This is a genomic window from Erwinia mallotivora, assembly GCF_000590885.1.
Classification (GTDB): Bacteria; Pseudomonadota; Gammaproteobacteria; order Enterobacterales; family Enterobacteriaceae; genus Erwinia; species Erwinia mallotivora.
Window position 1 is genome coordinate 1 of sequence record NZ_JFHN01000042.1, and the last position, 108756, is coordinate 108756.

The window sequence follows — 108756 nt, forward strand, 5'->3', positions numbered from 1 at the left end:
CGATTCTGAGGAGAATGTGATGAAGCAATATGTTAAACGTACACAACGCGACTACTCTCTGTCCTTTAAACTGGCCGTCGTTGAGCAGGTTGAAAAAGGTGAGATGACTTATCGTCAGGCTCAGGAGCGCTACGGTATCCAGGGGTGCTCCACCGTTCTGAAGTGGCTGCGTAAATATGGCCAGCTGGACTGGCACTCTTCAAAGCAGCGCAGCGCACGTGGAGGACTCATGAAAAAATCCCTTCCCCTTACGCCTGAACAACGAATCAAAGAGCTTGAGCAGCAGCTGGCTGAATCCGAAGTGAAGGCGCAGTTCTTTGAGGCCGTCGTGAAGGTCATGAACACTGAGTTCGGTGCCACGCTGACAAAAAAGCAGTTAGCTTCGTTATCGCGCAGGCAAAAACACCCGGACTGACCATCGTCAGGGTCTGCCGGTTTTTAAAAATAAGCCGTCAGGCCTGGTATCAGGGGTGTCAGCGCGTGCAACGTAAGTCAGAGCAGGCCTGCCGCATTACTGAGGAAGTGAAAAACCTCAGGATGCAGCAACCGCGCCTGGGCACGCGCAAGCTGCACCATATCCTTAACTGTCGGGATGCACCTGAACTGCATATCGGGCGGGACAGCCTGTTTACCGTACTCCGGGAGGCCGGGCTGCGGGTACGTCCGGCCAGGGCTTATCATAAAACAACCCACAGCCATCATCGCTTTTATAAGCATCCAAACCTGCTGAAAGACGGGCCGGGGCGGACCGTCATCTCCGGCCCGGAGCAGGTTTGGGTGGCGGACATTACCTGGCTTCCGGTCAGAACCGGCACGGCTTACGTGAGCCTGGTAACCGACGCATTCTCACGGAAAATAGTGGGTTACCATGTGCATGAAAGTCTTCATACAGAGCACGTGGTGAAGGCGCTACAGATGGCACTGAAAAACCGGCATGGCAGGACACCGCTGATCCATCACTCCGATCGCGGCATACAGTACTGCTCAGCGATGTACCAGTCGGTGCATGAAAGACACGGGCTAATCTGCTCAATGACGGATGGGTATGACTGTTATCAGAACGCCATTGCGGAGAGGGTCAACGGAATACTGAAAAACGAGCTGCTGATAACGCGCCCGGCAGACATCGTTCAGGCAGAAATAATGGTGGCGGAGTCGGTAAGAATCTACAATAGCCAGCGACCGCATCTGTCGCTGAAATATAAAACGCCAGATGCAGTACATCAGGCGTTTTGAGGGCGTAAAGTGTCAACCTATGCCAGGACTAGTCACTGCTGTGGCGGCTTCTGGTGAGCTGAATCCCGTCACAATATTCCCGCCGTTCATCATAAATCTGTAGCGAAGGTGTAAGAGTAAAACCTGTGTAGCCTGCCCGAAGGGCAAATCAGGATTCAGGTGTGGCAGGGATGAGGGATAAAATTGCCGGTAAACTGAGTGCTGGTGCGGTATACAGTTGTGCCGGAAATTGCTGCAAAATGTTGCATTGAATATTTAATTGCAGGACCAGTGAGCTTCAATGCCAGCTGCTTTGAAAAATGGATTAATTAATAAGGGAATATGATGATTAGTGCAGAAAAGCTTGCCGATGAAATGGTTGATGCCATCCACCATGACAGTGATTTCTTTCGTGGTTTCCTGAAGGGGTTTGTGACACTCCCGGTAGATTTTTACTATTTGGGTAGGGATTACACAGACAACAGGACGGTCAATTTCTCTGACAAGGAACGCATGGTAAGAATGATTAAAAATGGCATGGCATCAAGGCAAAATCTTCAGAAAATTCTTCGCCTTTTCCTGGACAACTTCTTTCGGCATGTGGATGCAAAAAAAGTAAGAGAGCTCTCTTCAAAGGGGGCAGGCGGTTTTTTTGGGAAAAATGGCTTTCAATCAGATAGCCACCGGTAATATGGGCTATGTTTTCTCATCCAGACTGATACCACGAATTGTTACTGGTGCTACAGTTGGCGGTATTCTCTCGATTGGGGCTGCAATGTCTCGTTCAGTTTATGTTTCCAGAGATCTTCAGAGCCGAAATCATAATGCTTACAATACTCTCAGGCGATTGGGTGATCTCGATCTTCTGTACTTTATGGTTGCAGATAAAACCAGACCTTTCGAGGATGCTGCCGCGCTGTGGTTTACCGATCGCAACAAATTTCACCAGACATGCTGTTATTTTTTCGAGAAAGTATAAATATGAAAACCTTTTTACTGGCCATACTTTCACGCCTTATACAGGGTATTGGAATTGGTATATGTGGACTGTCATTAATTTATATGGGCTGGTTCGTGTTTTTTTCGTACAGCCCTTACAAATATTACCTGGCAGGGTTTATGGTCCTGGGGTTAATACTGGGTTACTACGTTTTCAAATTTGCTGTGCGAAAAATCTACGATGAAAGTCCTGATGACTGGTAGTGACTATTATAAATAAAAACGTCGGCTAAAGGGTTTTATCCTGCGATTTGCAAAGGAATTGAAAATGAACTCTGTAAAATCCTCGCTAGCCCGATTGGCCAGGTTTGTTGGCTGGGGAATCTCTCATCTTGTTGAAGTGACTATCACCGTGCTGTGCTCAGTTGCTGCTTTACTGTCCCTGTTTATGTTTGAAAGCGGTTGGTTAAAAGTCACCGGATTCGTGGGATCTTTTGTTATTGGTTATGTGATCTCATATGTTTTTGGCAGGCTGCGGGGTGAACGGTAAGGCGCAAAAAAGAGTTTGAAGAAGAAAGCCCTGGCGAAAGGGCTTGATTGTCGAAGTGTGGTCACTGAGTGGACATCTTTATTAAAATATGTACTACTATCATAACATTAACCGCACAAAGTCAGGTCGCTGATGCGGCCTTTTTCATTGTCTGAAACAGCATATTCAGGATGCCTGCGCAGGAGTCAGACTATTAGCGTATTCGTATACCGGACAATTTCATCGTGACGCCGTTTTCCCGCCAGAAGGAACAGACCCGCAGAAAGCAGCAATTCTGGCTGGCTGGCCTGGCGCTGTTTGTGCTGCTGATGGTGGCAGTCAGTCTCAGCGCGGGTGACCGCTGGTTGACCCCGACCGACTGGTTCAGTGAAAACGGCAGACTGTTTGTCTGGCAGCTACGTCTGCCGCGAACGTTGGCCGTGCTGCTGGTGGGAGCATCGCTTGCGGTTACCGGAGCAGTGATGCAGGCGCTGTTTGAAAATCCCCTTGCCGAACCCGGCCTGTTAGGGGTATCGAACGGGGCGGGCGTCGGGCTGGTACTGAGTATTTTCGCCGGCGTTGAGATACTCTGGCAACTCAGCCTGTTCGCTATCGGGGGCGCTTTGCTGGTGACGCTGATTTTGCTGCACATTTCGCAAATGCAGCGCTCAAACAGTCGATTATTGCTGGCCGGCATTGCGCTGGGGATTATCTGTAGTGCCATTGTTACCTGGGTGGTCTGTCTCAGCACGGAGCAGGATCTGCGGCAACTGATGTACTGGATGATGGGCAGTTTTTCGGGTATTGACTGGCGTTATCGCTGGCTGATGCTCGGCGCGCTGCCGGTATTGCTCTGGCTGTGCTCGCGCTGGCGGGTATTGGATCTGATTGCTCTGGGGGAAATCCCCGCCCGTCAACTGGGTTTGCGATTGCTGCTATGGCGAAATCTTCTGGTGCTGGCAACCGGTTGGCTGATCGGCGTCAGCGTGGCGCTGGCGGGGGCCATCGGTTTTGTGGGGCTGGTTATCCCGCATATCCTGCGTCTGAATGGCATTAACAATCATCAAATGCTGTTACCATGCTGTGCGCTGGCCGGTGGCGTGGTACTGCTGGCGGCGGATGTGGTTGCGCGCGTGGCGATAGCCTCAGCAGAACTGCCCGTCGGGCTGGTCACGGCGACAGCAGGCGCACCGGTATTTATCTGGCTACTGCTACGCAACCGCACCTGATTATCAGGCGGTTGCTTTCTCTTTACTGAAACAGGAAAACGTGATGACTATTTTCGACACAAAACTGATTACGCTTGATGGGTAAAATACCTCGCTGGCGCAATGGCAGGGCGAAGTATTGCTGGTGGTCAATGTGGCATCAAAGTGTGGTCTCACCCCGCAATATAAGCAGTTGGAACAGCTACACAGCCGCCTGCACAGCCAGGGATTCTCGGTGCTGGGCTTTCCCTGCAATGCGTTTCTGGGGCAGGAGCCGGGCTCCGAAGAAGAGATAAAAACGTTTTGTGCCACCACTTACGGCGTGACTTTTCCGATGTTCAGTAAGATTGAGGTTAACGGGCCTCAACGCCATCCTTTGTACCAGCAGTTGGTGGCCGCGCAGCCAGAGGCTGTCGCGCCGGAAGGAAGCGGTTTCCTGCAACGGATGGTGAGTAAGGGGCGCGAACCGAAAGAGCCAGGTGATATTTTATGGAATTTTGAAAAATTCCTGATAGGCCGTGATGGTAGCGTGTTACAGCGATTCTCTCCGGATATGGAACCAGAGCATCCTTTGCTGACCGACAGCATCAGGCAGGCGCTGGAAAAATAAATGCTGCTGGAGTGTAAGGGCGTTGCCGTAGCGCAACGCCTTTCGCCTTTCAGTGTCAGCGTGGCGCAGGGCGAACTTATCCATCTGCTTGGCCCCAATGGCGCGGGCAAAAGTACTTTGCTGGCCTGTCTGTCTGGTCTGACACCGACCCGCGGAGAGGTGCTGTTTAACGACATTCCGATAACGCGCTACTCTGCCAGCAGGCTGGCGCGGCATCGTGGCTGGCTTGTCCAACAGCACATGCCGCCAGGTAACATGCCCGTCTGGCATTATCTCAATATGCATCTGGTTGGTGACAGGCCCGCGGATGAACAGACGGTAATGGCTGTCTGTGATATTTTTCTGCTGTCTGACAAACTTACCCGTCCGTTACATCAGCTCTCAGGCGGCGAATGGCAGAGGGTACGACTGGTTGCGGTATGCATCCAGACCGCTCAGCCGGAAGGCCAGCTGCTGTTACTTGACGAGCCGCTTACCGGGTTAGATCTGGCCCGGCAGAGCGCTTTTGATCGCTATCTGGCCCGGCGGGTGGCTGACGGGCTGACGGTCATCATGAGCAGCCATGATATCAATCACAGCCTGCACTATGCTCATCGGGTGTGGCTGCTGGGAAACGGGGAGTTGCGCCATCAGGGCGCTGCTGCTGAGGTGCTACAGGCAGAGAATGTCAGCGAGATATACGGTATCCCTTTTCGCCGCCTCAACACGGCAGGCCAGCCCTTTCTGACAACATTACCTGAAGATTCCGCTAATCTTGCCTGCCAGACCCATTTATGAGTAGAGTAGTCGCATCTTCTGAGGGTATCGCATATGCGTTACTGGCTTCTGTTGATCATTGTTGTTCTTGCTGGTTGCAGCAGCCATGCCCCTCCGCCAAATGGTCGTCTCGCTGATTCTATTACCGTCATTGCCCAACTCAACGATCAGCTTGGCCAGTGGCAGGGAACACCATACCGCTATGGTGGCATCGGAAGGGGAGGAATTGACTGTTCTGGCTTTGTTTATATTACGTTTCGCGATCGTTTTGCGTTGCAACTACCCCGGACCACCTCAGCGCAAACCGATATTGGTACACGTATCTCCAGGGATGAGCTGTTACCCGGCGATCTGGTTTTCTTTAAAACCGGTCGGGGTGAGAATGGATTGCACGTAGGCATTTATGATACTGATAACCAGTTCATTCATGCATCCACCAGTCAGGGAGTCATTCGTTCTTCGCTGGATAATGTTTACTGGAAAAAAGTATTCTGGCAGGCACGACGCATTTAATGGCGGCATATTTAGCGCGTTAATTATTTTATGTTCATTTATCACCCATTTGATTTATGAAAAGATAATAAGTTATGGCTGCGTTTTAACTCGGAGACAGGCAACAAATGACGTCAATTTGTATCTGAAAGCAACCTTATGTCATATTTTTGTAAAGGTTGTTTAAAGTAAAAGTCCGGACGGTAGCTAATTCCATCAGCCCGGCTTAATTGTTAAGCATCTTTTATTCAGGAGTTGTGGTAGCTTAGCTTTTTGCTGGAAGTTTTATCCTTTCTGCACAGGCATTCTGAACGCGTGATAAGGCTACCCGAAGGGCTGTTATCAGTTTGTTCAGGCTGCATAAATTGCCACTCGTTTACGGCTAAATAAAATGAAAGTCCATCTGGAAGCGGATTATAAAAGTTACACCACTTTCTCCCCGACCTACAGTTTCGGCGGTCAGCTGATCTCGGTTGGGGTGCTGACCCATTTCATGCACACCAGCGCTAATGTGGCCATCCCGCAGGATTTGCTGTTGCCGCAGTTAAATCAGACACAGCGGATAACTTTGTTGCAAACCCAGCTGAATATTATCGAAAAGCATGCTGATTTCTTTCTCCGGCATGATGTAAAAGTGGCGCTGAAAGCAGATGAAATTCTTGCTGTCGCCATTCTGGAAAATGAATTTGTAACCCGAAGGCTGGCTGCACTGAAATGGATCGAAATTGAAATTAATGAAAATTTTCCAGACCTCAAACAGGGTAAAGATAATCCCTGTTTATTCGCGCTGAGCCAGCTATTTGACTTAAGTCTGGAGAATTACGGCGCGGGTAAATCCCCCTCAAAAGCGATTTATGACAATCTCTTCACTTCAATTAAACTGGATAAAGGTTTTGTTCAACACAATATTAAAAGACTGTCTTTTAAACCCTTTATCACGGCCTTGCTGGAGCATATTCGACCTCACTGCCAGAGCGTGATTGTGCAGGGTATCGAAGACCCGTCCCTGTTTAAAGAAGTCAGCCATTTTGATTTCCACGGCATTCAAAGTTCTCTTTTTGCTCCGGTCAGTGAAGAGGCGCTTTATTCCCTGATTGCGCCTCCTGCAGAATTATCAGGTCTGCGGCCCTTAATAACCCCTTGTTAAGTCGGTGTTAACTCCGGGCACAGAAGGCTACACTGACAGTGAGGCGGCCCGGAATACCGCAATGCTTAACCCAGAGGGCACATTAATAATGCGATTTAATAATACCTGGCACAATGAGCTGACAGGTTTTTATACGGCTGTGCAGCCAACACCCCTGAAAAATCCCCGTCTGCTTTATCACAGCCAGTCTCTGGCGCATGAACTTCAGCTGGATGAAAATGCATTCGGTGAACAGTCAGGACTGATATGGAGCGGTGCCACTCTGCTGGAAGGGATGCAGCCGCTGGCCCAGGTCTACAGCGGTCATCAGTTTGGTGTCTGGGCCGGCCAGCTGGGCGATGGCCGCGGGCTGTTGCTGGGCGAGCAGCAAACAGACGATGGCCGCAAGCTGGACTGGCATCTTAAAGGGGCGGGGCTGACACCGTATTCACGCATGGGCGATGGTCGGGCAGTGCTGCGTTCCACCGTGCGTGAATTCCTCGCCTGTGAAGCGATGCATGCCCTCGGTGTGCCCACCTCCCGTGCGCTGACCATTGTCACCAGCGACGAACCGGTTAATCGCGAAACGACCGAACGGGGTGCCATGCTGTTACGGGTGGCAGAAAGTCATGTCCGGTTTGGTCATTTTGAACATTTCTTTTATGCCCGGCAGCCAGAAAAAGTCCGTCAGCTGGCTGATTATGTTATTCGCCATCACTGGCCACAATGGCAGCAGGAACCACAGCGATATCAGCTGTGGTTCAGCGATGTGGTCCGTCGTACCGCCCGACTGATCGCCCACTGGCAAAGCATTGGTTTTGCACATGGCGTGATGAATACTGACAATATGTCGATCCTCGGATTAACGCTGGACTATGGTCCTTATGGTTTTCTCGACGGCTATCAGCCGGACTTCATCTGTAATCATTCCGATTATCAGGGGCGCTATAGCTTTGCTAATCAGCCGGTTGTCGGGCTATGGAATCTGAATCGTCTGGCGCATTCACTGTCAGGACTGCTGGACAGCACACAGCTGAGTCAGTCGCTGGCAGAATATGAGCCAGAACTGATGCGGGCCTGGGGAGAGCGGATGAGATCAAAACTGGGACTGCTGAGTCGTGAACCGGAAGACAATGACATTCTCACCGGGCTGCTGACCCTGATGAGCAATGAAGGCAGCGATTATACGCTGACGTTCCGCAAACTGAGCGATACAGAACAACAGCAGTCGCGTTCTCCACTGCGGGATGAGTTTATCGACCGCGAAGCCTTTGACCGCTGGTATAACATTTATCGTCAGCGCCTGTTACAGGAACAGCGGAGCGATGCTGAACGACAGCAGCAAATGAAGCGGGCAAACCCCTCCATCGTATTGCGAAATTATCTCGCGCAGCAGGTGATTGAACGCGCTGAACAGGACGATACGCAGTTGCTTACCAGGCTGCACCAGGCGCTGAGTCAGCCCTTTGCTGACCATCCAGAACATGCTGATTTTCTGGGGCGTCCACCGGAATGGGCCAGAACACTGGAAATCAGTTGTTCCAGCTGATTCCGTCGTCATATGCGCAGGATGGTCCGGCGAATCGTCTGATGGCGATACAAACAGTTATTTTATTTACGATTGTTTTAATCCTGTAACTGTTACACTCAAAAGACATCTTACTTGCGGGCAGCCAAACATGTTTCGTACCAAGCCTCGCCTGAGGACGTTACTTACCTCACTCTCAGCAGGTGGCGTTATCCTGACCTCAGGATTGTTGCTGAGCGCATTGCTGATCTTTCAGAAAGCGAATATTGAAGACAGCCTGCTGGAGAGCAACATTGCCTATGCCCGCAAGCTGGCGGATACCACCGATCGTTATCTCATCACCGCTCAGCGGGAACTGGCCTGGAGCGCCAGCCAGATAACCCAACTGAACAACACGCAGCTGCTGCGGCAGGAAACCGAGCGTCTGCGGCTGCAATCAGGTTTCTTTAACACGGTAGTGGTGGTAAACACCGACGCGGTGGTCGCTGCCACGTCGCCGGAGAGCCTGAATCTGGTCGGGGTGAAACTTCAGTCCGATGCAAGTCGTCGTGCCATTGCCACCAAAAAACCATTTATATCATCACCTTTTGTCTCAGCATCTGGCAATTATGTGGTGTCTCTGTCTCAGCCGGTCTTTTCTACTGATGGTCATTACATCGGCTACATTGGCGGCACCATCTTCCTGAAAAAACAGAGCATGCTCAGTGATATTATCAGCCAGCATTTTTACCCGACGGGCTCAACAATCAGTATCGTCAGCAATGAGGGTCTGGTCATTTTCAGTCATGACCGGGCGAGGGTAGGGCAACATATGTTGCTCAGCCCCGCACTCCAGCGACAGCTGGCGGTGACGGAAAGCGGGCATTTTACCTCACAGGAAGCGGGCAGAAATTATCTCACTGGCTATGCCAGTATGCATAAGACCGACTGGAATATTTTCATATCGGGAACATCGCAGACCGTCAGAGGCATTATGTGGCGCACTGCCGGAAATGTGATGTGGTTTATTGTTGCCATTATCACCCTGATTGCCGCCATCATGGCTTTCCTGGCGACGCGGATTTCTTCTCCGCTGGAGAGGCTGGCAGGTATGGTGCGGGAAGGCGGGAGTGATGCCACGCCGGAATCGCTTGCTTCGGTCAATGCCTGGTATCATGAAGCCGATCGCCTGAAAGAGGCGGTGCAGGTGAACAGACGGGCGGTGGCTGGCCGGGTGGCTGCGTTGAATGACGAGGCGATGACCGATCCGCTAACCGGCCTGCACAACCGCCGGGGATTCAGCATGCTGGCGGCCGAACTGGGTGACGATCCGGAGCAGTGCATCATTGCCATTGATATTGACCATTTCAAAAAAATTAATGACTGGTACGGTCACGAAGGTGGTGACGAAGTGCTGGTCAGTCTGGCTTCTCTGCTGCGTCAGGCGTGTCGTGGCGGCGACGTGGTCAGTCGGTTTGGCGGGGAAGAATTCATTGTGATGTTGCCCTGTACCGAACCGGATACCGCTGCCTGCATGGCAGAACGGATCCGCCGGATGGTCAGTTCTGCGGCATTTCCCTTTGTCGGTCACATGACTATTTCGTTGGGTGTGGCAGCACTGCGCGACTGTGGTGACAGAGAAATGCTGTTGCGTCGGGCGGATGAGGCACTGTATGCGGCAAAAGGTGCCGGACGAAATCAGGTTGTGGTCTTTCGGTCCGGTGATTTTATCCCTTACGCAGCGAGCGAGGATGCCGATATCAGCTGAACACTCAACACAATCCACGGAATTTCCACTGTAACCAGCTGTCCAATTCCTGCTCGGGCAGCGGTTTGGAATAAAAGTATCCCTGCGCCTGATCGCAGCCATACTCGGCCAGTACAGTCACAATTTCTTCGTTTTCCACGCCCTCAGCCAGTACGGTGTAGTCGAGTTCTTTAAGCATGGAAATAATGCTGCGGGCGATAACACGCGAGGCGGTATCAGAAGAAAGTCCACTGATAAGCGAGCGATCGAGTTTAATCACATCCAGCGGCATGCGCCTGAGATAGCTAATGTTGCTGTAACCCGTACCGAAATCATCCAGTGAGATGCCAAATCCTCTGAGCTTGAGCATTTCCATGCCGCGCAGGGCTGCCGGGCTTTCAATCAGCCGTTCCGTTTCCAGACACTCAATGCCCAGTAATGAGGTAGGCAACTGCGCCTTGATCATTTTATCTTCAAGCTGATCGGCGAAATTCTCGCGGGCGAAATCAGTGCCGCTGACGTTAATGGTGACCGGTAGCTGAATGCAGTGATTGCGTAATCGCGTCAGCCGTCTGATCACCCGGTCAGTAACCCAGGATGTCATGGCGCTGAGCAGATCAGTCTGTTCAGCCAGCGGAACAAACATTGCGGGTGATAATTCACCCCGCTGCGGATGCCGCCAGCGGATCAGGGCTTCCAGCCCAACCGGTCGGCCGGTGTGCAGGCAAATTTTGGGCTGGTAAGCCAGATAAAGTCCCAAATCATTGCGCAGAGCGCTGGCCAGGTCGTTCATTAACATAAAGTCCTGGGTGGTGGTCTCATCACTGCCCTGACTGAAGCGAAAAGCGGGTATATCAAGACGGATCGCTTCATGCAGTGCACTGACCGTCCGACGCAGTATTTCCTGTGGCGCTACCTCACCGGTAATAAAGTTTTCTTCACCGGTATGCGTGGTCAGCGCCACCGTCAGTCCCTCACCCAGGTCGGCGCTGATACCTTCCAGCCGTCCGGCTACCCAGTTTGCGTCAATGTGACTTTCCTGACGGGTGAGCAGGGCGAAACGCCCGGTCGCCACGGTATAAAGCGCGTCATCCCCCGCTGGCTTCAGGCGCAGAGGCAGCAAAATAGCCATATCTTTTAACAGGCTCTCTACCGGTCCCATCCCCATTGAGCGGGCCAGTTCGTAAGCGCGCGGCATATCAATGCAGTCAATCAGCAACAGGCGGCGTGGCGTGTTGTCACCGGTTGACGCCAGATAATGCAAATCACGGATAAGGCGCTGACGGTTGGGCAGGCCGGTTACCGGATCGGCAAATCCGGCGGAATACCAGGCTTGCAGAAAAGACATCACCAGCGCGGCCAGCAGTTTCAGTGTGGCAATCTGCTCGTCAGTGAAGGTGTGGGGTTGCGTATCAGTGACGCAGAATGTGCCCAGAATGACGTTTTCGCAGTTTTTTAATGGTACGCCCGCGTAAAAACGGATGAAGGGTGCGCCGGTAATAAAAGGATGATCCGCAAAGCGGACGTCAAGCAGGGTATCAGACACCACCACCGCATTATCACTGTCCACCACGTAACGGCAGAGAGAATCGTGGCGGGAGGACTGCTTGAGCGCAAAATTACAGGCGGCACGAATGTACTGATGTTCATCATCAAGAACGGAGATAAAACTGCCGGGAATACCCAGCGCGTGACTGGCGAGCAGGGCAAATCTCCTGAGCACGTCATCCCGGCTTTCGTCGGAAGTGCGCAGTGCATGAAGCGCCAGTACGCGGCGAGCAACATCGCCGGTGAGATGATTAAGCATGTGTGTCCTCCGCACCGGCATGTTTCCGGAGCGAAACTAAAAAAAATTAATATACAGTGAGGGGGCACCGTAAAATGCGATTTCTGCGACAGGTAAAAACGATTAATGTATTGGTATGTCCGATACAGTAGGCTTTTCCTGACCCTTTGTCATGTTTATTTTGCCTCGACCAAATATTTACGTTCTGACGATATATTAATTTAATCGTGCACCGGTTTCTTTTTTTTAATTGCCTGCCAGAATAAGCGCAACTAAATACCGCTCAACGTCATCTCTCTGTAATTAGAGAAATGATTGTTCGGTTTATTATTTTTATAATAACAACTTCAGGATCATCTCATGAATTTACTGCGACATTTCACTATCCGCCGGGTAGTCCTCTGGATAATGATTATTTCCTTCACTGTTATTGCGCTGGCAGGAGGCTACAGCTCGCTGGTTCTGCGTGATATGTACCGGCACAGTGACCGCACCGAAGTGCTGGCACAACAGCTGGCTTTTCTTACTCATGCCGACCTTGTCAGACAGAGTGGCAGCGCGGAGGAAAAGAGTGCCCTGGCGACACAGGTCCCGTCGGACGCTGACTGGAGTAATTACCGTAATGTGCTGGGTGCAGCAGAAGCGGTCTATACCTCAGCCGCACGTGAGCGGTTAATAACCCTGCAAAGAGAGCTGGCGCACGACGATTTTGATGTCGGCGCTGAACGCCATCGTCTTGATACCATATTTATTACTGCCTTGCTGGCGGCGGCGGTGCTGCTGATTTTTTGTGACCGTTATCTGGTGGTGCATCTGGTACGGCCGGTCGGGAAGATCCGCGCCCACTTCAGGGTGATTGCCAGCGGTGACCTGACCCGGGAGCCTGAAGATCTGGGACGTAACTGTGTCGGACAACTGGTGCCGCTGGTCAGAGAGATGCAGCACAGCCTGCTGGATACCGTGCAGGCTATTCGCGACAATGCCGTGGTGTTGAACAAAGAAGCAAATGGCATAGCTGCCGGGAATGCCGATCTTTCCGACCGTACCGCGACGCAGGCGGCGGCGCTTGAGCAGACCGCAGCCAGCATGGAGGAGCTGACCGCAACGGTCAGTCATAACGCCGGTAATGCCCGCGATGCACGGGAACTGGCGGGACAGACGGCCGACAGCACCCATAAAGGGGAACAGCTGGTCAGAACCGTGGCGTCAGCGATGAACGGCATTGCCGAAGGTTCAGAAAAAATCCGCCAGTTTACCGCCACCATTAATGGCATTGCGTTTCAGACTAACATTCTGGCGCTGAACGCGGCAGTGGAAGCGGCGCGTGCCGGGGACCAGGGGCGAGGCTTCGCCGTGGTAGCCAGCGAAGTTCGTTCACTGGCGCAGCGCAGCGCCACCGCAGCGAAAGAAATTGAGCAACTGATTGCGGATACGGTGTTACGGGTTGATCACGGGCGCAGCGCGGCAGACAGCGCGGGGGCCATCATGGATGAAGTACTGCGCGGCGTGGGCGGCGTAAACGAGCTGATTGGGCAGATTGCGCTTGCCTCAGAAGAGCAGAGCAAAGGGATATCGATGATTACGCTGGCAGTAGCTGAGCTGGATCGTGTGACCCAGCAGAATGCCTCGCTGGTACAGGAAGTGTCGGCGTCCGCAGGCAGCCTGAGCGGCCAGACCGAAGCCCTTGGCAGCGTAATCCGCCGCTTTACCCTGCCGGATAATGCGCTGCTGCCACATCCTGCCAACACCCTCTAGTCACTGCTTAACCCCTTCAGATAATTTGCGCAGGGTGACTCCCGGTCATCCGCGCATCCTGCTCCGCTGCACAACCGCTGTTTTATCGCAAACGCGTCCTGATGCCTGTGAAAAGGTACGTCACAGGGCGCATATCGCCTTGCCTGCAATGAAAAAAGCGACAGCAGATAAGCCGGTAGTTATCATTTAGTCAGAATTATCCTCTTATTATTTGAGATATGATGCAGCTGACAGCTAAACAAAAGATTACGGGCTTTTGCACCATCAGCATTTAAATCAGAATACTCACTTAAGTGATAAATTAATAATGCAGGTGAAGTTTGCCAGTTTGATTTAATTACCGGATATTTCTTTTTCACGCAAAAATTTATTCAGTGAAAATTTGACAGACAGAAAACCCGACAAATTATCTTCGTGCAGATTAACCGGGTGTCACTATAACGACATTAATTGATTGCTGATGCCTGTGCTGACGAAATTTTTATCCGGCATTAAAGTTCATTTATGTCAGGACGATAATTTGGCAACGGAGCAGCGGACGAAGAAATTATCATTGATAAGCATTCATTACCTGCGGTGGGTTAATCACGGCAGGTGAGAATGCGACATGTTGCTGATTTTGCAGGGTTCACAGCTGAGAATGGCGGGCTCTTAACGCGGCGTCATCCTTTCTTCGCGGCGTTAAGAATGCTCCGGAAATCACCCATCAGGCTGCTCTGACAGCATGAAGGGGTGGCATCAGACCGGATGCAATGCCAGGCTTCACGGGCTCATAAGCGACGGCCTGTCGCATACCGGCATACGGGCAGGCCGTTCTGATGGCAGCGGACCTGCGCGAAATTCGCATCTGGTCTCTTCTGACTGAATCTGTCGCCCTGATGGTTGTGGTGTGCCAGTCCACAGTAAATTCAGAATGCAGAGGGGACAGACTCTGAAAAAAATAATTCACGACGCCGTCGAAGCGGCACGGCTCCAGGCGCTTGCCCAGTATCAACTGATGGATACGCCATCAGCAGAGGCATTTGATCGCCTGACCACTCTGGCCGCGCGCCTCTTTCGCGTGCCGGTTGCTTTCATCTCACTGATTGATGATGAGCGACAGTTTTTTAAATCCCGTTACGGCCTGGATATTACCGGTACGGCCCGCAGCGTGGCGTTCTGCCACCACACCCTGGAACAGGATGGTCTGCTGTGTGTGCCGGACGCGCTTGCCGATCCCCGTTTCAGTGACAGCCCACTGGTGCTCGGCTATCCCCATATTCGCTTTTATGCCGGGGTTCCGCTCAACACCCCTGATGGCTATCGTATTGGCACCGTGTGCCTGACTGACAACAAACCCCGTCCCCCGTTGACGGAGTCAGATAAACAGCATCTTCTTGATATTGCGGCGCTGGTGATGGATCGCATGGAGGTTCATCGTCATGAACTGCTGCGTCATGCCAGCCAGCAGCGTCTGGCAGCAATTTCTGCCACCTCGCCGGATGCCATCATCTGTACCGACCTGCAACGCGGTATCACTTTCTGGAACCCGGCAGCCTGCGCCATGTTTGGTTATGAGGTGCAGGAGATGCTGGGACAATATGTTGCGGGTCTGGTGCCGGAACGTTGTCAGGCCGATTACCGCAATGAACTGGATCGTCTGATGCACGAGGATGACGCTATTTCGCATCCGCGCACCTTGCAGATTTGGGGCCTGCGCCGCAACGGCGAACAGTTTCCGGCTGAAATCTCCTTTTCCGGCTGGCATGAAGGCGAAAGCAGGCTGGTAGGCATGATTATCCGGGATGTCAGTGCCCGCCATGAAAGCGAAACGCGCCTGTGCGAACTGGCTTCGCTGGATATGCTGACCCGGCTGGCCAGCCGGGGCGCGTTTATGTTGCAGCTTGGTCAACTCACCGAGGCAGGCGTGCCCTATACCCTGCTGATGACCGATCTTGATGGCTTCAAAGAGGTCAATGATACCCTTGGTCATGCAGCGGGTGATGCGCTGTTATGCCACGTTGCCACGCAGATCCGGACGGTATGTGCCAATGCGGTTACCGCCGCACGTCTGGGCGGAGATGAATTTATTATTCTGTTGCCCTGTGGCACCGCTCATGCGGCGGAGACGGCTGAAAAACTGGTCGCTGCCGTGCAGAAACCTTTTAATTATCATGACACGCCGGTCAAAGTGGGCGCGAGTGCGGGCATTGCCGGATTTCCGGAACATGGACAGGATGCCTCTGCGGTGATGTCGGCTGCCGATCTTGCACTGTATCGCGCCAAGGCAGAAGGCAAGGGCAGGAGCATCCTGTTTGAACATGCATTTCGCGAAGCCGCGCTGCGAAGCAGGCGCTTTGAACGTGAGCTGGAGAGGGCGGTCAGCGAGCAGCAATTTGTGCTGCATTACCAGCCCCGCTACAGCGCAACAGATGGCCGACTGACCGGCTGTGAAGCGTTGGTACGCTGGCAACACCCGGCGCGAGGTCTGCTGTTGCCCTCGGAATTCATTGAAATGCTGGTGAAAAGCCCGCTTTCGGTGGTACTGGGTGAATGGATTGTTCGCACGGCGGTCGCGCAAATCCGCCAGTGGCAACAGTTTTATCCCTCGCTGCGCGTCAGTATCAATCTTTTCCCCCGGCAGCTGGCGGCAGCCGGGCTGGAGCGCGTGCTGCGTGACAGTGCCGGCGGTGACGCCAGCTTTGTCGATCTGGAGGTGGATGAACCGCTGCTGACAAAAGTGGCCCGCGAGCATCCTGACAGCCTGGAAGCGGTAAAAATTACCGGTGCAAACTTTATCATCGACCACTACGGGCGCACCCTTGGCTCGATAAATCTGTTATGCAACGGAATAGTTTCCGGCCTGAAAATTGATAAATCACTGACCGGCCAGCTCAATGCCAGTACCCGCACCCGGATGATGTTCCGCGCCGTTGCCTCACTGGGGAAAAGTCTGGGTATCAGTGTCGCGGTGGAGGGTGTGGAAGAGGAGTCACAGCACAACTTTGTTAACACCCTGCAATGTGACATTGTGCAGGGGAACGGTTTGTGTCGACCGCTGACCGTCGCTGATTTTGAAGCCAATTTGCGGGAAGGTTACACCACACGTTATATCGCCAGTAACCCCTGACCTTCCTCTGTTGCGTAAGGAGATAACATGCCGCTTCGCTCACTTCAGGCGCTGTGCCTGGTGAATTTTTTTCTGGCTGATGTTCGTGACGGACTGGGGCCATTCCTCGGGATTTTCCTGACGGAGCACCACTGGAAACCCGACGATATTGGTTTCATCATGACCGCTGGCGGCCTGGCGGGACTGGCCGCCACACTCCCTGCCGGGGTGCTTACCGATGCCACCCGCCGCAAGCGCCTGCTGCTGTTTGTTGGCTGCCTGTTGATCACTGTCTCAACGCTGTTGTTATGGTTCTTCCCGCAACCCCTCACCGCGACGCTGTCTCAGGTGGTAACCGGGATTTCAGCGGCCTGTATTGCGCCGGTTGTCGCCGGCATCACCCTCGGTCTGACCGGTAAGGCCGGTTTCAACCGGCAGATGGGAAAAAATGAGGCATTCAATCATGCCGGTAATTTTACTGCTGCGGTGATTGCCGGTATCGCTACCTGGTACTGGGGGACCGGCGCAGTATTTATTCTGATGACCACCATGGCATTATTCACCGCTTTCAGCGTGCTGCTGATTCGCGATCGGGATATCGACAACCGGGTGGCCAGAGGAGAGGGGAGCGCAGTATCCCCGGCCCCGGTGCTGCCATTTAAAACCTTGTGCCAGCATTCTGCACTGATGGTGGTTGGGCTGACGTTGCTGCTGTTTCATCTGGGCAATGCGGCGTTGCTACCGATGCTCAGCATGCGAGCCGCAGCGCTGGAACCGCACAGCGCGGTCCCCCCAGGGGTTTACGCTGCCGCCACGGTGGTGATTTCGCAATGTGTGATGATCCCGGTTGCGCTGCTGACGTCGGCCCGGGCAGATAAATATGGCTACCGGCCGCTGATTATGCTGGCGCTGTTGGTACTGCCGGTTCGCGCGGCCATTGCCGCCAGTTCAGCAGCACCGCTGACGCTGCTGCCTGTCCAGGTGCTGGACGGGGTGGCTGCCGGGATACTGGGGGTGGCCATTCCTGGTTATATTGTGCAGCTGTTAAACGGCAGCGGGCATACCAACGCAGGCCAGGCGTTTATCATGTTATTACAGGGCGCGGGGGCGGCATTCAGCCCGGCGCTGACGGGGATTATCACCACCCGCTACTCCTGGAGCGCGGCGTTTGCCACCCTGGGTGGTATCGCCATACTGGCGCTCTGCCTGTGGTGGCTGGCTGGCCGACTGCATCTGTTGCCTTCCCACACCGCTGAGGATTAAGCCTCTCCATTACCTTGCCGCAGGCTGGCTTACAAGCAATACGGCCAGCCTGCCATTACCTCTGAATTTCACTGTCTGCAAATAAATCGGATATTTATTAATTAGTTATCTGTAATGGTCCCCCTCAACCAGTGAGCTGTCTCACAGCGCAGAAAAAATAAACGCCCCGTTGTTAATTATTCCTTATCTGTCTTCTGCTGCTGCCGATACTGATCCTGCATACTCATTTACAGGGATCACCAATGAAAATTTCAACACGCCTGACCATCGGTTTTGGTTTGCTTATCATGCTGTTTATCATCTGTACCCTGGTTTCCCTTAAGTCATTTTCTGATGCGCGCAGGGGGATGGAAGATGCGCTGAATGTGAAAATGAAGAAATACCAGCTGGTGCTCAATATGCGTGGCGGGCTGAGAGATATGTCAGTGGTGGTGAGAAATATTGCCCTGTTGTCGGATGTCAAAGGGATGCAACAGGAATGGCAGCGCCTTACCGCCATGAAAGCACAGTATATTCACAACCGTGAGTCGCTGGCGGAAATGATGCAATCCGAACAGGATGAGTCAGGTCGTGCTGCTTTCTCAAAAGTGTTACAAAACGAGCAGAATGTGCTGGCGGTGATGGACCAGGCTGCACAGCTTGGCCTGCAAAACCGCCAGAAAGAGGCGACCGATTTTCTGATGAATACGGTCAGGCCCGTGCAGCGCGTGTTGCTGGACGAGATTGATGCAATGACGACGCTACAGATGGAGAACAGTCGCGCGGCGCTGGAAAATAACAGCCAGTCAATTGGCCGCTCATCGCTGGTGCTGATTATTCTGGCGGCTTTTTCGGTGCTGCTGTCGGTTGCCACCGGCTATCTGATTGTACGACAGCTGATGCGCCAGTTGGGTGGGGAGCCCGCGCAGGCTCAGGCGCTGGCGGCGGCCATTGCCGATGGCGATCTTACGCTCACGCTTGCACTACGAAAAAACGACCGGAGCAGCCTGTTAGCTTCTCTGGCGGCGATGCAGAATCGCCTGCGTGAGCTGGTGGTGCAAATCAAAGATACCTCATCTAACGTGGCGCTGGCCGCCGACGAGATTGCGCAGGGCAATACAGAACTTTCATCCCGTACAGAGCAACAGGCCGCGGCCCTGCAGGAAACGGCGGCCAGTATGGAACAGCTGACGGCAACGGTAAAAAGTAATACCGCAGGTGCGCACGAAACCGCAGGAACGGCCCGTGAAACCGCTACCCTGGCCCGTGCCGGGGAAGCTGACGTACAGCGGATGTCTGAAACCATGCATGACATTTCACACAGTGCTAAAAAAATTCGTGACATTACCGGCGTTATCGAAAGCATCGCTTTTCAGACCAATATTCTGGCTTTGAATGCGGCGGTGGAAGCAGCACGGGCGGGTGAAGGTGGTCGCGGCTTCGCCGTGGTGGCAGGGGAGGTCAGAACGCTGGCCCAGCGCAGCGCCACGGCGGCGAAAGAGATCAAGGCCCTGATTGAACATACGGTGGATCAGGTAGGCAATGGCGTGACGGTAGCCAGTGGCACCTGCCAGAGTATTCTCTCCGTGGTGGGCATGGTCGGTGAACTGGCTGATGCGATGGATGAGATCTCACTGGCCTCTTCTGAGCAGATGCAGGGAATATCTCAGGTCAGCATCGCGGTCAGCCAGATGGATGGCGTCACCCAGAACAATGCGGCGCTGGTTGAGGAGTCCTCTTCAGCATCACAGTCTTTGTCGGAGCAGGCACACGCGTTGCGGGGTGTGGTGGCAACCTTCAGGGTCTAGCGCCTGGCGGTCCGGGAGGGATAAAGGAACAGGCCAGCCGTTGCAACCGCATCCCTCTGAGGATTGCTGTGGCAACGGGCGGCATCATTTGCCGCGTTGGCCTGCTGTTTCAGCGTCCTGCGTCATCAGCCTCGTGCGGCAACCGCATCAGCCAGCAGATCCAACACGGCTTCGCTCTCTTCCCAGCCCAGGCAGGGGTCGGTGATCGACTGACCGTAAGTCAGAGGTTTTCCGGCCTCCACTTTCTGCGTGCCTTCCTGCAGGAAACTCTCAATCATCACCCCGGCGATGGCTCGTGAACCTTCGCGGATTTGCTGTGCAACAGCGCGCGCAACCTCTTTTTGCAACTGATGCTGTTTCAGGCAGTTGCCATGACTGAAGTCGATGACCAGTTTTTCCGGCAGCCTGAACTGGCGCAGGCAGTCTGTTGCATCGGCGATATCCTGCGGATGATAGTTGGGCTGTTTACCGCCGCGCATAATCACATGGCCGGACGGATTACCGCTGGTCTGATAAATGGTCATCTGACCATGTTTATCCGGCGACAAAAAAAGATGGCTGACGCGGGATGCCCGGATGGCATCCACGGCAATCTGAATGTTGCCATCCGTGCCGTTTTTAAAGCCCACCGGGCAGGAGAGCGCGGAAGCCATTTCACGGTGGATTTGGCTTTCAGTGGTGCGCGCCCCGATGGCTCCCCAACTGATCAGATCGGCGATAAACTGACCCACCACCATATCAAGAAACTCAGTCGCGGTAGGCATCCCCAGCGCATTGATCTCCAGCAACAGTTGTCGTGCCGTCGCCAGCCCCTCATTCACGCGGAAGGTGCCGTCAAGGCAGGGATCGGAAATCAGACCTTTCCAGCCCACGACGGTACGGGGCTTCTCAAAGTAGGTGCGCATGACGATTTCCAGCCGCGACTGGTGTTTTTCCCGCATCGCCTGCAATCTGCCCGCATACTCCAGGGCAGCCTGGGGATCATGCAGGGAACAGGGGCCGATGATCACCAGCAAACGTTTATCTTCACCTGAAAGAATTCGGGCAATACGCTGGCGGGAATCGGTAACATTGCGTGCGATTTGCGCGGTGATGGGGTAGCGCTGTGACAGTTCATCGGGCGTAACCAGACTGGCGATGCGCGCGGTCCGCAGTTCATCTGTTTTGTTCATTCTTCGCTCTGAAATGGATTTCTTCGCAGCGGCAGGAGTACCGGGAAGTGATGGCTCACCATAAACTAATCAGCGGTGATTTCAAACGGAAACCATTCGCTGTGTCAGCGGATATAACAAACAGAGGGCAAAATACAGCGCAATAACGCTGCCGCTGATGACGGTTTCAGTACATTTTGCGGGTCAGGCCCATAATGTCGAGAATTTTGGTGGCTATCTCTTCCACCGAATAGTTGGTGCTGTTCAGATAGCGTATCTGGTGAGTGCGGAACAGGGCTTCGACTTCCCCGACCTCCAGACGACACTGCCTCAGCGAAGCGTAGCGGGTATTTTCTGCCCGCTCCTGGCGGATAGCGGAGAGCCGTTCCGGATCGATAGTCAGACCAAAAAGTTTGTGCTGAAAAGGTTTCAGGGCAGGTGGCAGTTTAAGATTATCCATATCGTCAGCGATAAACGGATAGTTGGCGGCCCGGATACCAAACTGCATGGCCAGATAGAGGCTGGTAGGCGTTTTGCCGCAGCGCGACACGCCCAGCAGGATGACCTGAGAGGCTTCCAGTCCTCTTAATGAGATGCCATCGTCATGTGCCAGCGTGTAATCGATAGCCGCGATACGCGCATCATATTTCCCCAGGTTACCGGCGGTCAGACCATGAGTACGATTGGCTACCGGCGCAGGTTCAATCCCCAACTCCTGCTGCAGGGGGGCCACCAGGGACTGTACGATATCCTGACAGAAACCGTCACTTTGCAGAATGATGTCACGGATCTCAGGCATAACAATCGAAAAAAAGACCAGGGGACGAATGCCACTCTGCTGATAAAGGGCATTGATCTGCGCCCTGACCGCCTGCGCACGCTGCACATTCTCGACAAAGGGTAAGGTGACGCTGTTGATGCTGACCGGAAACTGCGACAGCACCGCATGTCCCAGCACTTCAGCAGTGATTGCCGTTCCGTCTGAGATATAAAAAACACTTCTCTCGCTGTTTATGTCCATTTTTGTCTCCGGTCAGGCTGTGGCTGACACTGATATTAACGTCATAATGACCAAACCGGGTCACAGTATAGGGTAATGAACGGAATATTTATTTATCAGCGCTGTTTTTTCTTTTTACTGAAACTAATTATCTCCTGTTGTTAAAAATGAAATATCGTTTCCGGAAAGTATTGATAAAAACAGGTATGAAGCGGAAAAACATTCTAATCAGGCATTATTCCCGCGTCTGCTGGCCTGTGGCACAGATAAAAAATCATAAAATCACATAACATTGAAATATAAGGATTTATATTATTATTTTGCGCGTGCGTCAGGGCAGTGGCAGGCGGAGTTTTCTTAAAAGTGTTTTTTTCACCCGCTTGATCGATTCAACAGTTTTATTCATCAGCCTGGATGTGCCAGGCTCAACGAGCGTCAGTTTATTCGCATATTGCTAATTAAATTTGAAAAGGATTGAATTCATGTCCAGTAAAGGTGACCTGCCGCTTGTGCTTTGGTATGACCAGCTCGGTATGAACGATGTTGATCGGGTGGGAGGCAAAAATGCGTCTCTGGGTGAAATGATCACAAACCTCTCCTCGCTTGGTGTTGACGTTCCCAATGGTTTTGCCACGACTTCAGCGGCATTTAATCAGTTCCTCGACCAGAGCGGCGTCAATCAGCGTATCCATGATTTGCTGGATAACACGGATATTGATGATGTTGACCAACTGGCGAAAGCCGGCAAACAGATTCGCCAGTGGATTGTGGATACCCCTTTCCAGCCGGAGCTGGAGCAGGCCATTCGCGGCGCGTATCAACAGCTCTCCTCAGACGATCCTGACGCTTCTTTTGCCGTGCGCTCCTCAGCCACAGCAGAAGATATGCCCGATGCGTCCTTTGCCGGACAGCAGGAAACCTTTCTTAACGTGCAGGGCTTTGATGCCGTGCTGGTAGCAGTAAAACACGTGTTCGCCTCTCTGTTTAATGACCGGGCTATTTCATATCGGGTGCATCAGGGCTATGACCATCGTGGCGTGGCGTTATCGGCTGGTGTGCAACGGATGGTGCGTTCCGACGTCGGCGCAGCCGGGGTGATGTTTACCATCGACACAGAATCCGGTTTTGATCAGGTGGTGTTTATCACTGCCGCTTACGGTCTGGGCGAAATGGTGGTTCAGGGCGCGGTCAATCCGGATGAGTTTTACGTCCACAAGCCTACCCTTGCCTCAGGACGACCGGCAATCGTACGCCGTAATATGGGTTCAAAAAAGATTCGGATGGTCTATGCCGATTCCCGGCAGCATGGTGAGCAGGTCACGACAGAAGAGGTTCCGGAAGCGGAACGTGACCGCTTCTGTCTGAGTGATAAAGAGGTCGAAGCCCTGGCGGCACAGGCCATGCAGATTGAAAAGCATTACCAGCGCCCGATGGATATCGAGTGGGCAAAAGACGGTCATACCGGCAAGCTTTATATCGTGCAGGCGCGTCCGGAAACGGTTCGTTCTAACGGCCAGGTGATGGAGCGCTACACGCTTCAGGGACAGGGCAAAGTGGTGGTGGAAGGTCGGGCCATCGGCCATCGGATTGGTGCCGGTACGGTGAAGGTCATTCATGATATCAGTGAAATGAACCGCATCGAAAAAGGCGACGTGCTGGTCACCGATATGACCGATCCCGACTGGGAGCCGATCATGAAGAAAGCCGCAGCCATCGTTACCAATCGCGGTGGGCGAACCTGCCATGCGGCTATCATTGCCCGTGAGCTGGGGATCCCGGCGGTGGTGGGCTGCGGTGATGCTACCTCACGGATTCAGGAAGGACATAAGGTGACCGTCTCCTGTGCCGAAGGCGATACCGGCTACGTCTATGACGACCTGCTGGATTTTGAGGTGAAAAGCTCGCAGGTTGATGAGATGCCCGGCCTGCCGCTGAAAATCATGATGAATGTCGGGAATCCGGACCGTGCATTTGATTTCGCCTGCTTACCCAATGAAGGTGTTGGTTTAGCCCGGCTGGAATTTATCATCAACCGGATGATCGGCGTGCATCCCAGGGCACTGCTGGAGTTCGACAAGCAGACGCCAGAATTGCAGCAACAAATCCGCGCCCTGATGAAAGGCTTTGACGACCCAGTCGAATTTTATATTGCGCGTCTCACCGAGGGGATTGCCACCCTGGGCGCGGCCTTTGCGCCAAAGCGGGTGATAGTGCGTCTCTCCGATTTCAAAACCAATGAGTACGCCAATCTGGTGGGCGGCGAGCATTATGAGCCTGAAGAAGAAAACCCGATGCTGGGCTTCCGGGGTGCCGGGCGGTACGTGGCTGACAGTTTCCGCGACTGCTTTGCTCTGGAATGCGCCGCTGTGAAGCGTGTGCGTAACGACATGGGGCTGACGAATGTTGAAATTATGGTGCCCTTTGTTCGCACGGTCGCCCAGGCAAAAGCCGTGGTGGATGAGCTGGCGGCTCAGGGCCTGAAACGCGGTGAGAACGGGCTTAAGCTGATTATGATGTGTGAGATCCCTTCGAATGCGCTGCTGGCAGATCAGTTCCTGCAATACTTTGACGGTTTTTCTATCGGCTCCAATGATATGACGCAACTGACTCTTGGGCTGGACCGTGATTCCGGCGTGGTATCGGAACTGTTTGATGAGCGCAATGATGCGGTGAAAGCACTGTTATCAATGGCGATTAAAGCGGCAAAAAAACAGGGCAAGTATGTGGGAATTTGTGGTCAGGGGCCGTCCGATCACCAGGACTTTGCGGCATGGTTGATGGAGGAGGGCATCGACAGTCTGTCTCTTAATCCGGACACCGTGGTGCAAACCTGGCTGAGTCTGGCAGATATGCCTTAAAGGTCCATGTCAGATAATTAACAAAGTCCTGCCATCTGAATCAAACCCCAAAAGCTGGAAGGTCAGCGGTTGGGGTTTTTTACTTCAGGCTGTAACAGCAACCTGCCATTCTGATTGCCGGATGCATCTCCTGTGCCGTCAGTACAGGATTAAAGCCTCTTGCCTGCCTGCTTGATATAAAACGACGATGCGCGACGACCACAGTCTGAAACCCTGAGCATCAATAAAATGGCTTCAGATCAGATTATCTCGATTTTTCTGAATAATAAGCAAAAAAAAGCCCATCACATGGGATGGGCAAAGACTACACACAGCAATTCTTTACTATATCAGGGGGAAAACGTTGTTTATAAATCAGCACATTGGCTGTAAACATGTGGGTTTATACTATTCAGCGAGGCAGACTGAGTCATTAAGAATCCTCTTATTAGTTTAAGCGCGATAATATTTTGTCGGGCAAATAATCAGGGGTAACGAACGCAGGTGGATAAAAAGTAGCCGGATGTGACATAAAAGAAGCGTTCAGAGGAAAATCAGCTTTTTTCTGGTAAAAAATACTTAACAAAATTAGGAAAAAACTGATCAAGGGTGCCGAAGTTGCGGCCAGTCAGGCCAGCCGCATGGCGAATCTTACTGGCGGTGTTCCGACTCAAAGTCGGCCAGCTCTTCCACAACCTGATGGGGATCCTCTCCCGGTGGCGGCGTTTCATGTATCCAGACAAAAATCAGTCGATACGAGACGGCCAGCACCACCGGTCCGATAAACAGCCCAATCATCCCAAAGGCAACCAGCCCTCCGATGACCCCTGACAGGATCAGGATCAAGGGCAGGTCGGCCCCCATACGAATAAGCATCGGGCGCAACACATTATCCAGAGTGCCTACCACGCAGCTCCATACCACCAGCACGGTGCCCCAGGTGGTGTCACCACTCCAGTAAAGCCAGATAATCGCCGGGATCAGCACCACCAGGGGACCCAACTGTACCAGGCAGGAAAAAATCATTACTACGGTCAGCACAGCGGCATAGGGAATGCCACAGATCGCCAGCCCAATGCCGCCCAGCACCCCCTGTACCAGCGCCGTGACCACCACACCCAGCGCCACCGCACGAATCGCCTGACCAGCCAGCAGTACCGCAGCATCTCCCCGGCGTGACGCCAGGCGGTAGGCAAAATGGCGGATCCCCTGGCCCACCTGTTCGCCACGCCAGAAAAGTAACACGCTGAACAGCAGCATCAGCGCCAGATGCATCATAAAGCGACCAAAGTGCCCGGCCTGAGCAAACAGAAAGCCACTGGTTCTGCCCAGATAGGGCTGCACGCTGGCTAGCAGCGCACTGCCACCGCCCAGGGCCAGTTTGTGATAGAAGGAAGAGAGCTTTTTACCCACCAGCGGAATGCTTCTCAGCCAGTCCAGTTCTGGCAGTTCCAGGTGCCTTGAGGTAAGCCATGCTACTACCGGGCCGCTGTTTTCAATCAGACTGTTAACCAGCAACGAAACCGGAATAATAAACAGCAGCAGCAGGATAAAGGTCATCGCCACTACCGCCAGCGAACGCCGCCCCCACAACCATCCCTGAATTCTGATCATCAACGGCCAGGTGGCAATCACCACCATGCTCGCCCAGGCGAAGCCAAGCACGAAAGGCTGGACCACCCAGAAAGATGCGACGATCAGCAGCGTGATAAACAGCAGGGAAAAGACGATTTGCAGCAGATCCCATTCATTATGAACATTCTTCATGTAGCAACATTAACCTCAGATAAAAAGCGTAAAGCGGGTGGTCAGGTACGGAAAAAAGAATGAATGACCCGGCATCCTGAGCATGGTGTATTAAACGCATTTTCAACAGAAACGGCACGAGATTCTTTTTGCTGGATTTTTTGAAATCGCGACAGGTCATAAAAAATGTGATAAAACTTTTGCCAGAGAGCATTCGTTATACACAACATTTTGGTCACCCGATAATGATCCCACAGATTTCTCAGGCACCCGGCCTTGTTCAGCTGGTGCTGGATTTTTTGCAGGCGCTGAAACAGCAGGGTTTCACCGGCGATACTGCAACCAGCTACGCCGACCGTCTCACCATGTCCACCGACAACAGTATTTATCAGTTGCTTCCCGATGCCGTGCTGTTCCCCCGTTCCACGGCAGATGTCACCCTGATTGCCCGGCTCGCGGCAGAGCCCCGTTTCCTCAGTCTGGTGTTCACTCCGCGTGGGGGTGGCACCGGCACTAACGGACAGTCGTTGAACCGCGGCATTGTGGTGGATATGTCCCGGCATATGAACAGAATTATCGACATTAACGTTGAGCAGGGCAGGGTAAAGGTAGAAGCGGGGGTGATTAAAGATCAGCTCAATGCTTATCTTAAGCCTTACGGTTATTTCTTCTCACCTGAGCTGTCCACCAGCAACCGGGCAACGCTGGGCGGGATGATTAATACCGATGCCTCAGGGCAGGGATCGCTGGTATACGGTAAAACGTCGGACCATGTGATTGGCTTGCGCGCGGTGCTGCCGGGGGGCGATATTCTGGATACCCGCGCTGTACCGATGATGCTGGCGGAACAGCTGGCTGAGGGGCAGAACAACGAAGGAAACATCTATCGCACCGTGCTGGAACGTTGCCGCGACCGCCGCCAGCTGATTGTGGAAAAATTCCCTAAACTGAACCGGTTTCTCACCGGTTACGATTTGCGCCATGTTATCAGCGATGATATGCAGCAGGTCGATTTGACCCGCCTTCTTTGTGGTGCAGAGGGCACGCTGGCATTTATTACCGAAGCAAAACTGGACATCACCCCCATTCCCAAAGTACGACGTCTGGTTAACATCAAATACGATTCATTTGATTCCGCGCTGCGCAGCGCTCCCTTTATGGTGGCGGCGAAGGCACTGTCGGTCGAGACAGTCGATTCAAAAGTGCTGAATCTGGCGCGGGAAGATATCGTCTGGCATTCAGTCAGCGAGCTGATTACCGATGTGCCTGACCACGACATGCTTGGCCTGAATATTGTCGAGTTTGCCGGTGATGACCGGGAGCTGATTGAAGAGCAGATTGGCGCATTGTGTCAGCAGCTGGATACGCTGCTGGCGGCCAGAGAGGCAGGGATCATTGGCTATCAGCTTTGCGATGATCTTGATGGTATTGAGCGAATTTACGCCATGCGAAAAAAAGCCGTGGGTCTGCTGGGCAATGCCAAAGGGCGCGCCAAACCGATCCCTTTTGTTGAGGATACCTGCGTCCCTCCTGAACATCTGGCTGACTACATTGTTGAGTTTCGGGCACTGCTCGACAGCCATAATCTCAGCTACGGTATGTTTGGCCATGTCGATGCGGGCGTGCTGCATGTGCGACCAGCCCTGGACATGTGCGACCCGCAGCAGGAGATGCTGATGAAGCAGATTTCTGACGAGGTGGTGGCCCTGACCGCGCGATACGGCGGCCTGTTATGGGGAGAACATGGCAAAGGTTTTCGTGCTGAATACAGCCCGGCCTTTTTTGGCGAAGAGTTATATAACGATTTACGCCGCATCAAGGCGGCTTTTGATCCGGGCAACCGTCTGAATCCGGGAAAAATTTGTGCGCCTTTTGGTCAGGATCGGCCAATGATGACGGTGGATGCGGTGAAACGAGGGAGCTGGGATCGCCAGATCCCGGTCAGCGTGCGAACAGACTGGCGCGGGGCGATGGAGTGCAATGGTAACGGACTCTGCTTCAATTTTGACGTGCGCAGCCCGATGTGTCCGTCGATGAAGATTACCGGTGACCGCATCCATTCCCCCAAAGGCCGGGCTACCCTGACGCGTGAATGGTTGCGCCTGCTGGCGGAGCAGGGGGTGGATCCGCTGGAACTGGAAAAACGTTTGCCGGAAGCGAAGCTCAGCCTGCGAACGCTGATTGAGCGCACCCGGAACAGCTGGTATGCCCGTCGCGGAGAGTATGACTTTTCGCATGAGGTGAAAGAGGCCATGTCCGGTTGTCTGGCCTGCAAAGCCTGCTCAACACAGTGTCCGATTAAAATCGATGTGCCCGGCTTTCGTTCACGCTTTCTGCAACTTTATCACACCCGCTATCTGCGTCCGGCGCGGGACTATCTGGTTGCCTCCGTCGAGAGTTATGCACCGCTGATGGCCAGAGCGCCCGGATTTTTCAATTTCTTTATGCGCCAGCCACTGGTGCACAGGCTCAGTGAAAATCGGATAGGTATGGTTGACCTGCCGCTGCTTTCTTCACCCACGCTACGCCAACAGCTGGCCGGGCAGCGGGCAATGACCACCACGCTGGAACAGCTCGAAAGGATGAGCGCCGATCAGCGCCAGCGTCACGTGCTGGTGGTGCAGGATCCTTTTACCAGTTATTACGAAGCGCAGCTGGTGAGTGATTTTGTTTTACTGATTGAGAAGCTGGGCTATCAGCCGGTGGTATTACCGTTCTCGCCCAATGGGAAGGCGCAGCACATTAAAGGATTTTTGCAACGCTTTGCCCGCACTGCGCAAAAGACCGCCGATTTTCTTAATCGGGTTGCCGGACTGGAGCTGCCAATGGTCGGCGTAGATCCGGCGCTGGTGCTCTGCTATCGCGATGAATACCGGGAAATTCTGGCGGACAAAAGAGGCAACTTTCATGTTCAACTGGTCCATGAGTGGTTGCAGCAGATACTTCCTGCCACGGCACTGCCTGAAGGTAGCCAGAGCGGTGAGGCCTGGTATCTGTTCGGACACTGCACCGAGGCGACGGCGCTCCCGGCGTCAGGCAGGCAGTGGCAGGGCATTTTTGCCCGGTTTGGGGCAAAACTGGAAACTATCAGCGTCGGCTGTTGTGGTATGGCCGGAACCTATGGGCATGAAGTAAAAAATCTGCGTAACTCGCTGGGTATCTATGAGCTCTCATGGCATCAGGCGTTACAGAAATTGCCACGTCGCCGCTGTCTGGCGACCGGCTATTCCTGTCGCAGTCAGGTTAAACGCATCGAGGGTAACGGAATGCGGCATCCCCTTCAGGCACTGCTGGAGCTGATCTGATGGCAGTCTGGCACCGCAGTCAGTCGCTGCAACAGTTAAACCAGCTTGGTCAGGGGACACTGGTGTCCAGGCTTGGTATTGAATTTGTTGCCCTCAATGAGGATTCACTGGAAGCGACCATGCCCGTTGACCATCGCACCCGTCAGCCCTTTGGGCTGCTTCACGGCGGGGCATCGGTGGTACTGGCGGAAACCCTGGGATCGGTCGCCGGATACCTCTGCACCACAGGGGATGACTACATTGTGGGTGTTGAGGTCAACGCCAGCCATCTGCGGGCAGTGAGGGAAGGGCTGGTACGTGGCGTGTGCCGTGCCGTACATCTGGGGCGCTCACACCAGGTGTGGCAAACTGATATCTTTGACGCGCAGCAGCGCTTATGTTGCACCTCGCGCCTGACCACCACGGTGATGGTGGCAAAATAAGGGCTGCCGTCACATAATCCACGAGGCATGTCTGACGAAATCGCTTTGCAGTACAGTGGCTTTCTCCCATTCACCGTTCATCGCCAGCTGGTGACACAGACGGGTCAGCGAATTACGCGCCAGCTGCCATGCCTGCATACGAAACAGGCGGTCGCGCTCATTGTTGCCCAGCTCCTGAAGCAGGCGATGATGCAGTTTCCCCATCGCGTGGAGATAGCTGTGATCGTCACCATTAAGCTGACAAAGTTCCGCCATATCCAGGCAGGTATCGTTGAACTTACGCAGTTGTTCCGGCGAACAGTCCGGGCGGTTCAGCCTGGCTTCGGCCATGTAGAAGTCGACAGTGATATCACGGATGGAAAATTTGTATTCATCAATCTTGTGTTGCAGCCATGCATTCATCGACAGATTCATCAGGGAACTCACTCACGTTAATGATAATCATTATCATATATTAGCTGTGGCATTATTCAATCTCAGCAAGAAGAAATTTTATCCATTCATGCTGCCTCTCAGATAAATTGGTAATAACGATACGTGACCCCACCTGATAAGTTAAAATAAGTATTATTCGTGATTGGCGATGGACAGCCAATATTTACTGTCGGTTTTTCAGTGTGTTACAATTTCGTTAAATCTCTTCGCGATACAGATCGCCGCCCTCTTTAGCGGTTTTGCGGCTGTAAAAAGGCCTGAAAATCGTCACCTGGCCTTAATCCCTGCAAAACAAGAGGTTGAAGAGACAATCATTATCACTAACATAGGGGTATTAGCCCGCAGGGCTATCGACTCGCGAGGTAAAGTTATGCCATCAGCAACGACTGCTTCTTTTTCTCCTGACGACTATGTCTGGAAAGGTCTGACGCTTACCGACAGTGCTGCCAGACAGATTATCTCTCTGGCAGCGGGTGATCCGGAAGTGAAGGGGCTAAGGCTGGGGGTTAAAACCTCCGGTTGTGCTGGTTTTGGTTATACAATGGATTTAATCAAACAACCAGAAGGGGATGACCTGGTCTTTACACACCAGGGGGCATCACTGTTTGTGCCCTTGCAGGCAATGCCTTTTATTGACGGAACCGAGGTCGATTTCGTTCGTGAAGGCCTGAATCAGATCTTCAAATTTAATAATCCTAAAGCTCAACACGCCTGTGGCTGTGGTGAGAGCTTTGGCGTTGAGTAAAATTTATGTCCCGAAACACTGATACATCAGACGATGTGCAGGTCTGGGAAGGAAACCATCAGAAGTACAAAGAAGGTTTCTTTACCCAGTTGCAGACCGAACAGTTTGACCACGGCATCAGCGAAGACGTGGTGCGTGCTATCTCGGCAAAACGTAACGAGCCCGAGTGGATGCTGGATTTCCGCCTGAAAGCGTATGCAGCCTGGCTGGAGATGGAAGAGCCGCACTGGCTAAAAGCTAACTATAAATCACTGAACTATCAGGACTACAGCTACTATTCAGCGCCCTCCTGTGGTAACTGTGATGACAGTTGCGCGTCTGAACCTGGTGCCGAGCAGACTTCTGGTGCTCAGGCTCCTGACTACCTGACTGAAGAAGTAGAGAACGCTTTCAAACAGTTGGGCGTACCGGTTCGTGAAGGTCAGGAAGTGGCTGTCGATGCTATTTTTGACTCAGTATCAGTCTCCACCACCTACCGTGGCAAACTGGCAGAGCAGGGGATTATTTTCTGTTCCTTCAGCGAGGCGATCCACGACCATCCGGAGCTGGTAAAACAGTATCTGGGTACCGTGGTTCCGGCCAACGATAACTTTTTTGCTGCGCTGAACTCTGCGGTGGCTTCAGACGGTACCTTTGTTTACATCCCGAAAGGGGTGCGTTGTCCGATGGAGCTGTCGACCTATTTCCGTATTAACGCGGCGAAAACCGGTCAGTTTGAACGTACTATCCTGATCGCTGATGAAGGCAGTTACGTCAGCTACATTGAAGGGTGTTCTGCGCCCGTCCGTGACAGCTATCAGCTGCATGCGGCAGTGGTTGAGGTCATTATTCATAAAGATGCCGAAGTGAAATATTCCACGGTGCAGAACTGGTTTTCCGGCGGTGAATCTGAAGGCGGAATTCTTAACTTCGTCACCAAACGCGCGCTGTGCGAAGGTGAGAACAGTAAGATGTCGTGGACGCAGTCTGAAACGGGCTCGGCCATCACCTGGAAATACCCCAGCGTTATTCTGCGTGGAGACAACTCAATCGGTGAGTTCTTCTCCGTGGCACTGACCAGTGGTCACCAGCAGGCTGATACCGGCACCAAGATGATCCACATTGGCAAAAACACCAAATCCACCATCATCTCAAAAGGGATTTCGGCCGGGAAAAGCCAGAATACCTATCGTGGGTTGGTGAAAATTATGCCCACCGCCACCAACGCCCGTAACTTCACTCAGTGCGACTCGATGCTGATTGGCGCGGAATGTGGTGCTCATACATTCCCTTACGTGGAAGCGCGCAACAATACGGCGCAACTGGAACATGAAGCGACCACATCGCGAATCGGTGAGGATCAGCTGTTTTATTGCCTGCAACGCGGTATCAGTGAAGATGATGCTATTTCCATGATTGTAAACGGTTTCTGTAAAGACGTTTTCTCTGAGCTACCGCTGGAATTTGCGGTTGAAGCGCAAAAATTGCTGGCAATCAGCCTTGAACACAGCGTCGGTTAAGCGCCACGCATATGATTATTCAGTGCAATACCGCAAGGTATTGCCCGGGAAACACTATGTTAAGTATTAAAGATTTACAGGTAAGTATTGAAGATAAAGCGATCCTGCGCGGGCTGAATCTTGAGGTTAAGCCGGGCGAGGTACATGCCATTATGGGACCCAATGGCTCCGGAAAAAGTACCCTGTCGGCCACCCTCGCTGGTCGCGAAGAGTATGAAATTACCGGCGGTTCAGTCAGCTTTAAGGGTAAAGATCTGTTGGAACTTGCGCCGGAAGATCGTGCCGGTGAAGGCATCTTTATGGCCTTTCAGTACCCGGTCGAAATTCCTGGCGTAAGCAATCAGTTCTTCCTGCAAACAGCGGTCAATGCGGTGCGTAAATACCGTGACCAGGAAGAGCTGGACCGGTTCGATTTCCAGGACTTTATCGAAGATAAAATCCATCTGCTGAAAATGCCGGAAGACTTACTGACCCGCTCGGTGAATGTTGGTTTTTCTGGCGGTGAGAAAAAACGTAATGACATCCTTCAGATGGCTGCGCTGGAACCTGAGTTGTGCATTCTGGATGAAACCGACTCCGGCCTGGATATTGATGCGCTGAAAATTGTTGCCGGTGGGGTTAACACCCTGCGCGACGGTAAACGGGCATTTATCATTGTGACTCACTACCAACGTATTCTGGATTACATCAAGCCTGACTTCGTCCATGTGTTATATCAGGGCAAAATCGTCAAGTCCGGCGACTTCACGCTGGTGAAACAACTGGAGGAGCAAGGCTATGGCTGGCTTACCGACCAGGAGTAGTGATAACGCCCTGCAACAGTGGCACCATCTGTTTGAGAGCAGTGGGGAGCATCGCTCATTACAGGCGCAAAAGCACTGGCAGCAGGTGCTGCGCCTGGGATTGCCGACCCGCAAGCATGAGAACTGGAAATACACGCCGCTGGAAGGGCTGTTGTCTCAGCATTTCGTCCTGCCGACTGCCGCCAGCCTTACTGCCGCAGATGTTGCGGCAGTGGCGCTGAATATTGATGCGTTAAAAATGGTGTTTGTTGATGGCCGCTTTAATGCCGGTCTGAGTGATAACGTCTTTGCGCCCTTTGATATTCAGGTTTCCCATGCGGCAGAACGCCGTGAACTGAGTGCGCCAGTGCAGCCAGAGGTGTTTTTACATCTGACGGAAAGCCTGGCGGAAGAGGTCACCACCATCCATCTGGCGCGTGGTAAAACCGCTGAACGCACGCTGTACATACTTCACATCAGCAGCGGCAGCCATCAGTCGGAAATGAATACCTCGCATTATCGTCATCATTTGCAACTGGATGATGGCGCGCAGGCAACGGTGGTTGAACACTACGTCAGCCTTAATGAAACCGGGCACTTTACCGGCGCACGCTTTACCGCCAGCGTCGGTAATAACGCCAGGCTGAACCACTACAAGCTGGCTTTTGAACACAGCAGCAGCTATCACTTCTCGCACAATGACATGGTGATCGGACGTGACGCCAGGGTACAAAGCGACAGCTTCCTGCTTGGCAGCGGCCTCGCTCGTCATAACACCAGCGTGCAGTTGAATGGTGAAGGCAGCGAGCTGGGGATCAACAGTCTGATGCTACCGGTAGAGAAAGAGGTTTGTGACAGCCGCACCTATCTGGAGCATAACAAAGGCCACTGCCTGAGCCGTCAGATGCATAAAACCATCGTGCGCGATAAGGCCCGCGCGGTGTTCAACGGCCATATCAAAGTGGCAAAGTATGCGCTGAAAACCGACGGACAGATGACCAACAACAACCTGCTGCTGGGTCGTCTGGCAGAGGTGGACACCAAACCGCAGCTGGAAATCTACGCTGATGATGTCAAATGTAGTCACGGTGCGACCATTGGCCGTATTGACGATGAGCAGATGTTTTATCTGCGCGCCCGTGGTATCAGCGAAGCGTCTGCTCAGCGCATGATCATCTATGCTTTTGCCGCAGAATTAACCGAAGCGATTACCGATGAAGTACTGAAGGAAGCGGTGATGCAGCGTATTGCACAGCGTTTCCCCGGAGGCATTAAATGAGTTTTGACCTGGCGAGCATCAGGGCGCAATTCCCCATCTTATCGCGGGAAGTGAATGGTCAGCCGCTGGCTTATCTGGACAGCGCGGCCAGTGCTCAGAAGCCACAGGCGGTGACAGATGCGGAGAGCCGCTTCTATCAGCATGGCTATGCCGCCGTTCACCGTGGGATCCATACTCTCAGTGCAGAAGCCACCACAGAGATGGAAAATGTGCGTGAGCAGGCTGCCACGTTTCTCAACGCGGCCTCGGCGGAAGAGATCGTGTTTGTCAAAGGGACCACTGAAGCGATTAACCTGGTAGCCAGCAGTTGGGGTGGCAGCCAGTTGCAGCCGGGCGATAATATCCTGATTACCGCGATGGAACATCACGCGAATATCGTACCCTGGCAGATGGTTGCACAGCGTACCGGTGCTGAAGTGCGTTTTATTCCTCTGACGGAAACGGGTGAACTGGATCTTTCAGCGCTGCCGACACTCATCGACAGCCGTACCCGGATGCTGGCGGTCACTCATGTTTCAAATGTGTTGGGCACGGTCAACCCGGTCAAAGAGCTGGTGGCGTATGCCAAAGCGGCTGGTGTGGCCACGCTGATTGATGGCGCGCAGGCGGTGATGCATGAAAAGGTGGATGTCCAGGCGTTGGGCTGTGATTTTTATGCCTTCTCCGGGCATAAAATTTATGGCCCGTCCGGAATTGGCATTCTTTATGGTCGTAAAGCCGTACTTGACCAGATGCCACCCTGGGAAGGCGGTGGCTCAATGATCGCCACGGTCAGCCTGACCGAAGGCACGACTTATGCGGCCGCACCGTGGCGTTTTGAAGCCGGTTCGCCCAATACCGCTGGAATTATCGGTCTGGGAGCGGCTCTGCACTGGGTCAGTGAACTGGGTCTGGAGGCTATCCGGCAGCGTGAACAGGTGTTAATGCGCTACGCGATGGAGCGACTGGCAGAGGTGCCCGATTTACACATCTATGGCCCGCAGGCCAGAGCAGGGGTCATTGCATTTAACCTCGGTCAACATCATGCATATGATGTGGGTAGCTTTCTCGACCGTTACGGTCTTGCCATTCGCACCGGTCACCACTGTGCCATGCCGTTAATGAATCACTATGGCGTCCCGGCAATGTGCCGCGCCTCCTTTGTTCTGTATAATAGCGAAGAAGAGGCTGACCGCCTGGCGGCCGGCCTGACACGCATACATCGTCTGCTGGGCTGAGCCTGGCAGCAGAGGAGGAAAAATGGCACGTCTGCCAGAGAAAGAAAAACTGGTTCGTAACTTTGGCCGTTGCGCTGACTGGGAAGAGAAATATCTCTATATCATTGAGCTGGGTGCGTTATTGCCCGAACTGGCTGAATCATCACACTCTGCGGAAAATACCATCTCAGGTTGTCAGAGCCAGGTATGGATCCTGATGGATGTGGATCAGGAAAATCGCGTTGTGCTTCAGGGAGACAGCGATGCAGCAATTGTTAAAGGACTGATTGCCATCGTCTTTATTCTTTATCAGCAGATGACGCCGACCGAGATTCTGGCATTTGACGTCCGCCCCTGGTTTGATCAACTGGCGCTTAGCCAGCATCTGACACCTTCCCGTTCTCAGGGGCTGGAAGCGATGATCCGTGCCATTCGTTTTAAAGCTCAGGCACTCAGCGCACACTAACTTACCCTATTTCCCCTTCAGACTTCCCGCCTTGCTGGTGGGGAGTTTCTGTCGTGATACGCGACATCCGAACAAACCCTCTCTACGCACCTGAGTTCGCCACCGACATAGATTTCAGTTCTGAAGGCTACAATCATCGTCCGGATGAGATGGTGGGGCGATTTAAAGGTTTTCTACTAACAATTCGAAGAGGGCCGTGAGAAGGCGCAGAGCAGAGCCTGACCGTTATCTCTGTAGTGAGCTGAGCACTGAGCTGCCTCAGGTTAAGCCGATTTATTCATGGCGGGTATAAAAGCGTTTTCAGCGGTGGGGGCTACGAACAGGCCAGTTCAGATGTCCCGTGTGTGTGGTGGTATGCCGAAAGGTCATCGCCACTGCTCAAGGGGATTCAGGACGCTTATACGGTCTTTAAGATGGCGAATTAAAAGCAGCAGAACCGGATTTGACGCCTTCCTAACATTTAGCTGACAGAAAGCAGGAAAAAACAGGAAAAAAAATGGCGCACATTGTGCGCCATTTTCAGTACCAGAGCTCTTACTTACGGTAAGAGTGAGCCTGGTTGTCCAGACGCTGGTTAGCACGAGCTGCGTCATCTTTAGCAGCCTGAACGTCAGAACGCATTGCGTTCACGTCGTTGCTCAGCTGGTCAACTTTAGCGTTCAGAGTCTGAACGTCGGTAGACAGCTGGTCGATTTTAGCGTTGCTTGAGCAACCAGCCAGCAGAGTTGAACCCAGAATTACCGCGCCCAGTACCAGTTTAGTACGATTCATTATTAATACCCTCTAGATTGAGTTAATCTCCATGTAGCGTTACAAGTATTACACAAAGTTTTTTCTAAAGAGAATAAATTTTAGTAAGAAGCCCATGAAATTTGATCGTTCGCTCAAAGAAGCATCGCCTTTCACATTTTCGGCAAAATTTTAAGCGAAAACAGCTGATTTTAATCGGGCCAGTCTGAATTTTTAGACGGGTTGCAGCGCTTATTTTTATCTGCAATCTGGTTTTTTCAGAAATTGAAAAAGCGCCACGACGGGCGCTTGATTTATGACAATCTGTAATAATCTGCCTTACAGCAAATGAACAGAAGCAGTGTTGGTTGTTCCGCTCGGGACAAGAGCGCCTGAAACCATCACCACCACATCACCTTTTTGCGCATAGCCGCTGGCAACGGCAGCTTCTTTACCCAGACGGTAGAAATCGTCGGTAGAGGCAATTTCTTTCACCACGCTGGCAATAATCCCTTTACTGAGGATCAGCTGACGTGCTGTCAGTTCATTGGTGGTCAGTGCAAGGATAGTGGCACCAGGAAAATATTTACGTACAGACTTGGCAGATTTTCCACCTTCGGTTGCCACCACAATCAGAGGGGCTTCCAGATTTTCCGCTGTCTCTACTGCGCCACGGCACACCGCCTCGGTGATACGCATTTTCCGATTGTCGTGCTGAGAATCAATCCGGCTTTTCATAACACGATCGGTGCGTTCACAAATGGTGGCCATGATGGTCACCGACTCCAGTGGATATTTCCCTTTGGCGCTTTCACCTGACAACATAACGGCATCGGTGCCATCAAGGATGGCGTTAGCCACATCGCCAGCTTCAGCGCGGGTAGGGCGAGGGTTTTTGATCATAGAATCCAGCATCTGCGTAGCGGTGATCACCACTTTGCGAGCGCGGTTACATTTTTTGATCATCATTTTCTGGGCGAAGATGACCTCTTCTACCGGGATCTCCACACCCAGGTCACCACGGGCAACCATGATGCCGTCGGAGGCGTCCAGAATTTCATCAAAATTGTTCAGACCTTCCTGGTTTTCAATTTTGGAAATAATCTGAATATGTTCGCCGCCGTGCTGTTTCAGGTGCTCACGAATTTCCAGCACGTCAGAACGTTTACGGATAAAAGATGCGGCAACAAAATCAACGCCCTGCTCGCAACCGAAAATCAGGTCACGTTTGTCTTTTTCAGCCAGTGCCGGCAGCTGAATGGAAACGCCAGGCAGATTCACCCCTTTGTTTTCACCCAGATCACCGTTGTTAAGCACTTTGCATACGACGGTAGTTTCGCTGACCACAATGACTTCCATGCCAATCAGACCGTCGTCAACCAGCACGGTGTTACCAATTTTCAAATCGGAGGCAAAACCGGGGTAGGTGACCGCCACGCGCTCATGATTACCTGTTACCGTCTGATCGGTGGTGAAAGTAAAGGTCTGACCTGCTTTCAGTGTGACATCATTGCCACCTTCCAGTTTCATGGTACGGATTTCAGGACCTTTGGTATCCAGCAGGATAGCGGCCTGGTGTGAGGTTTTAGCCATCACGGCGCGGAGATTCGCAATGCGTTTGCCATGCTCTTCATAATCACCGTGAGAGAAGTTCAGACGCATTACGTTCATGCCTGCATCAAGCAGGCTGGTGAGCATTTCTTCCGATTCGGTTTTTGGTCCGATGGTACAAACAATCTTGGTCTTTTTCATGACGAGTTATCTGTTAAGTTATGATGGATTGGAAAACGCGGTTCCGGAGCCTGGTGTGTCGCGCCGGGAGAGAATTTTTTGCCTGAACGGCGATACAGAATAAGAACGGGTGACAGTAGAAAAGCGTGCAGAGGAAGTTGTAACGCGGTTTCAGTGCGAACGCAATATAGCGCAACGCAATGAGCTATCAATATTGTAAAAGGATCAAGCATTCGCTGAAACCATTCATGTGAAACAACGTTGCGCATTATAGTCGTTCAGACTGCGAAAACCAATGAAAAAGGTTGCAGGGCGAAAGTAGAAAGGTTGTTTCAGATCAGTTTGTTGCGGGAAAAAATTACAGATAAAAATCGGGGAAAGGCAGAGATTATTGTCGAAATCCGCAGCTGATGCCCTGATCGCCACAATAAAAAGGTCGGGAATGAGGCTGACAGAAATTCTGCTGAACTACAGAAAATCTGGTGCGTCCGAGTGGACTCGAACCACCGACCCCCACCATGTCAAGGTGGTGCTCTAACCAACTGAGCTACGGACGCACTGTGGTGCGTTCTAGAGGACTCGAACCTCCGACCCCCACCATGTCAAGGTGGTGCTCTAACCAACTGAGCTAAGAACGCATCTGAACTGTCCTGCTGACAGCGGGGAAGAATATTAACGGCAGCCATCTCGTCTGGCAAGCATAAATCCGCTTTTTTCGTGGCGACTGCTGCGCAACTGTGCGAAATGCAGCAATTTTAAACATACCTTTGAAAATTAGTGCGCTGCGCGTGCCAGGATTTGCGCCGCAGGCAATTTTTGTAGCCGCCTGATACGCCATATCATCATCAATGCCGACGCAGTAAGACCAATAATAAAGCCTGTCCAGAAACCTGCCGGTCCCATGGCCGGAATAATAAAATCTGTCAGCGCCAGCACATAGCCAACCGGCAGGCCCAGCAGCCAGTAGGCAATAAAAGTAATGAAGAAAATGGATCGGGTATCCTTATAGCCTCGCAATATACCGCTACCAATCACCTGTACAGAATCTGATAACTGATAAAGCGCCGCGAGCAGCATCAGATGCGCCGCCAGGGTCACGACTTCGGGATCATTGTTATAAAGCAGGGCTATTTTTTCACGGAATGCCACCGTTAACAGGGCAGTGGTTAGCGCCATGAAGACACCCACGCCCTGCGCGGTCCAGCTGGCCACCCGTGCGCCTTCCACTGACCCCTGTCCCAGGCGAAAACCCACCCTGATGGTGGTGGCAACGCCCATTGAGAGGGGCAAAACAAATACCAGAGAGCTGAAGTTGAGTGCTATCTGATGACCGGCAACCTGAACAATTCCCATAGGTGAAACCAGTAAGGCGACCACGGCGAATAACGTCACCTCGAAAAACAACGCCAGGGCGACGGGCAGACCCAGTCTGAACAAGCGCCACAGTGCCTTGCCGTCTGGCAGGCTGTAACGATTGGCCAGACGAATATCCTGCATGGAGGGTGCGCGACTGACCCAGCACTTGATGGCGATAAACATTATCCAGTACACCGACGCGGTAGCGACGCCACAACCCACGCCGCCCAGCGCAGGCATTCCAAAATGACCATAGATAAAGATGTAGTTAACCGGAATGTTGACCAGCAGGCCAAGTAAGCCCATCACCATCCCCGGTCTGGTTTTTGACAGCCCTTCACACTGGTTACGGGCGACCTGAAAACAGAGATAGCCGGGCGCACCCCATAATAAAGCATGCAGATAGCCAGTGGCTTTATCAGCCAGCTGCGGGTCGACGTTGTGCATAGCCCGGATCATAAATCCGGCGTTATACAGTACCACCATCACCAGCACCGAACTGAACAACGCCAGCCAGTACGCCTGACGGACCTGATAAGCCACGCGGTCACGCCGACCTGAACCATTGTATTGAGCCACCACCGGCGTCAGCGCAATCAGCAGACCGTGAGCAAATAAGATGGTCGGCAACCAGATAGAGGTGCCCACAGCGACAGCAGCCATGTCTGTAGCGCTGACGGCACCCGCCATAATAGTGTCGACAAAGCCCATTGCTGTCTGGGCAACCTGCGCAAGGATAACCGGGATTGCCAGCGCCAAAAGTTGCCGCGCTTCTGTCAGGTACTTCTGCACGAATACACCTTTATTGTTATCAGAATGAAATGCCACCCAGCAGCGTAATCCGCTGAGAATGCGTCTCCCTGCGTCCTGGTGTATTCGCATTTGCCGCCATGAAACAAGGTTAAAATCAGCGGATTAGCCAAACAGCAGCAGGGCAGGCGAGACAGTGTAATGTTGATAATGTGATTAGCCAACCGTTGCGAAGTCCGATCATGCAGGGTGCCGCGAAAGAAAACAGGACAGCATTTGGTTTTATTTCACGGCCAGGGCACACTAAGACCCGAATAATATGACTGAGGCGATAACTATGTTTACCGGTATTGTACAGGGCACCGCAGTGGTGCTGGCAATTGATGAGAAACCTAATTTTCGTACCCACATTGTCCGTCTGCCAGCGGAAATGTTGCCAGGTCTTGAGCTGGGTGCCTCTGTTTCTCACAATGGCTGCTGCCTGACGGTGACGGAAGTCAATGGTGATCAGGTGAGCTTTGATCTGGTCAAAGAGACATTACGCATAACTAATCTCGGTGATTTAAAGCCCGGCGATAAAATTAATGTTGAACGTGCGGCAAAATTCAGTGATGAAATTGGTGGTCATCTGATGTCAGGCCACATTATGACGACGGCCGTAATCAGTAAAATTTTGACCTCAGAAAATAACCGCGAAATCTGGTTTAAACCGCAGGATGCGCAGCAGATGAAATATATTCTGCATAAAGGATTTATTGGAATTGACGGCATCAGCCTGACGGTGGGCGAAGTCACCAGTAATAAATTCTGTGTGCATCTGATCCCTGAAACGCTGGCAAGGACCACGCTGGGCAACAAGCGTTTGCAGGAAAGAGTCAACATTGAAATTGATCCTCACACCCAGGCGATTGTGGAAACCGTCGAACGCGTTCTGGCACAACGTGAAGCCGCAATTGTCGCCGCTGCTGAGTTAACGCCACAACAGTGAGCAGGGCTGTCAACGATGGCAGCCCTGTCTGCCAGAGATCAGTGTGGCACCCGTAGCCCTCCCTCCTGCCCGTGAGAGAAGACAATCTGCCACAGCTGAATATCACGCGATCTGAACGCGCCGGCACAGGCGTTCAGATAGTAGCTGAACATCCTGCGAAAGCGTTCGTCATAATTGTCAGCCAGTTTTGCCCAGTTATCGGTAAACCGCTGATACCAGGCCATCAGCGTCATATCATAATCAGCGCCAAAATTATGCCAGTCCTCCATAACAAAATAGGGTTCGCAGGCTTCGGCGATATGTTGTACAGAGGGCAGACAGCCATTAGGGAAGATGTATTTGTTAATCCATGGATCGACCTTGTCATTGGTCCTGTTAGCCCCAATGGTATGCAACAAAAAAAGGCCGTCTGCTTTGAGATTTCGATTCACTACCCCAAAATAGGTGCCATAGTTGCGTGGGCCAACATGTTCGAACATACCGACGGAAACAATTCGGTTCAACTGCTGATTTAAGTCGCGATAATCCTGCAAAAGAATTGTGACATCCAGCCCTTCGCACCGCTGCTGCGCCAGCTTCTGTTGTTCAGCAGAGATGGTCACCCCATAAACACTGACACCATAATGACGCGCGGCATATTCCGCCAGACCACCCCAACCGCAGCCAATATCCAGTAATAACATACCTGGTTTAAGCTGAAGCTTCTCACAAATCATTTTCAGTTTTGCCTGCTGGGCCTCCTGCAACGTTTCGGCATCTTTCCAGTAACCGCAGGAGTATTGCATGTGGGGATCAAGCATCAGTGTGAAAAGATCGTTGCCGAGATCGTAGTGTTCTTTACCCACTATCCAGGCGCGTTTAGGTGACTGAAGATTGATCAGGCGTGCTGCGGCAACACGCAAAGTATCTCTGAAATGATGAGGAAGCTGTTGATCCAGTCTGGCCAGCAGTACTCGATGAAAAAAAATATCCAGCCGTTCACACTGCCACCAGCCGTCCATATAACTCTCACCCAGGCCGAGTGAACCTTCCTGTAAAACTCGCCTGAAGAAATGGCTGTTTTTAATCTGGATGTCCCACGGACGACTGCCATTAATCGTGATATCGGCAGCGTGCAACATCTCCCTGACGATACGATACCAGTGATTCTCTACCAGGTTCACTTCTTCTATGCAGGATGTACTCATAGCTTCTCCACCACGCTATGTGATTGAAACCTGAGAAACAGAATAGTCAATTTCTACAGGATTGTGAGAAAACGCACAGAATTACCGTGCGCAGCATATCGGCAGTTACAGAGGATTGAATTGAAACCTGGAGGGTATCAGCAGGCGTCAGGGAAGAGTGAAACCTGGACCACCCTGTCAGGATTCGAAAATGATAAAGAGTTGTTATTTTTTAAGCCGGAGACGAGTATATGCTCACCTCCGGCAATATTCAATGACTTATGATTAGCTTGCTACGTAATTTTCGGGGCTCAGTGCCTGCTGCTGGCGGTTGAAAATGCCATCCGGGCTGCCGTTGTTCGCTGTAAAATATAGCCAGTAATGACCAGAAAAACCGTAGCCAGCATAATCACCGAAGTGGCAAGAAGCGGGGTGCTGATAAAGCCAGAGGTGATAAGACTGGCGACACAACATAACCCAAGTTGCAGAGTATTTTGCAGGGCGGCAGCTTTGCCACTGGCCTGCGGAAAAGGAAGTAACGCGCTGGCGACGACCAGAGGGTAAATCGCCCCATTAGCCAGAGCCATAAAACAGAATGGCAACATCAGTGCCATTACCGACGGTGATTCCATCCGGGCAGCGAAGAAAAAGAAAACGATACTGCATACATATATTCCCAGTAACCACGGTAACAGAGTGGCCCCCGAAGCTTGCCTGAGCAGTGCCCGACAGCCATAGCCTCCCAGCATAAAGGCCAGCGTCTGAGGAATATAGCTCAGACCGATGTCGCCGGGTGACATACCCAGATCGGTGAGGATAAACGGGGAGGCGGTTAACCAGGTAAAGAAGCTGGCAGAGCAGGCGGCATAAATCAATACGTTACCACTGTACAGCGGCGTTTTTAGCAGGGTCAGGAAACGGATTTTCTCGTTTTTCGTGGGGGTGCTGCCAGATGGTGCAGGGGAAAGAAACAGCGTAAAAAGTAACAGGCACAAAGCGATCAGCAGCAGAACAACAAAAATTGCCCGCCAGGTGTAGTGATTTAGCAGCCATGCACCAAGCAGTGGTGCCAGTGCTGGCGAGAGGGCAACCAGCGGCATAATGGTGGCAAACATGCGGTTAGCCTGAGCCGCAGAGTAGCGGTCAATGACCAGCGCCTGCCAGGTTACCGCAGCGGCACAAACGCCAACGGCTTGCAAAAATCGCCATGCCAGCAGGGCAGTGGCAGAGCTGACCCACCACATTGCCGCACAACTGATAACAAATAATCCTAATCCCATCAGCAGGACCGGTTTCCGACCAATGCGATCGGAGAGCGGCCCCCAGAACAGCTGCGCGCTGGCGAATCCTGCCAGGAAGAGGCTGAGGCTTGCCCCAACCATTCCGGCACTGGTGTTCAGATCCTGCTGCATCACCCCAAAGGCAGGCAGGTACATATCGGTGGCCAGAAACCCGGACACGCTGAGCAGGGCAAGATAAACGGTAAATCCTTTTGATGACATGGATGCACTCTTCAGTCAGGTAAATAAAACGCTGCGCAGTGTAACGGGGTGGCAAAGCGGTTGTGAAACGGTAATATTTGCGGTTTGTATTCAAAAATATTGCAGGCAGATTATGTGGTCAGAACACTCTCTGGAAGTGGTTGATGCGGTAGCAAGGACCGGCAGCTTTACTGCTGCTGCCGCAGAACTGCATCGTGTCCCGTCAGCCATCAGCTATACCATACGCCAGCTGGAGGAGTGGCTGGCTGTCGCCCTGTTTGTCAGACGTCACCGCGACGTCGTGCTGACCGATGCCGGGCATTTTTTTGTCAGGGAAGGGCGAGCTGTTATCAAAAAAATGCTTGCCACCCGACGTCAGTGCCAGCAGGTGGCCAACGGCTGGCGCGGTCAGATTAATATTGCCGTGGACTGCATTGTCAAAGCCGCCAGAACCCGGCAGCTGGTGATTGATTTCTATCGACATTTTCCCGATATGGAGCTGCATCTGTCAGCAGAAGTATTTAATGGTGTCTGGGATGCGCTGGCAGACGGGCGGGTGGATGTGGCGATTGGGGCAACTCAGGCTATTCCGGTCGGAGGACGTTTTGCTTTTCGCAGCATGGGAATGCTGGGCTGGCATTGCGTGGTAGAGGCCGGGCACCCCCTTGCTCAGCTTCAGGGGCCGGTCAGTGAGGAGAGCATACGTGCATGGCCTTCTCTCGGTCTGGAGGACACCTCCCGTTCACTGACCAGAAGAACGACCTGGACCCTGGATAATCAGCGCCGGATGGTGGTGCCAGACTGGGAAAGCGGCATTGACTGTCTGTTATCCGGATTATGTGTGGGAATGGTGCCTGCGCATCTTTCGCGTCCCCTTATACGCAGGGGAGCACTCAAAGTTTTGCAGTTGGAAGCGGTATTTCCTGACAGCCCCTGTTGTGTGAGTTGGTCAGAACAAACGGCCTCACCTGCGTTGAGCTGGCTACTGGATTATCTGGGAGATACTGACACCTTGAACAGCGAATGGCTTGCGGAAGAGATATAAAACAACCGGTCTGTACCGTTCAGGCGCTGCTCTGTACGCCAGAGCTGTGGCTGGCGAGGCGGCCGCCTCTGACATCAGAGGCGGTAGAAGAATTATTGCCGGTGTTTCCTGAAAGGACCATCAGCCACCGAGCGACGTTCAATCAGTGTGGGGTGCACTTCAATTGTTTGTGATTCTTCACGTTTGCTGGTTATACGATCCAGCAGCATAGCAAAAGCGGTTTCTCCCAGCTGTTCCTTAGGCTGATGAATCGTGGTCAGTGAAGGAGCGAAAAAACGAGCGTTACGCACATTATCATACCCGATCACCGAAATATCCTGTGGGACACGCAGCCCCATTTCATCTGCTGCGCATATCGCTCCCATTGCCATAATGTCACCGCCGCAGAACACTGCACTGGGGCGCTGTTTTTGTGAGAGGATCTGCTGCATAGCGTGGTAGCCGGATTCCGGCTCAAAATCACCCTGAACCAGCCACTCTTCCCGTAACGGAATATCCGCTTCAGCAAGGGCTTTAAGGAATCCAGCATGGCGTCCACCTCCGGTATTCCGTTCCATCTGACCGGGGATCACCCCGATATCGCGGTGACCACGGTCGATCAGATAGCGGCCTGCCAGGTAGCCGCCTTCAAAGGCATTATCCAGTACGGTATCGGTAAAATCGCCGCGCGATTCGCCCCAGTCCATCACTACCATTGGAATATGACGACTCTCTTCCAGTAAGGTAATTAACGGCGCAGGATATTCAGAACACATGACCAGCAGACCATCTACCCGCTTCTGCGCCATCATCGAGAGATAGGCCTGCTGTTTTTGCAGGTCATTGTGGGCATTACCTAAAATCAGGGTATAGCCTTTCTCGAAGCAGCAATTTTCTACCGCCTCAATAATCTCAGCAAAGTAGGGCGCTTCGCTTGAGGTGGCTAACAGGCCAATGGTTTTAGTGTTATTCACCTTCAGGCTGCGGGCGACTGCACTGGGAGAGTAATGTAATTCTTTGATGGCACTCCACACGGCTTCTCGCGTTTCTTCAGCGACAAAGCGGGTTTTATTAATAACGTGGGAAACGGTGGTGGTTGATACGCCCGCACGTCTGGCCACATCTTTTATTGTTGCCATTAACTCGCTACTCCTGGATATCTCGTAACTTACTGATAATTAGTTTGTTAAACGATTGCTTCAAATACAAAAATCTGATGTCTGTTAACAAAGTTATACGGTGCCTTGCGGAGACATCAGAAAGGGAAAAGGTCTGTGCCAGAAAATGAATACGGACGATACGGTGACCTGAAGTAATGCGTGAGAATTCTAACAAGCCTGAGCAGAGAAAACGAGATTTTTACTGGCGACTATGGGAAAATCAATGACGCCATAAACGCTGTGGTTATCGAGGGTAACAGATGGATACCAATCTTAAATTTTCACTACTGACAACCATCGGCGCTTTACTGATGATTGTTGCATTCAGCTTCACCGCAGTGCTGCACTGAAAAAATAAGGCCGCTCTTCGGAACGGCCTGAGAGTGAATCAGCGAATAGTTTTTGGCGTCATCATCCGGCGTGCACCGATATAGTGGCGTTGCCAGTAATCTTCGCTTAGTGCGCTGACCTGAATATCTTTGCCGGTGCGCGGCGACTGAATAAATTTACCATTACCCAGATAAACCCCAACATGATCGGCAGTACCGCGGCCATTTATACGAAAAAAGACCAGATCGCCTTTTTCGAGATCGTCACGTCTGATCGAAGCCGCATCACGCAGATGGTACATCTCATTGGCCGTGCGGGGAATTTTGAATTTCACCAGATCTTTATAAGCGTACCAGACCAGACCGCTGCAATCGAAACCGGTTTTCGGCGATGTTCCCCCCCACTGATAAGGTTTACCCAGCTGGCCCATCAGTTTGTTCATCGCCGTTTCACGTGCTTTCTGGTAGCGGGCGCGGTGTGCTCTGCTGAGCTTCAGCGGGGCAACACTGTAAGCCATCTCATCCGGCTGCACTGCCATATTGCCGTGATGGCGCCCATATCGTCTTTTATACACCGGCAATGTTTCTTTAACCGATACGGTTGTTACATTTACCCTGACAGTATTGCGTTTTTTTAGTTTGAATTTATTGACCGCAGTCAGACGGGATTTTTTGCTACTGACTTCTTTTACTTTGCCGGAACTGCTTTTCACCGGACGTCGCTTACGCCGTTCATCTTCTCGTGCCGTGGTATTGCTGTCAGTTTTGTGGTGATTAGCATTAACAGGGGTATGGGGCGATGCGTGCGCCATATTGAAAAACAGCTGAGCTGTAGCCAGCATGATAAGCGTGATGAGTAAACGCATCGTTACCGTTAGCAGTTTATGCTCCCGCCGGGGCCGGAGCGTGGTTGAATTAGGATATCTTTCAGATTGACAGTCCGATTCTAATCGAACTTCCTGGTCAAAGTTAACACCTTTTTTGTTTCAGGAATGCATAACACGTAAAAGCTGTAAAAATGACAACAAATGGCACTGTTAATGCGCAGCATTTGTGCTCAGATTATGCGTGCAGGTAATAAAAGTGTTTGTAATCGTATTTTAATCAGGATGTTAACTGGTATCTTCATGCTGGACTTTTACCCTGAATAAAATGTCGTTTTAACGTTGGTTCATAATCGCTACAATAATAAGACACGAAGTATCCGCTGAAGGAAGCTATTTATGAGTACTGTTGAGAAAATTGAGCGTCAGATAGCAGAAAACCCCATTCTGCTTTATATGAAAGGCTCGCCAAAACTGCCGAGTTGTGGTTTTTCTGCTCAGGCTGTGCAGGCGCTTTCTGCCTGTGGTGAGCGTTTTGCCTATGTTGATATTCTACAGAATCCGGAAATTCGTGCTGAACTGCCTAAATATGCTAACTGGCCGACTTTCCCTCAACTGTGGGTTGATGGTGAGCTGGTTGGCGGCTGCGATATTATTATCGAAATGTATCAGCGTGGTGAACTGCAACAGCTGATCAAAGAAACGGCGCAAAAATATCCCGCAGCACCGGCTGAATAAACCACTCCCGGGCGATAAAAAGGGCAGGTAAACAACGGTTTCCTGCCCTTAAACACCTCTGCAACCATGACGCTTTCCCGCCATTATTGAATAAGCCATATATAAGCGCACGAAGTAAGTGACAGTGTCACTCCTTACTCGTTGTTTCTGCCTGAGCCAGAGGCCAGCCTCCCAGACGTTTCCAGCGGTTTACCAGCTCGCAAAACAGATCCGCTGTTTGCTCGGTGTCATACAGCGCAGAGTGGGCCTGACTACTGTCGAATGGCATACCGGCAGCGATGCAGGCTTTAGCCAGTACCGTCTGACCCAGAACCAGCCCGCTAAGTGCAGCCGTGTCGAAGGTCACAAAGGGATGAAACGGATTTCGCTTAAGCCCCGCTCTGTCTGCGGCAGCGTTAACGAAATTCAGATCAAACGTGGCATTGTGCGCCACCATAATGGCCCGGCTACAGCCCTGATCTTTAATACCTTTACGAATCAGTTTAAAGATAGCGTGTAATGCTGTGTATTCGCTGACCGCATCGCGGAGTGGATTGTGAGGATCGATGCCATTAAAAGCCAGAGCTTCTGGTTGCAGCACCGAGCCTTCGAACGGTTCAATATGAAAATGCATTGTCTGATCTTTCTCCAGCCAGCCGTGTTGATCCATTTTCAGCGTAACGGCGGCCACTTCCAGTAATGCATTACTTCTGGCGTCAAACCCGGCCGTTTCCACATCAATGACTACCGGATAAAAACCGCGAAAACGGCTGCTGAGGCTATTCAGTTCGTTCGAATCAGACATCGGGATCTCACAGGGGGAAAAATGGCAGCGCGTATTATGGCAAATTTTGTCATTCGTTGCAGCATGGGAAGGGGAAAGGGGATGCCGGTGGCATCCCGCAGGGTCATGCGCCCAGACCGTGGCCCGCATGTTTATTTTCAATCAGTTCGATTTTATAGCCATCTGGATCTTCAACGAAGGCAATCACCGTGGTGCCGCCTTTGACCGGACCTGCCTCGCGCGTCACATTACCACCATCTTTACGGATGCGTTCGCAGGTGGCTGCCACATCATCCACGCCCAGAGCGATATGTCCGTACGCATTACCCGGATCATAACTGTCAACACCCCAGTTATAAGTCAGTTCAATCACCGCACCCTCACTTTCTTCGGTGTAACCGACAAACGCCAGGTTATATTTATATTCTTTATTTTCGCTGGTGCGCAGCAGGCGCATGCCCAGCACTTTGGTATAGAAGTCAACGGAGCGTTGTAAGTCACCAACGCGCAGCATGGTATGGAGTAGGCGCATAGCATCCTCTTGATAAAAGCGTCATCGTCTGATGACGGGAACGAAACAGTATAGCGATGAAACGCTTGCTGCGTTAACGGGCATAGTGCTCAGGCGGAAGAACTTACAGCAGAAAAGGCCGCATTTTACGCGGCCTCACACTGTTGTTAAAACGCGGTACTGAGAGCTTACTTTTGCGCCAGCGTCGGGTAGTCGGTGTAGCCTTCCGCACCGCCGCCGTAGAACAGCTCCGGGCGTTGCTCATTCAGCGGCGCATTTTGTTGCAGGCGAGCGACCAGATCCGGGTTGGCAATATAAACGCGGCCAAAAGCAGCCGCATCAATCAGACCTTTTTCGATCAGATCTTCAGCCTTTTCAGCGGTGTAAGCGCCAGCACCAATAATCACGCCAGGGTAAACGGCGCGGATTGCTTTGCGGAAAGCTTCGCTGTAGGGCTTGCCACCGGCCCAGTCTGGTTCAGAGATATGCAGGTAAGCAAGGTTGCGTTTCGCCAGTTCAGTAATGTAGTAGAGGGCTGCGGCTTCCTGATCCTCACCATTATCCAGACCATTAAACGGACCAAGCGGAGAAATACGAATCCCGATCCGATCGCTGCTCCAGGCTGTAACAGCAGCATCGACCACTTCCAGAGCAAAGCGGGTGCGATTTTCCACGCTGCCACCGTAGGCATCACTGCGCTGGTTTGAAGCGGGTGACAGGAACTGATGAATCAGGTAGCCGTGAGCAGAATGCAGTTCAACCAGATCGAAGCCAGCTTCGCGTGCATTGACGACAGCCTGGCGAAAATCATTGACCACACCGGCAATTTCTTCCAGCTCCAGCGCACGTGGGGTGGACGTCGCTTCACGAATTGCCAAGCCGTTTTCGTCACGCAGAGAGGTGCGCGTATCAGCATTAATGGCAGAAGAAGAAACCGGCGCTTTGCCTTCGGGCTGTACGCTGGTGTGAGATATGCGGCCCGTATGCCAAAGCTGAACCGCACTGTGACCGCCTTCCTGATGAATACCTTCATTGATCGCTTTCCATGCGGCAATCTGCTCAGCCGTGTGCAGACCCGGCGCACCGGCGTAACCCTTAGCCTGGAAAGAAACCTGAGTAGCTTCAGTAATAATCAAGCCCGCGCTGGCGCGCTGACGATAATATTCCCCCATCAGCGGCGTGGGAATATCACCCGGCTCAATACTGCGCAGGCGTGTCAGGGGTGCCATCAACACGCGGTTAGGTACGGTAATGGCACCTATTTTCAACGGGGAAAACAGCTTTTTAAATTCCATACTTCACTCCTTGTAGACCGGTCTGCTAGTAACGGTTTTTTTTAAACAGGCAGGGGTAGCATGCGTGTAATTTCCAGCAATGCATTTGCCATCGGCGTCATATTGCGAGAAATTTTACTTTGCAGGCTGGCCCCCAGCCACAATGAATAAATATTTTGGGCACAGGCTTCGACAGGCAGAGTCAGCTGTAGCTCACTCCGCAACTGCGCGCGTTTTAACGCAGCACAAAGCGTGGAGATCAGAGATTTTGAACCGGTATCCAGTGCAATGCGCATTGATTCTGAAAGATCACAAACCTCGGCTGAAAGCTTCACGGACAGGCAACCCGCAAATAAACCTTCCTGACAAAACATGTCCAGAGAGTGCTGATAATAATCAAGGATACGCTGACGTTGATTGCCCTGATCATTTTCCAGAAATTCGCGAAAACGTTGGTAATAAAGTGCAAAATAACGCTCAAGCATTGCTACGCCGAACGCCTCTTTCGACGGGAAGTAGTAATAGAAGGAGCCTTTGGGCACACCTGCTACTTTCAGCAGCTCGATCAATCCCATACCGTTAAAGCCTCGCTGGATGCAAAGCTGTTCTCCGGTTATCAGAATATGTTCTCTGGTGTCAGAATGCGTTGTTTTCATGGCGGTCACGGTAACAGACTGATCGGTCTGTTTCAAACGAAGCCAGCAATCAGCGCACAATCCGCTCATCTGTGTCAGGCTCAGTTCCGGGTGCTGCTGGCTGATTGTCGCTTGCTATTAACATTTTAATGACAATTGCGGTAGTATCGGGGTTTCGGTCGGTTGAAAATCACGCTATGCAATATTTTTTTGATCGCGTGCTGCCAACAGGCCCCGGCTTAAAGATGACGTCAATGCATCAGGAGTCACGGTGGCTGAACAACTCGAATTTTTTCCTGTACCCAGTCCATGTCGCGGCATTTGCCAGTCTGACCAGCGAGGATATTGTTCTGGCTGTATGCGTAGCCGGGAGGAACGTTTTAACTGGATGAAATACAGTGAATCACAAAAACGTGATGTGCTCAGACTGTGTCGACAGCGTTTCCTGCGGCAACAGCGCGCCGGAAAAAATGAGCTTCCTGACGCGCCAGAGCAGCCGTCACTATTCTGACGTGCTCACCAACTGGATGTGATCAACTTCAATTTCCGTGTGGCCTTCATCTCTGTCGGTGTCACCTGTTACTCGCACGGTTTTGCCAACGGCGAGATTTTTATCTTCCCAGTCGTCGTCATCCACATCAATTTTGATGCGCCCGGTACTGTCTTCCAGCCAGTATTTATCCTCATCGCCAGCCTGACCGGTAATTTTGCCGGTCAGGGTAACCCGACTGTTATCACGAAGTGACTTAGCCTGTTTGACCGTAACGGATTTTGCATAATCATGTGCATAAGAAGTAAAACTTAATGCCAGCAGGCAGGTAGATAAGATGAGTCTTTTCATTCTGTGTCCTTACAGTTAGCGTCCCGAAAATAAAGCCAGGCCAGTATAAAATAATACCCTGACTTTTTTAATGGCATTCTGTGACACAAAACAGAACCGCGAATACCGGGTCCAGCGGATGCGGGCAGGGCATCTCATTAACAGTGGAAATTAATCACAATGCATCGCAGTTCAGCGATGAAAAAAGTCCGACTATTGCTGACGGGTGACAATAACGAGGCGGATAACTGAACCGTTTCCTGACGAATAAATTCCAGTTTATCCTGTAAACTCGCATTCGGTGCTGGATTAAGGCATGATGAATAGCAAGCTAATTATAAGGAGGTGAAATTGGATACTTCATTAGGTGCGGATCTGGCAAGATTAGTGCGTATCTGGCGTTCGTTGATCGATCAGCGCCTGAAGCCGCTGGAGCTCACCCAGACGCACTGGGTGACATTACATAACATCCATCAGCTGCCACCGGAACAGTCCCAGATTCAGCTGGCAAAAGCAATTGGTATCGAACAGCCTTCGCTGGTACGCACTCTCGATCAGTTGGAAGAAAAGGGGTTAATTACCCGCACCACCTGCGCCAGCGATCGTCGGGCCAAACGAATCAAGCTGACTGAGGAAGCCGCGCCAGTCATCGCTCAGGTTGAGCACGTCATTGATGCTACCCGGGATGATATCCTGACCGGAATTTCACGGGATGAGATTAATAAAATGGTGACGCTGATTGCCCGACTGGAAAAAAATATTCTGCAACTGCAAAATCGTGACGAATAAAAACCGGCAAATGCCGGTTTTTAATGCAGACTAAAATATCTCTGATGCGCAGTTAACTGACGGTTTCTGCACTGCCTGATTGTCCCGGTTTTAACACTTATCACCGGGCAACAGCTCATTTAAAGCTGCATAGCCCTGTTCAGGGCAACATGCTGGTCAGTTTAGCGAGGTGAAACAGTTACCTGGCTGCCATTGGAAGCAATAGCTACGCGCATACCAGCGGAGAAACGGCTGGCTGCCTGTTTCTGAACCACCATAATGGTGTTGCCATCATCCTTACGGATTTCAAGCTCCACACCTTCGGATTTATTCATTGCGCCCTGAACACCCTGTCCGGCTACGCCACCCGCAACGGCACCTGCTGCTGTTGCCAGACTGCGACCTGTACCACCGCCGATGGTGTTACCCAGAAAACCACCCAGCACCGCACCGCCGATAGCACCAATAACGTTATTTTCATCTCCGCCCTGGATCTGTACCGGACGAACGGACACCAGTGTACCGTAAGTAACACTCTGTACCTGACGGGCTTCGGAAGCACTGTAAACATCGCCGGACAGTGTGCTGTTATTGGCACACCCAGCTAAGGTCACACTGGTCAGGGCCACGATGGCTATACGCTTAAACATGGTGAGAACTCCTTTATTATCCACATGCTGCATTCAATTGCGCAGCGATCAATAACTTAATTATATGGCACAAGCAATGCTTGTCTGTTGCTTCCGGTAAAAAAACGTGTAAATCAGCATAACCTGGCATCACTAAACAGGTTATCAATCAGCATTAAGATAGCCGGAAAAGAGAAAAAACGTAACGTTGTTTGAAAATGCACGGTTAATCATAGAATTACAGCAGCGATTTTGCGACGCTGTGCGCACGTGAGTGGTTAACTCTGATGGCTAAGGCATAAAAAAATGAAATCAGGACGCTATATTGGGGTGATGTCGGGGACCAGTCTCGACGGTGTGGATGTGGTACTGGCCGCAATAGACCAGCAAATCGTGGCAGAACAGGCAAGCTACTGTCATCCCATCCCGCCAGCGGTGCGGCAGGATATTCTGGCCATCTGCCAGGGACAATCGTTGACGCTCTCGCAGTTGGGCCAGCTGGATACGCGATTAGGACGTCTGTTTGCCGATGCGGTCAACCATTTGCTTCAGCGCGAAGGGCTGGAAAAAGAAGATATCACCGCGATTGGCTGTCACGGGCAGACGGTCTGGCATGAACCGCTGGGCGAAGCGCCGAACACCCTTCAGATTGGTGACAATAACCAGATTGCTGCGGCAACCGGGATTACGGTCGTTGGCGATTTTCGTCGCAGGGATATGGCGTTGGGCGGGCAGGGCGCGCCGTTGGTTCCGGCGTTTCATCAGGCAGTTTTAATGCATCCGCAGGAACGAAGGATGGTGCTGAACATTGGCGGTATTGCCAATCTCTCCTTATTGATCCCCGGGCAGCCTGTTGGCGGCTATGACACCGGACCAGGCAACATGCTGATGGATGCCTGGATCTTTCAGCATCGGGGTAAAAATTATGACGAGGATGGTCGCTGGGGCGCGAGTGGAACGGTAAATGATGCCCTGCTGCAACAGATGCTGGGCGATCCCTGGTTTGCCCGTCCGGCACCCAAATCAACGGGGCGGGAGTATTTCAATCCTGCGTGGATTGAGAAACAGCTGGCGGACTTTCCTGGTCTGGCCCCGCAGGATATCCAGGCCACGCTCCTTGAATTGACGGCGATGACAGTCACACGCCAGGTCACGTCAGCGGGCGGCTGCGAACGCCTGCTGGTGTGTGGCGGGGGACGTCGTAACCCGCTGCTGATGGCGAGGTTGTCAGCGTTGCTCCCCGGGACTGAAGTGGCACCCACCGACAGCGTTGGCATCAGCAGCGACGATATGGAAGGGCTGGCTTTTGCCTGGCTGGCATACCGTACTCTGTCAGGCGAACCCGGCAACATGCCTTCGGTCACCGGCGCACGAGAATCTTCGATACTGGGCGCTATCTGGCCCGCCAACAGGGTGCGTTATCGTTAACATTTCCTGCTGCTGAAACAGCAGCGGTCAACACCTGTGTGACGTGTACGATAACCGCCAAAACGCTGTTTTCATCTCACAGTAAATAAGACATCAGGTGATGATAACGGCCAGCGGCGGATGAGTGATTGTCGATTCAGCACCGGTTAACCCGTTGAAACTCATCGGTGCAGAGCGCACAATGCTTTTTTCTCCCAGTCAGCAGAAGACGAAAAAATGAACGAAAACGATCACCTTCAGCAGATTGCTCACCTGCGCCGTGAATACACGCGTGGCGGGCTGCGTCGTAAGGATCTTCCCGCCGACCCGTTATCCCTGTTTGAGCACTGGCTTAGCCAGGCGGTGGCCGCTCAACTGCCGGACCCCACGGCGATGAGCGTGGCGACCGTTGACCCGTTCGGCCAGCCCTACCAGCGCATTGTCCTGCTGAAACATTTTGATCAGCGTGGGCTGGTGTTTTATACCAATCTTGGCAGCCGCAAGGCTCAGCATCTGGAAAATAACCCGCGCATCAGCCTGCTTTTTCCGTGGCACATGTTGGAACGGCAGGTAATGGTATTGGGCACGGTCGAAAAGTTGTCGGTTGTCGATGTGGTTAAATATTTTCACAGTCGTCCACGAGACAGCCAGATAGGCGCGTGGGTATCGAAACAGTCCAGTCGCATCTCTGCCCGCGGCGTGCTCGAAGGCAAATTTCTTGAGCTGAAGCAAAAGTTTCAGCAGGGTGAAGTGCCACTTCCCAGTTTCTGGGGCGGATTCCGCATCCGGCCGGAGTCAATGGAGTTCTGGCAGGGAGGAGAACATCGCCTGCATGACCGCTTTTTTTATCAGCGTGAAGGCGATAGCTGGAAAATTGATCGTCTGGCCCCCTGAAGCTGCGAAATAATCCCTTTAAGCGCTGGTGCAGAGTGCTTCAGCGCTTTATCCTGTACGCCTCTTTTTTTTCGTCCGCGTCTCAGCGGAAAGCGATGCACCAGCAGAGGTGCAGACTTTTTTTACATGGAGTCACAGATGGCCAGCAGTAATTTGATCAAACAATTGCAGGAGCGGGGCCTGGTAGCCCAGGTTACGGATGAAATCGCGTTAGCAGAGCGCCTGGCAGAAGGCCCGATTGCGCTCTATTGCGGTTTTGATCCGACGGCCGACAGCCTGCATTTGGGTCATCTGGTGCCCTTGCTGTGTCTTAAACGTTTTCAGGATGCCGGTCACCGGCCGGTCGCGCTGGTTGGGGGAGCCACCGGTCTGATTGGCGATCCCAGTTTCAAAGCGGCCGAACGTAAGCTCAACACCAGTGAAACGGTTAATGAATGGGTGGAAAAAATCCGCCATCAGGTTGCCCCGTTCCTCGACTTTGACTGCGGTGACAACAGCGCGGTGGCGGCCAATAACTATGACTGGTTTGGCAGCATGAATGTGCTGACTTTCCTGCGGGATATCGGTAAACACTTCTCAGTTAATCAGATGATTAATAAGGAAGCCGTTAAGCAGCGTCTTAACCGCGACGATCAGGGCATCTCCTTTACCGAATTTTCCTACAACCTGTTGCAGGGTTATGACTTTGCCTGCCTGAATGAACGCTACGGTGTTGCGTTACAGATTGGCGGTTCCGATCAGTGGGGCAACATAACGTCCGGTATCGATCTGACCCGTCGTCTGCACCAGAACCAGGTCTTTGGCCTGACCGTGCCACTGATTACCAAATCTGACGGTACTAAATTTGGCAAAACCGAAGGTGGTGCGGTGTGGCTGGATGCGAAGAAAACCAGTCCGTACAAATTTTACCAGTTCTGGATCAACACAGCCGATGCGGATGTTTATCGCTTCCTCAAGTTCTTCACTTTTATGAGTATTGACGAAATCAATGCGCTGGAAGAAGAAGACAAAAACAGCGGTAAAGCGCCACGCGCCCAGTATGTGCTGGCAGAACAGGTGACCCGTCTGGTGCATGGTGCCGGGGGGCTGGCTGCCGCAGAGCGCATCAGCAGCAGCCTGTTCTCCGGTAGCCTGACCGAAATGACCGAAGCTGATTTTGAACAGCTGGCGCAGGACGGCATGCCGTTTGTGGAACTGGAGCAGGGCGAGGATTTGCAACAGGCGATGGTGAACGGCGATTTAGCGCCGTCGCGTGGTCAGGCACGTAAGCTGATTGAGTCAAAAGCGGTCAGCATCAATGGCGTTGCGCAGTTAAACAGCGAATATGCCTTTGTCGCGTCAGATCGACTGTTTGGCCGCTATACCCTGTTACGTCGTGGTAAGAAAAATTACTGTCTGATCGTCTGGAAATAACCCACAGCACAGGCCGGTATCATCCGGCCTTTCTCTTGCAGGACATCATGAAAAATATTCTTTCTGTACAATCGCATACTGTCTATGGTCATGCGGGTAACAGCGCAGCTGAATTCCCGATGCGGCGGATGGGGGCCAACGTGTGGCCACTTAACACGGTGCAGTTTTCAAACCACACCCAGTACGGTCACTGGACCGGTATGGTGATGCCAGCCAGCCATCTGGGCGAAATTGTGCAGGGGATTGCAAACATTGATCGGCTGAAAAGCTGCAATGCGGTCCTCAGTGGTTATCTCGGTTCCGCAGAACAGGGTGAGCAAATCCTCGATATCGTTCGTCAGGTGAAACAGGCCAACCCTGAAGCCTGGTATTTCTGCGATCCGGTGATGGGCCATCCGGAAAAAGGCTGTATTGTTGCACCCGGTGTGGCTGAGTTTCACACGCGCCAGGCGCTGCCTGCGAGCGATATTATCGCGCCGAATCTGCTGGAGCTGGAGATACTCAGCGGCCACCCGGTCAGCAGCGTCGAGCAGGCGATTGCCACCGCGCGCGAATTGATTGCGCAGGGACCGAAAATTGTGCTGGTGAAGCATCTGGCACGAGCGGGTCTGCGCAGCGATCGCTTTGAGATGCTGCTGGTCACCGCTGATGAGGCGTGGCATATCAGCCGTCCGCTGGTTGACTTCGGCGTGCGTCAACCGGTGGGCGTGGGCGACCTGACCAGCGGCTTGCTGCTGGTCAATCTGCTGCACGGTCTGCCATTGCAACAGGCGCTGGAGCATGTGACGGCGGCGGTATATGAAGTGATGCTGAAAACCCATCAAATGGGCGAATATGAACTGCAACTGGTGGCGGCTCAGCACCGGATGGCCGAACCAGAGCAACATTTCAGCGCGCTGAGAATTTAAAGCGGTTTCACTCCGACTGCCGGGAAATATCATCCGGCAGATTTCCACTAAAAACATAAAGATGCATCGCCAGAAAAAAACTGGCTGAACGCGTCAGTTATTTATTTCACCCCAGTGGGGGAACCGTCCCCTTAGAAAGTGCCACTTAGCGAAAACAATATACTTATTCTCGTTAAGGGCACCTGCGTGAACGTTAATCATTACCATTCAATATCGGGCCATTATTATACAGGTGGATACTATGAACACGAGTCATCGTCTGGCTCGTCATCTGATATTTCTCATGTTTCTGAGGTGGCCAGGAACAGTAATGGCTGGGGGATGCGTGAGCGGTTAAATGATTTATCAGAAAAAGTAGCCAGCCGCACGACGCTTTCAACAACGGGTTATCAGACGGCGATGATGCGGATTAATAATCCCGGCAAACTTGATTCTGACTCGGTTATGACCATGCGCAGGGCGCATCAGTATATGCAGGGGGGCAAAAAAACAGTTCCCGCAAAACACCCTGGCCAGTCTGGCTTCGCTTCAGCATGACAGCATTTACCGTACCGCAGACGGAGGTCTGAAGGGCGGAATTGAAATGAGTGTTGAAGAATTGGGCGAGTCGCTGCAAAAATGTCGTCAGTCAGGATTTTCAAATTGTGACATGCAGGCATTAGAAATGGGATTACATATTAAACATTGCCTCGGAATAGATGACTTCACCATCTACAGCAATAAAAAACTCAGCCATAATTACGTGGTAATAAAACCGGGTGACCTTTTTCCAAAAGGAGCCATTGTGGATTCATGGACCGGGCATGGTGTATTTGAATTAAATCTGAAAAACAAACTGATATTCATGCACAAAGAAAGTAACCTGTCAGTTAATCACAACATGCACGAATTTATTAATACGCATGGGCACAATTATATTGTCGACTGAATCTGATTCATTTTTATTAATCTCTGCGTGGCACTCAGAGCCTGGTCCATCAGGGCTGGTTTACCTGCTATTCTGAACCCGGGCAGTGCCCGAAATTCTTACGTATTCCGTGTACGTTGTGATTTCTGCGCACTGTCCGTGTCCGGACCGGCTACAACAACGCCCGGTGGAACAGGCACTTACTGAAATAAAAACCGGGCAAAAAGCGGAAACTGAGAAAAGCGCCGTTTTTTGCCCTGAAACAACCGATCAGTTGTCATGGTGAAACACAGAAACCAGCTACAGACCTTCCGACCGCAGCGCCTCGCTTACCGCAGGACGCTCCGCCACTCTGGCCGACCAGTCCGCCAGCCTCTTCATCGCAGAGAGGTCCACCGCAACGGCACTCGCCCAGCGCATCACCGTAAACAGATAGGCATCCGCCACGGTAAAATGCTGGCCCATCAGCCACTGTTTGTCCTCAAGCTGGCTGTCCACCCAGCCAAACTTTTGTTCCAGTTGAGTGCGCAGCACTTTTTTGTAGTCTTCAGGCGTAGCAGGGCGAAACAGCGGGCTGAAGGTTTTATGCAGCTCGGTGGCAATGTAATTCAGCCACTCCAGCGTATGGTAGCGACTCAGGCTGCCAACGGGTGCCAGAAGCTGACGGTCCGGCTTGAGGTCTGCCAGATACTGCACAATCGCCACGCCTTCGGTCAGCAGGGAATCCTCGTCAAATTGCAAAGCGGGCACCTGGCCTTTTGGATTAATCAGCAGGAAATCCTCGCCCTGCTCGGTGGTTTTTTTCTGCAAATCTATCTGAATCAGGGTGAAATCCAGTCCCGTCTCCCGCAGGATAATATGCGGCGAAAGCGAACAGGCTCCCGGCTTAAAGTAGAGTTTCATCATCTTGCTCCTTCAGTCTGAGGGTTAAGCCTGCTTTCAAGCTTAATGCGGCCTGGAGGAAAAGTCAGCTGATGCATCGGGCCGCGGCAGATTAATTCCTGTCGGGGAAGAACGTAAAAAAGCGTCTCTTCCGGCAGGCAAACAGCGGACGAATGACCAGTACAGGGGAGACAGGGATAGCCGTAGAGGAGGGTGGCAGAACGGAACAGATGCGGGGTGGGTGCTGAAGTAACAGGGCAGCATCACAGCTGCCCCGTGAGACTCTGCCGTCAGGCAGTCACGTCCTCGCTCAGCGGTTGATCATCCTGAGTCATTCGCTTCAGTTTTGGTGCGGTCAGCAGCATCAGCAGCGCAATGATGCCGGTGACAATACCAATTTGCAGGAACACATCACCATAGATATGCAGAGATTGAAGTGGATCGATGATATCTTCCGGCACGGCCATCAGATTCGCCACTTTCCCGGCGATCATCGCCGCCCCGGCGGTGGTCAGAAACCAGGAGCCCATAATAAAGCCCATCAGACGCTGGGGAACCAGCTGCGCCACCATCGCCAGGCCAAGACCGGAAATCATCAGCTCTCCGACGCTTTGCAGGGCATAGCTGAGGATCAGCCAGTTAACGGAAACAATCCCCATCTGGCTGGCAAATTTGGTGCCCAGTGGCAGCACGAGAAAGGCGGCGGAACAGAGCACCATGCCAAGGGCAAACTTATGTGGCATCGGCAACCGGTCGCCCATTTTGTTATAGGTGGCGGCCAGCAGCGGGCTGAAAATCATAATCCAGAAGGGATTCAGCGCCTGAAACTGCTCAGGTTCGAATGCAATGCCCAGCAGTGAATGTTCCACGTTGCGAATGGCGAAAAAATTCAGCGAGGTGGGCATCTGCATATACAGCACAAAAAACACCACCGCTTCGAGCATCAACAGAAAAGCCACAATCATCTTGCGACGGGCAGCCCCCTGCAATTTAAACGCCTCTTTAATGAACACCACCACGATACCCACGGCGATCAGCGTCAGGGTCATGCGGGCAATCTGCTGATTATGCAGCAGCCAGGTTGCCACGGCGATCAGTGCCACCACGCCGACGAGGGTTGCCAGCAGCCTGCCAACATGTAGCGGTGCAAAATCTGGCTGAGAACCGTAGTTCTTCACCCATTTCCGGCACAGCATAAAGTTAACCAGCGTAATCATCATCCCAACCACAGAAAGGCTGAAGGCGGTGCTCCAGCCGTAGTGGGCCGCCAGCCACGGCGTCGCCAGCATAGAAAAGAAAGAGCCGATGTTAATCGCCATGTAATACATGGTGAAAGCCCCGTCGAGGCGGGGGTCATCTTTTTCATAACAGGTGGAGAGCAGTGATGAAGGATTGGCTTTAAACAGGCCATTACCCACGGCAATGGTCGCCATACCAATATAGACCACGCCAACATCATGGCCGGAGAAGGCCACCAGCGCATAGCCCAGCGCCAGCACCAGCGTGCCCAGCACAATCACCCGTTTGGTGCCCAACACTTTATCCCCCAGCCAGCCGCCAACGGCGACCAGGCCATAGACCAGTGCACTGAAAGAAGAGAACAGGGTGATGGATTCGGCCTCAGACATGCCCAGCATTTTGACGAGATACACCGCCATAATGCCCTGAAGGCCGTAATAGCCGAACCGCTCCCACAGCTCGATAGAGAAAATCAGATAGAACGATTTGGGTTGCTTAAACGCATTAAGGCTGGCCGCCTCGGGCTGTTTGTTTGCATCAGACACAGATACCTCTGGAGTCAAAATCTTGTTTCGACGAGAAAATTAAGTCAACGTCAGACAAGGCGGGCATTCGCCGCATAGTTATAAGAATCAGAAAAGGGCGCTTAATTTCGCCGATCATCCGGTGCCAGGCAAGTTTTTTTTCAGCAATGGCGCGGCAGGCAATAAAAAGTGTTAAAGAATGATTTCCAGCCCATGGTCCAGCATTTATGACTGGTATCAATTGTTAACATCATATAAAAAACCGCAAAATGCGTCTGAATTATCTGGCGGCTATAAATGGCCCTGTTTCCGGTTTTAACCTGATGTTATTTGTTTAATATATTGATAATTATCTGTTTTTAATGAAAGCAGGAAATTATCACTTCATCGACACAGGTGTTTTCTGCTGCTTTCGGAAATGGTAAAGCATCACTTAACACGCATACTGATACAGATCACAAAAAGCCAACATATTACGCCTCGGAAAATAACCCCTCAAAACATGCAACATTTATTATTAATTGAACGTTCAATATAAAATGCGTTATAGTTTTGGTTATCGAAACGTTAAAAGTGATCGAGTGATGCCAAAAGTTGGAATGAAAGCCATCCGTCAGGCGCAGCTGATTGACGCGACGCTGACGGTGATCGATCGCGTTGGGCTGGCGGATGCCAGCCTGGCGCTGATTGCTAAAGAAGCGGGCGTTTCCACCGGGATTGTCAGCCACTATTTTGGCGATAAGAACGGTCTGCTGGATGCCTGTATGCGCCAGATCCTTGCCGATTTATATCAGGCGGTAGGGCGATTTCGGCAGCAGGCGGCAGATGAGCCGGAGGCCCGCATCCGCGCCATTATCGACGGCAACTTTGATGCATCCCAGATTGCCAGACCGGTACTGAAAACCTGGCTGGCTTTCTGGACCAGCAGCCTGCATCAGCCGGCATTACAGCGTCTGCAACGCATTAACGACCGCCGCCTCTACTCCAATCTGGTGGCACAGTTTGCCCGCAGCCTGCCGCATTCGCAGGCACGGGATGCGGGAGCCGCGATGGCGGCGCTGATTGACGGACTGTGGCTGCGCATGACGCTGGCACCTCAGCCGATGCAGCAGGGGCTGAATGCGGCCCGCAGACTTTGTTATCAACATCTCTCGTTGTGGCTGGCAGCCGCAACGCCTGAAACCTGAGGAGGAAGCATGGCAGACATGCAACGCCGTGGACTTTACATCAATGGTCGGGAAGAAGCCGGTCAGGGTGAAACCTTTACCACCATCAACCCGGCAAACGGGGAAGTGCTGGCTGAAATCACCGCTGCAAATCAGCAGGATATCGATCGTGCCGTCGCCTCTGCGGTAGCCGGACAACGGATCTGGCGCAGCTACACCCCGGTGGAGCGCAGTCGCGTACTGCTGAAGGCCGTGGCCATTTTGCGCGAGCGCAATCAGCAGCTGGCGGAACTGGAAACCGCTGATACCGGTAAACCCATCAGTGAAACTGCGGCGGTGGATATCGTCACCGGGGCTGACGTGCTGGAGTACTATGCCGGGCTGGCGGTTGCCGTGCAGGGCGACAGCATCCCGCTGCGTGACAGCGCGCTGGTCTACACCCGCCGTGAACCACTGGGCGTCTGTGCTGGTATCGGCGCGTGGAACTATCCCATTCAGATAGCCCTGTGGAAAAGTGCGCCGGCGCTGGCGACCGGCAACGCGATGATATTCAAGCCCAGTGAAGTCACGCCGCTTAGCGCGCTGGAACTGGCGAAAATTTTCACCGAGGCGGGGCTGCCGGATGGCGTGTTCAACGTGGTGCAGGGGGCTGGTGCTGTGGGGCAGGGGCTGAGCCAGCACCCGGCGATTGCCAAAGTCTCCTTTACCGGCGAGGTGAATACCGGCAAACGGGTAATGGCTGATGCCGCGCTGGCTAACCTGAAATCGGTCACCATGGAGCTGGGGGGTAAGTCACCGCTGATCGTCTTCGACGATGCCGATCTGGAGCGTGCAGTTGACGCTGCAATGATGGCTAACTTTTACAGCAGTGGTCAGGTCTGTACCAATGGCACCCGGGTATTTGTTCAGCGTTCGCTGAAAGCCGCCTTTGAACAGCGTCTGCTGGAAAAAATGGCCGGGATACGCTGCGGTGACCCGCGTGACCCTGACGTTAATTTCGGGCCGCTGGTCAGCGAGGAGCACTGCCAGAAAGTGGTGTCTTACCTCAACATCGGTAAAGAAGAGGGTGCCACCCTGCTGACCGGCGGCCAGCGTCTGACAGAAGGCGCACTGGCTAAAGGGTGCTATGTCGCCCCGACGGTGTTCAGCGACTGTCACGATGAGATGCGAATCGTCAAAGAAGAGATCTTTGGCCCGGTGATGAGCGTGCTGGCGTTTGACGACGAGCAGGAAGTGATTGAGCGTGCCAACAACACCGAATATGGGCTGGCGGCCGGGGTGTTTACCACCTCACTGAACCGCGCACACCGGGTTATCCACCAGCTTGAAGCCGGGATCTGCTGGGTTAACAGCTGGGGTGAATCGCCCGCGCCGATGCCGGTCGGCGGTTACAAGCAGTCTGGCCTGGGCCGCGAAAACGGCACCGAGACGCTGCATCACTATACCCGCACCAAATCGATTCTGATCGAAATGGGCGACTATCCATCAGCATTCTGATTCGCTGATATCCCGAATTTATTCAGTCTGTTGCCGCGACACCGGGTGCGCGGCATAACGGAGGTTTAATGCAGAAATTTGACTACATCATTATTGGTGCCGGCTCAGCTGGCAACGTGCTGGCTACGCGACTGACTGAGGATGCTGACGTATCGGTACTGTTACTGGAAGCAGGCGGAAAAGACCACCGCTGGGACTTCCGTACCCAGATGCCAGCCGCTTTGGCGTATCCCCTTCAGGGCAAACGTTACAACTGGGCTTTTGAAACCGACCCTGAGCCGAAAATGAACAACCGCCGGATGGAGTGCGGGCGCGGCAAAGGGCTGGGCGGATCTTCACTGATTAACGGTATGTGCTACATCCGTGGCAACGCGATGGATTACGACAACTGGGCAAAGAAAGCGGGACTGGAAAACTGGTCTTACCTCAACTGCCTGCCCTATTTCCGCAAGGCAGAGAAGCGCGACATCGGTGAGAACGACTATCACGGTGGCGAAGGCTATCTCAGCGTGACCACGCCAAAAGCGGGCAACAATCCGCTGTTCCGTGCTTTCATCGACGCGGCGAAGCAGGCCGGGCACCATGAAACGGACGACCTGAACGGCTACCGTCAGGATGGTTTTGGTCCGATGGACCGCACCGTCACCGCACAGGGACGTCGGTCCAGCACCGCCAGAGGTTACCTGGACGTGGCAAAACAGCGGCCAAACCTGACCATCATCACCCATGCGCAGACTGACCGCATTCTGTTCAGTGGCAAAACCGCCACCGGCGTGTGCTGGTTAAAAGAGGGAAAACAGCAGCAGGCAGAGGCAAACCGCGAAGTGCTGCTCTGTGCCGGTGCAATCGCCTCGCCGCAGATTTTGCAACGTTCAGGGGTTGGCCCGGAAGAGTGGCTGCGCGAGCTGGATATTGACGTGGTCCATGCACTCCCGGGGGTAGGCCGTAACTTACAGGATCACCTGGAAGTCTACATGCAGTTCCGCTGCAAAAAGCCGGTCAGCCTCTATCCCTCGCTTCACTGGTGGAATCAGCCAGCAATCGGCGCTGAATGGCTGTTTAACGGCACCGGTATTGGGGCCAGCAACCAGTTTGAAGCCGGCGGCTTTATCCGCAGCGATGACCAGCCAGACTGGCCGGATTTGCAGTATCACTTCCTGCCGGTGGCGATTAACTACAACGGCAGCAGCCCGGTAAAAGAGCATGGTTTCCAGGCGCACGTAGGACCGATGCGTTCACGCAGCCGGGGACGGGTAAAACTGACCTCAAAACACCCGTATGCGGCACCGTCGATCTTCTTCAACTATATGTCGGAGCAGCGCGACTGGGAGGAGTTCCGCAGCGCGGTGCGACTGACGCGCGAGATCATGAAGCAGCCTGCGCTGGCGGAATATTGCGGTGAGGAAATTCAGCCCGGTGCGGCGGTGCAGAGCGATGAACAGATAGATGCCTTCATCCGTGAACATGCCGAAACGGCATACCATCCCTGCGGCAGCTGCGCGATGGGCAACGATGAGATGGCGGTGGTGGATGCACAAGGGCGTGTTCACGGCATGGAGCGCCTGCGCGTGGTGGATGCCTCCATCATGCCGCAAATCACCACCGGCAACCTAAATGCGCCAACGGTAATGATTGCTGAAAAGATGGCCGACCTGATCCGTGGTCGTACCCCGCTGGTCGCCTCCACGGCGGACTACTATCAGCATCAGCGTGAAGGCGCGGCTGAACCGGTTTGAGCCTCAACACTCCGGCACAAACGTGCCGGAGTGGCTGATTTTGGGGCTACAGCCCCATTTTACCCGCAGTGAAAGGGCAAATGGGGTCATTAGCACATAATTCAGTTGCCGGTGGCAGAGGTAGTGCTGTCGGTGGTAGTGGCGGTTCCGCTGGTGGTATTTGTCGCAGAAGAACTGCTGTCAGTGCTGGCGGCAGTGCCGCTAGTGGTTTTCGCGGCCGTCGTGCTGGCGTCGGAATTGGTAGCGGTTCCGCTGCTGGTATTTGTCGCAGAAGTGCTGGTGCCGGTACTGGCATTTGCCGTGGTTGTGCTGCTGCTGGCTGAAGGTGTTGCCGTGCCCGTCGAAGCGGATGCGGTAGTGGTGGACGAGGGGGTTGTCTCGCTGGTCGCGGCAGGGGCTTTACTGCTGTCGGCTGGCGCAGGAGCGGCGGCTTTCTTCACCGGGCGTGGCACCGGGGTAGCGGCAGTTTCTGTAAAGGTCGGCTTGTTCTTCAGCACCGAATAGGTGATGTGTTTGACCTTATCCGGCACGGCGGCGATTTCCACCGGTTGAATCGTCACCCGTCCATAGCCATACAGCGTCGAGACGTAGCCTCCCACCTTATGCTTACCGGGCAACATATGTAAATCCGTGGTTTCTCCCCGCACCAGCGGGCCGGCATCTTTGCCATCAACGGTAACAATAATCGACGAGCCATCATCCGTGCGGCTGACCACATGAGAGACGGTCACCTGCGAAGGGCCGGTGGCGTAATCCTGCTCTGCGGTATCCTCTGCACTGTGTTTCGCACAGCCAGTCAGCGTGATAGCTGCCGTCAGGGCCGCCAGTGTAAAACGATAAATCATTATGCCTCATTCTCCTTAACAGTCAGGAAACCCTATTTTAATGTTGCGAGTCATTGTGTGACAGGGGGAAAAGGTTCAGGTTCATCTTAAAATGATGAGCAATTGTGAAACGGCGGGTGAGCAGTGATGCGAGGCTGTGCAGTAAATCGCCGCATTGTGCGGCAAAAGCAGGTGCAGTTCCCGCTCAACTCTCGCTCTTCAGCTCCGCCTGCCAGACGGCGTCACCCACCCGGATCGCGCGGGGTAGCAGACCCAGCGCATAGAAACGATCGGCAATCACCTGCTGCTGACGAATTATCTGTCGATCAACCGGTCGGGTCTGATGGCTGCGACGCGACAGCGCAAGCGACAATGAACGGCTCGCCAGGCCCAGCTCGGTTGCCAGCAGCGCGGCGGCCTCAGCCCGGTGATTGTCGATATAACGTCCGGTCTGTTCCAGCGCCGACATCACTGCCGACAATAAATCACCGCTGTGACGGACAAAATCGCGATGGGCGAGATAAAACTGATGGTTGTTGACCCGCTCCACGCCGTTGGCAATTACCCTGAACTGGCCACTCTGTTCAGCGGCACTCAGCAGCGGATCCCACATCATCCAGGCATCCACCGCACGACAATCGCCCGGCGTCAGCGGATATTTCGGCGGGGCGTAAACCACATGGATATCATTCAGCGTCAGCCCGGCTTCATCCAGCAGTTGCAACAGCAGATAGTGCACATTCGATCCCCGGTTAACCGCAATTCGCCTGCCGCGCAGGCAGGCCAGCGAGTGAACGGGACTGTCGGCGGTGACCACCAGCGCCACGCTCTGCGGCGCAGCCGGTTCCCATGCCACATAGCTCAGCGGCTGATTCTGCGCCTGGGCAAACAGCGGCGGCACCTCACCGGTGGTGCCGAAATCAATCTCCCCGCTGTTCAGCGCGTGCAGCAACTGGGGACCGGCGGGAAACTCACTCCACAACACGTTAACGCCGCTGTCGGCAAACTGGCTCTCCAGCGACTGCCGGGCCTTCAGCACGCCCAGGTTGCCGAACTTCTGAAAGCCAATCCGCAGTTCGCGACTGAGGTTGACGGCGGCGGAGCGGGGGGATGTTGAGGCGTTTCCGCCCCTCGCCGTACGTGGCTTAATCACGCCGAGGTGCGCCAGCTGGGTACGCAGGGTGTTGCGACTGATCCCCAGCAGCGCGGCGGTCTGGATCTGATTGCCATCGGTCAGTTCAAAAGCGTTACGCACCAGTGAGGAGAGCACCCGCTGAAAAACCGGGCTGCGCTGGTCCTGCAATTGCAGACGAATAAATTCATCAAGCGGTTCCGCCGTCACCGCCACCGGCGAGGTGGCATTGAGTGAGCCAAACTGCAACTGTCCGGCCTTAATCAGCGGTTCGCTGCTCAGCAGCACCGCATTATGCAGGGTGTTTTCCAGCTCACGAATATTACCCGGCCAGTCATAACTGACCAGCGCGGCCTGCGCTTCTTCACTGAGTACCGGCTGCGGGCGATGATGTCGTTCGGCATAGTGTTGCAGGAAATGGCGGCTCAGCAACGGAATATCCTGACGCCGCTGGCGTAGCGGCGGCAGCGTCAGCACCGCCACATTCAGCCGGTAGTAAAGATCTTCACGAAACCGGCGTCGGGCAATGGCCGTGGCAAGATCGACGTGGGTGGCGGCAATCACCCGCACGTCAACTTTTACCGGCCGGTGAGAGCCAACACGCGTCACCTCACGTTCCTGGAGAACCCGCAGCAGCTTTACCTGAAGCGGCAGACTAAGCTCGCCAATTTCATCCAGCAGCAAAGTGCCGCCGTCAGCCGCTTCAAACCATCCCTGATGGCGTTCCCCTGCGCCGGTAAAGGCACCTTTCTCGTGACCGAACAGTTCTGACTCCGCCAGGCTTTCACTCAGCGCACCGCAGTTGACCGCCAGAAATGGCTTCTGACTTCGCGGGCTGTGGTGATGCAGATAGCGCGCCACCCCCTCTTTACCGGTGCCGGTTTCACCGACAATCAGCACCGTGGCGTCAGTGGGTGCCAGCCTTTTCAGTACGCCCTGCAACGCGACAGAGGCGGGATCTTTTAATTCAGGGCCGTCGTTGTGCATCGCCTTCTCCGGGCAGGAAACCAGCTGCCACACTAACGCCAGCGCGCCATTCTGGCGAGGGGCCGCAGCCCGATAAAAGTGGCAAATGCAGCAGGGTCTGTGCGCCAGCTGTTGCATTTGCAACACTCCGCCGGGGTGGGTGGAATTCTAACGCATTGATAAATAATCATTAAAAAAAACGGCACAGCTGGCATGTTTCCTGCTTAGTGACATATAACCAAACGAAATCAATCAATGTGATTTTTTCTGATAACGTTATATAGGAAAGCGATAATGAGCCAGCGCAGCGACACCATCAACGTCTTCTGGTTTCTGCCGACCCACGGTGACGGACACTATCTTGGCACCGCCGAAGGCGGACGTGCCGTGGATCTGCCTTATCTGCAACAGGTGGCGCTGGCGGCTGACAGCCTTGGCTATTACGGCGTGCTGATCCCCACCGGCAAAAGCTGCGAGGATGCATGGCTGGTGGCATCCGCACTGGCACCGATTACGCAAAAACTGCGCTATCTGGTGGCGGTGCGTCCCGGCCTGCAACCCCCCAGCCTCGCCGCGCGTATGGCTGCCACCCTCGACCGTCTCTCCAATGGTCGGCTGCTGATCAACGTGGTGACCGGCGGCGACCCGGTGGAAAATCGGGGTGACGGTATTTTCCTCAGCCATGCCGAACGCTATCAGGTGACCCGTGAATTTCTGACGGTCTTTTCCCGCCTGCTGAAAGGCGAAAAGGTTGACTACAGCGGTCAGCACATCCGGGTGGAGGGCGCGGAACTGCTGTTCCCGCCGGTGCAGGACAACGGGCCGCCGCTCTACTTTGGTGGATCGTCCGACGCCGCAACCGAGGTGGCGGCGCAGCAGATTGACAGCTGGCTCACCTGGGGCGAGCCGCCTGAACAGGTGGCGGAAAAGATTGCCCGGGTGCGTCAGCGGGCCAGAGAAGAGGGGCACACGCTGAGCTATGGCATTCGTCTGCATGTGATTGTGCGGGAAACCGAAGAAGAGGCGTGGGCCGCCGCAGACCGACTGATTTCCCACCTTGATGATGAAACCATCGCCAGCGCGCAGAAAATCTTTGCCCGGATGGATTCGGCAGGCCAGGCGCGAATGAGCGCGCTGCATAACGGCCAGCGGGACAATCTGCGTATCGCGCCGAATCTGTGGGCCGGTGTTGGTCTGGTACGCGGCGGGGCGGGCACGGCGCTGGTGGGCAATCCGCAGCAGGTGGCGGCGCGCATCCGGGAATATCAGGCGCTGGGCATTGAGAACTTTATCTTCTCCGGCTATCCGCATCTGGAAGAGGCACACCGTTTCGCCTCGCTGGTTATGCCGCTGTTGCCGCTGGCGGACAGGGCCGAAAAGCGCCCTGGCACGGTCAACACCGGACCCTTTGGTGAAACTATCGGCGGCGATCGCCGTCCGGTAAAAGCAGAGTAAGGAGCCATTGATGAGCAACCAACCAATCAGATTTGCCTACTGGGTGCCGAATGTGTCCGGCGGGCTGGTGATCAGCAAAATCCCCCAGCGCACCAGCTGGGACTTTGACTACAACCGTAAACTGGCGCAGATTGCCGAGCGGGCAGGGTTTGAATATGCCCTGACGCAAATCCGTTTTACCGCCGGTTACGGCGCGGACAATCAGCATGAATCGGTCAGCTTTTCCCAGGCGCTGCTGGGGGCGACAGAAAAACTGAAGGTGATAGCCGCGCTGCTGCCCGGTCCGTGGAATCCGACGCTGGCGGCAAAACAAATCGCCACCATCAGCCATCTGAGCCAGGCCCGCATCGCGGTGAACATCGTCAGCGGCTGGTTTCGCGGCGAATTTAAAGCCATCGGCGAGCCCTGGCTGGATCATGAAGAGCGTTACCTGCGTTCAGAAGAGTTTATCCGCTGCCTGCGCGGCATCTGGCAGCAGGAGAGTTTCAGCTTTGCCGGGGATTTCTACCGCTACCGGGACTATGTGCTGAAACCCCGACCGCTCGATCCGCTGCCGGAAATCTTCCAGGGCGGCAGTTCGCGGGCGGCGCGGGATATGGCGGCAAGAGTGTCTGACTGGTACTTCACCAATGGCAACACCGTCGAGGGGGTGAGGGCGCAGGTGGAGGATATCCGTGGTAAGGCGGCACAGAATCGCCATCAGGTGAAAATTGGTGTCAACGGCTTCGTTATCGCCCGCGACACGGAGCAACAGGCGCAGCAGGTGCTGAACGACATCCTGCAACAGGCGGACCCGGAGGCGGTGCGCGGCTTTCAGCATGAAGCGAAAAATGCGGGCAGCGCGTCGCCGGAAGGGGAAGGCAACTGGGCAAAATCGACGCTGGAGGATCTGGTGCAGTACAACGACGGCTTTAAAACCAACCTGATTGGCACCCCACAGCAAATCGCAGAGCGGATCATCGCCCTGAAACAGGCCGGTGTGGATCTGCTGCTGCTGGGCTTTCTGCATTTTCAGGAAGAGGTGGAATTCTTTGGCCGCGAGGTGATCCCGCGCGTCCGCGAGCTGGAGCGGCAGACCGAGCCGGAACTGAGCCATGAGTGAACGGCATATCGTCATCGTTGGCGGCGGCTTCAGCGGCACCGCGCTGGCTGTTCAGCTGGCGCGACGGGGCGGCGCGGGCCTGCGGGTGACGGTGATTGAGCCGCGTGATGCTCTGGCGCAGGGCGTGGCTTACAGCACTGACGATGCCGCACACCGCATTAACGTTCCTGCCGCCCGGATGCAGCTCTCTGCGGCGGAAGAAGGGGATTTCGATCGCTGGTATCGCGCCTCCGCCGCTTATCAGGCCGATCCGGCGGCGCGCTGGCACGACGACAGCGTCTGGCCGCAGCGCCGCCAGTTTGCCGCATACCTGACCCTGAAACTGGACGACGCCCGTCGCCATTCAGCCGTGGTGGTTCAGCATCTGAAGGATCGCGCGGTGGCGCTGGTTGATGGCGTGGTGCATACCGCCGGGGGAGCGCGCTTAACGGCCGATCAGGTGGTGCTGGCCATCAGTCATCCGCCGCCCGACGTGCCGCCACCGCTGCGCGCCTTTCGCAACCATCCTGCCGTCATCGCTGACCCCTGGCGTCCCGGGGCGCTGGCCGGGATTGCCGCCGGTGACCGCGTGGCGATTATCGGCAGCGGTCTGACCATGGCGGATATGGTGGCATCCCTTCAGCGGCAGGGGCACCGGGGCAACGTGCTGGTCTTTTCCCGTCGGGGACGTCTGCCGGGGGCTAACCTGAGCGGTGAATATGCTGACTGGCCGCTCGATTTTCAGCGTCCACAGCGTGACAGCGCGCGAGGCTGGCTGCAACGTGTGCGCGCGGAAGTGCGCGAGGCCGCTAAGGTTAACCTGCCCTGGCAGCGGGTGCTGGATGCAATCCGCCACCATGCGCAGTCGATCTGGCAGCGCTTGCCGTTGCAAGAGCAGCAGCGCTTTCTGCGCCATCTTCGTCCCTGGTGGGATGCGCACCGCTATCGCATTGCGCCGCAGGTCAGCGCGGTACTGGAGCAGCGACAACAAAGCGGGCAGTTGCAGCTGCTGGCGGCCCGCCTGCAACAGGTTGACGTCCAGAACGGCAGCATCAGCCTCACCCTGCACCGTCGTCAGGGGGCAGAAGAGATCCACCACGTTGACCGGCTGATCGTCACCACCGGCCCGGCCCACAGCGGGTTGATCGACAGCGACGCGCTGCTGAGCCAGCTGGCTGGCGCAGGCATCATCCGCCGCGATGCGCTCGGCCTCGGTATCGATGTCAGCGCGCTTTCGCAAACCCTTAACGCCACTGGCCAGGCGAATCCGCATCTGTACGTGGTGGGGCCGGCGGCCCGTGGCCGCTTTGGCGAGCTGATGGGACTGCCACAGGTGGCGGAACATGCCGAACAGCTCGCCCGCCAGCTGCTGGAACCATTGCTTCTCACCGCGTCAGCGCGATGTCCTGCCTGACTGAACCACTGAACTTTTCCTTCTGATTAACCTCATCATGGTCAGGCTGCGTGCTGGCCGTTAAGGAGTGCCTGTGTCGTCATCACGAGAAATCCGCCTCAACGCCTTTGAGATGAACTGCGTCGGCCATCAGTCACCGGGACTGTGGGCGCATCCCCGCGACCGCTCATGGCAATATAAGGATCTGAGTTACTGGACCGACCTCGCCCGTTTGCTGGAGCGGGGGAAATTTGACGGGCTGTTTATTGCCGATGTGCTGGGCGTTTACGACGTGCTGAATGGCAGCAATCAGGCGGCAATCCGTCATGCCACCCAGGTGCCGGTGAACGATCCGCTGGCGCTGATCACTCCGATGGCGCTGGTCACCGAGCATCTTGGCTTTGGCCTGACCGCCTCGCTGTCGTTTGAGCATCCTTATCCGTTCGCCCGGCGACTCTCGACGCTGGATCACCTGACCAGAGGCCGCGTCGGCTGGAATATTGTCACCTCCTACCTGGAGAGCGGCGCACGTAATATTGGCCAGACGCAGACCGATCACGATGCGCGCTATGACTATGCCGATGAATATTTGCAGGTGGTCTATAAGCTGCTGGAAGGCAGCTGGGAAGAGGGCGCGGTGCTGCGTGACCGGGAGCGGCGTATCTTCAGCGATCCGCATAAAATTCATCCCATCAACCATCAGGGCACTTTCTTTCAGGTGCCGGGTATTCATCTCTGCGAACCGTCACCGCAGCGTACCCCGGTGCTGTATCAGGCCGGGGCATCGAGCCGGGGTAAACAGTTTGCCGCCGAACATGCCGAGTGCGTGTTTGTGGCCGCGCCGTCAAAAATATTGCTGAAGAAAACCGTCAGCGATATCCGTCGCCGCGTTGCCGAAGCGGGCCGTGATCCGCGTAGTGTGCTGATCTTTAATCTGCAAACGGTGATTGTCGGCGAAAGCGATCGGGCTGCCCGCGCAAAGTGGCTGGAATACAAAGAGTATGTCAGCTACGAAGGCGCGCTGGCGCTGATATCAGGCTGGACCGGCATTGATTTTGCTCAGTATCAGTCGGACCAGGTGTTAAAGCATCTGCACACTAACGCTATCCAGTCGGCGGTGGAAACCTTCTCCACCGCTGACCCCAACCGCCAGTGGACGGTGCAGGCGCTGGCCGACTGGGTGGGCATTGGCGGCTTTGGTCCGTTGCTGGTCGGCAGTGCGCAAACCGTGGCTGATGAATTGCAGAGCTGGGTAGAAGAAACCGATGTCGATGGCTTCAACCTTGCCTATGCCCTCAGCCATGAAACCTTCAGCGACGTGGTTGACCTGCTGATCCCGGAGCTGCAACAGCGCGGCGTCTTCAAACGGCAGTACCAGCCGGGCACTCTGCGCGAAAAACTGTCTGGCGGCGGGCCACGGCTGGCGGCACCGCATCCGGCTGCGCGCTACCGTCAGCTCAGCGGTGAGCAGCACTGGGCGGCGGGGGATCGTCTCGCCGTCTGATCTGCCGTGGACAGCACCGTGGCACCCTTCTGACCGGAACAGTCCGTGGCTGTTCCGGTGTGGCTGTTGGTGAGCAAAAAATTATTTAACTTATTGAATTTATGTAATTTTATAGCAGTAATTGTTGTTTGTCTGCCGCCCGAAACCTCTCTATAACTGCCTCGTTACCTGCTGAAAAAAAGACGAGGATATGATGAGCACCATTAATTTTGAGGGGATAACGGCGACGCCACCGCCGCATTCAACACCGGTTCGTTCGGTCAGTGACGTGGCGAAACTGATCAACGCACAACAAAACCCACACCGCTATGCCCGCTTTATCGTTTTTCTGGCGCTGGGCGGGGTCTTTCTGGACGCTTACGATCTCACCACGCTGTCATACGGTATTGATGATGTGGTGAAAGAGTTTGCGCTGACGCCAGCCCTGACCGGTCTGGTTACCTCATCGATTATGATCGGCACTATTATTGGTAACCTGCTGGGCGGCTGGCTGACCGATAAGTACGGACGCTACACGGTATTTATGGCCGATATGCTGTTTTTCGTCGTCTCCGCCATTGCCGCCGGTCTGGCCCCTAACGTCTGGGTGCTGACTGGCGCACGTTTCCTGATGGGTATCGGCGTGGGGATCGATCTGCCGGTGGCGATGGCCTACCTTGCGGAGTTCTCAAAGTTCACCGGCAAAGGCAACAAAGCCGCGCGCCTCGCTGCCTGGTGCCCGATGTGGTATGCCGCCTCATCGGCCTGTTTCTTTATCATCTTTGCGCTGTTTTTTCTGTTACCGGAAGCGCATCAGGGCTGGCTGTGGCGGGCATCACTGCTGTTTGGTGCCGTCCCGGCGCTGTTGATTATTGCCGTACGCCGTAAATTTATGAATGAATCGCCGCTGTGGGCGGCGAATCAGGGCGACCTGCGCGGGGCGGTGCGTATTCTGCGTGACGCTTACGGCATCCACGCCCATGAAGCCGCGCCGCCGGTTAACAAAAAACCGCCGAAGGTTGGCTACCGCGAGCTGTTTCGCCAGCCGTGGCGGGGACGCACGCTGGTGACTGCGGTGATGAACATCTGCATCTCATTTGAGTACACCGCGATCGCCTTCTTTCTGCCCTCGATCCTGGCCCGCTTTCTTGGCGCGGGCGTATTTGAAACCATCGCGGCGTCGCTGGGGCTGAACGTGCTGTTCGCCTTTACCGGCGGCCTGCTGGGGATGCGGCTGGCATGGAAATATCCTTCGCGCCATGTCGCCATCGCCGGGTTTGCCCTGCAATTTATCGCGCTGGTTTCACTGGCGCTGATCGGCCACCCGCAGGCCGCCGCCGGGGTGCTGTTGGCGATACTGATGCTCGGCCTGTGGCTGTTTGCCGAAGGCTTTGGTCCCGGTGCGCAGATGATGGTCTATCCGACGCTGGCTTATCCGACCCACATTCGTGCCACCGGGGTGGGCTTTGGCCGCTCGCTTTCCGGCATCGGCAGCGCGCTGGCGCTGTTTATTCTGCCGGTATTGCAGGCGTCGTTTGGCACCAACATGTTCTGGATTGTCTCGCTGGCGGCGATCATCCCGATCTTTTTCCTGCTGATTATCCGTTTTGAACCCACCCGTCAGGATATCGATGACCAACCCGATAATGGAGAACACCATGTCTGAACAGCACACTGCAAATTACACTGCGCTGGCCTCACACTTTCGTCCGGTTTTTGCCCGCATCGCGGAAGGCGCGCTGGCCCGTGAACGCGATCGTCAGCTGGTTCATCAACCGATCAACTGGCTGAAACAGGCCGGTTTTGGCACCCTGCGCATTCCGCAGAGTGAGGGCGGATGGGGGGCATCGTTGCCGCAGCTGTTCCGTCTGCTGAATGAGCTGGCGGCAGCGGATTCTAACCTGCCGCAGGCACTGCGGGCGCACTTTGCCTTTGTCGAAGATCGCCTTAATCAGCCGGACAGCGATGAACGGCGGCGCTGGTTCAGCCGCTTTCGCGACGGCGAGCTGGTAGGCAGCGGCTGGAGTGAAACCGGCAACCTCAAACTGGGCGAGGTGCTGACCAGAGTCAGCCCCGCAGAGCAGGGCTGGAGGCTGGACGGCGAAAAATTTTACAGCACCGGCGTACTCTATGCTGACTGGATCGATGTCTATGCGCAGCGTACCGATAATGGTCGCGACGTGATTGCGCTGGTCAGCACCCATCAGTCTGCCGTGGAACGGGAAGATGACTGGGATGGTTTCGGCCAGCGTCTGACCGGCAGCGGCACCACCCGTTTTCGTCACGCTGCCGTCGAGCCGCAGCACGTCTATGACTTCAGCGAACGCTTCCGTTATCAGACGGCGTTTTATCAGCATGTGTTGCTGTCATGCCAGGTGGGGATCGCCAGAGCCATCGTGCGCGATGTGGCAGAGGGGGTGGAAAGTCGTAAACGCATCTACAGTCATGGTAACGCCCGCCTGGTGAAAAATGACGTCCAGGTGTTGCAGGTGGTCGGGCAGATAGCCAGCTGGGCCTGGGCGGTGGAGGCCAGCGCAGAGCGGGCGACAGAATCACTGCAACAGGCTTATGAGGTCTGGCAGCGTGGCGGCAGCGAAGAGGCGTTAAAGCAGGCCAATATCCTCGCGGAGCTGGAGGCGGCAAAAGCGCAGGTTATCGCCAGCGACCTGGTGCCGCGCGCCGCCACCGAGCTGTTCAATGCGCTGGGGGCGTCGGATACACGCGTCAGCAAGGCGCTGGATCGTCACTGGCGCAATGCCCGGACGCTGGCCTCGCACAATCCGGTTGTCTACAAAGCCCGCAACGTCGGCGACTGGGAGGTAAACGGCAGGCAGCCAACCTTTATCTGGCAGATTGGCAATGGGGGAGAAGGATAAATCCGCATGGTCTGGTGGTCAGAAACCACGCCTGTTGGCGTGGTCACTGACCCGATACCGATGAGGCTGTGGCAACCTGATGATTATCGTACGGACCCCACCGCGCATGCCCTGCGGTCAGTCTTTAACGGGCTGATAAGTAAGAATACCCGCCACGCCGCCGCCACCGCCGTCACGAGGGTGATTGACCCCATCCACCACCTCGACTGTTGCAAAATCAAAGGGTGACACGCCTTCGAGGCAGGCCACATTAATGCCGTACTGCTGAGGATTTGACCGGCGTTGATGAAAGGTGTAAATCCCGCACTGAGAGCAAAAAAAGTGGGCAGCCTGCCGCGTATTGAAACGGTATTCGGTCAGGAATTCACTCCCGCTTACAATCTCAAGTCCTGAAAGTTCTGCGGAGACGGCAACCGCCCCGCGCATCCGGCACAGGGAACAGTTACAGCGGCGAACAGTATTAAAACTATCGGATAACACCACGGAAAAGCGCACGGACTGACAGTGACAGCTGCCAGAAAATTTTTCACTCATCGTTTTTTCCTCACTAAGTTACAGACAACAGCATGGCCCAGGCCGCAGATCTTTTCGGGGCACAGGCTTTATCTGATGTCAGTATTGTACATCTCAGAAATTTCGGTGTTTCTGGCGGACAGATAAGGCCCTCTGACAGCGGGCAGGCAGCAGGATTTTATTAAATTGCGCCAGTTCCACAATCTGCAATGCCGGTGAGCGGAAGAGAGCAGCCAGACGTTACCGTTTAAACAGAAATTGCGTGTTTTTTGCAAGAATTTCTGCTGATAACCCTGTTATAAATAGCCCTGGCTTTCCTGAGAAGAGCAGCCTGTACAGAAAGATAGTAATTAAGGGAATACGCCAGTAACGGTGAAATCACCCCCGCCTGGCCGAATCTGAATGCGTTGTACATGCATTTCCTGAGCTTGTCAGAAAACGAAAAGTGTAAAACGGCCGAAACACCAACAGTGAATGGTGGATCAATCACGTCAGCAATATAAACGTCGCAGGGAGCAAAAAATCATCACAGGAAACAGGATCTGATGTTCAGCATAATTCCGTCAGATAACGGCTGAGCCGAATCAGAATAAAATCCTGCATGATGAAACAGACCATTAATACGTCAGTGAGGAGCACTTATGTCAGTTATCACCTTTATCAAAGCAACAATTTGCCATAGCAGCAGTGCTGCGTTCGAACGTGCAATAGAAGACCCTAAAAAGATGGAGTTTGCCCTGAAAGTGATTTCAGTTAAGCACCAAAATGCACTTCTTGACTTCAATAAAGCACGTTCTGATATTACAAAAGAAATTCAAATTAAGGACAGGATTTATAAGTATGAACGCTTTCTGAATGCTCTTTTACTCAGAACGCCGCAAACCGCGCAGAAAAAAACTATTTCAGATTTCAACAGCCCTCTTACCAGGTTGACGGTAGTCAGCAAAAACGCCAACGATCATCAATATTTTCTGCCTGGCGATTACCAGCCAAAACTCCTCAGTATTACAGCTGCGGAAGAGCGTTTGATTTAAGCATTATCAGCCAGTGATCTTATTCACGTCATTCTGCCCCGCAGGCAGATGCTCTGACCGTCCTGGAAAACAGGCGGCTGTTGTTTATTTCTGCTGGCTGCAGGATGGCCGGGCAATAACTAATAAGGTTGTGCTGGCGTTTCATCCGGAAAATGACGCGAGAAGGGGAGCGTACTTCAGGCTAAGGCCGCCCGGGATAAAAGCTCACTCCACCTTCTCGCGGTATTCGCATAAATCTTCTATCAGACAGGAGCCACAGCGCGGCTTACGGGCGATGCAGGTATAACGGCCATGCAGGATCAGCCAGTGATGGCAGTCCACTTTAAATGGCGCGGGCACCACCTTCAGCAGTTTCTCCTCCACCTGCTCAACGTTCTTGCCTGGCGCAAAGCCGGTGCGATTGCTGACGCGAAAAATATGGGTGTCCACCGCGATGGTTGGCCAGCCGAACGCGGTATTCAGCACCACATTAGCGGTTTTGCGCCCGACGCCGGGCAGTGCCTCCAGCGCCTCGCGATTTTCCGGCACTTCCCCCTGATGCTGCTCCAGCAGGATGCGACAGGTTTTAATCACGTTTTCCGCCTTGCTGTTAAACAGGCCGATGGTCTTGATGTACTCTTTCACCCCGTCAACCCCCAGCGCCAGTATCGCCGCCGGGGTATTCGCCACCGGATAAAGCTTCGCGGTGGCTTTGTTGACGCTGACGTCGGTGGCCTGGGCGGAGAGCAGCACGGCGATCAGCAGTTCAAACGGCGTGCTGAAATGTAATTCCGTGGTAGGATGAGGATTGTTATCCCGCAGGCGGATCAGGATCTGCTGGCGTTTATCCTTGTTCACAGCGCACCTGCTTTCCCGTCCAGATCAGGCTGCGCCTGCTGTTCTGCCTTGCGGGCCGCGCGGGCTTTCATCCGGTTATCAATCAGATATTTTGCCGCCAGCAGCATGCCCAGTCCGATAAATGCGCCCGGTGGCAGCATCGCCAGCAGCATGGGTGAATCAAAATGCACCACCTGAATGCGCAGCGCTTTAGCCCAGGGACCAAGCAGTTGATCGGCTCCGTTGAAAACGGTGCCATTGCCAATGATTTCCCGCAGGGAGCCCAGCACCACCATCACGCTGGTGGCACCCAGGCCAATCGCCATGCCGTCCAGCGCCGCCAGCGGTACGCTGCTGCGTGAGGCTACCGCTTCAGCCCGTCCAACCACGATGCAGTTGGTGACAATCAACGGGATAAAAATGCCGAGCGACTGGTAGAGGCCGTAAGCGTAAGCATTGATCAGCATCTGCACGCAGCTGACCACCGCCGCGATAATCATCACGTAAATCGGAATACGGATATCGCCAGGCACCCAGCGCCGCGAGGCGGAAATGGCGCTGTTGGTACAGGTCAGTACCATGGTGGTGGCCAGCCCCAGTCCCAGCGCATTGGTGGCGGTGGAGGTGACCGCCAGCAGCGGGCAGAGGCCGAGCAGCTGCACCAGCGCCGAGTTGTTCTTCCACAGGCCGCCAATCAGCAGCGTTTTAGCTTCACTCATTGTCTTCTCCACAGGTTGGCAGCGAGCTGAGTCGCTGCGGCAAGGTTTCAACATACAGCGTGGTGCGCTTCGCTGCATTCACCACCGCACGAGGCGTGATGGTGGCACCGGTAAACTGATCAAAGTTGCCGCCATCTTTTTTGACCGCAAATTGCGGATCGTTTTTGCCGTGGATCTGTACGCCATTAAAACTGTTGATCCAGTCGGAAATACGCAGCTCAATTTTGTCGCCCAGGCCAGGTGTCTCGTGATGTTCAACCACGCGCACCCCCAGCACTTTGCCGCTGAAGTCCGCGCCGACAATCATCTGAATTGCGCCAGAATAGCCGTCTGGCGCGGTAGTCTCAATGGCAACGGCCACCGGCTGGTCATTTTTTCTCGCCAGATACAGACGGTGAGGGCTGGCATTTCCCAGTGCCGCATCGCTGACAAGGTAGCACTCCTGCTGAATGGCGTTGTTGTACATTCCTGGCGGCACCACCTGGTCCAGCAGGATTTTCTGTTGCACCGCTGTCTGATGCTCAATGGTGGGTTTGGTCACCGCATTGATCACCGCCGTCAGGCCGGTGGTGACGGCAGCGAACACCGCCAGCGTCACGCCATTTTTACGAATCGCATCCAGCATCACTTCTCCTTACGATGGCCATAAACGCGCGGCTGCGTGTAGTAGTCGATTAACGGCACGGTAATGTTGGCCAGCAGCACGGCGAAGGCGACGCCATCAGGATAGCCGCCGTAGCTGCGGATCAGCCACACCAGCAGCCCAATCAGCACGCCGTAAACCAGTCGGCCTTTGTTGGTGGTGGACGCGGTAACCGGATCGGTGGCGATAAAGAATGCCCCCAGCATGGTGGCACCGGAGAACAGATGCAGCACCGGCGACAGCAGCGAATGGGGCGACAGCAGCCAGCCCAGGGTTGAGAACAGTGCCAGCGACAGCAGAAAGCTCAGCGGGATGTGCCAGCGAATGGTGCGGGTAAACAGCAGAAACAGGCCGCCAGCCAGATAACCCAGATTGATCCACTGCCAGCCGGCACCGGCAATCACGCCGGAGTAAATGGGCTGTGCGAGCAGTTGTTCGGCGCTGTGACCGGCGCGCAGACCGGTTTTGAAGGTGTCCAGCGGGGTGGCCTGACTGACGCCGTCAATGCCCATCTGCAACTGCTGCATCGTGTGTCCGTTGGGCGTATGACCGTGAAAAATGACGCTCAGTGAATCAGTGAAGCCTGGGGTGATCGCCTGGAGCGCCTCCGGTGGCAGCCAGCTGGTCATCTGTACCGGGAAGGAGATCAGCAAGACCACGTAACCGACCATCGCCGGGTTGAACGGATTCTGTCCCAGACCGCCGTACAGCTGCTTGGAAATGACCACGGCGAAAAGCGTGCCAATAACCACCAGCCACCAGGGTGCCAGCGGCGGAATGCTGATGCCGAGCAGCAGGGCGGTAAGCAGTGCGGAATTATCCCCCAGCGTTTTGCTCACCGGAAGCCTGCGCAGTCTGAGGATCAATGCTTCGGCAGCCATACCGGCGATGGCGGCAATCGCTACCTGAATCAGGTTGCCCCAGCCAAAAAAGTACCACTGGGCGGCCATGCCAGGGATGGCGGCCAGCAGCACCAGCAGCATAATCGTACTGGTGCTGCGCTGATTGTGGGTATAGGGCGAACTCGCGATACGAAAAGCCATTTAATCCTCTTGCGTAGAGTGCTGCGCTTTACGCGCTTTAACACGGGCGATGGCAGCGGCGACCGCCGCTTTACGTGGGTCATCGGCAGGCGCGGCGCTGTCGTCGGCTTGCGTCGCCGACGGTGCAGCGGTTACCCCGGTTTGTTCCTGCGGCGATACGCTGTCCTGTGCGGCTTTCTTCGCTTTGGCGCGGGCGATGGCCGCCTCTACCGCTGCTTTGCGCGGATCCTCTGCCTGACGGGTAGCGGGTTCTGTTTCCGCCTGATGAAGCGCGCTCTGTGCTCGTGCCTGGGCATGGCGGGCCAGCGTTGCGGCGCTTTCTTCCGCTGGCGCGCTGCTGGCGTCCTCTGTTTGCTGCGCCTGCTTCGCTTTTACCCGCGCCAGCGCGGCGGCAATCTCACCGCCGTCATTCTGACTGACGGCACGTTTTGCCTGCTGATGACGGTTTTCCCGCGCCAGTTTTTCCCGCTCAAGACGCTGCTGGCGCGCTTCAAAACGGGCCTTCGCCTGCACGGTGCGTTCCGCTTCCAGGTCGATAGCGCGAAGCTCTGCTTTCTCCTGACGGTAATACTGCACCAGCGGAATGTTGCTGGGGCAGACCCAGGCACAGGCTCCGCATTCAATGCAGTCGGCAATATTGTGCTCCCGCGCCTTATCGTGATCGCCTCCACGGCTGTACCAGTAAAGTTGCTGTGGCAGCAGGGCGGCCGGACAGGCATCGGCACAGGCACTACAACGGATGCAGGATTTTTCGCTCTCCTGTTCGCCCGTTTCGCTGGCGGAAGGGGCCAGAATACAGTTGGTGATCTTCACCATCGGCACATCCAGCGTTGGCAGGGTAAAGCCCATCAGCGGGCCGCCCATCACCACCATCTGACTGCTGGCTGGGGTAAAGTCTGCGCAGCGCAGCAGATGGCCGATTGGTGTGCCAATTCTGCCCCAGACGTTGCCCGGCTGGCCCACTGACTCACCGGTCAGCGTGACCACCCGCTCCGTCAGCGCCTCACCGTCAATCACCGCCCGTTTTACCGCATACGCCGTGCCGACGTTTTGCATCAGCACGCCAATATCGGTTGAACGGCCACCGTGCGGCACTTCCAGCCCGGTGAGAATTTTGGTCAGCTGTTTGGCGCCGCCTGAAGGATATTTGGTCGGGATCACCCGGATTTGCAGGTCGGTTGCCGCGCCCAGCGCTTTTTTCAGCGCGGCGATGGCCTGCGGCTTATTGTCTTCAATACCAATCAGTACCCGCTCAGACTGCAAAAGCCAGGCGAGGATACGGCTGCCCTCCAGTACTTCCTCCGCGCAGTCCTGCATCAGGCGGTCATCGGCAGTGATATAAGGTTCACATTCTGCGGCGTTGATAATCAGGGTCTTCACCCCGCGAATGCCGCCTTTAAGCTTGGTCGCGGTGGGAAAACCTGCGCCCCCCAGACCGGCCACGCCCGCCTGATGAATAATGTTAATAATTTCACTGCGTTCCCGCTGCTGATAGTCAGCCACGCCATGACGTTCACACCAGCGGTCCTCACCGTCCGGGGTGATAAAAACACAGAGCTCCGCCAGGGCGGACGGGTGGGCGATGGTGTGCGGCGCGACAGCCGACACCGTGCCGGAGGTCGGGGAATGCACCGGTAGCATCCGGCCACGGCCAAAGGTCAGCGGCTGGCCGCGCAGCACTTTATCACCGGGACTGACCAGCAGTTCACCTTCATGGCCGATATGTTGCTTAACCGGGATGATGAACTGCGTCGGTAACGGCAGCTGACGCAGCGGGGTGCCGTTGGACTGGGTCTTCATCTCCGGCGGATGAATGCCGCCATCGAAATCCCATAATTGATCTTTTTTAAATCGTCTGAACAGATTACGCATGGTGTTCCACTGGGATGACTCTTACCGGGATGGTTTGCAGGTCCCACTTCCAGTTGTCGGTCGTGGTGGCGACGGGCCGCATCTCAATGCAGTCAGTCGGGCAGGGGGCAACGCATAAATCGCAGCCGGTGCAGACGTCGCTGAGCACCGTATGCATGGCGCGGGTGGCACCGACAATGGCGTCAACCGGGCAGGCCTGAATGCATTTGGTGCAGCCAATGCAGTTGGCTTCATCAATCCACGCAACTTTGCGCTCCGGTTCGCGGGCGGCTTCATCACCGAGGGGCTGCGGTTCGACGTTCAGCAGCGCCGCCAGCTTAAGCATGGTCTGTTCTCCGCCCGGCGCACATTTGTTGATCATCTCTCCGTTGTTGCCCACGGCGTCAGCATAAGGACGACAGCCAGGGTAGCCGCACTGCCCACACTGGCTTTGTGGCAGGATGGCGTCAATTTGTTCAACAATCGGATCGTCTTCAACTTTGAAACGACGTGAGGCATATCCCAACAGGCCACCAAACAGCAGGCCCAGCGCACTTAATACCGCAATGGCAATCCAGACTGCACTCATCAGAATTTCACCAGCCCGCTGAAGCCCATAAAGGCCAGCGCCATCAGACCGGCGGTGACCAGTGCAATTGACGAGCCTTTAAAAGGGGCGGGTACGTCGGCCAGCACCAGTCGCTCGCGAATACCGGCAAACAGCACCATCACCAGTGAGAAACCAATTGATGCACTGAAACCATACAGCGCCGCCTGCAAAAAGGTGTGATTCAGGTTAACGCTGAGCAGCGGCACGCCGAGTACGGCGCAGTTGGTGGTGATCAGCGGCAGAAAGATCCCTAACAGGCGATAGAGGTCCGGGCTGGTTTTGCGTACCACCATCTCGGTGAACTGCACCACGACCGCAATCACCAGTATATAGGCCATGGTGCGCAGATAGACCAGATCCAGCGGCAGCAGGATCAGATGATTAACCAGCCAGGCGCAGATGGAAGCCAGGGTAATCACGAAGGTGGTGGCGAGTCCCATGCCTATCGCCGTTTCCAGTTTTTTGGAAACGCCCATAAAGGGACACAGGCCGAGAAACTTCACCAGAACGAAGTTGTTCACCAGCACTGTGCCAATAAAAAGAAGCAGGTAATCGGTCATTATTTCGCCTGATAAAAATGAAAGCGGCCTATTATCGGGGATCGGCGGCCTGACGACAACATTTGAACACTAAGGATATCTTACCAGCGCACTGAGGATTAAATTTTTGCTGCTTTTTTCACCAGCTGGCGCGATTGCTCTCGCCGCAGGCACCGGGATCGCCCGCCCGCATCGCTGCTGACCGGGTGACAGAGTCCCGCTGCTCAGTGAAACACAGGGATGGCAAACAGGGGGTGTTAAAGCAGTGCAAAACCGCGCACTTACTCTTTTACGTAAAACAACCTTTTTATTACGCAGGAAAGTTTTTATATTGTTTCGGGATTAACCGGGTTATTTAAAATAATAACGCGCACTGCGCGAGTTTACGTCGTAAGACAGGGTCATTTCATGGAGCAGCACTGTTTTTAGTAATATGGCGTTATAAAAAACTAAATATCACGACAGGAGCAGAGATTGATGAAAACGAATGCCGCTTTAACCGCCGTTACGTTATTTTTATCCTGTAGCGTACAGGCTGATAATAACAATACATTCGGAAAAATTAAAGCAAGCGCCGGGCTGGGCTGGCTGAGTGGCGAGTCAGGAGAATATGTTTACGGTGATGATGGAAATAAACAGAGCGAACTGAAATGGAAAATTAAAAATACCGCCATCATTAAAGGCGATCTCTCCTGGGATGCGCTTCAGTGGCTGACGCTCAATGCCAGAGGCTGGGCAACGGTGGCCTCCAGCGGGTCGGCAATGGATGACTATGACTGGCAGACGCCGGGCCAGTCGCACTGGTCTGACTGGTCAACACATCCGAATACGCGGTTAAATCATGCCAACGAATTCGATCTGAATGTCAAAGGCTGGCTGTTAAATGAACCGACATACCAGCTTGGCGTCATGTTGGGTTATCAGCAAACCCGTTTCAGCTGGACGGCTTTTGGTGGCAGTTATAATTACGATAATGGTCAGGATATCGGTGAATTTCAGCGTGGCTCTCGTGGAATAGGGTATAAACAGCAGTTCAGCCTCCCTTATTTAGGTCTTGTCGGGCTGACGCGCTATGGCGATATTGAACTGACGGCGGCATTTAAATTCAGTCCCTGGGTGAGAGCAAAAGATAATGACGAGCATTATCAGCGGGCGCTGAGTTATCAGGAGAGAGGCAATAACTCAAATTACTATTCAGCCACGGCAGGGGCAGGTTATTACATTACCCCTGCGGCAAAGGTTTATCTGGAATTAAATTACAGTCGCTATGAGAAGGCCAGCGCCAGTACTTCTGTCACCGACAGGACAACAGGTGAAAATTACGCTCTCGGCGATGATTCAGCCGGCATCGCCAACAAGACCTTTGCGGTAACATCCGGTCTGCAATATCAGTTCTGAGAAGGAAAACATCCGCGAAGCTGTGGCCGTGTCTGGGAGTGAATACTCAGACACGGATGTCGGCTGTGAGAATCGTCGCTTCAGGGTTCGATAAAGGTGTTTTTAACCCGTTGCGACCGTGTGAAGTAAGGCACCAGCACCGCGGCGGCCAGCAGGGCTATCAGCAGGGTGCGAATCGCTGCGGCATCGCTGACCGGCGAAAAAGCAAAGGTTTTAATCGCCAGCAGTACGGTGACCAGAAGCCAGACAATGTACTGCTTTGGTAACCGCCGCGAACGCTTACAAAAAATCCACGTTACCCACAGGCTGTAGCACCAGACCAGTGCTGAAGTCAGCAGAGAAATGCCCCACTGTAGGGTAAAGGCATGGGTATTGTTAAACAGGGCACTGCGCAGTTCCGGGTTGGCCAGAGCGCTCAGATACATTGCCATCACCAGCGCGCTGGTCAGTAATGTCATCAGCAGCCAGGCGAGGGGAACCAGTAACAGTCCGGCGATGCGCGGTTTGGTTTCTGCCACGATATATCCTTTTCAAAAGTTGAATCTGACCGTTGATGGTGCAGACGGTCATGCAGGAGCGCGGCAGAATTATACGGAAATTACTTCACATAACGCCAGACCGACTTTGGCACCTGACCCGGATCGAACAGACGACCACCTGAGGTCAGTTCGGCGCGGCGGTGGTCGGCGGCACGGTACATATTGACAATTTCTGTGGTGTCGGTCAGCGAATAATTAAGATGATCGAACAGCTTTTCCAGCGTTTCCAGCGAACTCACTTTGCGAAACTTAAGCAAATAATCGTATACAGTCATCATAAAAGGTGCAGGCAGAATTAAGAGAGCCTGAGTATAGGGTGCACTGCGTTTATTTTCATAGGGATAAATAATAACAAGGCACTAAATTCAGACTCGGGCGTGATTCTTTGCAATTTTTTTCGTCTTCCATACGCTCTGTGTCTTGCATTCGCTCACTGACCACGGTGTGCTTCAGCTCACAGAATGGATAAACAGCCTGGCCGGAAAGCGTGATTTGCCGCAATGGCAGAAATTTACGTGGTGCTGTAATCGCTTTCATCGCCAATCGTCATAAATACTTATCTTCATTACAGTTAATTAACATTTTTTGCCAGCGGATCGCCTGTTTTATCCATATGTCCTTGATCCAACAGTATTACTGTTACGGCCCTGGCGTTTCTTAACATCAGGATCTGTGAGCGATGTCCAAAATGTTTTTTCTCCACCAGGCCAGACTTGTCAGGCGTTTAACCCTACAGAACTGAATCCCATCAGAGGAAAACTGCCCATGTGGAAGCGTTTACTGTTAACTACCCTCGTCAGCGCAGGTCTGTCGACCAGCGCGCTGGCAGAATCCCTTACGGTTGGTTTTTCGCAGGTTGGCTCGGAGTCGGGCTGGCGTGCGGCTGAAACCAGCGTCGCCAGAAGTGAAGCCGCAAAGCGTGGCATCACGCTGAAAATCGCCGATGGTCAGCAAAAGCAGGAGAATCAGATCAAAGCTGTCCGCTCGTTCATTGCTCAGGGCGTGGATGCCATTTTTATCGCCCCGGTGGTGCAGACCGGCTGGGAGCCGGTTCTTCAGGAAGCGAAAGAGGCAAAAATCCCGGTTTTCCTGCTTGACCGGGCCATTGTGGTAAAAGACAAATCACTCTATATGGCGGTGGTGACCGCAGATAACGTCTATGAAGGCAAACTGATTGGTGACTGGCTGGTAAAAGAGCGTGCCGGTAAGCCCTGTAATGTGGTCGAGCTTCAGGGAACGGTGGGTGCCAGCGTGGCAATCGACCGCAAAAAAGGGTTTGCGGAAGCCATCGCTGCTGCACCGGGCATTAAAATCATCCGCTCCCAGTCGGGCGATTTTACCCGTAGTAAAGGTAAAGAGGTGATGGAGAGCTTTATCAAGGCGGAGAACAACGGCAAAAATATCTGCATGGTGTTTGCGCACAACGACGATATGGCGATTGGCGCTATCCAGGCAATTAAGGAAGCGGGCCTGAAGCCGGGGAAAGATATTCTGACCGGCTCCATTGATGGCGTGCCGGATATTTATAAAGCCATGCTGGCCGGCGAGGCCAATGCCAACGTCGAACTGACGCCGGATATGGCCGGACCGGCATTCGATGCGCTGGAGAAGTTTAAAAAAGACGGCACGCTGCCGGCCAAAATCATCAAAACCGAATCGCGACTCTGGCTCCCCGCCGATGCTCAGTCCCAGTTGAACAAGAAAAAAGACATGGGGTATTGAGCCACACGCCGTCGGGCCCGCCCGGCGGCTTTTTTTATCCTCACTGAGGTCTGGTGGCTATGCGAAATGACAGTTTATCCCGAGCGCCGCTGTTAACCATCAGCGGCGTCAGTAAAGCGTTTCCCGGCGTCAGGGCGTTGGACAACGTCTCATTTGATCTGCATCGCGGTGAAATTATGGCTCTGCTGGGTGAGAACGGTGCCGGGAAGTCCACGCTGATTAAAGTGCTGACCGGGGTTTATCGCCGTGACAGCGGCACGGTGATGCTGGCCGGTCAGGCGGTCAATGCGCAGAGCACCGCGCAGGCCCAGCAGGCGGGGATTGGCACGGTTTATCAGGAAGTTAACCTGCTGCCCAATATGTCGGTGGCCGATAATCTTTATATCGGACGTGAACCCCGACGGCTGGGACTGATTGATCGCCGGACGCTGATAAAAAACGCGCAAACGCTGTTAAGAAGCTATGGATTTGAGCTGGATGTCACCCGTCCGCTGGGACACTATTCGGTCGCCATGCAGCAGATTATCGCTATCTGCCGGGCAGTGGATCTTTCGGCGCAGGTGTTGATCCTGGATGAGCCCACCGCCAGCCTGGATGCGGGCGAAGTGGCGTTGCTGTTTACACTGATGAAGCAGCTGAAAGCAAAAGGAATGGGGCTGATTTTCGTCACACACTTTCTCGATCAGGTTTACGCCGTCTGCGATCGGATTACCGTGCTGCGCAACGGCCAGTTTATCGCCACGCGACCCACCGCTGAGTTACCGCAGCTGGAGCTTATTAAACTGATGCTGGGACGCGAGCTGCTGGCGGGGGCGTTACAGCGGGCAGGGCGCACCCTCAGGCGCAATGAGCCGGTGGTGGAATTCAAAGATTACGGCAAAAAAGGCACCATCGAACCCTTCAGCCTGAGCGTGCGCCCCGGCGAAGCGGTCGGGCTGGCGGGCCTGCTGGGGTCCGGGCGGACCGAAACCGCCGAGCTGTTGTTTGGCATTAAACCCGCCGACAGCGGCAGCGCTTTTATCAGGGGAAAAAAACAGACTGTTCGCTCACCGGCGCAGGCTTCCCGGCTGGGCATGGGCTTTTGTCCGGAAGATCGCAAAACCGATGGCATCATTGGCGCGGCGTCGGTGCGGGAAAACATCATTCTTGCCCTCCAGGCACAGCGCGGCTGGTTACGTCCGATCCGCCGACGCGAACAGCAACAGATTGCTGAACGTTTTATCAAACGGCTGGCTATCCGCACGCCGGATGCTGAGCAGCCGGTGGAGCTGCTTTCCGGCGGTAATCAACAGAAGGTGTTGCTCTCCCGCTGGCTGGTAACCCGACCGCAGTTTTTAATACTGGATGAGCCAACCCGCGGGATTGATGTGGGCGCACACGCGGAAATTATCCGCCTGATTGAATCGCTTTGTGCCGACGGACTGGCGCTGCTGGTGATCTCATCAGAGCTGGAAGAACTGGTGGGCTATGCCGACCGGGTACTGATCCTGCGTGACCGCCAGCAGGTGGCGGAGATCCCACTGGAGCAGTTATCGGTAGCCGCCATTGTCAATGCAATAGCCGAAGGAGGGGGGAGTGATGCCTGAATCCCAGGAAGTATCCGTCAAAGCGCCGCGCCCCGGGCGTAAGCTACCTGCCGGACTGCCGCAGCTGGCGGCCCTGCTGCTGGTGCTGTTGGTCGACAGTCTGGTGGCAGACCATTTTTTTGCCATTCACCTGCAGGACGGTCGGCTGTTCGGCAGCCCGATTGATATTGTTAACCGGGCTGCACCGGTAGCCCTGCTGGCTGTTGGCATGACGCTGGTAATCGCCACCGGCGGCATCGATCTGTCGGTCGGCGCAGTGATGGCCATCGCCGGGGCCACGGCGGCGACGCTGACCGTTTCCGGCCACAGCCTGGCGTTTATTATCAGCGCGACGCTGGCGACCGGGCTGCTCTGCGGCCTGTGGAATGGCGTACTGGTGGCGTTACTGAAGATTCAGCCGTTTGTCGCCACGCTGATCCTGATGGTCGCCGGGCGCGGTATTGCGCAGCTGATCACTCAGGGCCAGATTGTCACCTTCGACAGTGAGTCGCTGGCCTGGCTGGGCAGTGGCACGCTGTGGCTGCTGCCGGTGCCGGTGTGGCTGACCCTGGTGATGGCGCTGCTGGTCTGGTTACTGACCCGTAAAACCGCGCTGGGGATGTTTATTGAGGCAGTGGGGATTAATCTGCGGGCTGCCCGCAATGCCGGGGTGACCAGCTGGCTGGTGGTGATGAGCTGTTATCTGCTGAGCGGCCTCTGTGCTGCGGTAGCCGGACTGATTGTCGCGGCGGATATTCGCGGGGCGGATGCCAATAACGCCGGGCTCTGGCTGGAGCTGGATGCGATCCTCGCGGTGGTCATCGGCGGAGCATCGCTGCTGGGCGGACGTTTTAACCTGCTGCTGTCGCTGACGGGTGCGCTGATCATTCAGTCGATGAATACCGGGATTCTGCTGTCGGGATTTCCGCCGGAGCTGAATCAGGTGATTAAAGCCGTGGTGGTGCTGGTGGTGCTGTTAATTCAGTCACCGCGTTTTATCGCCATATTTAAAAGAGGGCGGAGAAATGATTAAACGGCATCTGCCATTGTTTATCACGCTGCTGGTGTTTGTGATGGGTTACCTGTTCTGCCTCAGCCAGTATCACGGCTTCGCCTCCAGTAGAGTGATGGCGAATATCCTGACGGATAATGCTTTTCTGGGCATTATCGCGGTGGGGATGACCTTCGTTATTCTTTCCGGTGGCATCGACCTTTCGGTGGGTGCAACGGTGGCCTTCACCGGCGTGGTGCTGGCGCGGATGATTGGTGATTATCACCTTAATCCGTGGCTGGCATTTACGCTGGTGATGACCATCGGCTCAATTTTTGGTGCGCTGATGGGCTGGCTGATTGATGCGCTGAAGATCCCGGCCTTTATTATCACCCTCGCCGGGATGTTTTTCCTGCGCGGATGCAGCTATCTGGTGGCGGAGAGTTCCCTGCCCATCGATCATCCGTTGTACGCCACGCTCTCTTCGCTGGCGTGGACCATTCCGGGGGGCGGCAGACTGAGTCTGCTGGCGCTGGTGATGCTGCTGGTGGTGTTGCTCGGCATGGTGCTGGCTCACCGCAGCCGCTTTGGTAATCAAGTCTATGCCATCGGGGGCAATGCCACCTCGGCGCAGCTGATGGGGATCTCCACGCGCAGCACCACGGTGCGGGTCTATATGCTGTCATCGGCGCTGGCGACGCTGGCCGGAATTGTCTTTTCTGTTTACACCTCATCGGGCTATGCGCTGGCGGGCATGGGGGTGGAACTGGACGCCATTGCCTCGGTGGTGATTGGCGGCACGCTGCTGTCAGGCGGGGTGGGAACCGTGCTGGGTACGCTGTTTGGCGTGCTGATTCAGGGGCTGATCCAGACCTGGATCAACTTCGACGGTACGCTGAGTTCCTGGTGGACGCGGATTGCCGTCGGGGTGCTGCTGTTTGCCTTTATCGCCCTGCAACGGCTGCTCAGCGTGCTCTGGGACCGGCAACAGAATGCGCCGGTAAAACGGCTACCCGGGTGATAAAGGGTGTATCTGTCCTGAACCTTGTCGCTGACGGCGTTTTTGCTTTTAGCATCAAGGCCCAGCTGTGGTTTTTTTGGCGCCGCCTGGAATACGGAAAATGTCCCACGCCAGGCCTGTTTCTTCAGCAGGAATAAGCGGCTTCTTTGAGCAATATAGCGTCAATAAATGAATAACTGGTTAACGATACTGTTCGTACTCCACCGCTTCCCGGACTTTAAGCAACGCTTTTTGTAAGCTCTCAATGGTGACAGACCCAAGAGCAATCCTGAGAGCCTGTGGAACGACCAGTGACGTGCTAAAGGGTTCGGCTGTTGAAACGGAAATATTGCAGTTCATCAAATCCCTTGCGACGCGGTCCGCTCTTGCTTCATCCGGTAAAGGTAACCACGCGAAATATGAGCCCGGATGCGCAATACAGGGAATATTTCCAAGCGAGGATCTTAATACGGCCTGTCGCTGGCGTGCATCTCGCCTCTTCAGGGATTCAAAACGGGAGACCGTACCATCCTGTATCCAATTACATACCAGTGTCGTCATTACAGAGGGTGTATTCCAGGTGGTTGCCCTCACAGCCCTCTCCAGTGCAGGCCGGTACGATTCAGGGCAGACAACAGCTCCCACCCTCAAGCCTGTCGCCACGTTCTTTGAGAATCCAGTGATATAAAAGGTACGTTCAGGTGCATAAAACGCAACTGGCGGCGGTGGTCTGCGGATCAGATAGCTGTAAGCGGTGTCTTCAATAACGAGAAGATCACAGGCTCTGGCAATTTCGGCCATTTTCTTTCGCTGATTGTGGCTGAGCACCCAGCCAAGGGGGTTGTGCAATGTAGGCATGGTATAGACAGCTCTGACATGTCTTTTCTGGCACAACTCTTCCAGCACCGATAAATCCGGGCCATCGGTTAAAGCAGGTATGGCAATCAGCTCCAGATGATATAACTCTGCCAGCACTTTAAAACCCGGATAGGTCAGTGCATCAACGGCTACTACATCCCCCGGGCGCAGCATGCCCATCACTGTGATAGTAAGTCCGTGTTGTGCGCCATTCACAATAACCACGTTTTCAGCTTCAGGTTGAAATCCTGGGCCTGTGATATGACCAGCGATAATCTCCCGCTCTGTCATTCTGCCTGCATGGGGTTGGTAACGGAGATGGGACTCCGTATCCCCGGAGATCGCGACCTGCCGAAGGGCATCACGGAGTAGTTCCCCCTGACCAGGTAACGACGGATAGTTGAAATTCAGGTCAAGCACATCCGTGGCGACAGCATGCTGGTCAATCCCGTGGCCGTTGGGCAAAGATATTTCCCTGACAAATGTTCCTCTGCCCGTTTCTCCACTGACCAGCCCCATAGCTTCCAGCTCGCTGTAAACCCGTGTTGCGGTGGCCAGAGAGATATGTTCCTGCGCTGAAAGTGCTCTGTGTGTCGGTAAACGCGTACCGGAAGGAATATCCCCGTTTCGGATCCTGTTAGCTAAGATATCCACGATGGATTTATAGCGTGCTTTCATCAAATGTATCCATGACAATAATTTGATTGTATTGAATGACTGAGCGTACCATCCGCCTTACCAGCGTCAAGCCTGCGGGCAATAAACAAAAAGTGGGGCCAACGTGACTAAGACAGTGACAGATAAAACAGATCCAGGTTCAGTTTCCGGGTGGCTCAACGGTCTTATGGGGGTCTTAATTTTTAGTGGTTCGCTGCCAGCTACGCGTGTTGCCGTTATGGATTTGGATCCTTTTTTCCTGACATTCCTGAGAGCGTCGATTGCCGGGGTGCTGGCTGTTATTCTGATTTGTTGCTTTCGGCAAAAACGTCCCCAGGCCTCGCAGATCGTGTCACTTATCATCGTCTCTCTGGGCGTTATTATTGGTTTCCCTTTGCTGACGGCTATGGCGCTACAGCACGTGACTTCTGCGCACTCTATCGTTTTTCTGGGACTGCTTCCGCTGGCCACTGCAATTTTTGGTGTCATGCGCGGTGGTGAACGTCCGGGAATGGCCTTCTGGATTTTTTCTGTGTCTGGTAGCCTGCTGGTGATGGGGTTTGCTTTGTCACAAAGTGCAGGCGTCTCGCCAACCGGTGATCTTCTCATGCTCGCAGCGGTACTGGCCGGTGGCCTGGGTTATGCCGAAGGCGCAAAATTAACCCGCGTGCTGGGGGGATGGCAGGTCATCAGCTGGTCGCTGATCCTCTCCCTGCCTTTCATGCTGATAGCGTCATTGACAACAATGCCTGCCACATTTGCCGGGACAGGAATATCTGCATGGATTGCACTGGGTTATGTCTCCCTGTTCAGTATGCTGATTGGCTTTATTTTCTGGTACAAGGGACTGGCAACTGGCGGGATTGCGGCTGTCGGGCAGCTACAACTCCTTCAGCCTTTCTTCGGGCTGGGCCTGTCAGCCACACTGCTGCATGAGGCCGTCAGTCCCCTTATGGTGTTCGTTACGCTTGGTGTCATCCTGTGCGTCATGGGCTCTCGTAAATTTGCCCGATAACTCTTCTGCCAGGTCACCGCTGGCAGACCTGGCTTCTTTTGCAAAAGGAATCATTATGTTTACTGGTCTGAGCGCTTTCCCACTGACACCCCTGGTTAACGGTGAGATCGATGAGAGCAGATTTACTTCTCTGATTGAAAATTTGGCTGATGCAGGCGTTGATTCCATTGGTGCTCTGGGGTCTACGGGCAGCTATGCCTATCTGACCCACGAACAACGTTTCTCTGCAACCAAACTTGCCGTCAGTGCGGCGGCGGGTATCCCGGTGATAACCAGTATTGGCGCAGTTCGTGCCGGGGATGTCATGAGATTAGCGGAAGACGCACAGCAGGCCGGTGTCAATGGGGTATTGCTCGCCCCAGTATCTTATCAACGACTGAGTGATGCAGAAGTCTTCCTTTTATATGAAAGGGTGACAGCCGAATTATCGGTTCCACTTTGCATCTACGATAATCCTGCAACCACCGGATTTGATTTCAGTGATGATCTACTCATCGCCCTGTCTCATCTGAATAAGGTAGGTTCTGTCAAACTCGGGAATTTTCCTGCCGATCCGGATCGGGCCATTCAACGTGTTGAGCATCTGAAAAGTAAGATGGCCCGGGGTGTGACGCTGGGGATCAGTGGAGATATGCAATCGGCGGCTGGCTTGCTGGCTGGATGTGATATCTGGTACTCGGTGTTGGGCGGGCTGTTTCCCCATTATGCGATGAAGCTGTCTCATGCTGCGTTGCGCGGAGATACCACTGCAACCCGACAATTGGATCTGGCACTCGAGCCACTGTGGGCCTTCTTCCGCCGTCATGGCAGTTTGCGGGTTATTGCCAGTATCGCGGAGATCCAGGGCGCTGTGCAATCCCCCTGTCTGCCATTCCCGCTGCAAACGCTTATCGGAAAAGAAATGGCCTCTCTCGAAGCCACACTGGAACAACTCAGTTTCCTGGCGTGATGCCACTGAGTTTCCCTGCACTCTGTGAGGAGGGCTGAATCCTGGAATAGTCTTGTCGGAAAAAGAAGATGGGTAGTGAAGTCCGGGTGACTAAGATGACTGACCTTTTAAAGAGTATGACGGCAGCAGCTGAGTCGATTGCAATGGACGAAGGGAAGTCTGCAACCATTCTTCCTTACCTGCACATTCATCTCTTCAGTACAACGCATGTCACCATCCCGGAACCAGGCGCACCTTTTCTGTACATGATGCTGGGCATCCCGCAGGATGCCCTTAAAGATAACGCCATTGCGTCAATACCCCTGAGCGGTCAGGATCCGCGGCACGGCGGCTTAACGCTGATTCAGCCGGTAATACGCCTCGTTCCAGCGCAGCGCATCCTTAAAGCCGTGCAGCGTGGTTTCTTCGTCGATCACCAGCACTTCAATGCCATGCATCTCGCCATACTGGCGCATATCGTCCACGGTCAGTGCCTGGCTGAACACCGTGTGGTGTGCGCCGCCGCCCAGTATCCAGCTTTCTGATGCGGTCGCCAGTGAAGGCTGCGCTTTCCACAGGGCGCGTGCGACTGGCAGCTTCGGCAGCGCCTGCGGCTGCTCGATAGCGTCCACCACATTGACCAGCAGGCGGAAACGGTCGCCCATATCAATCACGCTGGCATTGACCGCACGTCCGGCAGGCGTGGAGAAGATCAGCCTGGCCGGATCGGCCTTGCCACCAATGCCCAGATACTGCACGTCAATCAGCGGGCGGGCCTGCAACGCAATGGAAGGGCAGACCTCCAGCATATGCGACCCCAGCACCAGCTCATTACCGGGCGCGAAATGATAGGTGTAATCCTCCATAAATGAGGTGCCCCCCGGCAGACCGGTTGCCATCACCTTAAAAATGCGTAGCAGCGCGGCGGTTTTCCAGTCGCCTTCTCCGGCAAAGCCATAGCCCTGGGCCATCAGGCGCTGCACTGCCAGACCGGGCAACTGCGTCATGCCATGCAGCGTCTGGAAATTAGTGGTGAACGCCATGCAGCCTTCATCCTGCAAAAAGCGCTTCAGACCCAGCTCGATCCGCGCCGCATCCAGCACGTTCTGCCGCTTCTCGCCGTTGACCGCGGCGGCGGCGGTAAAGTCATACAGCGTTTCATATTCATCGACCAGCGCGATGACGTCGCCGTCGCTGATACCGTTAATGACCTCAACCAGATCGCCCACGCCCCAGCCGTTTACCGCGTAACCAAACTGGATCTGCGCAGACACTTTATCGCCTTCCGTCACCGCCACGTCGCGCATGTTGTCGCCAAAACGCGCCACCTTCAGCGTCTGACTGGCCTGTTTCGCCGCCGCCGCCCGCATCCATTTCGCCAGTCGGGCCTGAGCGTTTTTATCCTGCCAGTGACCGGTTATCACACTGTGCGCCTGTCGCATCCGCGCACCGATAAAGCCAAACTCACGCCCGCCGTGTGCCGTCTGGTTCAGGTTCATAAAGTCCATATCCATGCTGTCCCACGGGATCTCCGCGTTGAACTGGGTATGGAACTGCAACAGCGGCTTATGCAGAATCGACAGGCCACCAATCCACATCTTCGCGGGTGAAAAGGTGTGCAGCCAGGTGACAAGCCCCAGACAATCCTGTGCATGGTTGGCATCCCGACACAGGGCCAGCGCCTCATCCGGGCTTTTTACCAGCGGCTTAAGAAGCAGGGTGAAGGGCAGGTTGCCTTCGCGGTTAAGGCCGTCAACCACCTGTTGCGCATGGTGTTCCACCTGTTGCAGCGTCTGCTGGCCATACAGATGCTGCGTGCCAATCACAAACCAGACGTTATGCTGAGCCATAGATTCTCCTTAAATTGTTGACGGGGTGGCGGCGAACAGAGGTTCCGACGCTTCACACCATTGAAGGTAACGCTGATAGAGTTGCTGCCAGCTGGCGACACGCGTCGCATCTGGCTGAAGGGTGGTGGCAACAGGGCTGGCCATGTTTTGCTGTGCGGCAGGCACATCGGCATAGACTCCGGCGGCAACGGCGGCAAAAATCGCTGCTCCCAGTGCACAGCATTCATCGGAGGCGACGATATCCAGCGGCCGGTTCATCACATCGCAACACACCTGCATAATTGCCGGTGATTTACGCGCAATACCGCCCAGCGTCAGCAGGCTTTCCACCGGAACAGACTGCCGTTCAAAGCACTCCATAATCGCCCGTGCGCCAAACGCGGTCGCCGCGATAAAACCGCCGAACAGCGCCGGGGCATCGGTGCCAAGATTCACGTCGCTGATCACCCCCTGCAAACGCTGATTGGCAAACGGCGTGCGGCGACCGTTGAACCAGTCGAGCACCACCGGCAGATTTTCCAGCTGCGGATCGGCGGCCCAGCTGCGGGTCAGATCGTTGAGCAGACTGTGCTGGATCTCCGCCAGTTCCGCCGCCAGCTGAGGATGTCGCTCTGCCGCCTGCACCAGCGGCCAGCTCAGCAGGCGACTGAACCAGGCATACATATCGCCAAACGCTGACTGGCCGGCTTCCAGTCCGATCATGCCGGGGGTGACGCTGCCGTCTACCTGTCCGCAGATCCCTTCAATGGCCCGGCCCGCAATGCGTTGCGGATCGGCAATCAGAATGTCGCAGGTGGAGGTGCCAATGACTTTGACCAGGGTATATGGCCCGGCTCCTGCGCCAACGGCCCCCATATGGCAGTCAAAGGCACCGCCGGAAAGGGTCACGTTCTGATGCAGCCCCAGGCGCGCCGCCCATTCAGCGGTCAGCCTGCCAACCGGGACGTCAGCGGTCCAGGTTTCCGTAAACAACGGCACGTCGAGATGGCGGGTAAGCAGCGGGTCCAGCGCGTCGAGAAATGCTTTCGGCGGCAGCCCCTGCCAGTCCGGGTGCCATAAGGATTTATGTCCGGCGGCACAGCGCCCCCGGCGAATCTCTGACGGGGCGGTGGTGCCACTCAGCAGCGCCGGCACCCAGTCGCACAGTTCGACCCAGGAGACGGCGGCCGCGCGCACCGCGGCGTCTTCCCGGCTGACGTGCAGGATCTTGGCCCAGAACCATTCAGATGAATAAATGCCGCCGATAAAACGCGAATAGTCTTCAAACTGGCCGCTGTGACAGAGAGCAGTGATCTCCTCCGCTTCTTTAATTGCGGTGTGATCTTTCCACAGCACGAACATGGCATTGGGGTTGTCAGCAAATTCAGGACGCAGCGCCAGAACGTTACCGTCGCGGTCGATGGGGGCCGGGGTGGAACCGGTGGAATCAACGCCAATACCCACCACATTCTGGCGCTGCGCGGGCGACATTTTCGTGACAACGTCACATATGGCCCGTTCCAGCGCGTCAATATAGTCCTGGGGATGATGGCGAAACTGATTGCGTCGGCTCTGGCAGTACAGGCCCTGCTGCCAGCGCGGGTAAGCCACCACGCAACTGTACAGCTCCTGACCGCTGGCACACTCCACCGCCAGCGCACGTACCGAATCACTGCCAAAATCCAGCCCGATGGTAATGGCTTCCCTCTGCATGATGTTTTCTCCAGCCGCTCAGTGTCTGATGTCTCATTACCCTAAGAATTGTCAGCAACAGGCGTTAGGAAGGGGACGCTGCAAATATGCATTTTTCTGTCATTTGCACCGCTTTTGTGATGGGCTTCAAATGTTAACAGGAGGTTAATATGGCTGAATGCATGGATAATTCAGCTGGAATCTCAGGGTGTGATAGCGCTCTCCCTTTCGCTGCCGGCTTACCGTTAAAACTAATGCATTCCGGCATCTGTGGCACTGTTCAGGTGCGGAAATAGCGGAATTACAGTTGTTTAAGTTCTCAGCATCGCCAATGTTACCGTTTACATCACACCGCAAAAAGCGGGTACTGAGCCGGAGAGCCTCATGCACAAAATTACTCACGCGCTGGCCGCGATTGGCCTCGCCACCCTTATGTCACATTCAGCTATCGCCGACACCATGAAGTTGGGTTTTCTGGTTAAACAACCGGAAGAACCCTGGTTCCAGACCGAATGGCGATTCGCTGACAAGGCCGGAAAAGAGATGGGCTTTGAAGTGATCAAAATCGCCGTCCCGGACGGTGAAAAAACCCTTAATGCTATCGACAGTCTGGCGGCCAGCGGCGCGAAAGGCTTTGTAATCTGTACGCCCGACCCGAAACTTGGCTCTGCCATCGTGGCAAAAGCCCGCAGCTATGACCTGAAGGTGATTGCGGTTGACGACCAGTTTGTCACCGCGAAGGGCAAACCGATGGATACCGTACCGCTGGTGATGATGGCGGCGACCAAAATCGGTGAGCGTCAGGGGCAGGAGCTGTACAAAGAGATGCAGAAGCGCGGCTGGGATGCGAAGGACACCGGGGTGATGGCGATCACTGCCGATGAGCTGGACACCGCACGTCGTCGTACCTCCGGCTCGATGGATGCGCTGAAAGCAGCGGGTTTCCCGGCGGCGCAAATCTATAAAGTGCCGACCAAATCCAATGATATTCCCGGTGCCTTTGATGCCGGTAACTCATTGCTGGTGCAGCACCCGCAGGTGAAACACTGGCTGATTGTCGGCATGAATGACAACACCGTGCTGGGTGGCGTTCGCGCTACGGAAGGTCAGGGTTTTAAAGCACCGGATGTCATCGGCATTGGCATTAACGGGGTGGATGCGGTGAGCGAACTGTCAAAAGGCCAGGCCACCGGCTTCTACGGTTCACTGCTGCCCAGCCCCGACGTGCATGGCTACAAGAGTATCCAGATGCTCTACAACTGGGTAACCAAAGGGGCTGAACCGGCGAAATTTACTGAAGTGACGGATGTGGTGCTGATCACCCGCGAAAACTTCAAAACCGAACTGGCTAAAAAAGGCCTGATGTAGCAGCGGAAGGGTCGTCTTTAAGGCGGCCCGTCACCTTTGCAGGAGGAGTGATGAGCACACAACCCCCTTATCTGAGTTTTCACGGTATCGGCAAAACCTTTCCCGGTGTGAAAGCTTTGCAGGATATCAGTTTTACCTGTGAGGCCGGACAGGTTCACGCGCTGATGGGTGAAAACGGTGCCGGAAAATCGACGCTGCTGAAGATCCTCAGCGGCAGCTACCGGCCTGACAGCGGTGAAATCCGTCTGAAAGGCGAGCCTGTCAGCTTCGGTCATACCACCGATGCGCTGGACGCCGGGGTGGCGATTATCTATCAGGAGCTGCACCTGGTGCCGGAGATGTCGGTGGCCGAGAATATTTATCTGGGGCAACTGCCACAGCGGGCCGGACTGGTTAACCGCAGGCTGTTGCGCTATGAAGCCGGTCAGCAGCTGGCGAATCTGGGTATGGATATCGATCCGGACACGCCGCTGAAAGCGCTGTCGCTGGGACAGTGGCAGATGGTGGAGATTGCCAAGGCGCTGGCGCGTAATGCCAAAGTGATCGCCTTTGACGAGCCGACCAGCTCACTCTCCGCGCGTGAAATTGAGCACCTGTTCCGGGTGATCCGCAAACTGCGCGATTTGGGAAGAGTGGTGCTGTACGTCTCACACCGGATGGAAGAAATTTTTGCGCTGAGCGATGCCATCACCGTGTTTAAAGACGGGCGCTATGTGCGCACCTTCAGTGATGTGGCGAATACCAGCCATGATCAGCTGGTGCAGGCGATGGTGGGCCGGGAAATTGGCGATATCTATGGCTATGCGCCGCGTCAGACCGGAGAGGTGCGGCTGAAACTGGATCGGGTACAGGCGAAGGGCGTGCGGATGCCGGTTTCGCTCAGCGTGCGCGCCGGGGAAATTGTGGGTCTGTTTGGGTTGGTAGGCGCGGGGCGCAGCGAGCTGATGAAAGGGCTGTTTGGCGCGACCCGGCTTACCGGCGGCGAACTCTGGCTGGATGGCGAGAAGCTGACGATTCGCGAACCGGCGCACGCTATTCGTGCCGGGATCCTGCTCTGCCCGGAAGATCGCAAAGCGGATGGCATCATTCCGGTGCATTCGGTGCGCGACAATATCAATATCAGCGCCCGGCGCAATAACCTGACCGCCGGCTGTCTGATCAACAATCAGTGGGAGAGTGAAAATGCGGCCAGACACATCCGTGCGCTGAACATCAAAACCCCGTCTGCCGACCAGGCGATTATGAACCTTTCCGGCGGCAATCAGCAGAAGGCGATCCTCGGCCGCTGGCTGTCGGAAGAGATGAAGGTGGTTCTGCTCGACGAGCCCACCAGGGGAATCGACGTCGGGGCGAAACATGAAATCTACAACGTCATTTATGCGCTGGCGGAAAAGGGCATTGCGGTGCTGTTTGCTTCCAGTGACCTGCCTGAAGTGATGGGGCTGGCCGACCGCATTGTGGTGATGCGTGAAGGGGAAATTGCCGGTGAGCTGAGCCATGAGGAAGCCACCGAAACCCTGACCCTGAGCCTCGCCATGCCTGTAACCACCCAACAAACTGCCGCTGTGGCCTGAATCACAGGAGATTTTTTATGTCATCTTCCACCACGTCTTCTGCACCGTCAGCAACCCCCTCTGCGCGCGTTAATCTGAGCCGTATCTGGGATAATTTCGGTATGCTGGTGGTGTTCGCCGTACTGTTTATCGGCTGTAGCCTGTTTGTGCCGAATTTTGCCACCCTGATCAATATGAAAGGCCTGGGGCTGGCCATGTCGATGTCCGGTATGGTGGCCTGCGGAATGCTGTTCTGCCTGGCCTCCGGCGATTTTGATCTGTCGGTCGCCTCGGTGATTGCCTGCGCCGGGGTGACCACCGCTGTGGTTATCAACCTGAGTGAAAGCCTGTGGATCGGTGTGGTTGCCGGTTTACTGCTGGGGGTGGTCTGCGGCTTTATTAACGGTTTTGTCATCGCGAAGCTGAAAATCAACGCGCTGATCACCACGCTCGCCACCATGCAGATTGTGCGTGGGCTGGCCTATATCTTCTCCGACGGCAAGGCGGTGGGGATTGAAGATGAGCGTTTTTTTGCGCTGGGCTATGCCAACTGGCTTGGCGTACCGGCACCGGTCTGGCTGACCATCGGCACCATGGTGATTTTTGGCTTCCTGCTGAACAGAACCACCTTTGGTCGCAACACGCTGGCAATCGGGGGTAATGAAGAAGCGGCCAGGCTGGCCGGGGTGCCGGTGGTGCGCACCCGTATTATCATCTTTATCCTTTCCGGACTGGTATCGGCGGCGGCGGGTATTATCCTTGCCTCCAGGATGACCAGCGGCCAGCCGATGACCTCGCTTGGCTATGAGCTGATCGTTATTTCGGCCTGCGTACTGGGCGGCGTATCGCTGAAAGGGGCATCGGTAAAATTTCCTACGTGGTCGCCGGGGTGTTGATCCTTGGCACGGTAGAGAACGCGATGAACCTGTTGAATATTTCACCGTTCTCCCAGTATGTGGTGCGTGGCCTGATATTGTTAGCTGCCGTTATTTTTGACCGATACAAACAGAAAGCCAAATCAGCCTGAGGTAACGTTATGTATCATCGTTCAGCGCCTGCGGCGCAGTCCAATCCGTTGTTGCCCGGTTACCCTTTTAACGCCTGGCTGGTGGCCGGGTTGACGCCGATTAATGCCGGGGACACGCTCGACTTTTTTATCGACCGGCCACAAGGCATGAAGGGCTACATTATCAACCTGACCATCCGGGGCCGGGGGCAGGTATTCAGCGGTGAGGATGCTTTTGACTGTGAGCCGGGTGACCTGCTGCTGTTCCAGCCAAAAACGCCGCATTATTATGGCCGCGCCGCGCAGAGTGACTGCTGGCATCATCGCTGGATCTATTTTCGTCCGCGCGCCTACTGGAGCGACTGGCTGGTGTGGCAGGATGAGACCCGGGGGGTTGGCCGTTTAAGACTGCCGGAACGGCTGCGGGGCGAGTTCGAGCGGCTGTTTGCCAGCATTGAGCAGACGCACACCTCCGGACGCCGTTTTGCCGAGGAGCTGGCGATGAACCTGCTGGAAAGGTTGCTGCTGCGGGCGGTAGAGGAAGATCCGCGCAGCCGCCAGCAGGTACGGGATCCAAGGGTGATCGAGGCCTGCCAGTATGTCACCAGCCACCTGGCGGGCGAATTAAAGATCGATGAAGTAGCCAGTCACGTCTGTCTGTCGCCGTCGCGGCTGGCGCATCTGTTTCGTGAGCAGATGGGCGTGAATCTGCTGCGCTGGCGTGAGGATCAGCGGGTGATCCGCGCCAGGCTGCTGTTACAGACCACCCAGGAACCCATTGCCACCATTGGCCGACTGGTGGGCTATGACGATCAGCTCTACTTTTCCAGGGTGTTTCGCAAGCGGGTGGGGGTGAGTCCCAGTGATTTCCGTCGCCGGATGCGCGACGCCCATGATGCGCTGGTGGCGGAAGAAACCTGGGATTTACCCGCCAGCGCCAGCGGTTAAGCAGGCCTGTTATCAGGCGGGCTTATTAATGTGGCTGCCCGCCTGCTGGCGGGGTGCCATGGTCTTTCTGGCGTGTTGCAAACCGCGGGGTGGCTGACCAGTTAACAGGCGGCGAATCAGCCCGGATTATATCGCCTGTTGTCTGCGGGATTATTAGATACAGGCTAAAACTTCTTAAGCCAGTGGTGACCTAATCTTACTGAAATCGTTAACTTATAATTCCTGTCTCTTTCCTTTAGCGACTGAGTTCAGGAGACTGAATGCGCATTTTATGTCTGGATATTCCCGCTTCCGGCGCGACGCCGGAAAAATATTCCCCTCATCTGCTTTCTGAAGTGCTGCACGCCTGGGCGCTGTATAAATCCGGCATCATGCGGGATATTTATTACCGGCAGGCGCGGCGATTTTTCTTGAGTGTGACAACCTTGATCAGGCTGTCAGCGTGATGGGCGAGTTTCCACTGGCAAAGGCGGGTTTGCTGACTTTTGAATGTATTCCTCTTGGTTCCTTCGCTAACTGGGAAAACCTCTTTGCCGCAGAATTCAGGGCTCCACAGGGCGCTCAAAAATGAATTTCGCCAGCAGAACTGTGCTCTGTGTGAATTGCTGATGAGCCGTCAGCTCAGCCAGTGACCACCCTGGCTGAGGAAAGCCCCGGACGTCCCGGGCTGGAAGAGACTGACATCTTTTCGATACATAACACACAGACCTGCGAGCCGCTAAAGACCAGATAGTAAAATTTAAGCAGACGAAAAAAATGGGGGGTGATTGCAAATCAATTTATTATGCATTGATAAAAGGACCTTAATAAGATCCTTTTATTTCATCAATTCTTTCTGATAGTGCGGAAAAATGTTCATCACACTTTAGTTATGAGAGTTCGAATCGTCGCCTCTGTCTACTTCACATTCGGCATGAACTAATGGTGTAAACTGGTTTCCCTTGAAGTTATAGATAATGATAGCGCATTCATTATTACCACTCCCTCTGGCTGGCAGATTAGAGCCGGCGATCCATAACATAGAGCTATCAGGGTAGAATATAGGGGAAAATTCATCCGGGCGAGGTGTGCCATTATCGTTGTACGAAAAGTAGGCCGTATTGCCATTAAACTCAGGGAGAGTAGATACGACTTCACCAGTTTTTTTATCTAAAATCCAGCCACAAACCCATCTGTCATCACCACACTCTCCAGGTAATTCACCATTCCATGACAGATACAATCGATAATGCCCTGAGAAATTCACAGCCTTAGAAAGCTCATGTTGCATTATACGTTGCCATTTATCTGTGAATGCCTTTTGCTTTTTCGTCAGAGAAAGTACTTGAGTAAATGGGCCGGTGCTTTTTTCTACTTTAAAATCCGAAAACTGTGGAGAGCCAGCTTCAATGTTTTTAACCACAAAAACCGAAAAAACGAGCAGAAGAATTCTAAATTTACCTGTCTGCATTTTTGGACTCCTCCAGTTTTTTAATCATTTCATCAGGCATAATATGAGCTTTGTTCAATCCATCGCCTGAGTAGTAAGATACGCCGTCTTCCTTCGCCCAACGCCGTTTATGAATTTTCTTGTAATTAGCATCAATTTTGATATGTCCGTCAGCATCTCTCTCATATTCGTTGGGATCGCGGCTAATCTCCCTGGCTTTCTGTACGCCTGCTGACGCAAATTCCAGCGCCCACGCATAAGCGGCATCTTCAACGCTGCCATTCCCCTCCAGGTAATTAATAATTGGCTTTCGCTTAACTTTAATCAGATATTCTTCAAATATTCGGTCCTGCATCGCATTATCATATAAATCATTGACATCCAGCTTAAGCGAGCTGACAGCCAGTTTTAGAGTGTCCGGGATAATCTGGAATCGACCTGTAGCAAACATATCGTGTGTCTTTTGGGCTGCCATAACCTGACTCAGAGTCATCGAAGTCAGGTTCGTATTGTGATACGCCTGAGAATGTGTAGGTTTGGGATGCGGCCAGGTTCGGTTGTAGGCTGTGTAGTCATTTTTGGACTCAACGCTCCCCAGCAGCTCAGCAAACGGGCTGTGTGCCCATCCCTGTTTTTTCTTCGCCCTGAGTGCGTCAGGAAACACCAGCGGGTGCATATGCCACTGATTTTCTTCCATGTAAGGCACAAGATGCATCCAGCGCGTGTCCGTCAGAATCTTCACGCTCCAGGCGTACCATTCCGGCGATTCCTTCTTCATCGTGGGTGATAAGAAAGACTTCCAGATCGGATCTTCCGATGAGTAGTACCACTCACAGGGATGTTTCACGCACAGACGGTACAGGTAATCGCGCATTGACGGGTTCTGTACCGCCCGCCGGTACTGTTCCGGGTAGTAGCCGGTAGATTTTACGTCGTCAATTTTGTTCAGCAGCTGTCGGTAGTTGAACGCCACCGCCTTGCTCCAGGGCTTCCCGTCGTTATCCGCCACGCTGAAAAACCGCTCAAAAATTGTCTTCACCAGCCCTTTCGGCTGCTTCTTTCCATCGAGATGGTCAAAGCTCGCCGGGCTGTCTGTCGTCGTTTCAAAACCCCGACCGGTGAGGTCATATTGCGACAGCAACTGCATATCCGACTCTGCCAGCAGCCCGTGCGATGTCCCGCCCGGCCAGTAGCGTTTCCCTTCCTGGTCCGTCACAGCCTGCCCGGACAGCGCCATCACCTTTCGGTCTGCGTGGTTATCAGGCCCGGGTATACCTTTCCGTCACTGTCTTTCAGGTACACCGGAATGCCCTTCGGACAGCGGGCAAAGGCGGGCGTGTCACGCCCCGTGCCTTCCGGATTGCTCAGGAAGCGCGGCAGGTCATCCGTGGTCAGGCATTCGATATGCACCTGATAGCGTTTTTCATGCCCGTCCTCAGTGGGAACCTGAAAATACCCCAGATGGCCCACCGGGTCTCCGGCGTTAATGGGGCAGGGGGTGGGGCATACCACCGTATCAAACTGCACGGCTTCACGTGACGGCGGCAGGAATGGCGACCACCACGCCGGACGGGTGGCGCTGTCGCGGGCCGGAAGAAGATTGCCGCTGTCGCACAGCGTCCACACCCGGTCCCCGGTTTTCAGGCTCATTCTGCCCGAAACCGGCTCCGCCAGCGTGACGTACGCATACTGTCGCCCGTTGCTTCCGGTCATCATGCCGGCGCTGTCCGCTTTGTCCCATGTCACCCGCGTGCCGGATGGCAGCACCGTCGCCATCCACTGCCGGGACATGTCGACATACGCATTCAGATGCCGGCCGTCCGCCACCTTAAACGCCGTACTGTCCTGCCCCGGGTAGGCCAGCCACGGCGCGAGGTGCATGTACAGTGTGTAAAAGGTCAGCGCGCCCTCTGTCGTTTTCCCTGGCTGAATACGGTGGCGAATAAGCACAAAAGACCCGGAGTAGCACAAATCCCCCCCGTACCACGGCACGCTGAGGTAATCCCGGTTAATCCGGTACGCCACCACCTCACCGTCCACCATACACCGCACGGGCTGCTCTCCCGGAAATGGCAGCGGAAAATCCAGAGCCTCATTCATCGCCTGACCGCTGAGCGCACACCAGGGGTGGTGGCATCACTGATGTGGATGCCTCCGTGCCACATGCCGTGGCGGCCAATAAGCCAGTGCCCGGCGGCTTCACCCTCAAGATGTGCCAGAATTTCGCGGAGGTTACTGAACTCTCCACCCCGGTTATTTTTTGGTACCGGCCAGCGTATGGTCGGGAGCAGCGGAGCATTTTGTGTCTTAAGCATACCAAATCCTTTTAGTTGCTCTGGTTTAATACCGGCCATCATACA

The 108756-nt window shown here is 54.2% G+C and carries 93 protein-coding genes, 2 tRNA genes, 1 other RNA gene and 3 pseudogenes; 57 read left to right on the forward strand and 42 right to left on the reverse strand.

Features of this window, described 5'->3' with window-relative positions; genetic code table 11:
* The first annotated feature begins 19 nt into the window (after nucleotides 1-19).
* The 10 genes from BG55_RS07605 (at nucleotide 20) to BG55_RS07655 (ending at nucleotide 10150) form a co-directional block, all read left to right on the forward strand.
* A protein-coding gene (locus tag BG55_RS07605) for an IS3 family transposase (RefSeq protein WP_152542550.1) occupies nucleotides 20-1236 on the forward strand; the annotation gives its coding sequence in 2 pieces (ribosomal slippage) (nucleotides 20-364 and nucleotides 367-1236; 1215 coding nt in all).
* Between the two features lie 324 nt (nucleotides 1237-1560).
* Nucleotides 1561-1905, forward strand: coding sequence for a hypothetical protein (locus BG55_RS23210; RefSeq protein ID WP_235192735.1), 345 nt, complete (start codon nucleotides 1561-1563; stop codon nucleotides 1903-1905).
* A 577-nt stretch (nucleotides 1906-2482) separates the two neighbouring features.
* Nucleotides 2483-2704 carry a hypothetical protein gene (locus BG55_RS07620; protein ID WP_034936135.1) on the forward strand — a complete coding sequence of 74 codons (222 nt, stop codon included), beginning with the start codon at nucleotides 2483-2485 and terminating at the stop codon, nucleotides 2702-2704.
* A 224-nt stretch (nucleotides 2705-2928) separates the two neighbouring features.
* Entirely contained in the window at nucleotides 2929-3912 is a 984-nt protein-coding gene (btuC, locus tag BG55_RS07625) for a vitamin B12 ABC transporter permease BtuC (protein ID WP_152542692.1), read from the forward strand.
* Between the two features lie 94 nt (nucleotides 3913-4006).
* Nucleotides 4007-4501: a glutathione peroxidase gene (locus tag BG55_RS07630; protein ID WP_235192737.1), complete on the forward strand. Its 495-nt coding sequence runs from the start codon at nucleotides 4007-4009 to the stop codon at nucleotides 4499-4501.
* Nucleotides 4502-5278, forward strand: a complete 777-nt coding sequence (btuD, locus tag BG55_RS07635; protein ID WP_052018744.1) for a vitamin B12 ABC transporter ATP-binding protein BtuD — start codon at nucleotides 4502-4504, stop codon at nucleotides 5276-5278. It begins immediately after the preceding gene.
* Between the two features lie 33 nt (nucleotides 5279-5311).
* On the forward strand, nucleotides 5312-5770 hold the full coding sequence (locus BG55_RS07640) for an NlpC/P60 family protein (protein ID WP_034936139.1): 459 nt from the start codon (nucleotides 5312-5314) through the stop codon (nucleotides 5768-5770).
* A 370-nt stretch (nucleotides 5771-6140) separates the two neighbouring features.
* Nucleotides 6141-6896: an EAL domain-containing protein gene (locus BG55_RS07645; protein WP_034936142.1), complete on the forward strand. Its 756-nt coding sequence runs from the start codon at nucleotides 6141-6143 to the stop codon at nucleotides 6894-6896.
* Between the two features lie 88 nt (nucleotides 6897-6984).
* The gene (locus BG55_RS07650; protein WP_034936145.1) at nucleotides 6985-8424 is read left to right on the forward strand and encodes a protein adenylyltransferase SelO; all 1440 of its coding nucleotides are present in this window, start codon (nucleotides 6985-6987) and stop codon (nucleotides 8422-8424) included.
* 130 nt (nucleotides 8425-8554) lie between these two features.
* Nucleotides 8555-10150, forward strand: coding sequence for a sensor domain-containing diguanylate cyclase (locus tag BG55_RS07655; RefSeq protein ID WP_034936147.1), 1596 nt, complete (start codon nucleotides 8555-8557; stop codon nucleotides 10148-10150).
* 4 nt (nucleotides 10151-10154) lie between these two features.
* Here the strand turns inward: BG55_RS07655 and BG55_RS07660 are convergent, their stop codons facing one another.
* On the reverse strand, nucleotides 10155-11936 hold the full coding sequence (locus BG55_RS07660; protein WP_034936150.1) for an EAL domain-containing protein: 1782 nt from the start codon (nucleotides 11934-11936) through the stop codon (nucleotides 10155-10157).
* 339 nt (nucleotides 11937-12275) lie between these two features.
* Here BG55_RS07660 and BG55_RS07665 point away from each other — a divergent pair, with 339 nt between their 5' ends.
* From BG55_RS07665 to BG55_RS07680, 4 genes are all read left to right on the forward strand, one after another.
* Nucleotides 12276-13670, forward strand: a complete 1395-nt coding sequence (locus BG55_RS07665; RefSeq protein ID WP_034936151.1) for a methyl-accepting chemotaxis protein — start codon at nucleotides 12276-12278, stop codon at nucleotides 13668-13670.
* 997 nt (nucleotides 13671-14667) lie between these two features.
* A complete protein-coding gene (locus BG55_RS07670; protein ID WP_034936305.1) occupies nucleotides 14668-16779 on the forward strand; it encodes a sensor domain-containing phosphodiesterase in 2112 nt (703 codons plus the stop codon).
* Between the two features lie 27 nt (nucleotides 16780-16806).
* Entirely contained in the window at nucleotides 16807-18021 is a 1215-nt protein-coding gene (locus tag BG55_RS07675) for an MFS transporter (protein ID WP_034936153.1), read from the forward strand.
* Nucleotides 18022-18263: 242 nt separating this feature from the next.
* Nucleotides 18264-19808: a methyl-accepting chemotaxis protein gene (locus tag BG55_RS07680; RefSeq protein WP_034936155.1), complete on the forward strand. Its 1545-nt coding sequence runs from the start codon at nucleotides 18264-18266 to the stop codon at nucleotides 19806-19808.
* Nucleotides 19809-19933: 125 nt separating this feature from the next.
* Here the strand turns inward: BG55_RS07680 and BG55_RS07685 are convergent, their stop codons facing one another.
* Nucleotides 19934-20980, reverse strand: a complete 1047-nt coding sequence (locus BG55_RS07685) for a 3-deoxy-7-phosphoheptulonate synthase (RefSeq protein WP_034936157.1) — start codon at nucleotides 20978-20980, stop codon at nucleotides 19934-19936.
* A gap of 166 nt (nucleotides 20981-21146) precedes the next feature.
* Nucleotides 21147-21980: a posphoenolpyruvate synthetase regulatory kinase/phosphorylase PpsR gene (ppsR, locus tag BG55_RS07690; protein WP_034936159.1), complete on the reverse strand. Its 834-nt coding sequence runs from the start codon at nucleotides 21978-21980 to the stop codon at nucleotides 21147-21149.
* 461 nt (nucleotides 21981-22441) lie between these two features.
* Here ppsR and ppsA point away from each other — a divergent pair, with 461 nt between their 5' ends.
* The gene (gene ppsA / locus BG55_RS07695) at nucleotides 22442-24817 is read left to right on the forward strand and encodes a phosphoenolpyruvate synthase (protein ID WP_034936160.1); all 2376 of its coding nucleotides are present in this window, start codon (nucleotides 22442-22444) and stop codon (nucleotides 24815-24817) included.
* Nucleotides 24818-25086: 269 nt separating this feature from the next.
* On the opposite strand, the gene rprA is transcribed toward ppsA, so the two are convergent.
* Together rprA and ydiK are read right to left on the reverse strand one after the other, a co-directional pair.
* Nucleotides 25087-25187: antisense sRNA RprA (rprA, locus tag BG55_RS21815), an RNA gene on the reverse strand.
* 260 nt (nucleotides 25188-25447) lie between these two features.
* Nucleotides 25448-26563, reverse strand: coding sequence for an AI-2E family transporter YdiK (gene ydiK / locus BG55_RS07700; RefSeq protein WP_034936163.1), 1116 nt, complete (start codon nucleotides 26561-26563; stop codon nucleotides 25448-25450).
* Nucleotides 26564-26787: 224 nt separating this feature from the next.
* Between ydiK and ydiJ the strand changes: the two genes are divergently transcribed.
* The gene (gene ydiJ, locus BG55_RS07705; protein ID WP_034936307.1) at nucleotides 26788-29847 is read left to right on the forward strand and encodes a D-2-hydroxyglutarate dehydrogenase YdiJ; all 3060 of its coding nucleotides are present in this window, start codon (nucleotides 26788-26790) and stop codon (nucleotides 29845-29847) included.
* Entirely contained in the window at nucleotides 29847-30269 is a 423-nt protein-coding gene (locus BG55_RS07710) for a hotdog fold thioesterase (RefSeq protein WP_034936165.1), read from the forward strand. The genes ydiJ and BG55_RS07710 overlap by 1 nt, the downstream gene beginning before the upstream one ends.
* A 9-nt stretch (nucleotides 30270-30278) precedes the next feature.
* Here BG55_RS07710 and BG55_RS07715 read toward each other — a convergent pair whose 3' ends face one another.
* Nucleotides 30279-30683 (reverse strand): hypothetical protein, encoded by a 405-nt coding sequence (locus BG55_RS07715; protein WP_034936168.1) that lies wholly within the window; start codon nucleotides 30681-30683, stop codon nucleotides 30279-30281.
* A gap of 391 nt (nucleotides 30684-31074) precedes the next feature.
* Between BG55_RS07715 and sufA the strand changes: the two genes are divergently transcribed.
* From sufA to sufE, 6 genes are read left to right on the forward strand one after another with little or no spacing between them, the layout of a single operon-like run.
* Nucleotides 31075-31449 carry a Fe-S cluster assembly scaffold SufA gene (gene sufA, locus BG55_RS07720; RefSeq protein ID WP_034936171.1) on the forward strand — a complete coding sequence of 125 codons (375 nt, stop codon included), beginning with the start codon at nucleotides 31075-31077 and terminating at the stop codon, nucleotides 31447-31449.
* Between the two features lie 5 nt (nucleotides 31450-31454).
* Nucleotides 31455-32948, forward strand: coding sequence for a Fe-S cluster assembly protein SufB (sufB, locus tag BG55_RS07725; protein WP_034936173.1), 1494 nt, complete (start codon nucleotides 31455-31457; stop codon nucleotides 32946-32948).
* A gap of 56 nt (nucleotides 32949-33004) precedes the next feature.
* Entirely contained in the window at nucleotides 33005-33751 is a 747-nt protein-coding gene (gene sufC / locus BG55_RS07730; protein ID WP_034936175.1) for a Fe-S cluster assembly ATPase SufC, read from the forward strand.
* A complete protein-coding gene (gene sufD / locus BG55_RS07735) occupies nucleotides 33726-35009 on the forward strand; it encodes a Fe-S cluster assembly protein SufD (RefSeq protein WP_034936177.1) in 1284 nt (427 codons plus the stop codon). Before sufC ends, sufD begins: the two co-directional genes overlap by 26 nt.
* Nucleotides 35006-36226: a cysteine desulfurase SufS gene (sufS, locus tag BG55_RS07740; RefSeq protein WP_034936179.1), complete on the forward strand. Its 1221-nt coding sequence runs from the start codon at nucleotides 35006-35008 to the stop codon at nucleotides 36224-36226. The genes sufD and sufS overlap by 4 nt, the downstream gene beginning before the upstream one ends.
* Before the next feature lie 22 nt (nucleotides 36227-36248).
* Nucleotides 36249-36671 carry a cysteine desulfuration protein SufE gene (gene sufE / locus BG55_RS07745; protein ID WP_034936180.1) on the forward strand — a complete coding sequence of 141 codons (423 nt, stop codon included), beginning with the start codon at nucleotides 36249-36251 and terminating at the stop codon, nucleotides 36669-36671.
* Nucleotides 36672-37205: 534 nt separating this feature from the next.
* Here the strand turns inward: sufE and BG55_RS07750 are convergent.
* From BG55_RS07750 to BG55_RS07770, 5 genes are all read right to left on the reverse strand, one after another.
* Nucleotides 37206-37442 (reverse strand): major outer membrane lipoprotein, encoded by a 237-nt coding sequence (locus BG55_RS07750; RefSeq protein WP_013201929.1) that lies wholly within the window; start codon nucleotides 37440-37442, stop codon nucleotides 37206-37208.
* A 297-nt stretch (nucleotides 37443-37739) separates the two neighbouring features.
* Nucleotides 37740-39152: a pyruvate kinase PykF gene (gene pykF, locus BG55_RS07755; RefSeq protein ID WP_034936183.1), complete on the reverse strand. Its 1413-nt coding sequence runs from the start codon at nucleotides 39150-39152 to the stop codon at nucleotides 37740-37742.
* A gap of 459 nt (nucleotides 39153-39611) precedes the next feature.
* A tRNA-Val gene (locus BG55_RS07760) sits at nucleotides 39612-39688 on the reverse strand.
* Nucleotides 39689-39692: 4 nt separating this feature from the next.
* Nucleotides 39693-39769 (reverse strand) — tRNA-Val (locus tag BG55_RS07765).
* Nucleotides 39770-39905: 136 nt separating this feature from the next.
* Entirely contained in the window at nucleotides 39906-41279 is a 1374-nt protein-coding gene (locus BG55_RS07770) for an MATE family efflux transporter (protein WP_034936308.1), read from the reverse strand.
* Between the two features lie 295 nt (nucleotides 41280-41574).
* Between BG55_RS07770 and BG55_RS07775 the strand changes: the two genes are divergently transcribed.
* Nucleotides 41575-42225: a riboflavin synthase gene (locus tag BG55_RS07775; RefSeq protein ID WP_034936186.1), complete on the forward strand. Its 651-nt coding sequence runs from the start codon at nucleotides 41575-41577 to the stop codon at nucleotides 42223-42225.
* Nucleotides 42226-42263: 38 nt separating this feature from the next.
* Here BG55_RS07775 and cfa read toward each other — a convergent pair whose 3' ends face one another.
* Both cfa and punC read right to left on the reverse strand, forming a co-directional pair.
* Nucleotides 42264-43412: a cyclopropane fatty acyl phospholipid synthase gene (gene cfa, locus BG55_RS07780; protein ID WP_034936189.1), complete on the reverse strand. Its 1149-nt coding sequence runs from the start codon at nucleotides 43410-43412 to the stop codon at nucleotides 42264-42266.
* Nucleotides 43413-43702: 290 nt separating this feature from the next.
* Entirely contained in the window at nucleotides 43703-44893 is a 1191-nt protein-coding gene (punC, locus tag BG55_RS07785) for a purine nucleoside transporter PunC (RefSeq protein ID WP_034936192.1), read from the reverse strand.
* 112 nt (nucleotides 44894-45005) lie between these two features.
* On the opposite strand from punC, the gene punR reads away from it, so the two are divergent.
* Nucleotides 45006-45917 (forward strand): DNA-binding transcriptional activator PunR, encoded by a 912-nt coding sequence (gene punR / locus BG55_RS07790; protein ID WP_034936311.1) that lies wholly within the window; start codon nucleotides 45006-45008, stop codon nucleotides 45915-45917.
* A gap of 92 nt (nucleotides 45918-46009) precedes the next feature.
* On the opposite strand, the gene purR is transcribed toward punR, so the two are convergent.
* A complete protein-coding gene (gene purR / locus BG55_RS07795) occupies nucleotides 46010-47035 on the reverse strand; it encodes an HTH-type transcriptional repressor PurR (protein WP_034936195.1) in 1026 nt (341 codons plus the stop codon).
* A gap of 281 nt (nucleotides 47036-47316) precedes the next feature.
* Between purR and cydH the strand changes: the two genes are divergently transcribed.
* Nucleotides 47317-47406 (forward strand): cytochrome bd-I oxidase subunit CydH, encoded by a 90-nt coding sequence (gene cydH, locus BG55_RS22490; RefSeq protein WP_152542697.1) that lies wholly within the window; start codon nucleotides 47317-47319, stop codon nucleotides 47404-47406.
* Nucleotides 47407-47444: 38 nt separating this feature from the next.
* Here cydH and BG55_RS07800 read toward each other — a convergent pair whose 3' ends face one another.
* Nucleotides 47445-48251 carry a C40 family peptidase gene (locus BG55_RS07800; protein WP_034936198.1) on the reverse strand — a complete coding sequence of 269 codons (807 nt, stop codon included), beginning with the start codon at nucleotides 48249-48251 and terminating at the stop codon, nucleotides 47445-47447.
* Between the two features lie 357 nt (nucleotides 48252-48608).
* On the opposite strand from BG55_RS07800, the gene BG55_RS07805 reads away from it, so the two are divergent.
* The gene (locus BG55_RS07805) at nucleotides 48609-48947 is read left to right on the forward strand and encodes a Grx4 family monothiol glutaredoxin (RefSeq protein ID WP_034936201.1); all 339 of its coding nucleotides are present in this window, start codon (nucleotides 48609-48611) and stop codon (nucleotides 48945-48947) included.
* 127 nt (nucleotides 48948-49074) lie between these two features.
* On the opposite strand, the gene rnt is transcribed toward BG55_RS07805, so the two are convergent.
* The 4 genes from rnt to BG55_RS07825 all read right to left on the reverse strand — a co-directional run bounded on the left by rnt (nucleotide 49075) and on the right by BG55_RS07825 (nucleotide 52151).
* A complete protein-coding gene (gene rnt, locus BG55_RS07810) occupies nucleotides 49075-49731 on the reverse strand; it encodes a ribonuclease T (protein ID WP_034936204.1) in 657 nt (218 codons plus the stop codon).
* Nucleotides 49732-49834: 103 nt separating this feature from the next.
* A complete protein-coding gene (gene gloA, locus BG55_RS07815; protein WP_034936206.1) occupies nucleotides 49835-50242 on the reverse strand; it encodes a lactoylglutathione lyase in 408 nt (135 codons plus the stop codon).
* A gap of 167 nt (nucleotides 50243-50409) precedes the next feature.
* Nucleotides 50410-51516, reverse strand: a complete 1107-nt coding sequence (nemA, locus tag BG55_RS07820; protein WP_034936208.1) for an alkene reductase — start codon at nucleotides 51514-51516, stop codon at nucleotides 50410-50412.
* Nucleotides 51517-51557: 41 nt separating this feature from the next.
* Nucleotides 51558-52151, reverse strand: coding sequence for a TetR/AcrR family transcriptional regulator (locus BG55_RS07825; protein ID WP_034936313.1), 594 nt, complete (start codon nucleotides 52149-52151; stop codon nucleotides 51558-51560).
* 250 nt (nucleotides 52152-52401) lie between these two features.
* Here BG55_RS07825 and BG55_RS07830 point away from each other — a divergent pair, with 250 nt between their 5' ends.
* A complete protein-coding gene (locus BG55_RS07830) occupies nucleotides 52402-52641 on the forward strand; it encodes a DUF1289 domain-containing protein (protein WP_034936209.1) in 240 nt (79 codons plus the stop codon).
* On the opposite strand, the gene BG55_RS07835 is transcribed toward BG55_RS07830, so the two are convergent.
* The gene (locus BG55_RS07835; RefSeq protein ID WP_034936212.1) at nucleotides 52633-52971 is read right to left on the reverse strand and encodes a NirD/YgiW/YdeI family stress tolerance protein; all 339 of its coding nucleotides are present in this window, start codon (nucleotides 52969-52971) and stop codon (nucleotides 52633-52635) included. The genes BG55_RS07830 and BG55_RS07835 overlap by 9 nt on opposite strands.
* Before the next feature lie 330 nt (nucleotides 52972-53301).
* Here BG55_RS07835 and slyA point away from each other — a divergent pair, with 330 nt between their 5' ends.
* Entirely contained in the window at nucleotides 53302-53739 is a 438-nt protein-coding gene (slyA, locus tag BG55_RS07840) for a transcriptional regulator SlyA (protein WP_034936213.1), read from the forward strand.
* Nucleotides 53740-53900: 161 nt separating this feature from the next.
* Here the strand turns inward: slyA and slyB are convergent, their stop codons facing one another.
* Entirely contained in the window at nucleotides 53901-54368 is a 468-nt protein-coding gene (gene slyB / locus BG55_RS07845; protein ID WP_034936216.1) for an outer membrane lipoprotein SlyB, read from the reverse strand.
* Nucleotides 54369-54653: 285 nt separating this feature from the next.
* On the opposite strand from slyB, the gene anmK reads away from it, so the two are divergent.
* The 6 genes from anmK (at nucleotide 54654) to BG55_RS22970 (ending at nucleotide 59897) form a co-directional block, all read left to right on the forward strand.
* Nucleotides 54654-55775: an anhydro-N-acetylmuramic acid kinase gene (gene anmK / locus BG55_RS07850; protein WP_034936217.1), complete on the forward strand. Its 1122-nt coding sequence runs from the start codon at nucleotides 54654-54656 to the stop codon at nucleotides 55773-55775.
* A 216-nt stretch (nucleotides 55776-55991) separates the two neighbouring features.
* The gene (pdxH, locus tag BG55_RS07855) at nucleotides 55992-56648 is read left to right on the forward strand and encodes a pyridoxamine 5'-phosphate oxidase (RefSeq protein WP_034936220.1); all 657 of its coding nucleotides are present in this window, start codon (nucleotides 55992-55994) and stop codon (nucleotides 56646-56648) included.
* Nucleotides 56649-56786: 138 nt separating this feature from the next.
* The gene (tyrS, locus tag BG55_RS07860; protein WP_034936223.1) at nucleotides 56787-58061 is read left to right on the forward strand and encodes a tyrosine--tRNA ligase; all 1275 of its coding nucleotides are present in this window, start codon (nucleotides 56787-56789) and stop codon (nucleotides 58059-58061) included.
* 47 nt (nucleotides 58062-58108) lie between these two features.
* Nucleotides 58109-58969, forward strand: a complete 861-nt coding sequence (pdxY, locus tag BG55_RS07865; RefSeq protein WP_034936225.1) for a pyridoxal kinase PdxY — start codon at nucleotides 58109-58111, stop codon at nucleotides 58967-58969.
* A gap of 294 nt (nucleotides 58970-59263) precedes the next feature.
* Nucleotides 59264-59506 (forward strand): hypothetical protein, encoded by a 243-nt coding sequence (locus BG55_RS22965; RefSeq protein WP_200871606.1) that lies wholly within the window; start codon nucleotides 59264-59266, stop codon nucleotides 59504-59506.
* Between the two features lie 46 nt (nucleotides 59507-59552).
* Nucleotides 59553-59897 (forward strand): hypothetical protein, encoded by a 345-nt coding sequence (locus tag BG55_RS22970; protein WP_200871607.1) that lies wholly within the window; start codon nucleotides 59553-59555, stop codon nucleotides 59895-59897.
* Nucleotides 59898-60176: 279 nt separating this feature from the next.
* Here the strand turns inward: BG55_RS22970 and gstA are convergent, their stop codons facing one another.
* The gene (gene gstA, locus BG55_RS07875) at nucleotides 60177-60779 is read right to left on the reverse strand and encodes a glutathione transferase GstA (protein ID WP_200871608.1); all 603 of its coding nucleotides are present in this window, start codon (nucleotides 60777-60779) and stop codon (nucleotides 60177-60179) included.
* Between the two features lie 269 nt (nucleotides 60780-61048).
* Nucleotides 61049-62542: a dipeptide/tripeptide permease DtpA gene (dtpA, locus tag BG55_RS07880; RefSeq protein WP_034936231.1), complete on the reverse strand. Its 1494-nt coding sequence runs from the start codon at nucleotides 62540-62542 to the stop codon at nucleotides 61049-61051.
* A gap of 563 nt (nucleotides 62543-63105) precedes the next feature.
* Here dtpA and betI point away from each other — a divergent pair.
* From betI to betA, 3 genes are all read left to right on the forward strand, one after another.
* On the forward strand, nucleotides 63106-63708 hold the full coding sequence (gene betI / locus BG55_RS07885) for a transcriptional regulator BetI (RefSeq protein ID WP_034936316.1): 603 nt from the start codon (nucleotides 63106-63108) through the stop codon (nucleotides 63706-63708).
* Nucleotides 63709-63726: 18 nt separating this feature from the next.
* Nucleotides 63727-65184 carry a betaine-aldehyde dehydrogenase gene (betB, locus tag BG55_RS07890; protein WP_034936319.1) on the forward strand — a complete coding sequence of 486 codons (1458 nt, stop codon included), beginning with the start codon at nucleotides 63727-63729 and terminating at the stop codon, nucleotides 65182-65184.
* 68 nt (nucleotides 65185-65252) lie between these two features.
* Nucleotides 65253-66920 (forward strand): choline dehydrogenase, encoded by a 1668-nt coding sequence (gene betA / locus BG55_RS07895; protein WP_034936234.1) that lies wholly within the window; start codon nucleotides 65253-65255, stop codon nucleotides 66918-66920.
* Nucleotides 66921-67021: 101 nt separating this feature from the next.
* Here betA and BG55_RS23445 read toward each other — a convergent pair whose 3' ends face one another.
* Both BG55_RS23445 and BG55_RS07905 read right to left on the reverse strand, forming a co-directional pair.
* Complete coding sequence (locus BG55_RS23445; RefSeq protein ID WP_071994995.1) at nucleotides 67022-67765, reverse strand: hypothetical protein; 744 nt, start codon at nucleotides 67763-67765, stop codon at nucleotides 67022-67024.
* A gap of 184 nt (nucleotides 67766-67949) precedes the next feature.
* The gene (locus BG55_RS07905; RefSeq protein ID WP_034936322.1) at nucleotides 67950-69863 is read right to left on the reverse strand and encodes an aliphatic sulfonate ABC transporter substrate-binding protein; all 1914 of its coding nucleotides are present in this window, start codon (nucleotides 69861-69863) and stop codon (nucleotides 67950-67952) included.
* Between the two features lie 273 nt (nucleotides 69864-70136).
* Between BG55_RS07905 and ssuD the strand changes: the two genes are divergently transcribed.
* From ssuD to BG55_RS07935, 6 genes are all read left to right on the forward strand, one after another.
* Nucleotides 70137-71297, forward strand: a complete 1161-nt coding sequence (ssuD, locus tag BG55_RS07910; RefSeq protein ID WP_034936235.1) for an FMNH2-dependent alkanesulfonate monooxygenase — start codon at nucleotides 70137-70139, stop codon at nucleotides 71295-71297.
* A gap of 10 nt (nucleotides 71298-71307) precedes the next feature.
* Nucleotides 71308-72399: a dimethylsulfone monooxygenase SfnG gene (gene sfnG / locus BG55_RS07915; protein ID WP_034936237.1), complete on the forward strand. Its 1092-nt coding sequence runs from the start codon at nucleotides 71308-71310 to the stop codon at nucleotides 72397-72399.
* Nucleotides 72392-73792 carry an FAD/NAD(P)-binding protein gene (locus BG55_RS07920; protein WP_034936240.1) on the forward strand — a complete coding sequence of 467 codons (1401 nt, stop codon included), beginning with the start codon at nucleotides 72392-72394 and terminating at the stop codon, nucleotides 73790-73792. The genes sfnG and BG55_RS07920 overlap by 8 nt, the downstream gene beginning before the upstream one ends.
* Before the next feature lie 73 nt (nucleotides 73793-73865).
* The gene (locus BG55_RS07925) at nucleotides 73866-75275 is read left to right on the forward strand and encodes an LLM class flavin-dependent oxidoreductase (RefSeq protein WP_034936242.1); all 1410 of its coding nucleotides are present in this window, start codon (nucleotides 73866-73868) and stop codon (nucleotides 75273-75275) included.
* Nucleotides 75276-75468: 193 nt separating this feature from the next.
* Complete coding sequence (locus BG55_RS07930; protein ID WP_034936244.1) at nucleotides 75469-76920, forward strand: MFS transporter; 1452 nt, start codon at nucleotides 75469-75471, stop codon at nucleotides 76918-76920.
* Nucleotides 76886-78130 (forward strand): acyl-CoA dehydrogenase family protein, encoded by a 1245-nt coding sequence (locus BG55_RS07935; RefSeq protein WP_420889610.1) that lies wholly within the window; start codon nucleotides 76886-76888, stop codon nucleotides 78128-78130. Before BG55_RS07930 ends, BG55_RS07935 begins: the two co-directional genes overlap by 35 nt.
* 117 nt (nucleotides 78131-78247) lie before the next feature.
* On the opposite strand, the gene BG55_RS07940 is transcribed toward BG55_RS07935, so the two are convergent.
* Complete coding sequence (locus tag BG55_RS07940; RefSeq protein WP_034936249.1) at nucleotides 78248-78664, reverse strand: GFA family protein; 417 nt, start codon at nucleotides 78662-78664, stop codon at nucleotides 78248-78250.
* A gap of 620 nt (nucleotides 78665-79284) precedes the next feature.
* On the opposite strand from BG55_RS07940, the gene BG55_RS07945 reads away from it, so the two are divergent.
* The gene (locus tag BG55_RS07945; protein WP_034936251.1) at nucleotides 79285-79677 is read left to right on the forward strand and encodes a hypothetical protein; all 393 of its coding nucleotides are present in this window, start codon (nucleotides 79285-79287) and stop codon (nucleotides 79675-79677) included.
* Between the two features lie 204 nt (nucleotides 79678-79881).
* Here BG55_RS07945 and nth read toward each other — a convergent pair whose 3' ends face one another.
* The 7 genes from nth to rsxA are packed head-to-tail and all read right to left on the reverse strand — an operon-like array spanning nucleotide 79882 to nucleotide 85919.
* A complete protein-coding gene (gene nth / locus BG55_RS07950) occupies nucleotides 79882-80514 on the reverse strand; it encodes an endonuclease III (RefSeq protein ID WP_034936254.1) in 633 nt (210 codons plus the stop codon).
* Nucleotides 80511-81212, reverse strand: coding sequence for an electron transport complex subunit E (locus tag BG55_RS07955; protein WP_034936257.1), 702 nt, complete (start codon nucleotides 81210-81212; stop codon nucleotides 80511-80513). The genes nth and BG55_RS07955 overlap by 4 nt, the downstream gene beginning before the upstream one ends.
* On the reverse strand, nucleotides 81205-81837 hold the full coding sequence (gene rsxG / locus BG55_RS07960) for an electron transport complex subunit RsxG (protein ID WP_034936260.1): 633 nt from the start codon (nucleotides 81835-81837) through the stop codon (nucleotides 81205-81207). Before rsxG ends, BG55_RS07955 begins: the two co-directional genes overlap by 8 nt.
* Complete coding sequence (gene rsxD / locus BG55_RS07965; protein ID WP_034936261.1) at nucleotides 81837-82898, reverse strand: electron transport complex subunit RsxD; 1062 nt, start codon at nucleotides 82896-82898, stop codon at nucleotides 81837-81839. Before rsxD ends, rsxG begins: the two co-directional genes overlap by 1 nt.
* Entirely contained in the window at nucleotides 82899-84770 is a 1872-nt protein-coding gene (gene rsxC, locus BG55_RS07970; protein ID WP_034936263.1) for an electron transport complex subunit RsxC, read from the reverse strand.
* Nucleotides 84763-85338: an electron transport complex subunit RsxB gene (gene rsxB / locus BG55_RS07975; protein WP_034936264.1), complete on the reverse strand. Its 576-nt coding sequence runs from the start codon at nucleotides 85336-85338 to the stop codon at nucleotides 84763-84765. The genes rsxC and rsxB overlap by 8 nt, the downstream gene beginning before the upstream one ends.
* Nucleotides 85338-85919, reverse strand: a complete 582-nt coding sequence (gene rsxA, locus BG55_RS07980) for an electron transport complex subunit RsxA (RefSeq protein ID WP_034914646.1) — start codon at nucleotides 85917-85919, stop codon at nucleotides 85338-85340. The genes rsxB and rsxA overlap by 1 nt, the downstream gene beginning before the upstream one ends.
* Before the next feature lie 456 nt (nucleotides 85920-86375).
* Between rsxA and BG55_RS07985 the strand changes: the two genes are divergently transcribed.
* The gene (locus tag BG55_RS07985) at nucleotides 86376-87296 is read left to right on the forward strand and encodes an omptin family outer membrane protease (RefSeq protein WP_052018746.1); all 921 of its coding nucleotides are present in this window, start codon (nucleotides 86376-86378) and stop codon (nucleotides 87294-87296) included.
* Between the two features lie 80 nt (nucleotides 87297-87376).
* Here the strand turns inward: BG55_RS07985 and BG55_RS07990 are convergent, their stop codons facing one another.
* Nucleotides 87377-87814, reverse strand: coding sequence for a DUF2569 domain-containing protein (locus BG55_RS07990; protein ID WP_379888426.1), 438 nt, complete (start codon nucleotides 87812-87814; stop codon nucleotides 87377-87379).
* An 80-nt stretch (nucleotides 87815-87894) separates the two neighbouring features.
* Nucleotides 87895-88110 (reverse strand): transcription modulator YdgT, encoded by a 216-nt coding sequence (gene ydgT / locus BG55_RS07995; RefSeq protein WP_034936324.1) that lies wholly within the window; start codon nucleotides 88108-88110, stop codon nucleotides 87895-87897.
* A 490-nt stretch (nucleotides 88111-88600) separates the two neighbouring features.
* Between ydgT and ytfQ the strand changes: the two genes are divergently transcribed.
* From ytfQ to yjfF, 4 genes are read left to right on the forward strand one after another with little or no spacing between them, the layout of a single operon-like run.
* Nucleotides 88601-89557 (forward strand): galactofuranose ABC transporter, galactofuranose-binding protein YtfQ, encoded by a 957-nt coding sequence (ytfQ, locus tag BG55_RS08000; RefSeq protein ID WP_034936269.1) that lies wholly within the window; start codon nucleotides 88601-88603, stop codon nucleotides 89555-89557.
* Nucleotides 89558-89616: 59 nt separating this feature from the next.
* Nucleotides 89617-91143: a sugar ABC transporter ATP-binding protein gene (locus BG55_RS08005; RefSeq protein WP_034936270.1), complete on the forward strand. Its 1527-nt coding sequence runs from the start codon at nucleotides 89617-89619 to the stop codon at nucleotides 91141-91143.
* On the forward strand, nucleotides 91133-92155 hold the full coding sequence (gene ytfT / locus BG55_RS08010; RefSeq protein WP_420889611.1) for a galactofuranose ABC transporter, ATP-binding protein YtfT: 1023 nt from the start codon (nucleotides 91133-91135) through the stop codon (nucleotides 92153-92155). Before BG55_RS08005 ends, ytfT begins: the two co-directional genes overlap by 11 nt.
* The gene (gene yjfF, locus BG55_RS08015; protein ID WP_034936275.1) at nucleotides 92148-93134 is read left to right on the forward strand and encodes a galactofuranose ABC transporter, permease protein YjfF; all 987 of its coding nucleotides are present in this window, start codon (nucleotides 92148-92150) and stop codon (nucleotides 93132-93134) included. Before ytfT ends, yjfF begins: the two co-directional genes overlap by 8 nt.
* A gap of 180 nt (nucleotides 93135-93314) precedes the next feature.
* Here yjfF and BG55_RS08020 read toward each other — a convergent pair whose 3' ends face one another.
* Nucleotides 93315-94649, reverse strand: coding sequence for an aminotransferase-like domain-containing protein (locus BG55_RS08020; protein ID WP_034936278.1), 1335 nt, complete (start codon nucleotides 94647-94649; stop codon nucleotides 93315-93317).
* A gap of 103 nt (nucleotides 94650-94752) precedes the next feature.
* Between BG55_RS08020 and BG55_RS08025 the strand changes: the two genes are divergently transcribed.
* Nucleotides 94753-95643 (forward strand): DMT family transporter, encoded by an 891-nt coding sequence (locus BG55_RS08025; RefSeq protein ID WP_034936281.1) that lies wholly within the window; start codon nucleotides 94753-94755, stop codon nucleotides 95641-95643.
* Between the two features lie 55 nt (nucleotides 95644-95698).
* Entirely contained in the window at nucleotides 95699-96592 is an 894-nt protein-coding gene (locus tag BG55_RS08030; RefSeq protein ID WP_034936284.1) for a dihydrodipicolinate synthase family protein, read from the forward strand.
* A gap of 332 nt (nucleotides 96593-96924) precedes the next feature.
* Here BG55_RS08030 and araA read toward each other — a convergent pair whose 3' ends face one another.
* Nucleotides 96925-98421, reverse strand: coding sequence for an L-arabinose isomerase (gene araA / locus BG55_RS08035; RefSeq protein WP_034936287.1), 1497 nt, complete (start codon nucleotides 98419-98421; stop codon nucleotides 96925-96927).
* A 9-nt stretch (nucleotides 98422-98430) separates the two neighbouring features.
* Nucleotides 98431-100113 carry a ribulokinase gene (locus tag BG55_RS08040; protein ID WP_034936290.1) on the reverse strand — a complete coding sequence of 561 codons (1683 nt, stop codon included), beginning with the start codon at nucleotides 100111-100113 and terminating at the stop codon, nucleotides 98431-98433.
* Nucleotides 100114-100476: 363 nt separating this feature from the next.
* Between BG55_RS08040 and BG55_RS08045 the strand changes: the two genes are divergently transcribed.
* From BG55_RS08045 to BG55_RS08065, 5 genes and pseudogenes are all read left to right on the forward strand, one after another.
* A complete protein-coding gene (locus BG55_RS08045; RefSeq protein ID WP_034936294.1) occupies nucleotides 100477-101460 on the forward strand; it encodes an arabinose ABC transporter substrate-binding protein in 984 nt (327 codons plus the stop codon).
* Between the two features lie 50 nt (nucleotides 101461-101510).
* On the forward strand, nucleotides 101511-103034 hold the full coding sequence (araG, locus tag BG55_RS08050) for an L-arabinose ABC transporter ATP-binding protein AraG (RefSeq protein ID WP_034936296.1): 1524 nt from the start codon (nucleotides 101511-101513) through the stop codon (nucleotides 103032-103034).
* A 17-nt stretch (nucleotides 103035-103051) separates the two neighbouring features.
* Nucleotides 103052-104040 (forward strand): annotated as a pseudogene (gene araH, locus BG55_RS08055) (L-arabinose ABC transporter permease AraH).
* 9 nt (nucleotides 104041-104049) lie between these two features.
* A complete protein-coding gene (araC, locus tag BG55_RS08060; protein WP_034936298.1) occupies nucleotides 104050-104967 on the forward strand; it encodes an arabinose operon transcriptional regulator AraC in 918 nt (305 codons plus the stop codon).
* Nucleotides 104968-105227: 260 nt separating this feature from the next.
* A pseudogene (locus tag BG55_RS08065) lies at nucleotides 105228-105538 on the forward strand (superoxide dismutase).
* A 294-nt stretch (nucleotides 105539-105832) separates the two neighbouring features.
* Here BG55_RS08065 and BG55_RS08070 read toward each other — a convergent pair.
* From BG55_RS08070 to BG55_RS21415, 4 genes and pseudogenes are all read right to left on the reverse strand, one after another.
* Nucleotides 105833-106417 (reverse strand): hypothetical protein, encoded by a 585-nt coding sequence (locus BG55_RS08070; protein ID WP_034936300.1) that lies wholly within the window; start codon nucleotides 106415-106417, stop codon nucleotides 105833-105835.
* Complete coding sequence (locus BG55_RS21405; protein WP_052018747.1) at nucleotides 106404-107633, reverse strand: hypothetical protein; 1230 nt, start codon at nucleotides 107631-107633, stop codon at nucleotides 106404-106406. Before BG55_RS21405 ends, BG55_RS08070 begins: the two co-directional genes overlap by 14 nt.
* On the reverse strand, nucleotides 107633-108496 hold the full coding sequence (locus tag BG55_RS21410) for a hypothetical protein (protein ID WP_052018737.1): 864 nt from the start codon (nucleotides 108494-108496) through the stop codon (nucleotides 107633-107635). The genes BG55_RS21405 and BG55_RS21410 overlap by 1 nt, the downstream gene beginning before the upstream one ends.
* Nucleotides 108493-108756: pseudogene (locus BG55_RS21415) on the reverse strand (hypothetical protein); the annotation flags it as partial. The gene BG55_RS21410 and the pseudogene BG55_RS21415, both read right to left, overlap by 4 nt.

Excerpts from the sequence above, each read along its gene's own strand:
- BG55_RS08005 (WP_034936270.1), top strand. The coding sequence starts at position 89,617 with ATGCGAAATGACAGTTTATCCCGAGCGCCGCTGTTAACCATCAGCGGC.
- BG55_RS22970 (WP_200871607.1), top strand. The coding sequence starts at position 59,553 with ATGAGTGTTGAAGAATTGGGCGAGTCGCTGCAAAAATGTCGTCAGTCA.
- betB (WP_034936319.1), top strand. The coding sequence starts at position 63,727 with ATGCAACGCCGTGGACTTTACATCAATGGTCGGGAAGAAGCCGGTCAG.
- araG (WP_034936296.1), top strand. The coding sequence starts at position 101,511 with ATGAGCACACAACCCCCTTATCTGAGTTTTCACGGTATCGGCAAAACC.
- purR (WP_034936195.1), bottom strand. The coding sequence starts at position 47,035 with ATGGCAACAATAAAAGATGTGGCCAGACGTGCGGGCGTATCAACCACC.
- btuD (WP_052018744.1), top strand. The coding sequence starts at position 4,502 with ATGCTGCTGGAGTGTAAGGGCGTTGCCGTAGCGCAACGCCTTTCGCCT.
- BG55_RS07775 (WP_034936186.1), top strand. The coding sequence starts at position 41,575 with ATGTTTACCGGTATTGTACAGGGCACCGCAGTGGTGCTGGCAATTGAT.
- punR (WP_034936311.1), top strand. The coding sequence starts at position 45,006 with ATGTGGTCAGAACACTCTCTGGAAGTGGTTGATGCGGTAGCAAGGACC.
- slyB (WP_034936216.1), bottom strand. The coding sequence starts at position 54,368 with ATGTTTAAGCGTATAGCCATCGTGGCCCTGACCAGTGTGACCTTAGCT.
- BG55_RS07670 (WP_034936305.1), top strand. The coding sequence starts at position 14,668 with ATGGATACGCCATCAGCAGAGGCATTTGATCGCCTGACCACTCTGGCC.
- gstA (WP_200871608.1), bottom strand. The coding sequence starts at position 60,779 with ATGAAACTCTACTTTAAGCCGGGAGCCTGTTCGCTTTCGCCGCATATT.
- punC (WP_034936192.1), bottom strand. The coding sequence starts at position 44,893 with ATGTCATCAAAAGGATTTACCGTTTATCTTGCCCTGCTCAGCGTGTCC.
- tyrS (WP_034936223.1), top strand. The coding sequence starts at position 56,787 with ATGGCCAGCAGTAATTTGATCAAACAATTGCAGGAGCGGGGCCTGGTA.
- BG55_RS07655 (WP_034936147.1), top strand. The coding sequence starts at position 8,555 with ATGTTTCGTACCAAGCCTCGCCTGAGGACGTTACTTACCTCACTCTCA.
- betI (WP_034936316.1), top strand. The coding sequence starts at position 63,106 with ATGCCAAAAGTTGGAATGAAAGCCATCCGTCAGGCGCAGCTGATTGAC.
- BG55_RS07750 (WP_013201929.1), bottom strand. The coding sequence starts at position 37,442 with ATGAATCGTACTAAACTGGTACTGGGCGCGGTAATTCTGGGTTCAACT.
- araA (WP_034936287.1), bottom strand. The coding sequence starts at position 98,421 with ATGGCTCAGCATAACGTCTGGTTTGTGATTGGCACGCAGCATCTGTAT.
- BG55_RS07645 (WP_034936142.1), top strand. The coding sequence starts at position 6,141 with ATGAAAGTCCATCTGGAAGCGGATTATAAAAGTTACACCACTTTCTCC.
- rsxG (WP_034936260.1), bottom strand. The coding sequence starts at position 81,837 with ATGCTGGATGCGATTCGTAAAAATGGCGTGACGCTGGCGGTGTTCGCT.
- pdxY (WP_034936225.1), top strand. The coding sequence starts at position 58,109 with ATGAAAAATATTCTTTCTGTACAATCGCATACTGTCTATGGTCATGCG.
- BG55_RS07675 (WP_034936153.1), top strand. The coding sequence starts at position 16,807 with ATGCCGCTTCGCTCACTTCAGGCGCTGTGCCTGGTGAATTTTTTTCTG.
- BG55_RS07660 (WP_034936150.1), bottom strand. The coding sequence starts at position 11,936 with ATGCTTAATCATCTCACCGGCGATGTTGCTCGCCGCGTACTGGCGCTT.
- ydiK (WP_034936163.1), bottom strand. The coding sequence starts at position 26,563 with ATGAAGAATGTTCATAATGAATGGGATCTGCTGCAAATCGTCTTTTCC.
- anmK (WP_034936217.1), top strand. The coding sequence starts at position 54,654 with ATGAAATCAGGACGCTATATTGGGGTGATGTCGGGGACCAGTCTCGAC.
- ppsR (WP_034936159.1), bottom strand. The coding sequence starts at position 21,980 with ATGGACATAAACAGCGAGAGAAGTGTTTTTTATATCTCAGACGGAACG.
- gloA (WP_034936206.1), bottom strand. The coding sequence starts at position 50,242 with ATGCGCCTACTCCATACCATGCTGCGCGTTGGTGACTTACAACGCTCC.
- BG55_RS07920 (WP_034936240.1), top strand. The coding sequence starts at position 72,392 with ATGAGTGAACGGCATATCGTCATCGTTGGCGGCGGCTTCAGCGGCACC.
- sufA (WP_034936171.1), top strand. The coding sequence starts at position 31,075 with ATGCCATCAGCAACGACTGCTTCTTTTTCTCCTGACGACTATGTCTGG.
- BG55_RS07680 (WP_034936155.1), top strand. The coding sequence starts at position 18,264 with ATGAAAATTTCAACACGCCTGACCATCGGTTTTGGTTTGCTTATCATG.
- BG55_RS08040 (WP_034936290.1), bottom strand. The coding sequence starts at position 100,113 with ATGCAGAGGGAAGCCATTACCATCGGGCTGGATTTTGGCAGTGATTCG.
- BG55_RS07805 (WP_034936201.1), top strand. The coding sequence starts at position 48,609 with ATGAGTACTGTTGAGAAAATTGAGCGTCAGATAGCAGAAAACCCCATT.
- rnt (WP_034936204.1), bottom strand. The coding sequence starts at position 49,731 with ATGTCTGATTCGAACGAACTGAATAGCCTCAGCAGCCGTTTTCGCGGT.
- ppsA (WP_034936160.1), top strand. The coding sequence starts at position 22,442 with ATGTCCAGTAAAGGTGACCTGCCGCTTGTGCTTTGGTATGACCAGCTC.
- sfnG (WP_034936237.1), top strand. The coding sequence starts at position 71,308 with ATGAGCAACCAACCAATCAGATTTGCCTACTGGGTGCCGAATGTGTCC.
- cfa (WP_034936189.1), bottom strand. The coding sequence starts at position 43,412 with ATGAGTACATCCTGCATAGAAGAAGTGAACCTGGTAGAGAATCACTGG.
- BG55_RS07650 (WP_034936145.1), top strand. The coding sequence starts at position 6,985 with ATGCGATTTAATAATACCTGGCACAATGAGCTGACAGGTTTTTATACG.
- sufS (WP_034936179.1), top strand. The coding sequence starts at position 35,006 with ATGAGTTTTGACCTGGCGAGCATCAGGGCGCAATTCCCCATCTTATCG.
- BG55_RS07930 (WP_034936244.1), top strand. The coding sequence starts at position 75,469 with ATGAGCACCATTAATTTTGAGGGGATAACGGCGACGCCACCGCCGCAT.
- sufD (WP_034936177.1), top strand. The coding sequence starts at position 33,726 with ATGGCTGGCTTACCGACCAGGAGTAGTGATAACGCCCTGCAACAGTGG.
- rsxC (WP_034936263.1), bottom strand. The coding sequence starts at position 84,770 with ATGCGTAATCTGTTCAGACGATTTAAAAAAGATCAATTATGGGATTTC.
- BG55_RS07620 (WP_034936135.1), top strand. The coding sequence starts at position 2,483 with ATGAACTCTGTAAAATCCTCGCTAGCCCGATTGGCCAGGTTTGTTGGC.
- BG55_RS07665 (WP_034936151.1), top strand. The coding sequence starts at position 12,276 with ATGAATTTACTGCGACATTTCACTATCCGCCGGGTAGTCCTCTGGATA.
- BG55_RS08030 (WP_034936284.1), top strand. The coding sequence starts at position 95,699 with ATGTTTACTGGTCTGAGCGCTTTCCCACTGACACCCCTGGTTAACGGT.
- ydgT (WP_034936324.1), bottom strand. The coding sequence starts at position 88,110 with ATGACTGTATACGATTATTTGCTTAAGTTTCGCAAAGTGAGTTCGCTG.
- BG55_RS07800 (WP_034936198.1), bottom strand. The coding sequence starts at position 48,251 with ATGCGTTTACTCATCACGCTTATCATGCTGGCTACAGCTCAGCTGTTT.
- BG55_RS21405 (WP_052018747.1), bottom strand. The coding sequence starts at position 107,633 with ATGGCGCTGTCCGGGCAGGCTGTGACGGACCAGGAAGGGAAACGCTAC.
- ssuD (WP_034936235.1), top strand. The coding sequence starts at position 70,137 with ATGAGCCAGCGCAGCGACACCATCAACGTCTTCTGGTTTCTGCCGACC.
- BG55_RS07835 (WP_034936212.1), bottom strand. The coding sequence starts at position 52,971 with ATGAAAAGACTCATCTTATCTACCTGCCTGCTGGCATTAAGTTTTACT.
- BG55_RS07955 (WP_034936257.1), bottom strand. The coding sequence starts at position 81,212 with ATGAGTGAAGCTAAAACGCTGCTGATTGGCGGCCTGTGGAAGAACAAC.
- BG55_RS07940 (WP_034936249.1), bottom strand. The coding sequence starts at position 78,664 with ATGAGTGAAAAATTTTCTGGCAGCTGTCACTGTCAGTCCGTGCGCTTT.
- BG55_RS08045 (WP_034936294.1), top strand. The coding sequence starts at position 100,477 with ATGCACAAAATTACTCACGCGCTGGCCGCGATTGGCCTCGCCACCCTT.
- BG55_RS23210 (WP_235192735.1), top strand. The coding sequence starts at position 1,561 with ATGATTAGTGCAGAAAAGCTTGCCGATGAAATGGTTGATGCCATCCAC.
- sufB (WP_034936173.1), top strand. The coding sequence starts at position 31,455 with ATGTCCCGAAACACTGATACATCAGACGATGTGCAGGTCTGGGAAGGA.
- BG55_RS08020 (WP_034936278.1), bottom strand. The coding sequence starts at position 94,649 with ATGAAAGCACGCTATAAATCCATCGTGGATATCTTAGCTAACAGGATC.
- betA (WP_034936234.1), top strand. The coding sequence starts at position 65,253 with ATGCAGAAATTTGACTACATCATTATTGGTGCCGGCTCAGCTGGCAAC.
- BG55_RS21410 (WP_052018737.1), bottom strand. The coding sequence starts at position 108,496 with ATGAATGAGGCTCTGGATTTTCCGCTGCCATTTCCGGGAGAGCAGCCC.
- BG55_RS07945 (WP_034936251.1), top strand. The coding sequence starts at position 79,285 with ATGTCAGTTATCACCTTTATCAAAGCAACAATTTGCCATAGCAGCAGT.
- pdxH (WP_034936220.1), top strand. The coding sequence starts at position 55,992 with ATGAACGAAAACGATCACCTTCAGCAGATTGCTCACCTGCGCCGTGAA.
- BG55_RS07935 (WP_420889610.1), top strand. The coding sequence starts at position 76,886 with ATGACCAACCCGATAATGGAGAACACCATGTCTGAACAGCACACTGCA.
- yjfF (WP_034936275.1), top strand. The coding sequence starts at position 92,148 with ATGATTAAACGGCATCTGCCATTGTTTATCACGCTGCTGGTGTTTGTG.
- rsxA (WP_034914646.1), bottom strand. The coding sequence starts at position 85,919 with ATGACCGATTACCTGCTTCTTTTTATTGGCACAGTGCTGGTGAACAAC.
- ytfQ (WP_034936269.1), top strand. The coding sequence starts at position 88,601 with ATGTGGAAGCGTTTACTGTTAACTACCCTCGTCAGCGCAGGTCTGTCG.
- araC (WP_034936298.1), top strand. The coding sequence starts at position 104,050 with ATGTATCATCGTTCAGCGCCTGCGGCGCAGTCCAATCCGTTGTTGCCC.
- BG55_RS07685 (WP_034936157.1), bottom strand. The coding sequence starts at position 20,980 with ATGAACAAAACAGATGAACTGCGGACCGCGCGCATCGCCAGTCTGGTT.
- BG55_RS07825 (WP_034936313.1), bottom strand. The coding sequence starts at position 52,151 with ATGAAAACAACGCATTCTGACACCAGAGAACATATTCTGATAACCGGA.
- cydH (WP_152542697.1), top strand. The coding sequence starts at position 47,317 with ATGGATACCAATCTTAAATTTTCACTACTGACAACCATCGGCGCTTTA.
- rsxD (WP_034936261.1), bottom strand. The coding sequence starts at position 82,898 with ATGGCTTTTCGTATCGCGAGTTCGCCCTATACCCACAATCAGCGCAGC.
- BG55_RS23445 (WP_071994995.1), bottom strand. The coding sequence starts at position 67,765 with ATGATTTATCGTTTTACACTGGCGGCCCTGACGGCAGCTATCACGCTG.
- nemA (WP_034936208.1), bottom strand. The coding sequence starts at position 51,516 with ATGGAATTTAAAAAGCTGTTTTCCCCGTTGAAAATAGGTGCCATTACC.
- ydiJ (WP_034936307.1), top strand. The coding sequence starts at position 26,788 with ATGATCCCACAGATTTCTCAGGCACCCGGCCTTGTTCAGCTGGTGCTG.
- sufC (WP_034936175.1), top strand. The coding sequence starts at position 33,005 with ATGTTAAGTATTAAAGATTTACAGGTAAGTATTGAAGATAAAGCGATC.
- sufE (WP_034936180.1), top strand. The coding sequence starts at position 36,249 with ATGGCACGTCTGCCAGAGAAAGAAAAACTGGTTCGTAACTTTGGCCGT.
- BG55_RS07985 (WP_052018746.1), top strand. The coding sequence starts at position 86,376 with ATGAAAACGAATGCCGCTTTAACCGCCGTTACGTTATTTTTATCCTGT.
- BG55_RS07715 (WP_034936168.1), bottom strand. The coding sequence starts at position 30,683 with ATGAATCTGTCGATGAATGCATGGCTGCAACACAAGATTGATGAATAC.
- BG55_RS07905 (WP_034936322.1), bottom strand. The coding sequence starts at position 69,863 with ATGCACAACGACGGCCCTGAATTAAAAGATCCCGCCTCTGTCGCGTTG.
- BG55_RS07640 (WP_034936139.1), top strand. The coding sequence starts at position 5,312 with ATGCGTTACTGGCTTCTGTTGATCATTGTTGTTCTTGCTGGTTGCAGC.
- rsxB (WP_034936264.1), bottom strand. The coding sequence starts at position 85,338 with ATGAGTGCAGTCTGGATTGCCATTGCGGTATTAAGTGCGCTGGGCCTG.
- pykF (WP_034936183.1), bottom strand. The coding sequence starts at position 39,152 with ATGAAAAAGACCAAGATTGTTTGTACCATCGGACCAAAAACCGAATCG.
- BG55_RS07710 (WP_034936165.1), top strand. The coding sequence starts at position 29,847 with ATGGCAGTCTGGCACCGCAGTCAGTCGCTGCAACAGTTAAACCAGCTT.
- BG55_RS08070 (WP_034936300.1), bottom strand. The coding sequence starts at position 106,417 with ATGCAGACAGGTAAATTTAGAATTCTTCTGCTCGTTTTTTCGGTTTTT.